Origin of the sequence: Lentzea sp. NBRC 102530 (assembly GCF_030269365.1) — a bacterium.
Taxonomy (GTDB): domain Bacteria; phylum Actinomycetota; class Actinomycetes; order Mycobacteriales; family Pseudonocardiaceae; genus Lentzea.
In genome coordinates this window covers 453,673-565,638 of the sequence record NZ_BSTF01000005.1, presented here as the reverse complement: position 1 = coordinate 565,638, position 111,966 = coordinate 453,673, and the positions used below count along the sequence as shown (strand labels likewise).

The following is a 111,966-nucleotide window of genomic DNA, read 5'->3' as shown; positions in this document are numbered from 1 at the left end:
GCGTTCGTCCTGAGCCAGGATCAAACTCTCCAATAAGGATTGTGTTTGATCGCTCCAGACGGAATATGTCTGGCAATCTGGTATTACTCTCAAAGGAATACCCCGACGAGGGGTATTCATATTACTGGCTGTGTTTCGGCACGCTGTTGAGTTCTCAAAGAACACGCGCTCATCATCACGACCCGCCGCATGGCGACCCGATCCGAGGCTGTGTCATACGTAAGCTTGTGTTTGAAACTTCCGACGCCCTTGGCCTCTGAGCTCAGACGAGCTACCGGCTGGGTCTTCATCGTTTCGCGGTCACCCACTCTACCACAGTCCGTGGAAGCTTGGTTCGTGACCTGTGTCGCGCTCCGTTCCGGTGTTCCCGGCCCGTTCCTCGCTGACATGGAGAAAGTTACACGCACGCCAACTGAGGGTCAAATCGGGGGCATCCCGGCCACCTGCGATCCAGAAACCGCAGGTCAGCAGCCCCGTACAGGACCTTGCGACCACGCTATCGCAGCCCAAACCGGTGCACACTGTGACCGCGATCACACCCAGAAAGATCGAAGGCCGCCGGTCCGACACCGGACCGACGGCCTTCAAAACGGTGAAACCGCAGGTCAGACCTGCACTTCGACGCTCGCGTTGTTGCGCTTGCCGCGACGGAGCACCAGCCACTTGCCGTGCAGCAGGTCCGACGACGCCGGCTTCCACTCCTCGTCGGTCACCTTCGCGTTGTTCACGTAGGCACCGCCCTCGTTGACCGTCCGCCGCGCGGCGCCCCGGCTCTCGGCCAGGCCCGACGCGATCAGCAGGTCGACGATCGTGGGCTCGTCCGCGAGACGGGCCGTGCCCTTGGGCGCCTCGGCCAGCGCGGCCTGGAGCACCGGCTCGTCGAGGTCGCGCAGCTCGCCGCGGCCGAACAGCGCCGACGACGCGAGCACGACCTGCTGCGTCGCGCGTTCGCCGTGGACCAGGTCGGTGAACTCCTGCGCGAGACGCTTCTGCGCGGCCCGCTGGTGCGGTGCCTCCGCGGTCTGCTTCTCCAGCTCGTCCAGTTCCTCACGCGTGAGGAACGTGAACAGGCGCAGGTAGTTCAGGACCGTGACGTCGTCGACGTTCACGAAGTACTGGTACCAGGCGTACGGCGAGGTCATCTCCGGGTCGAGCCACACGCTGCCGCCGCCGGTGGACTTGCCGAACTTGCGGCCCTCGGCGTCGGTGACCAGCGGCGCGGTCAGGGCGTGCACGTGCTTGCCCTCGACCCGGCGGATCAGGTCGACACCACCGACGATGTTGCCCCACTGGTCCGAGCCGCCGACCTGCAGCGCGGTGCCGTACTTGCGGTTGAGCTGCAAGTAGTCGTTCGACTGCAAGAGCAGGTAGCTGAACTCGGTGTACGACATGCCGTCGCCTTCGAGGCGGCGCTTCACCGTCTCCCGCGACAGCATGACGTTGATCGAGAAGTGCTTGCCCACGTCGCGCAGGAACTCGAGGGCGCTGACCTGGCCGGTCCAGTTGAGGTTGTTCTCGACGATCGCGCCGGTGGGCGAGTCGTCGAAGTCGACGAACCGCTCCAGCTGGCCACGGATGCGCTCGGCCCACTCGGCGACGGTGTCGAGCGAGTTGAGGGTGCGCTCCCCGGTGTCGCGCGGGTCGCCGATCATGCCCGTCGCGCCGCCCGCCATCACGATCGGCCGGTGGCCGGCGCGCTGGAAGCGGCGGAGCATGAGCAACGGGACCATGTTGCCCGCGTGCAGCGACTGCGCCGTCGGGTCGAACCCGCAATAGAGGGTGAGCGGGCCGGCGTCCAGGTCCTTCCGGAGTGCGTCGAGGTCGGTGGACGTCGCGATCAGGCCGCGCCAGGCAAGTTCGTCAAGGATGTGCTCGCTCACGTCCCTTATTGTCGCCTACCAGGTCCAACAGGTTTCGACCTGGTGTGTGTACGGGTACGCACGAGGGCATGACGGATCCACGTGATGCGGAGTTACGGCGGCCCACTGAACGCCTGCCGCGCGTGAACGAACCACACATGCCTCGTGTGAACGAGCCGGTGGTCGAAGAGGTCGTCGAGCGCGACGACGACTACCGCAGGGTGCGGACGGTGCGGACCGTCTGCGCGATCATCGACATCGTCTGCTGGACGTTCGCCATCGTGCTGTTGGTGCACATCTTCCTGGTCATCGCGGGTGCGAACGCAGGTAACGGGTTCTTCCAGTTCGTCGCGGGCTGGGCGGATGGCATCACCCTGGGTCTCGACGGCCTGTTCACCCCTGACAACGCCTCCGTGGCTACGCTTCTGAACGAGGGCTTGGCCGCGCTCTTGTGGTTGGTCATCGGTGCGTTGCTGACGAACCTCATCACGCGGGTCGCACTGCCGTCGGGTCACCGGCGTGCCTGGTACCGCAGGACGGTGACCCGCTAGGACAATGGCGGGGTGGCCGAGTACGAGTTCGACGTCGCCCCGTCGTTCGCGGAGGAGGATCGGGAGCGTGTGCTCCCGATCGTCCAATGCCTGAAGGAACTCGGCGTCAACGTCTACTACGACGAAGACCAGCTCGTCGCGCGTTGGGGCATCGACCTGATCGAGCACATCACGGAGACGCTGACCGACAAGGTCCGTTACGTGCTGATGTTCGTCTCCCGGCACTACGTCGAGCACGACTGGGCGCGGCACGAACGCCGTGTGGTGCAGGCGAGGGCGTTGGCGCAGCAGAACGAGTACGTGCTGCCCGTCAAGCTCGACGACACCGAGGTGCCCGGCTTGCTGCCGACCACCGGCTTCCTCAACCTGCACGACCACAGCCCCGAGCAGATCGCCCGCGCCGTCACGCAGAAGCTCGCGCAGCACCGCGCGGAGTTCGACGCCAGGGCTCCGCTGACCCCGGAGTCGGTGGCCGCGCTGGCCAGGGAGAAACCGCACGGCTGGGAGTACCTGCTCTACGCAACCGTTGTGGCACAAGGACTTGAGTCGTTGCAGCAGAAGTACCGCGAGCACTTCCTGCGCTACTCCCCGCGCAACGGTGTGGTCGAGCACGGCAGCGGCCTCGACCTGATCCGCGACCGCAACGTGCTGCTGAGCGAGATAATCGCGGTCGCGGTGGACTCGGTGTTCACGCCCTCGACGCAGGAGGCGGCGTTCGGCAGGCCGGGCGATCCGGCCGACGCCGACCGGATCGTGCACCTGGGCGGGCTGTTCGTGCGGACGTTCGACGAAATCCTCGACTGGGCCCGCGAGATCCACGGCACCAGCTACGCCGATGCGCACGCACGGGCGGCAGCGCGCGTACAGGCGCGGTTCGCCGACCGTCAGCTCAAGGCGATGCACAAGGTCGCACGGGATTTGCGGGAGGTGGCCGACACGGTGGTCGAACGGCGGACGGTCGGCGAGGTCATCGAGGTGACGGTGCAGCTGGTGTTCGAGGTGGAACCGGCGCTGGAGCGGGAGTTCAAGGCCGCGCTGGAGAAGCTGTCCCTCTGAACCGGACAGAACGCCCGGGGTGCGGGAGTACGAGTTCGACGTCGCGCCGTCGTTCGCCGGGGAGAATCGAGCCCATGTGCTGCCCGTGGTGCGACGGCTCCAGGAACTCGGCGTCAGCGTGTTCTACGACGAGGACCACCTCGCCGAGTTGTGGGGCGTGAACCTGGTCGAGCGCCTATTTGAGGCCTACGGCAAGAAGGTCCGGTACGTCCTGTTGTTCGCTTCCAAGCACTACGTAGCGAGGAAGCGGACGAAAGTTGAGCGGGAGACGACCGTGGCCCACCCGGGCCTGCGCAGACACGCCGCAGGACTGGCCGCACCTGCGGTCGTCCCCGACCTGAACTGAGACGACACGATCCCGGCGATGCGCCGGGTGGCCAACGTGCTGGAGGAGCGCAGCTTCTCGGGCAATGGCTCACCGCTCGTGCTCGATCTTCCGCTTGAGACCGATCAAGACCTCCACACAGAGTTCAGTGAGACGATCCTGGAGGTCAGGCGGCGCCGGTAGGCCGCTTCTTCCCGCCGCGTTTGTAGGTCGACACGGCCGGGGAGTCGATCCAGAACCGCCACGGCACGTCCATCGCCACGGCGACGCCCACGCGCGGTCCGGAGTGCACGACCGTGGCCGGTTCATCTGCTGCGTAGAGACGCACGGGCGACGAAGGTGACGTCAGCTCGAGGCCGTTCTGCGAGCGGTCCAACCCAAGGACCTTGCACAGCCGTGCGGGTCCCTTGGCCAGTTCGGCGGCCGAACGCGATGCGGGACGTCGAGAGAAGGCGATGTCCTCGCCGGAAACCACTTCCCCCGCGCGCAACAGCACGGCACCGGGCACACCGTCGGTCAGCGTCACGACATTGGCGCAGAAGTGCATGCCGTAGACGAAGTAGACGTACAGGAACCCGGGCGGTCCGAACATCACCTCGTTGCGCGGGGTCTTGCCGCGGTAGCAGTGCGACGCCGGGTCGTCGCCGCCCCGGTACGCCTCCACCTCGACGATGCGCACGCGCACACCGCCCGCTTCGAGGTGCGAACCGAGGAGGAGCCGGGACGCGTCGACCGGGTCGACGGCCAGCTCCTCCTTGGTCAGCAGCCTAGAACTCACGTGCGGCAGCGGCCTTCCCCACCAGGGCGTCGAGCTGCTCGCGCACGCGCGCGGGTGCTGTGCCGCCGTGCGCGTCACGCGACGCGATCGAGCCCTCGACGGTGAGCACCGAACGGACGTCCGGCGTCAGCGAAGGCGAGATCTCGGCGAACTCCTCGTCGGTCAGCTCCTCCAGGCCGACGCCGCGGGACTCGGCGGCGCGCACGCACGCGCCGGCTGCCTCGTGGGCCACGCGGAACGGAACTCCCTGGCGCACCAGCCACTCCGCGATGTCGGTGGCCAGCGTGAAACCGGCCGGAGCCAGCGACGCCATGCGCTCGGTGTCGAACTTCAACGTCGCCACCATGCCCGCGAACGCCGGCAGCAGGAGTTCGAGCTGCTCGACCGAGTCGAACAGCGGCTCCTTGTCCTCCTGCAGGTCGCGGTTGTAGGCCAGCGGCTGGGCCTTCAGCGTCGCGAGCAGTCCGGCGAGGTTGCCGATCAGGCGGCCCGACTTGCCGCGCGCGAGTTCGGCGACGTCCGGGTTCTTCTTCTGCGGCATGATCGAGCTGCCGGTCGACCACGCGTCGTCGAGCACCGCGAAGCGGAACTCGGCGGTGGTCCAGATGATGATCTCCTCGGCGATTCGCGACAGGTTCACGCTGACCATGGCCAGCACGAACGAGATCTCGGCGGCGAAATCGCGCGAGGCGGTGCCGTCGATCGAGTTCTCGACCGGCGCGTAGAAGCCCAGGTCCGCGGCCACCTTCGCCGGGTCGAGGCCCAGCGACGAACCGGCCAGGGCGCCCGAGCCGTACGGGGAGAACGCGGCGCGCTTGTCCCAGTCGTGCAGGCGGTCGACGTCGCGCAGCAGCGCGTGCGCGTGTGCCAGGAGGTGGTGCGAGAGCAGCACGGGCTGGGCGGACTGCAGGTGCGTGCGGCCCGGCATCACGGCGCCGAAGTGCGTCTCGGACTGGGCGGCCAGCGCGTCCACGACGTCCAGCACACCGGCGGCCACGCGGCGGGCGGCGTCGCGCAGCCACATCCGGAACAGCGTCGCCACCTGGTCGTTGCGCGAACGGCCCGCGCGCAGCTTGCCGCCGAGCTCGGTGCCGGCGCGGTCGATCAGGCCCCGCTCCAGCGCCGTGTGGACGTCCTCGTCCTCCAGCACCGGGGTGAACGCGCCGGACTCGACGTCGGCGAGCAGTTCGTCGAGCGCCTTCTGCATGCCCGCGAGCTCGTCGTCGGTCAGCAAACCCGCCGCGTGCAGCACACGGGCGTGCGCGCGCGAGCCCGCGATGTCGTACGGCGCGAGCCGCCAGTCGAAGTGCGTCGACAGCGACAACCGCGCCATGGCCTCGGCCGGTCCCGACTCGAACCGGCCACCCCACAAAGAACTCATCAGACGCAACTTTCAGCTAGCGAAGTCGTACAGCGATTCTTCCGAACGGGCCCTCAGCCCCACGACGCGCCCCTCGGACAACGCGACGTCGACCTCGCCGAACCCGGACGGCAAGGCCATTCGTGCCACGCGCAGCGCGACCGAGCCCAGACTGGACTTGACCACGCCGGCGCGGAAGTTGAGCTCGCGGACCGCCTCGGCGACGGACACCGTCTCGCCGTCCACCGCCACGACCACGCCCCCGTCGAACGTCACGACGGCGTGCACGGGGTCATTCATCGACGTCGCCCGACGCGAGTGCGGTGATCCGGTCGGCGAGCTCGGCCCCGGTCATCGGTTCGCGCGCCACGACCAGGATCGTGTCGTCGCCGGCGATCGTGCCGACGACCTCGTGCAACGCCGCGCGGTCCAGCGCCGAGGCCAGGAACTGCGCCGCGCCGGGAGGAGTGCGCAGCACCGCGAGGTTGCCGGAGTGGTCCGTCGAGACCAGCAACTCCCCCAGCACCCTGACCAGGCGCGTGGTGCCGCCCTGGACCCCGCGCACCGGACTGCCGTCCTCGGGGATCACGTAGATCGGCGCACCGCCGTCAGGTCCGCGCAGCTTGACCGCGCCGAGCTCGTCCAGGTCGCGTGACAACGTGGCCTGTGTGACGTCGATGCCTTCCGCCGCGAGCAGTTTCGCGAGCTCGGACTGGCTGCGCACGGCCTGATGCGACACCATCTCGACGATGCGCCCCTGACGGGCGGTGCGAGTCATGCCGACTGCTCCAGCAACCACACGAGCAACGCCTTCTGCGCGTGCAACCGGTTCTCCGCTTCCTGCCACACGAGCGACTGCGGTCCGTCGAGCACGTCGTCGGTGATCTCCCAGCCGCGGTGCGCGGGCAGGCAGTGCAGCACCGTCGAGTCCGGCTTCCCGGTCGCCGCCAGCAGCGCGGCGTTCACCTGGTACGGGCGGAACGGGCCGACGCGGTCCTTGCCGTCGTTCTCCTGCCCCATCGACGTCCAGGTGTCGGTGACCAGCACGTCCGAGCCGTCGACCGACTCCTGCGGGTCGCTGATCAGCGCCACCGAACCGCCGGTCTCGGCGGCGCGCTTCTTCGCGTCCTCCAAGATCTGCGGATTCGGCACGAACCCGGCCGGTGCGCCGATGCGGACGTGCATACCTGCCGTGGCGCCGCCCAGCAGCAGCGAGTGCGACATGTTGTTGGCGCCGTCGCCCAGGTACGTCAGGGTCAGACCGGCCAACCGGCCGTAACGGCGGCGGATCGTCTGCAGGTCCGCGAGCACCTGGCACGGGTGGAACTCGTCGGTCAGCGCGTTCACGACGGGGATGCGCGACACGGACGCCATGGCCTCCATGCGGGCCTGCGCGAACGTCCGCCACACCACCGCGTCCACGTACCCGGACAGGATCCGCGAGGTGTCCTCGATGGTCTCCTCGCGGCCCAGCTGCATCGACCGGCCGTCGATGATCACCGGGTTGCCGCCGAGCTGGGCGATGCCGACCTCGAACGACAGGCGCGTGCGCGTCGAGTTCTTCTCGAAGATCACGGCGACGGACTTGGGGCCCGCCAACGGCTTCGCGGTGAACCGGTCCGACTTGTACACGTCGGCCAGGTCCAGGACGGCCGCCTGCTCCTCGGTCGTCAGGTCGTCGTCGCGCAGGAAGTGCCTCAACGTCACTGCGTCTCCTCGAAGAAGGTGGGGAGCGCGGCGACGAAGGCCTGCGCGTCGGAGGTCTCCAGCACGAGCGGCGGGGCGAGCCGCAGCACGTCCGGCTGGATCGGGTTGATCAGGTAACCGGCCTTCTGCGCGGCCGCCGCGGCCTTCGCCGAGACCGCCTCGCGCAGCATGATGCCGAGCAGCAGGCCGGCTCCCCGGACCCCGGTGATCGCGGGGTGATGCAGCGCCTCGACGCCGGCGGCGATCTCCTTGCCCACGGCCGAGACGTGCTCCAGCAGGCCTTCCGAGGCGATGGTGTCGATCACGGCGAGACCGGCCGCGCAGCACACCGGGTTGCCGCCGTAGGTGGTGCCGTGGTGGCCGGGCTTGAACAGGTCGGCGGCCGCGCCGAACCCGATGGTGGCGCCCAGGGGAAGTCCGCCGCCGATGCCCTTGGCCAGCGTCATGACGTCCGGCACGATGCCGGCCTGCTGGAACGCGAACCACGTGCCGGTGCGGCCGATGCCGGTCTGCACCTCGTCGAGGATGAACAGCGCGCCGTGCTCGGCGGTGATCCGGCGGGCCTCCTGCAGGTAGCCGGCGGGCGGCACCATGACGCCCTGCTCACCCTGGATCGGCTCGACGATGAACGCCGCGGTGTCGTCGTCGATCGCCGCCTCCAGCGCCGCGACGTCACCGAACGGGACGTGCTCGACGCCGGGCACCAGCGGTTCGAACGGCGCGCGCTTCGGCTGCTGGCCGGTGAGCGTCAACGCGCCCATCGTGCGGCCGTGGAACCCGCCGAGTGTGGAGACGATCTTCGTGCGGCCGGTGAGGCGCGCCATCTTGAGCGCGGCCTCGTTGGCCTCGGCGCCGGAGTTGCAGAAGAAGACCTTGCCCGGCTCGCCCGCGAGGTCGAGCAGGCGTTCGGCAAGCATCAGCGCGGGCTCGTTGACGTACAGGTTGCCGGTGTGGCCGAGCTTCGCGATCTGCGTCGAGACGGCCTCGACGATCGCCGGGTGCGCGTGGCCCAGGGCGTTGACCGCGAGTCCGGTCAGCAGGTCCACGTACCGGTTGCCGTCGGCGTCCCAGACGTGTGCGCCCTCACCGCGTTCGAGCTGCAACGCCGGTGTGCCGTAGTTGTCCATCATGGACTGTTGCCAGCGGGTGGTCATTTGTTGTCCCCCAACACCATCGTCCCCACACCTTCCGAGGTGAAGACTTCGAGCAGAACGCTGTGGGCCAGCCTGCCGTCGATCACGTGCGCCTGCGGGACGCCGCCGCGCACCGCGCGCAGGCAGGCCTCCATCTTCGGCACCATGCCGCTCTCCAGGTCCGGCAGGATCTTCTCCAGCTCGGAGGCGTGGATCTGGTCCACCAGCGACGACTTGTCGGGCCAGTTCGAGTACAGACCCTCGACGTCCGTGAGCACGACGAGCTTCTCCGCGCCCAACGCCACGGCCAGCGCACCCGCCGCCGTGTCCGCGTTCACGTTGTGCGGCACGCCGTGCACGTCCGGCGCCACCGACGACACAACCGGGATACGACCCGCACGGACGATGTCGAGCACCGCGTCCGGGTTCACCTCGGTGATGTCGCCGACGAGGCCGATGTCGACCTCCTCGCCGTCCACGACCGCGCCGCGGCGGGTCGCCGTGAACAGGTGCGCGTCCTCGCCGGAGATGCCGACGGCGTACGGGCCGTGCTGGTTGATCAGGCCGACGAGCTCACGCCCGACCTGGCCGACCAGGACCATCCGCACGACGTCCATGGCCTCGGGCGTGGTGACGCGCAGGCCGCCGCGGAACTCGCTGTGGATGCCGAGCCTGTCGAGCATCGACTTGATCTGCGGGCCGCCGCCGTGCACGACGACCGGGCGCAGGCCGCACAGCCGCAGGAACACCATGTCCTCGGCGAACGCTTTCTTCAGCTCGTCGTCGACCATGGCGTTGCCGCCGTACTTGACGACGACCAGCGCGCCGCGGAAGCGTTCCAGCCACGGCAGCGCTTCGACGAGGACCGCAGCCTTTTCTTGTGCGTTCATGACGAGTACGCGCTGTTCTCTTCGACGTAGTCGTGCGACAGGTCCGTGGTGAGCACGGTGGCTTCGGCCTCGCCGACGTTGAGGTCGATGACGATCTCGATGTCGCGGCCGGAGAGGTCGGCCTCGGAGCGGTCGCGGTCACGGGTTCCGTTGCGGTAGAGCGACACTCCGTTGATCAGGATCTGCAGGACGTCCGGGTCGATCTCGGCGTCCGCGCGGCCGAGCGCCATCGCGATCCGGCCCCAGTTGGGGTCGCTGCCGAAGAGCGCCGTCTTCACCAGGTTGTCCTCGGCGACGGTCCGTCCGATGTGGACGGCCTCGGCCTCGGTGGCGGCCTGCCTGACGGTGATGCTGACCTCCTTGGTCACGCCCTCGGCGTCCCCCTGCAGCTGCTTGACCAGGTCACCCGCGACCTCGGTCAGCAACGCCACGAAGTCGTCGAACGACGGCTCGACGTTCGAGGCACCGGACGCCAGCACCAGCACGGTGTCGTTGGTCGAGGTGCCGCCGTCGACGTCGAGGCGGTCGAACGTGCGCGACACGGCCTGCCGCAACGCGCTGTCGAGCTGGTCGCCGGAGATCTTGGCGTCGGTGGTGATCACCGACAGCATCGTGGCCATGTTCGGGGCGAGCATGCCCGCGCCCTTCACGAACCCGCCGACCGACCAGCCCTGCTCGGAGGCCTTCCAGGACTGCTTGGGACGGCTGTCCGTGGTCATCACGCCGGTCGCGGCGTTCAGCCCGGCCTCGACGGTCGAGTCGAGTTCCTTCGCGACGTTCTCGACGCCGGTGAGGACCTTGTCCATCGGCAGGCGCTCACCGATCAGGCCGGTGGAGCAGACCGCGACGTCGACCGCGCCGGTGCCGAGCACCTCGGCGACCTTCTCGGCGGTGGTGTGGGTGTCCTGGAAGCCCTCGGGACCGGTGCACGCGTTGGCGCCGCCGGAGTTGAGCACGACCGCGCGCAGTCGTCGCGACTGGATCACCTGCTGCGACCACAGCACCGGCGCGGCCTTCACCTTGTTCGTGGTGAAGACACCCGCGGCGGCGTCGGACGGCCCGTCGTTCACGACGAGCGTCAGATCGAGTGCACCGGATTCCTTGATCCCGGCGGCGATTCCGGCAGCGCGGAACCCCTGGGGTCCGGTGACGCCCTTGTTGCGGTTCACGGAGCGACTCCAACGGTCGAGAGGCCGGTCGTTTCCGGCAGTCCGAGAGCGAGGTTCATGCACTGGACAGCGGCACCGGCGGTGCCCTTGGCCAGGTTGTCGACGGCGGCCACGACCACGAGCCGGCCGAGGTCGGCGTCGACGGTGACTTGCAGCTGGACGGCGTTCGAACCGAGCACGGCGTTCGTCGTCGGCCAGAGTCCTTCGGGCAGCAGGTGCACGAACGGCTCGTCCGCGTACGCCTTCTCGTAGGCCTCGCGAACGTTTGCGGAGGCGTCCTTCAACTGAGCCGTGCAGGTCGCGAGGATGCCCCGGGACATCGGCGCGAGCACCGGCGTGAAGCTGACGCTGATCGGCCGGCCGGCCGCCGCGGAGAGGTTCTGCTTGATCTCGGGCGTGTGCCGGTGCGCGCCGCCGACGCCGTACGCGCTGGCGGACCCCATGACCTCGGACCCGAGCAGGTTCGTCTTCAGCGACTTGCCGGCGCCGGACGTGCCGGACACGGCCACGACGACGACCTCGTCCTCGATCAGGCCGACGGCCGGGGCGAGCGCCAGCGAGGAGACGGTCGGGTAGCAGCCGGGGACGGCGACGCGGCGGGCGCCGACGAGCGCGTCCCGCCCGTTGGGAAGCTCCGGAAGCCCGTACGGCCAGGTGCCCGCGTGCTCTCCCCCGTACCAGCGCGTCCAGTCATCGGCGCTGGTCAGCCGGTGGTCGGCGCCGCAGTCGATCACGATCGTGTCGTCGCCGAGTTGCTCGGCGAGTGCTGCTGAGTGACCGTGGGGTAGTGCGAGGAACACCACGTCGTGGCCCTTGAGGGTCTCGACTGTGGTGTCTTGTAGTTCGCGGTCGGCGAGCGGCAGGAGGTGCGGCTGGTGCTGGAGCAGCTTGTCACCGGCGCTGCTGTTGGCGGTCAGCGCGCCGATCTCGACGTCCGGGTGGCCCAGTAGCAGGCGGAGCAGCTCGCCACCCGCGTACCCGCTGGCGCCCGCGACCGCGATCCTCACTGTCATACGCATGATTATGCACGTTCATGCAAACTCACTCAACAGCCGTCTGGGAGCAGCGGCCCACAAACACCGCGAGTTCGCGCCGATCGTCCGGCCTCCCCTTCGGGTCAACCGCCGAAGGCGATTCGGGCCGAAGCGGAGGCCGGACGACCGGCTTCCCGGCGAACTCGCCGCCGCCTGCGGAGCAGCGGCCCACAAACACCGCGAGTTCGCGCCGATCGTCCGGCCTCCCCTTCGGGTCAACCGCCGCAGGCGATTCGGGCCGAAGCGGAGACCGGACGACCGGCTCCCCGGCGAACTCGCCGCCGTCTGCGGAGCAGCGGCCGACAAACACAGCCACCTGGCCACCCGATCGGGCCACCTGGCGCTGTGGGTCGCCGGCGCGGGTCGGCGATGATGATCGGCGTGAACGTGAAGGTGCGCGACGGGCTGTGGGCGGCCGCTGCCTTCCTGCTCGCGCTGGTGACGCTGGTGGCTCCGCTCGGCAGGCCCGTCGAACCGTGGCTGATCGTGCTGTCGGCGGTCTGGGCCGCCGCGCTGGTGCCGGTCAGCGCGCGTTGGCCGCTGTGGGCGATCGTGCTCACCGGTCCCCTCAACGGCGTGAACAACCTGCTCGCGATCGCCCCGACGTCGCTCGTGGTGTTTCGTGCGGGCCGGTCGATCCGGTCGCAGGCGCAGCTCTGGGCGTCGCTCGGGGTCACGGCGGTGCTCCAGGCCGGGTTCGGCGGCCTGCACTCCTGGCGGGCGGGCGACAGCCTGACCGAGTACCTGCTCGGAACGGCCTTCTCCGTGCTGTTCCTGCTGGTCTTCCCGGCGGTCGCGGGGGCGCTCGTCGGGCGGCGCAAGCCGTTGACGCAGGTCCTGATGGAGCGCAACGACTACCTGGAACACGCGCGCGCGTTGACCGCGAGCACCGCGAGGTCGGACACGCGCGCGCACATCGCCAGCGAGATGCACGACATGCTCAGCCACCGGCTCCGGCAGCTCACCGCACACGCGGGCGCGTTGGAGCGGTCCGCCGCCGAACAGGCCCCGGAACTGCGCGAACAGGTCGAGCTGATCCGCAAGACGTCCGCCGTCGCGATGGAGGAACTCCAGGAGATCCTCGGCGTGCTCGGCACGATCGAAGCCAGCGAGGACGCCGGTACGCGCGCTGACGTCGAACGGCTCGTGGCGGCGTCCACAGCAGCAGGCGTCACCGTCCACCTGGAGTGGTCCGGTGACGACCTGGCCAACGCCGACGCACGACTGCGCAGAGCGGTGCATCGGGTCGTGCGCGAAGCACTCACGAACGTGCACAAGCACGCCCCGACGGCACGCACGCGCGTGGCGGTGAGCGTCGCCGAACGGGTGCGCGTCGAGATCGTCAACGGTCCGAGCAGCTCACCCCGGGGCGGCGGCACCCGGCGCGGGCTCATCGGGCTGGAGGAACGCGTCGAGCTGATCGGCGGCCGGTTCCTCGCCGGGATGCCCGCGACCGGCGGGTTCCGGGTCGCGGCCGACCTGCCCCTGCACCCGGTCGTGCCGGAGGAGGCCGGCGCGGCGGGCACCGTGACGGAGGCGCCGCCGCCGATCACCGCCGAGATCCTGACCGTGCCGCGGGTGGTCGGCAGCGGCTGCCTCGCGACGCTGTCGGTGATCCCGGCGCTCGGCACGGTGTTCGTGCTGCTGATCGTCGCGGTGTTCAGCCGCGCAGAGATGAGCCGCCAGGAGTTCGACGCCGCGCAGGTCGCGGTCACGCACGAGCAGGAGATCACCGAGACGCACGGGTTCGGGGTGCCGTCGGGCAACTCCGGCTGCTACCGCTACCACGTGCGCGACTCCGGCGACCTCGACTTCGAGCTGTGCTTCGACCGGGACTCGGGCCGGATGACCACGAAGAGGGAGCTGGCCCGATGAGGTTCGTGTGGCCGTCGCTGGCGTTCCTGGTCAGCCTGGTGCCGTTGATCGCGCCGCTCGCCCCCGTCCCCCACCCGGCGATGACCGTCGCGTCGGCGTTGTGGATCGCCGCGCTCGTGTGGCTCGCCCCGCGCAGACCGGAGTGGGCGCTGCTGCTGACCGCGCCGCTGTTCGCCGTGAACAACCTGTGGGCGCAGGCCGTCACGGTGTTCGTGGTCTTCACGGCGTGCCGGCGGGTGCCGCGCCTCGGCAGGCTGTGGGCGCTGCTCGGGATCATGGTCCTGCTGCAGACCGCGTTCAACCAGTTCCAGGAGAGCTACCGGAGCATGCCGCTCTGGGAGTCGCTGGCGGGCGCGTTCGTCGGGTCGGTGTTCTTCGTGCTGTTCCCGGCCGTGTCGGGGATGCTGCTCGGCCGGCGCAGGCCGATGGTCCGGTTGCTGCAGGAGCGCAACGAGTACCTGGAACGGGCACGCGCGCTCACCGCCGCGTCGGCTCGTTCGGAGGAGCGCTCGCACATCGCGGGCGAGATGCACGACATGCTCGGGCACCGGCTCAGCCTGATCTCGATCCACGCGGGCGCGCTGGAGCTCACGACCGCCAGCAAGGCTCCCCAGCTGCACGAACAGGCCGAGCTGATCCGCACGACGTCGTCCCTCGCGATGGCGGAGCTGCGGGAGATCCTCGGGGTGCTGCGAACCAACCCCGAGCCCGAGTCGCTCGACGAGGACACCGGCACCCGGTCCGACATCGCGGACCTCGTCGACTCCTCCGGCCTCGCCGTGTCGCTGGACTGGTCCGGTGAGGACCTGCACGGTGCGGACCCGCGCACGCGCCGTGCGGTGCATCGCGTCGTACGTGAGGCGTTGACCAACGTGCAGAAGCACGCCCCACAGGCCCGCACTCGGGTGCAGGTCACCGTGCAGGCCGGACGGGTGCGCCTGCAGGTCCTCAACGGTCCGTCGGCGGCGGGCACCGGGCAGGGCGCGCGTCGTGGCCTGATCGGTCTGGAGGAACGCGTCGGCCTGCTCGGCGGGTCGTTCAGCGCGGGCCCCCCGGTCGAGGGCGGGTTCCGGGTGGCGGCCGACATGCCGACGCACCCCGTTTCGCAGTCCCCGGCCGGTGCCGAGGTCGCGGAGGTGCCCCCGCCGCTGGCCGCCGAGGTCCTCACGGTGCCGCGGGTGCTGGGCGGCGGGTGCCTCGGCCTGCTGGCGCTGCTGCCGATCGCGGGCGCGCTGATCGTGTTGCTGCTCTTCGCGTTGTTCAACCCGACGCAGATGAACGCGCCGTACTTCGACTCGTTGAAGGTGGGTGTCACGGAGGAGGGCGAGATCTACGAGCAGTTCGGCGTCGGGCAGCTCGGGGTGGACGGCTGCTCGCGGTTCCAGACGTCGCACAACGCCGACCTGATCTACAAGCTGTGCTTCCGCGACGGTGTTCTGTCCTCGAAGGAGCAGGAACGCCCGTAATGTGCTCGTCGTGATCCGAGTTCTCATCGCCGACGACGAAACGCTCATGCGCGCCGGCATCCGGCTGATCCTGGAGAACGACCCCGAGATCACCGTGGTGGCCGAGGCGAGCGACGGCAGGCAGGCCGTCGAGCTGACCCTGAAGCACACGATCGACGTGGCGTTGCTCGACATCCGCATGCCCGGCGGCGACGGGCTGAAGGCGGCCGAGCAGATCGCGTCCCGCGCCAACGTCGTCATGCTCACGACGTTCGGTGAGGACTCCTACGTGGCGCAGGCGCTGAAGGTCGGCGCGACCGGGTTCCTGCTGAAGGACACGCCACCGCAGGAGCTGATCACCGCCGTGCGCAAGGCTGCCGCGGGCGAACCGATCCTGGCACCGCAGATCACCAAGCGCCTCATCGAGAGGCACCTGACCGCGCCGAACGACGGGTCGGACGCGCGCCGCAAGATCGACGCGCTGACCGAGACCGAACGGGCCGTGCTCAAGCTGGTCGGCGAAGGGCTGTCCAACACCGAGATCGGCGAACAGCTCTTCATGGCGACCGGCACGGTGAAGGCGCACATCAGCCGGATCCTGCCCAAGCTGGAGGTCGCCAACCGCGTGCAGGCCGCCATCGTCGCGCACGACGCGGGCCTGACCCGGTCGTGATCAGCGGGTCGTGAAGCGCTCCAGGGCACGGATCTTGTTCGTGGCGTCGAGCGCCGCGATCTTGTACGCCTCGGACAGCGTCGGGTAGTTGAAGACCGTGTCGACCAGGTAGTCGACCGTGCCGCCGCAGCCCATCACGGCCTGGCCGATGTGCACGAGGTCCGTGGCGCCGGTGCCGAAGACGTGCACGCCCAGGATCTTGCGGTCCACTGTGGACACGAGCAGCTTCAGCATGCCGTACGCGTCGCCGACGATCTGGCCGCGCGCGAGTTCGCGGTAGCGGGAGATGCCCACCTCGTAAGGGATCGCGGACGAGGTGAGCTCGGTTTCCGTCGCGCCGCAGTAGGAGATCTCCGGGATCGTGTAGATGCCGATGGGCTGCAACGCCGTCAGGTCGTGCACCGGCTCGCCGAACGCGTGGTAGGCCGCGAGCCTGCCCTGGTCCATCGACGTGGCGGCGAGCGCCGGGAAGCCGATCACGTCGCCGACGGCGTAGATGTGCTCGACCGGCGTGCGGTAGTGCTCGTCGACCGAGAGGCGGCCGCGGTTGTCGGCTTCGAGGCCGGCGGCGGCGAGGTCGAGCTTCTCGGTGGTGCCCTGGCGGCCCGCCGAGTACATGACGGCGGCGGCCGGGATGCGCTTGCCGGACGCGAGGGTGGTGACCGTGCCGCCGTCGGACACCTGCACGTTCACGACCTTCTCGCCGAAGCGGAACGTGACGGCCTGGTCGCGCAGGTGGAACTTGAGCGACTCGACGATCTCGGGGTCGCAGAAGTCGAGCATCTTCTCGCGCTGCTCCACGACCGTGACGCGGGTGCCGAGCGCGGCGAACATGGACGCGTACTCGATGCCGATCACCCCGGCGCCGACCACGACCAGCGACGACGGGATCTCGGTGAGCGCGAAGACCTCGTCGGAGTCGAGGATCCGCTCCTCGTCGAAGTCCACCCCGGACGGACGCGCGGGCGTCGTACCGGTCGCGATCACGACGTACTCGCCGGTGATCGTCGTGTGGTCGCCGCGGTGGGCGCCGTCGACGGCGATGGTGTGCTTGTCGAGGAAGCGGCCGAAGCCGTTGAGCAGGTCGACGCCGTTGCGGTGCAGCTGCGCGCGGACGACCTGGACCTCGCGGCCGATGACGTGCTGGGTGCGGGCCATCAGGTCGGTGATCGTGATGTCCTGCTTGACGCGGTAGCTGGCGCCGTACAACTCGCGCTGGCTCATGCCCGTCAGGAACATGACGGCCTCGCGCAGCGTCTTCGACGGGATCGTGCCCGTGTTGGTGCAGACGCCGCCGATCATGTCCTGCTTGTCGATGATCGCCACGCGCTTGCCCAGTTTCGCACCCGCGATCGCCGCCTTCTGGCCGCCAGGACCAGAGCCGATGACGATCAGGTCGTAGTCGTACGACGTCATGGTCGACAGCCTACGTCGGAGAAAGCGATTCCACGGGTGAAAGAAATGAACAGTCGTGATCAGCGAACGCCGGTGCCGCTGCGGAACGGCAGCAGGTCGAGCAACCGGCCGGCCGCGCGGTAGTCGGCGACCCGGTCGGCGAACGGCCGTTGCACGATCTTGTGCACCGCGTCGCGGGTCAGCCGCTCGTAGGCGGGGATGGTGTCCTTGCTGAGGAAGTCCCAGCGGGCCGTGCGGTCGGCGTAGTTGAACGCGGGCAGCGGGCCGCCGAAGAGCGGCCGGTACTGCGCGGGGGTCTTGCCCCCCGGCACGGGCATCGGTCCGGCGACCGTGATCGCGTACGTGACCATCTCGCCGGGCGGGAGTAACCGGCCGCGCATGCGGTCGAACTGGTCGGGGATCACGAGGTTCTGCTCGCGCGAGGAGAACTCCATGACCGCGCTCGCCGGGTCCTCCCACGCCTTCGTGGTGCCGGCGTCGATGATGCCCGCGTCGCGCATCTCCTGGACGGCCTCGATCCCGCCGTGCAGGTAGGCGGCGTGCATCGCGCCCAGGTCCATGAAGATGTGCTTCTGCATGGACATCAGCATCGTGGCGAACCAGCGCAGCTCCGGGATCGAACCGAGGTCGAGCATGCCGGCGGCGAACGCGGGCGCGCCGATGTTCGCGAACCCCATCCACCGCAACGTGTCCGGGTGCGTGAGGTAGAGGCGCGCGTAGAAGTCGTAGACGGCGAAGATCACCGCGCGGTTGGACTCGGCGGAGCGCTGCGGGTCCCAGTCGGCCAGGTCGACGCCGGCGTCCTCGGCCGCGCGGAGCACCCAGTAGTGCCACAGCAGCGCCTTGAACCGCACGGGCGAGAGGCCACGCGCGCGGTAGCCGGCCAGGGCGTGCTCGATCGAGGCACGGTCGGTCGGCAGATCGGGGTGCACGCCACCCCGCTGCTCTCCGTTTCCGTTCACCAGCGGCAGGTCCAGGTAATCCACCGTGTCCGCTTTGGTAGCACCCATGCTGCCGAGCACGAGCGCCGCCACGACCATGAGCACGCGCATGAACGCGAACTGTATATGGGTGTGGCACCCGTTTTGTTCACAGAAGCCCCCAGTCAAGTGATGTTTTGCGGGTTCGTTAGCACTTTCGGTACCGATGGGGCCATAAATCTCAACTGGGCTACTCCTAATGCCTATACCGTTTGGGCGTGACCCTTAAGGTTTCCTTGATCGACGCGGTTCGAGCGGGACTCGAGGAGCTCGCTGATCCGGTGAAGGCGCCGGAGATGCAGGCGTACATGAAGTCCGACATGCCGTTCCTGGGTGTGCAGAAACCGGGACGCGTGGCGTTGCTGAAGTCGTTGCCGCGGTTGCACGACCGGGACGAGTGGCTGGACGCCGTGCAGACGTTGTGGCGTGAGGCCACCTACCGCGAGGAACGCTACGTCGCGCTCTCGTTGAGCGGCGACAAGCGTTTCCAGTCCGTCGACCTGCTGCCGTGGTTCGACGAGATGGTCGTGACCGGCGCTTGGTGGGACTACGTGGACGAGATCGCGTCCAAGCGCGTGGGCCCGCTGCTGCGGTCGGCACCGGACGTGGTGCGGCCGTTGATGCTCCAGTGGTCCGTCGACGCGGACAAGTGGCGGCGGCGCACCTCAGTGATCTGTCAGCTCGGTTTCAAGGGCGCGACTGACGTGGAATTGCTCACCGCGTGTGTCGACGCCAACGCGGACGATCCGGACTTCTTCCTGCGCAAGGGGATCGGGTGGGCGTTGCGCGAGTTCGGGAAGACCGAACCGGGCTGGGTGCGCGCGTTCGTGGAGTCGCGGCCGGGGCTGTCACCGTTGTCACGTCGCGAGGCCTTGAAACACCTTTAGCGTCGGTACACATGAGAGGGAAACATGTCAGTCTCGAACTGTTGCCGGTTGATCACGCTGAGCAATTGTTCGAGGTCACCCGCGATCCGGACATCTGGACGTGGTCGCTGAGCGGTCAGCCCTCTTCTGTCGGCGAGGTGCGCGAATAGATCGCCGCTTCGATGTCCTCGCGTGAGGCGTTCGCACAGATCGAGGTCGCTACGGGCCGTGTGGTGGGCACGACGTCGTCCGCTGGCAACTGGCGATCGAGAAGCTGGGCGCTCAGCGGGACGGCGTGCTGCGCGCACACGTCACACGGCCTGATGGAACGCAACGGGACACGGTCGTCTACTCGATGGTCGCCGACGAGTGGCCGGCGGCACGGGAAGCGCCGGCTAACCGTGCTTCGCGCGGCCCGAGTAGGTGAGCGGGAAGACCAGCTCGGCGCACTCGGCCGGAACGTCCTTCGCGACCTCGACCTTCATGGTGACCTCGACCGCTCCTCCGGCGGGGATCTCCACGATGTCGGTGAGCGGCACGACGGACAGCACCCCTGCCGGGCACCCCTCGACGCGCTGCTGGGTGGCGTCCAGCGGCTGACCGGGCACCGCGGACAGGCTCTCGACGATGATGGCGACGGGGTTGGGATTCGACAGCCGCACCTTGCGCTCCCCCACCGCGCCGGGCGTGAGTTCGACGGCCGCGCCGGAGATGTCGTTGATCTCGAACGGCTTGAGCTGCTGCATCCCGGACTCGCCGCTGCTCACGGAGTACGCCATCGCCGGCAGCTGCTGTTCGGGCCACGTCAGGTGCATGGCCGCCACGACAGCCGCGCCGACCATGAGGATCGTCAACGACACGGCGACCTCGAGGCGCGGACCCAGACTACGCATGGCGCAACTCTCCAGAGTTGTTGCTCCAGGCGGTGGGTTCGCCTCTAGCTCCCCACCGGACCGGCGACCAACTCGCCCGGTGGTTCATCGCTTCGCCCCTCGGCCCTAGCGGGCCGCGTCGCCAATCTTGGAGAAGCTTCACGTACTGCGCAAGCGTCCGACGGGCGCCGATTTCCCCTTGTAATGAAGGACCTTTGGCACCTTGACAGCTACGCAGGGCTACCACCTGCTGGTTTGATCCCAAATCCCGGTGAACGGGACTCAGCCGATCGAGCGAACTTTCATGGGCAATTTATCTGCGTGTAGCTCGTGACCCAGTTGCCGACGGTCGCTTGGACTCGTACGCGGTCGCGCACGGCGGGCACGTTGTACGTCAGGGCGGTGGTCGTCGCGCTCCGGTTGAAGTCGGCACCGGCTCCGCCTCCCTGTTGCCACAATACTGTGTACATAGAGGCGCCCGGCACCGCGTCCCACTTGACGACCGTCGGGTTGCCCTGCGCGCACGACGTGATCACCACCGGCTGGACCGTGCCCGCCTTGGCCTTCGCCGTACCGGGTGCCGACGTCTGCCAGGCCGCCGAGGCGGGCTGCGCCGCGAGCAGGAACAACACCGCCGCCGCGATCACCGGGCGCTTCACGCGCCGGTCCCGCTCGCGATCGTGACGACCACCGGCACGTCGATGACCGCGCCCTGGCAGGTGTTCGGGGCGCTCAACGCCATCGCCACGCTGAACGTGATCGCGACCGGCGCGCTGTTCGCCGCGAGCTGGGTGCCGGGGAACCGCTCGGCGAACGTGACGCCGCACGTGGGGGTGCCGGTCGGCGCGATGGACGTGATCGTCACCGGGTACGGGTTGGGGTTGGACACGTTCACGACCGCGTCGCCCGTGCCGCCGGGGTAGAGGGTTCCGGTGACGACCGCGCCGCCGGTCACCACCGGAGCCTGTGCGGTACCGGCCTTGGTGGTCGCGGCACCCGTTCCGGAGCTCGTCCACGCCGCGTAGGCGACGCCCGAGCCGAGCACCGCCGTGGCGACCGCGAAGACGATGACGCCTCCGCGGACGTACCGCCGGCGGACGAGTTCCCTGAAGCTGATCATGGCTTGATCGCCGTTCCCGAGTAGGTGAGGGGGAAGGTGAGGTTCTTGCAGGCGTCCGGCGCGGCGGCCGTCATCCGGACGGTCAGCGGCACGTCGGCGGAGCTGTTCCTGGCGACGACGAGCGGTGCCGCCAGAGGAGCGACGGTCACGGCGTTCGCCGGGCAGTTCGGGGAGGGCCTGCCGACCGAGGTGTCCAGCCGGGTGACCTTGATGTCCTGGTTGTTGGGGTTGGTGACCCGCACCTTGCGGGTCACCGTCCCACCGGGGACCAACCCCGTCGCTGTGCCGGCGTCCGCGATCGTGAAGGCCTTGCCGGGGCTGTCCGCCGCGCTGCTGACCGGGGAGAGGACCAGCAGGGCGGCGAGCACGATCAGGGCGCGGCGCACGACTCAGGCTGCCGAGACGAGCGACGCGGTCAGCGGCAGCGAGAACGCCTTGCCCTGGCAGGCGTCGGAGGCGTCGGTCTTCATGGTGGCCTGGAGCACGTAGGTGCCGGACTCACCGGTGGCGATCGTGCCGGCCGGGTTGCTCACGGCGACGCTGGTGACGGTGGCCGCGGCGCACCCGCCGACCTCCTCCGACGCACCGGCGCTGATCGAGGTGACCTTGACCGGGTAGCCGTTCGGGTTGTTGATCGTGACCGAGAAGCTGACGGTCTTGCCGGGGTACAGGCCGCCCGCGCCGTCGACCGGGGTGATGGTCGAGTTGACGCTCGTCGTGGAGCCGACGGACCCGGACCCGGAGCCGGTGCTCGACCACGCCGCGTAGGCGACGCCGCCGCCGACGGCGAGGACTGCGACTGCTGCGATGACCGCGGTGCGCTTGCGCATGTTCGTTCTCCTGGGGGGTGGTGCTCGGTGGGACGGCACCAAGTCTGGAGAACGTTCAACCACTACACAGCGTGCACAAGACACCAGAAGAAGGACCCGCGCGGCACTGTTGTCAACCGGCATGGATCGGTTACACGCGTACGCGGACTAGAGGTCAGGGCGTTGATGACGCAGAAAGGCCCGGGATTCGCGAAGAATCCCGGGCCTCACCAAGAGTGACCGATCAGGCGCGGAGAGCCGCACCCAGACGTTCGCCGGCGGCGGCGACGGCGGCATCGCGGGCCGTGGTCGCCTCCTCCACGGTCAGCGTGCGGTCCGGTGCGCGGAAGCGCAAGGAGTACGCCAGCGACTTCTTGCCCTCGCCCAGTTGCTCGCCCGTGTAGACGTCGAACAGGCGGAGGTCCTCGAGCAGGTCGCCCGCGGACGCGCCGAGCACCTCGGACACCGACTGCACCGGCACCGAGTCGTCCACGACCAGGGCCACGTCCAGCAGGACCGGCGGGTAGGCCGAGACCACCGGGGCCGGGCGGTGGTCGTCGAGCGGCAGCGCGTCGAGGTCGAGCTCGAACGCCACGGTGCGCTTGGGCAGGCCCAGTGCCTCGACCACCTTCGGGTGCAGCTCGCCCGCGTGGCCGACGGGCCAGTCGCCCACGCGCAGCTCGGCGCAGCGGCCGGGGTGCCACGGGAGCAGGTCCGACGCCACGACGCGCAACGTCACGCCGTACGCGGCACCGACGCGGCGGGCGGCCTCGACGGCGTCCGACCAGGTGGCGATCCGGCCCTTGCCCCACCAGCCCGCACGCTCGCGGTGACCGGTGAGCACACCCGCCACGTGCAGCGGCTGGTGCGGCAGCGAGGCCAGCAGCGAGGCCAACTCGGCCTCGGTCGGGCGGCGGTCCACGCCCAGCGACGGCACGGGAACCTGCTGCGCGCGCGGCAACGTCACCTGGGCGACGTTGTAGAGCGCGACGTCCTTCGCGCCCCGGGCGAGGTTGCGCTGGAGGGTCTCCAGCAGCCCCGGCAGCAGGGTCGTCGCGAGGACGTTCTTGTCGGCCTCGAGCGGGTTGAGCACGCCGACGGTGTTGCGGCGGATGTCGTCGGCGGCGAGCCCGAACGCGTCGAACACCGACGGGTCGATGAACGGGAACGGCTTGACCTCGACGAACCCGTCCTCGGCCAGCGTGCGCCACACGGTGCGGCGACGGCGCTGCTGCTCGGTCAGGCCGCGACCGGCGGGTGCGGGCGGCAGCACGGACGGGATCGTGTCGTAGCCCTCCAGCCGCAGCACCTCCTCCACCAGGTCGGCGGGCTGCACGAGGTCCGCGCGCCACGTCGGGGGCACGGCCGTGACGATCGTCTGGCCCTCCTCCGAGGTGGTCACGGAGACCTGGCAGCCGATCTGGCCGAGACGGCGGGCCGTCACGCCGCGGGCGTAGCGGACACCGGCGATGCGGTCCGGCAGGTCGATCGGCATCGACACGGCCTCGGGCAGCGCGGGCACGCCCACGTCGGTGCGGCCCGGCTTGATGGAGCCCTCGGCGTAGTGGTTGAGCAGCTTCGCGGCCCGCTCCAGCGCGACGGGCGCGAGGGCCGGGTCGACGGTCCGCTCGAAGCGCTTCGCGGCCTCGGACGGCAGCTTGTGCCGGCGGACCGTGCGCGCGATGGACGCCGGGTCCCAGTTCGCGGCCTCCAGCAGGATGTCCGAGGAGTTGTCCTGGACCTCCGTCGAGGCACCGCCCATGACGCCCGCGAGTGAAACGACCCCGGAGTCGTCGGCGATGACGATGTCGTCGACGTCCAACGCGCGCACCGAGTCGTCGAGCGTCGTGAGCTTCTCGCCCACGAGCGCCCGGCGGACGGTCAACGGGCCGGACAGGGAGGAGGCGTCGAACGCGTGCAGCGGCTGACCCAGTTCGAGCATCACGTAGTTCGTGACGTCGACCGGCAACGAGATCGAGCGCATGCCCGCGAGCATCAGGCGGCGGCGCATCCACCACGGCGTCGGCGCCGTCGGGTCGACCCCTGTGACGCGGCGCGCGACGAAGCGCGAGCAGCCGTCGCGGTCCTCGATGTGGACGGGCCACGCCTCGCCCTCGGGCTCCGGGATCTCCGCGAGGCCGGGGTCGCCGAACGGGACCTCGAGCGCGCACGCGATCTCGCGGGCGAGGCCGCGCACCGAGAACGCGTAGCCGCGGTCCGGCGTCGGCGCGAGCTCGATGACGGTGTCGTTCAGGCCGAGCAGCTCCATCGCGTCGTCGCCGGGCTGCGCGGTGCCGGTGGGCAGCACGAGGATGCCAGAGTGGTCGTCACCGATGCCGAGCTCGTCGGCGGCGCAGAGCATGCCCTGCGACACGCGGCCGTAGGTCTTGCGCTCGGCGATCGAGAACCCGCCGGGCAGCACGGCGCCGGGCAGCGCGACGACGACCGAGTCGCCCTCGACGAAGTTCGTGGCACCGCAGATGATCTGGTTGACCTGCTCGGGGCCGACCTCGACCTTGCAGTAGCGGATCGGCTTCTTGAACTCGGTGAGCTCCTCGATCTCGACGACGCGACCGGCGACGATCGGGCCGGTCACGGGACCGAGCGGGCTCACCTCCTCGACCTCGATGCCGATGCGGGTGAACGCCTCGGCGAGCTCGTCGGGCGTGGGGACTTCGTCGAAACCGAGGTGTTCGACCAGCCAGCTGACCGGGACTCGCATCCGGATCAGGCCTCCGTTCCGAAAGGCTGGGTGAAGCGGACGTCGCCCTCGACCATGTCGCGCATGTCCGGCAGGCCGTTGCGGAACTGCAGCGTGCGCTCCAGGCCCATGCCGAACGCGAAGCCCGAGTAGACGTCCGGGTCGACGCCGCAGGCGCGCAGGACGTTGGGGTTGACCATGCCGCAGCCGCCCCACTCGACCCAGCCCGCGCCGCCCTTCTTCTCCGGGAACCACACGTCGACCTCGGCCGACGGCTCGGTGAAGGGGAAGAAGCTGGGGCGCAGGCGGGTCTTCGAGTCCTCGCCGAACATCGAGCGCGCGAACGCGTCGAGCGTGCCCTTGAGGTGCCCCATCGTCAGGCCCTTGTCGACCGCGAGGCCCTCGACCTGGTGGAACACCGGGGTGTGCGTGGCGTCGAGCTCGTCCGTGCGGAAGGTGCGGCCGGGGCACACGACATAGACCGGCAGGTCGCGGTCGAGCAGCGTGCGGGCCTGCACGGGCGAGGTGTGCGTGCGCAGCACGAGCTGCGAGTCGCCGGGCGCGATGTAGAAGGTGTCCTGCATCGAGCGCGCCGGGTGGTCCTTGCCGAAGTTCAACGCGTCGAAGTTGAACCACTCGGTCTCGAGCTCGGGGCCTTCGGCGATCTCGTAGCCCATGGCCACGAAGACGTCACCGATGCGCTCGGCGAGCGTGGTGATCGGGTGGCGCGCGCCGCGCGGGAAGCGGTCCCACGGCAGCGTGACGTCGACGGACTCCTCGCGCAGCACCCGCTCGTCGCGTTCGACCTGGAGCACGGCGAAGCGCTCGTCGAACGCGGTCCTGATCGCGGACTGCGCCTCGTTCACCCGCTTGCCCGCCTCGGCCTTGGCCTTGGGCGGGAGGGCACCGATCTCGCGGCGGGCCAGCAGCACGGGCGACCGGTCGCCGAGGTGGCCGGGCTTGACCGCGGCCAGCGCCTCCAGGTCGGTCGCTCCGGCGAACGCCTCGCGCGCCTTCTGCACGGCCGCGTCGAGGTTCTCGGCCGACAGCGCCGCGACCTGCTTCGGGTCGTACGGGTCGTTGGCTCCGGACATGGTTGAAGGACAGCTCCCGTCACGGACTTGGTAATGAACAGACCGATCCTAGTCGGTGCCGTGTTGACCGCTCTGGGCGCTTCCGTTAAAGAGCGGCATCAGGGCCGGTCTCGTCCCTAGGATGGGCGCATCATGTCGCACACCTTCCGCGTCGACCTGCGCGGCATCATCGACCTGCTCAGCCACCACCTCTACAGCAGTCCACGCGTCTACGTGCGGGAACTGCTGCAGAACGCCGTCGACGCGATCACGGCGAGGCGTGAGCTCGACCCGTCCTGCCCGGCCGAGGTGACGATCACCTGCGGCTCCACGCTGACGATCACCGACACCGGCATCGGCCTGACCGAGTCCGAGGTCCACGACCTGTTGTCCACGCTGGGACGCACGTCGAAGCGGGACGACCTGGGGTTCGCCCGCGAGGGGTTCCTCGGGCAGTTCGGCGTGGGCATGCTGTCGTGCTTCCTGGTCGCCTCCACCGTGACGGTGATCACCCGCTCGGCGCGGGACGGCGGCCCGGCCGTGCGCTGGGAAGCGGACGCCTCGGGCAACTACACCGTGTCTCAAGTGGACGGTGACGTGCCGGTGGGTACGACCGTGACGCTGACGGCGTCGCGCGGCAACGACCACTGGCTCGAAGCCGACGTCGTGCGCCCGCTGGTGGTCGACTACGGCGATCTGCTGCCGGCGGTCGTGACGCTCGACGGCGAGAAGGTGACGCGCGGCGAACGCCCGTGGGACGACGAGGACGCGGACCTCACGGCGTACTGCGAGCAGGTGCTGGGGTTCACGCCGTTCGAGGCGATCCCGATCGAGGTCGAGGCGGCGGGGCTGACCGGGGTCGCGTTCGTGCTGCCGTCGGGGGTGCACCCCGGCACGCGCCAGACGCACCGGGTGTACCTGAAGCGGATGCTGGTCGGCGACAACGTCGAGGGCTTGCTGCCGGACTGGGCGTACTTCGTGCGGTGCGTGGTCGACGCGTCCGCGATCCGGCCGACGGCGTCGCGCGAGTCGCTCTACCAGGACGAGATGCTGCTGGCGGTGCGCGAGGAGCTCGGCGAGCAGATCCGCGACTGGCTGATCCGGCTGGACGCGATCGAACCGCGCCGCGCGGGTGAGCTGCTGGCGGCGCACCACCTGGGGATCAAGTCGCTGGCCCGCTCGGACGACGAGATGCTGCGCCTGGTCGAGCGCTGGCTGCCGTTCGAGACGACGGACGGCGCGATGCCGTTGCGGCAGTTCAAGCGCAAGCACGGCGCGATCCTCTACATCCCCGACGTCGACGAGTTCCACCAGCTCGCCCCGGTCGCGGGCGCGCAGGGCCTCGGCCTGGTGAACGCGGGCTACGCCTACGACCTCGAGCTGCTGAACCGGCTGAGCGCGCTGGACGGGGCCTCCGTCGCGCGCCGGGTGGCCCCGTCGGAACTGCTGGCGGCGCTGGCCGATCCGGAGCCGGAGGTCGAGAAGGCGTTGCGGCTGCGCCTCGCCGAGGGCGCGGGAGCGCTCGACCGGCACGACTGCGACGCGGTGATCCGCGACTTCGACCCGGTCTCGTTGCCCGCGTTGCTGATCAGCAACGCCGAGCAGCAGCGCAAGCTCGACACCGAGCAGACGGCCGAGGAGGTGACGGACCCGCTGTGGGCGGAGCTGCTCGGCCAGCTCACCGCCGGGTCCGAGTCCGGCCGCGCGGAACAGCTGGTGCTCAACTCGCGCAACCCGCTCGTGCAGCGGCTCGCGCGGCTGACCGACCCGGCGCTGGTGGAGCTGACGCTCGAATCCCTGTACGTGCACGCCGTCCTGCAGGCTCGGCGGGCGATGCGACCGAAGGACACGGCGGCGCTGAACCGCTCGTTCCTGGAACTGCTGGACCGCGCTGTCGGAGGTAAGTGACCATGTCCGACTTCACCGCTGAGGACGCGGAAAGAGCGTTCCTCGACGCCTACAACATGCCCACGGGCATGCCCAAGCACGAGGCGCTGGAACGGGCCGCGCGGATGGCCGACTCGCTCGGGCACGTGCCGCTCGGGGTGTCGTGCCGGATCGCGCAGATCGACTCCGGCTACCACCTCGCGCGCTACGACCTGCTGCTGTCGCCGTTCGCGTGGCTGCTCGCGGTCGAGCAGAAGGAGCCCGAGGCGTTCAACGACTACGAGCTGCACCGGCTGAGCTGGTCCCACAAGTGGATCTTCTCCGGGCTGCTGCGGGACCCGAAGTTCTCGCTGGAGCAGGTGCGGTCGGTGCTGGGACAGCTCGCGGACCGCTACAGCAGCCTCGGGTTCGCGGCGCAGCCGGTGCACGGCGCGCGGGCCAAGTACGCGCAGCACGTCGGGGACGAGGCGGGGCTCGCCGAGCACCTGGGCCGCTACCTCGCCGCGGAGAGCGGGCCGATGTCGGACTGCGCGTCGTGCGTCACCGAGGGCCAGGTCTCGATGCTGTCGCGCCTCGGCCGGCACGAGGAGGCCGTCGCGCACGGCTTCGAGGGCCTGTCGGTCGACACCGGGTGTTCCACGCAGCCGCAGGGCATCCTGTCGGCGCTGCTGTGGCCGTTGCTCAAGACCGGCGACCTGGAACGGGCCGCGCACGCGCACACCACGGCGTACCGGTTGATCAAGGACGACGAGATCACCTCGTACGTGCACGGGCACATCCGGTTCTGCGCGCTGACGGGCAACCTCGCGCGCGGCGAGGAGATCCTGCGCCGGTCGCTGCACAAGGTGACGGCGGTGCAGCTGCCGTCCGACGAGATGTCGTTCTGCACCAGCGCTTCCGTGCTGCTGCAACGGCTTCCGGCGGACACCTCGTTCGAGGTGCCCGGCGTCGGCACCCGCACGGCCGCCGAACTGCTCGACCGGCTGACCAGGCGGGCGACCCAGCTCGCGAAGCAGTTCGACGCCCGCAACGGCACGACGTCGTGGCTCGACCAGCTCACCGAGACGCTGGCCCTCGAGGACTACCCGGCCGTCGAACTCGCCGTGCCCGCCGCCGGGCCGGCCGCGCCCGTCGAGGAGGAGGTCGTCTCCGGTGACCCGGTGGAGATCGCCGAGTCGATGGTCGAGCTGTTCGGCCGGGGCGAGTTCGTGCAGGCGAGCCGGATGCTCGCCTCGTTGCCCGAGGACATGGACTCGTTGCTGCCGCCCGATCTCGCGGCGCACGCGGGCGTCCGGCGGATGACGACCGGTCTGGTCCCGTTCGACCGGGCGAAGTTCGACGAACTGCTGACGGCGCTGCCCAAGGACCTCGCGCTGCGCCACCAGGCCCGCATCGCGGAGCAGCTGGAGGACGGCAGGGAGATCGCCGAGCGGTGCCTGGCCGAGGCCGAGTCCGACCACACGCGCATCGTCGCCGCGTTGTCCCTCGCCGAGATCTTCGACGACGCGCACGAGCACGACAAGGCCGACGCGATGATCGCGCTCGCGTCCTCTTTGGACGTTCCGGTGCTGCGGGCACAGGTCGCCATCGAGGCAGCGGAGCACAAGGCCCGCCGCCAGGACGTCGAGAGCGCCTACGAGGACATCGTGGCGATCACGGCCGGCGAGATGACGCCGAGCGCGCGGTTCAACGCCTTCCGCGTGCGGCTGCGCCTGGAGACCGTGCTGCGCAAGACCGACGAGGCCATGGCGACGGCGAAGGCGTTCGTGGCGGCGTTCCCGCTGCCCATCGGCGCCGAGGCGCTCTGGTACCAGGTCGGAGCCATCCAGGAGCTGGACCAGGAGTCCGCGCACCTCGCCGAACTGCGCGACGCGGTGGCGATCTCGCGCGTGCACCTCGGCCACGGCCACACGGCGGCGTTCTGCTTCACGCTGAGCGCCGGCTACGTGCAGACGAACCGGTTCGTCGAGGCCGCCGAGGTGCTGGAGGAGTCGCTGCGGCTGCTGCAGCCCGGCCAGGAGGACCTGCGCCTGCAGGTCGTGTTCCGGCTCGGCCAGGTCTGCCGCCAGCTCGGTGAGCTCCCCGCGGCCGAACGGCACCTGCGCGAGGCGGCCGAACTGCTGCCGGCCGACGAGATCGGGCGGCGGGCGTTCCTGCTCGACGCGCTCGCCTCCGTGCAGAGCAGGCTCGGCAAGCACGACGAGGCAACGGCCTCGTGGCGCGCCGGCGCCGCGTTGTGGCACCAGGAGGGCAACCTCTTCGAGGCGATCGGGTCGCTGGTCGAACTGGCCTCGAACCTGCCGGAGGACGAGATCACCGAGACGCGGGCGGCGCTGGACGAGGCCGAGGCGTTGCTGGTCGAGGTCGAGGACCAGCAGGAGGTCACCCGGCGCAGCGCCGAGATCGCCGCGATCCGTGCGTGGGTGCACGGCCAGGTCGGTGAGTTCGCGCTCGCGATGAAGCAGTACCGCGACGCCGAGGCGCTGGTGGTGTCGCTGGGCGACAAGGGATGGCGGGTGTTCGTCGTGCTGAAGGCGGCGAGCATGCTGCTGCGCTCGGACGACGCCGAGGGCGCCGAGGTCGAGGCGCGCCGGGCCGCGTCGCTGCTGCCCGACGACGAGCAGGCCGGGAACGTGCTCTCGGTGCTGTCGGAGGCGATGCGGCGCCAGAACAAGCCGTCCGGCACCGATCCCCTCGTGCGTGAACTGACCGCTCGGCTGGACTAGTCACTCGTTCTCGGTCGCCTCGACGCGCTTTTCGTCGAGGCGACCTCGGATGCAGTGGCTTGTGGTCATGACATAGCGGTCGCCTTTTCGTAGGCGACCGCGAACGCCTCATCGGCCGGCACCTGGATGTGCGGGACGACGCCGACGCCTTCCCAGTTCGTGCCCGAGATCGGGTTGATCGCGCGGCCGTTCGGGATCGACGACTTCAGGTGCGGGCCGACCCGGTAGCGGTCGCCGGGGTGCGCGCCGCCCTTGGTGGTCTCGCCGATCAGCGTCGCGCGCTCGTTCTGCTGGAGGTTGTAGCTCAGCTCCTCCGCGCCGGAGAACGTGCGGGAGCTGGTGAGCACGTAGACCGGCTTCTTGCCGCCGAACTTCGGCCCCGGCACGTGCGGCAGCGTCCAGAACTGCTGCGTGGTGTCGTCCGGGCGGTTGTAGATGTCGTTGAGGTGCACCGGTTCGTCGAACAGGTAGCTGCAGACCAACGCGACCGTGTGCGGGTCGCCGCCGCCGTTCTTGCGGAGGTCGATGATCAACGCGTCGGTGTGCGCGATCAGGTTCATCGCGGCGATGATCGCCGGGGTGGCGATGTCGGCGTCGTGCAGCAGGCTGAGTTCGAGCAGGCCGACGTTGCCTTCGAGGCGTTCGAGCTTGCGGATGCCGAACGCGTCCTGCTCGGCCTCCTTCCGGTAGGCCACCGGGTCCCAGGCCGACTCCTGGTCGGACTCCGGCACCTCCGCGGCGCTGTAGAGCAGGCGGAGGTGCTTGTCGCCGTTGACGGACTGGAGGTCCGCGGTCACCGCCGCCGCGAACGCCTCGTCGTCGTCCACAGTGGAGTAGGCGCCCTCGTCGAGGCGGGCGCGCAGGACCTTCGCGATCTCGTTGGCCGTGTCCGGGAAGACGTAGTAAGAGGCGAGCTGGGAGCAGAGGAGTTCGATCTCGGGTTCGCGCACGGGGCGCACAGTAACCGCGCGCCCGGTGCCCGTCAGCTCAATTCCGTTGATCCCGCGCGGAGCCGTAGAGGCAGACCGCGGCGGCCGTCGCGAGGTTCAGGCTCTCGGCGGCGCCGTACAACGGCACCTTGAGCGAGGTGTCGAGCTCGGCCTTCACCTCGTCGGGCAGGCCGTGCGCCTCACTGCCGAACACCCACGCGGTGGGGTGCTTCAGATCGCCCGCGACGGAGGCCTCGACGAGGTCCTGCCGCGCGTAGCCGTCGGCGCCCACGAGCCGCAGACCGGCCTGGCGGCACGCCGCGAAAACTTCGGACGCGTCGCGGGAGCGGGCGATCGGCAGGTGGAAGAGCGAGCCGGTGGAGGCGCGCACGCACTTGCCGTTGTGCGGGTCGACCGTGTCGCCCGCGAAGATCACCGCGTCGGCTCCGGCCGCGTCGGCGACCCGCGTGACGGTGCCCGCGTTGCCGGGGTCGGAGACGCCGTAGAGCACGGCGACGAGGCGCGGCGTGCCCTTCAGCGCGACGTCGAGCGGCTGCGGCACGGCGTCGCAGACCGCGACGATGCCTTGGGGCGTCACGGTTTCCGACAGCGAGTCGGCCGCCTTGTCGGTGACCTCGCTGATCCGGACACCCTGGTCCGCGGCCGCGTCGAGCAGCTCGGGGTTTCGGTCGGCGGCGGTGGCGGTGACGAAGAGTTCGTGCACCTCGCCGCCACGCCAGGCGAGGGCCTCGCGCACGGCCTGGGCGCCCTCGACGAGGAAACGACCGGCCTTGTCGCGGCCCTGGCGGCGCGTCAGGTGGCGAGCAGCAACGACCCGAGGCGTCCGTTCGGTGAACGGATCTGCCTCGGGTCGGTGGTGCTTGCGAGCGTGCTGGCTCAGGCCCTGTCCCCGGCCGGAGCGTTCACGTCGGCCGGGAGCGCCTTGCGGGCGATCTCGACGAGCGCCGTGAAGGCGGTGGCGTCGTGGACGGCGAGGTCCGCGAGGATCTTGCGGTCGACCTCGACGCCGCCCAGGCGAAGACCCTGGATCAGGCGGTTGTAGGTCATGCCGTTCGCACGGGACGCGGCGTTGATGCGCTGGATCCACAGCTTGCGGAAGTCGCCCTTGCGCGCACGCCGGTCGCGGTACGCGTAGTTGAGCGAGTGGAGCACCTGCTCCTTGGCCTTGCGGTACAGCCTCGAGCGCTGGCCGCGGTAACCGCTCGCCAGCTCAAGGGTGGTACGACGCTTCTTCTGGGCGTTTACAGCCCGCTTGACGCGTGCCACGGGTCCATCCTGTCGATCTCATGGGGAACCGGTGTCGGGGACCGGTTCCCGAATTAGCTGGGGGGTGTCGAAGCGGGTCAGAGACCGAGCAGCTTCTTGATGCGCGGGGCGTCGTTCTCCGACACGACCGCGGTGCCGCTCATGCGACGCGTCACCTTGCTGGACTTCTTCTCCAGGATGTGGCGCTTGCCGGCCTTCTCCCGGAGGATCTTGCCGCTGCCGGTGACCTTGAAGCGCTTCGAGGTCCCGCTGTGCGTCTTGTTCTTCGGCATTTCCGTCCTCGTCTCGTGCTACCCACCGGGTCCGGGGGCGGGCGTGCGTCCTACGCCTCTTCCGAAGCGGTGTCATCCGCCTCGGGCGCATCGTCGTCGTGCTTGACCACGCGCGGCTTGATGTTCTTGTGCGGCGCCAACACCATGATCATGTTGCGGCCGTCCTGCTTGGGGTTCGACTCGACGAAGCCCAGCTCCGCGACGTCCTCCGCCAACTTCTGCAGAAGCCTGTAGCCGAGCTCGGGGCGCGACTGCTCGCGACCGCGGAACATGATGGTCACCTTGACCTTGTTCCCGTGCGAGAGGAAGCGGGCCACGTGGCCCTTCTTCGTCTGGTAGTCGTGCGGGTCGATCTTCGGCCGGAGCTTCTGCTCCTTGATGACCGTCAGCTGCTGGTTCCGACGCGACTCGCGAGCCTTCTGCGCGGTCTCGTACTTGAACTTGCCGTAGTCCATGAGCTTGCAGACCGGCGGGCGAGCCTGAGCGGCGACCTCGACGAGGTCGAGATCCGCTTCCTGCGCGAGTCGGAGCGCGTCCTCGATGCGAACGATCCCGACCTGCTCACCATTCGGCCCGACCAGACGAACTTCCGGCACCCGAATGCGGTCGTTGATGCGCGGCTCGGTGCTGACGGGTGCACCGCGGTTCGAGGGACTTGTCATTCACGTCCTTTGAGACTCGTTTGCGCCAAAGACAAGAGCCCCGTCGTCGATGTCGACGACAGGGCCCGCTTCCGACCGATCTCACACCTGCCTGCTCGGACGCCCGTGCGCCCTGACCGCCAGGAGGACCGGACCCGGCCACCTCCAGAAGCGGTGATCGCGGGTGGGAGCGGGGCTCCACTTGCCGCTCTCGCACTAACGAGAGCTGGTCGCGTCGGAAATAGTAGCAGACGCTCTTGTCAACCCCCGAATCGCGGGCCTGTGACGCCGGTCGCCGGGGGCGTCTTGCTTGAATGTCGGCGTGACCGATCCGCTTGAAGACAGCGTCCGCGACCTCGGAGATGTTCCCAGCATCGAGGTCATCAGCCGGGCCGCGGTGATGCTGCTGTCCGCCGCCGCGGAGCGCCTGGGCCTCGCCGACCCGGACCCCGACAACTCCCCGCGCCGCGACCTCGACGAGGCCCGCCGCCTGATCACGGGCCTCGCCGGCCTCGTGACCGCGACGTCCGAGTACCTCGGCCCGCACGCCGCGCCGTTGAAGGACGGCCTGCAGTCGGTGCAGCGGGCGTTCCGCGAGGCGTCGGCGGTGCCGGACGAGCCGGGCCAGGGCCCCGGCGAGAAGTTCACCGGTCCCGTGTACTGACCGGTCCCGCGACGTCCAGCAGTTCGGCTACGAGGGTGAGCTCCACGCAGGTGCCCTCGTAGCCGGGTCCCCGCAGCGCTCGTGCCGCCTCCTGGGCCTCGCTGAGCGAGAGCCCGAGCACGTCCCGCAGCACCTTCGCCACTCCCCGGGTCCCTTCCGGGACCGAGAGGCGGTACGCGCCGTGCTGCGCCAGGAGTTCGGCGCGGAGGTCCGCCGGACCGGCTCCGCGTCCCCGGTCGCAGCCCTGGACGAGGCAGCGGTCGCAGCCCTCGCCGAGTTCCCAGCGCAGCAGCCCGTTCTCCGCGATCTGCGTGAAGCCGCCGGTGCCGGGACCACCGCACGTCCCGCACGGCGCGTTCAGGTCGGCGGACTGCCTGGTCACTCGGCACGCACCACGATCGGTTCCCACGGCTCCGCCCTGACCTGGAAGACCGCGCTGGCCCGTTGCCCGGTCGCGGCGCGGAACGTGATGGCGTCGCCGTTGTGGAGCGGGCCGACGTCGAGGTGCTCGGCCGGTGGTTCGTCGTGCTGCGAGAGCCCGAGCACCCGCGACCCCGGCACCACCGACACGGTGAGCTGCTCGATGACGGCGGGTCCGCCGAAGTAGCTCAGCCGGAACTCGTCGGGCGCGCCGGGCGTGATGGCGAACGTGGGCATGCCGACGCGGCTGCGTTGCGCGGCGAGCGCCCCGACCAGGTCGCTGACCTGGGCCGCCGCCTGCTGTGCGGTGAACTGCGCCTCGTCGGCGAGCATCCGCGCCGCCGCGGCCGCCTCGCTCGACTGCCGCGCCGCCTCCTCCGCCTTGGTGACGGCCTTCTTGGCCTCCTCCACGGCGTTCTTGGCCTGGAAAGCGCTCGCCGTGGCCTGCTCGACGGCCTTGCGGGCGGCCTGCGCCTCCTCCTGCGCCCTGACCGCCTCCTCCTGCGACTGCTTCGCGGCCTCCTGCGCGTGCTTGGCCTCGCGGGCCTGCCACAGCGACACGGCCACCGCGCACATCGCCACCACCGCGGCGATCACCGCCAGCGCGATCACGCCCGCACCCCCACGCTCGCGAGCTGACGCCGGGCCAGCTCCTCGATGACGTCCACGTCCCCGGTCCGCCAGGCGACGGCGGGGTCGCCGTCGAACTTGCCGAGTTCCCGCGGCGACAACGAGGTGAGCGCCCGCAGCGCCAGCAGGTCGGGCTTGTCCCGCAACCGGGCGGTGTTCGCGGCCTTGCGCGCGTACCGCAACCTCAGCGGCAACCAGGTGATCAGCAGGAACAGCACCGGAACCACGACGAGGGCGGCCGCCAGCCAGAACGCGGAGTCCTCGACCACACCGATCTGCGCGTTGCCCGCGCTGGTGAGCGTCTCGCCGGCCTTGGTGCCGTTGCCGAGCGCGCCCGCCAGGTCCTCGCCCACGAAGGGCACGCCCCGAGCCTTGCCGGCGGCGTTCGCGAAGGCGTCCCGGATGCTGCCACCGGCGTTGACCAGGCCGTCCCCGGGAGCCCGCAGTTGGAGCACCCAGTCGTGGGCGGTGGTCGCCACCCAGATCCAGAGGGCGACCCAGCCGACGGCGAGGAGGTCGGCGATCAGCTGACGCGTGAACCTGACCGGTCTGTCCGCGTACCACTTCATGCGCCGAATCGTGTCACGCGTCCGGGTGGTTCAGGTGGCCGACTGCGCCCAACACGGCGTCGATGAACACCTGTGGCGGCTGATATCCGTGGTCCCGCACGTAATGCGCCACCAGGACGGGCGCCGAGTACCGCACCCCGCCCGCCTCGACGTGGATCTCGCCGTTGGCCGTCGGCAGGTCGTCGTAGTCGTCGCCGGACTCGCAGAACCCGCACCAGTGGAAGCCGCGCGCCAGGTTGCGCGGCCTCTTCGCGAGGCGCCACAGCGCGGTGACCAGCCGGTCGGGCACCGGGCCGGCCGGGAAGTCGTGGGGCGGGTCGAGCCAGCCCACGTTCACCATCGGCACGGCCGACGGGAAGTACTCGTACGGCGAGAGGTCCGGGTAGTGCGTCATGCTTTCCCCCGACTCGGCGCAGGCCTGCGCGGCCCAGTGGCGCGCGTCCTCGTGATCGGCCAGCCCGCTGTGGAGCAGCCGGCGGTGACCGTGCCAGAAGGCGTTCACCCGAGCGACGGCCTCCGCCGCGCCCGTCCCCCACTCGTCCCGCACCCAGCCGTCCGCCACGATCCGCGCGAGGCTCGGAGGCAGTTCAGAGATCAAGCTTCCCCCGGAGGAGCGAAACGGGGCGTACCCGGACCTGGGCACGCCCCGCAGCACGGTAGATCAGTCGACGACCGCGAGCGCGTCGATTTCCACCAGCAGACCGGCGGGCAGCCCGACGTACACGGTGGTGCGGGCGGGCGCCGGGTCCGTCACGAACTCGCCGTACACCTCGTTCAGCTCGGCGAAGTGCGCGGTGTCGGTGAGGTAGACGCGGATCATCACCACGTCGTCGATGGACGCGCCACCGGCCGCCAGCACGGCGTGCAGGTTCGCGAACGTCTGGCGGGTCTGCTCGGCGACGGTGGTGCCGACGATCTCGCCCGACTTCGGGTCGAACGCGACCTGACCGGCGACCTGCAGGATGTTGCCCTTGCGCACACCCTGCGAGAAACGGGCCACCGGCTGCGGCGCGTCAGCGGTCTTGATCTCAACCTTGGACAACGGAACTCCCCTTATCGTGGAACATAACCGCATTCGACTGATGCAGCTTCGGCGGTGGCGAGCAGGTCGGGCAGGTGGCCCAGCAGGCCGTCGAAGTCGAGCAGCACCTTCGGCACGGACATCGAGACGGCCGCGAGCACCTCGCCGCGCGCGCCCCTGATGGGCGCGGCGATGCAGTGGATGAAGTCCTCGTGCTCGGAGTTGTCGACCGCGTAGCCGTTGGCGCGCACGCGATCCAGCTCGGCGACGTAAGCCGCGGGCCCGAGGATGGTGTTCTCCGTCAGCTTCGGGAACTCCATGCCCGCCAGCACCTTCTGCAACGCGGGGGCGGGCAGGTCGGCGAGCAGGATCTTCGCGACGGCCGTGCAGTGCAAGGGCGCGCGGCGGCCGATGCGCGAGTACATGCGCATCTGGTGCCGTGACTCGTACTTGTCGATGTAGATGACCTCACCGTCCTCGTAGGACGCGAGGTGGACGGTGTGGCCGAGTCGGGAGTTGAGGTCGCGCAACGCGGGTTCGGCCGCGCGGCGCACGTCGCGTTCCTCCAGCGCCAGGTTGGCGAGGTCGAACAGCGCCGTGCCGAGGCGGTAGTGGTGCACGCCGTCGCGTTGCACGAAGCGGTGCGACTCCAACGTGCGCAACAGCCGCAACGTCGTCGACTTGTGCACACCGATCACGCCGGACAGCTCGTCCAGCGTCTTCGGGCCGCTCGCGAGCTGGCTCACCAGGGTGAGCGCTCTGTCGAGGCTCTGGCTCATCTACACCTCCAGGCGGGCGGACGCCCAGGTCTGCGGGTCGGCGTGCAGCAGCGGATCCGTCACGTCGTCGGGCAGAGGATCTCCGACGTCCTCCGCCGTGAGCAAAGCGGACGCCGCCTGCAGGTGCCCGGCGCGCAGCCGCACCGACGGACCCTCCCCCGCCAAGGTAGCCGCGAGGAACCCGGCGGCGAACGCGTCACCGGCGCCGACCGGTTCCACGACCTCGACCTTCAGCGCCGGTTCGAAGAACGACGCCCCGCCCTCCAGCAGCGTCGCCCCGTCCGCGCCCTGCTTCACCACGAGCGACACCGGGCCGGGCAGGAGCTTCCGCAGCCGCGCCGGATCACCGGTCCCCCACACCAGCTCGGCCTCGTCGGCGCCGGCCAGCACGACGTCGGCCATGTCGGCCAGTTCGCGCAGCACGCGCGGGTCGCGGCCGGTCCACAGCGCGGGCCGCCAGTTCAGGTCGAACGAGATGCGGAACCCGTGCCGCGGCCGTCGCAGCAGCTCACGCATCATCTCGAGGCACGAGTCGGACAGCGCGGGCGTGATCCCGCTGAGGTGCACCAGCTTCACGTGCCCGAGCCCGAGCCGGTCGATCATCTCGAGGCCCATGCCCGACGCCGCCGAGCCGCGCCGGTAGTAGCGCACCGGGCTGCCGTGTGGCGAGGCCTCCTTGACGTACAGGCCGGTGGGACGGTCCGGGTCGATCCGCACACCGGACACGTCGACGCCGAAGCCGCCCACGGTGTCGAGCACCGCCTGACCGAACGAGTCGTCGCCGACCGCGCTGACCCAGGACGCCGGCACGCCGAGGCGCGTCAGGTGCACGGCGACGTTGGACTCGGCGCCCCCGACGGCCCGGTGCCAGGTGCGCACCAGGTGCACGGGTCCGGGTTCAGCCGGAACCATCATCACCATGGTCTCGCCGAGGCACACGACACCGCCGACGTGTTCGAACCGCATGCGTGCTCCAGAGGTGTTCGTTGACGGCGGCGAGTCCGAATGCTACACAACTCAGCATCACATCGCGCAATGGGAGTTGCAAAATATGCAACAACTGATGGAGATGGACCTCTCGGCCGTCGCGGACATCAGGTCGGAAACGATCAGCTGGCGCTTCAAGGGACTGCCGGCGAGCACGTTCGGGGCGACCCTCGGCGAGGTCGCCGACGGGCGGCTCGACCTGTTCGCCGACGAGTTCGTGGGGCCGCTCGTCGTGCTGGACGCGGACGCGCTCACGCACAACCTGACGACGATGGCGAAGTGGTGCGACAACCACGGCGTCAAGCTCGCGCCGCACGGCAAGACGACGATGGCGCCGCAGCTCTTCCAGCGGCAGGTCGAGCACGGCGTGTGGGCCATCACCGCGGCCAACGCGTCGCAGCTGCGCGTCTACCGGGCGTTCGGCGTCTCGCGGATCCTGCTGGCGAACCAGCTGCTCGACCCCGCCGCGTTGCGCTGGCTGGTCGGCGAGCTCGACGCCGACCCCGGCTTCGAGTTCAGCTGCTGGGCCGACTCCGAGACCGGCGTCGCGCTGATGACCGAGATCCTGCAGGAGCTCCAGCCGTCACGGCCGGTCGACGTGATCGTCGAACTCGGCGCTCCCGGCGGACGGACCGGCGCGCGTGATCTGGAGACCGCGCTGGCCGTCGCCCGTGCGGTGGACCAGAGCCCGGTGCTGCGCCTGGCCGGCGCCGGCGGCTACGAAGGCGCGCTGGCGCACGACGCGTCCGAGTCGTCGCAGGCCGTGGTGGACCGCTACCTGACCGACCTGCGCACGCTCACGTTGCGCCTCGCCGACGCCGGGCTGTTCGACGAGCTGGACACCGTGATCGTCACCGCGGGCGGCAGCGCCTACTTCGACCAGGTGGCGGCGACGCTGTCGCGGCCGTGGCCGATGGACGTGACGCCGGTGCTGCGCAGCGGCGCGTACATCACCCACGACGACGGCTTCTACCGCGGCATCTCGCCGTTCTCCCGGATCGACGGCGTGGAGCCGTTCCGGTCGGCGCTGCGGGCGTGGGCCCAGGTGACGTCCCGGCCGCAGCGCGACCTGGCGTTGCTGACGATCGGCAAGCGCGACGCGTCGTTCGACGAGGGCCTGCCGGAACCGCAGCTCGTCCGCCGCCGCGACGGCGCGATCGCCCCGTTGTCCCAGGCCGCGGTGACCGCGTTGAACGACCAGCACGCGTTCCTCCAGCTCGGGCCGGAGGCCGCGGTCCGGGTCGGCGACTGGGTGGGGCTGGGCCTCTCCCACCCCTGCACGGTGTTCGACAAGTGGCAGCTCATCCCGGTCGTCCAGGGCACGACCGTGGTCGACCTGATCCGCACCTACTTCTAGAAGGAGTGCACCGATGGACGACGTCGTCCTGCGCGGACCGCTGATCGCCGACGGCACCGGCGCGCCCGCCTATCGCGCGGACGTGGGGATCAAGGACGGCGTCATCACGTCGATCGGCGACTCGATCTCCGCGACGAGGTCGGTCGACGCGGACGGCCTGGTGCTCGCGCCGGGGTTCATCGACATGCACTCGCACTCGGACCTGCGGGTCCTCGCCGAGCCGGACCACCTGGCGAAGGTCTCGCAGGGCGTCACGACCGAGGTGCTCGGCCAGGACGGCCTGTCGTACGCGCCGGTGGACGACGAGGTGCTGGCGACGTTGCGCGGTCAGCTCGCGGGCTGGAACGACGACCCGCCGGGCTTCGACTGGAACTGGCGCTCGGTCGGCGAGTACCTCGACCGGCTCGACCAGGGCATCGCGGTGAACGCCGCGTACCTGGTGCCGCAGGGGACGTTGCGGATGCTCGTCGTCGGCTGGGACGACCGGACGCCGACCGAGTCCGAAATGGACAGGATGAGGTCCGTTCTGGCGCAATCGCTTGCGGAGGGCGCGGCGGGCATGTCGTCCGGCCTCACCTACACGCCGGGCATGTACGCGGACACGTCCGAGCTCGTGCAGCTGTGCGAGGTCGTCGGGCAGCACAACGGCTTCTACAGCCCGCACCACCGCAGCTACGGCGCGGGCGCGCTGGAGGCGTACGCCGAGATGGTGGACGTCTCGAAGCGTTCGGGCTGCGCACTGCACCTCGCCCACGCCACCATGAACTTCCCGGTGAACAAGGGCCGCGCGCCCGAGCTGCTGACGTTGCTGGACGAGGCGATCGCCGGCGGTGCCGACATCTCGCTCGACACCTACCCGTACCTGCCCGGCGCCACGTACCTGAGCGCTTTGCTGCCGTCGTGGGCGACGGAGGGCGGCCCGGAGCGCGCGCTGGCAAGGTTGTCCGATGTGGACACCCGGGAACGCATCCGCGCGGAGATCGAGGAGACCGGTTCGGACGGCTGCCACGGCGTGCCGATCGACTGGGACTCCATCGAGATCAACGGCGTCCGCAACGACCGCAACGCGCACCTCGTCGGCTCCAGCGTCCACGCCTCGGCCTCGAGGCTGGGACGCTCACCCGCCGAGCTGTACTTCGACGTGTTGGTCGACGAACGAATGGGTACGTCCTGCCTCATGCACGTGGGCCACGAGGAGAACGTGCAGGCGATCATGAAGCATCCGGCGCACACGGGCGGCAGCGACGGCCTGCTCGTGGGAGACCGGCCACACCCGCGCGCGTGGGGCACGTTCCCCCGCTACTTCGCGCGCTACGTCCGTGAACTGGGCGTGCTGAGCCTGGAGGAGTGCGTCGAGCACCTCACCGGCCGCGCGGCCAAGCGTTTGCGGCTCACCGACCGGGGTCTGGTCCGCGAGGGCTACGCGGCCGACCTGGTGCTGTTCGACCCCGCGACGATCGCCGACACGGCGACGTTCGACGAGCCGCGACAGCAGGCCGCCGGCATCCCGTACGTCTTCTGCAACGGGGTGACGGTGATCGACGACGGAACCGCCACCGGCTCATTGCCAGGCCATTCACTCAGGAGCCGCCCGTGATCGACTGGTTGCAACACTCAACAGGGGGCTTGCTCACCCTCGCGGTAGTCAGCATCGCGGTGCTGCTGCTACTGATCATCAAGTTCAAGGTAGAGCCGTTCATCGCCCTGATCGTCGTGGCGCTGCTGGTGGCGTTGCTGGCGGGCGTGCCGGTGGAGCAGCTGGTCGGGTCGGCGCAGAAGGCCTCGGACTCGTTGCTGGAGAAGGGCTTCGGCTCGATCCTCGGCCACATCGCCGCGATCATCGGCCTGGGTACGTTGCTCGGCGCGATCCTCGAGGCGTCCGGCGGCGCGCAGGTCCTGATGGACAAGCTGATGAACGCCTTCGGCGAGAAGAAGGCGCCGGTCGCGATCGGTCTCGCCGGCCTGATCTTCGGCGTGCCGGTCTTCTTCGACATCGGCATCTTCGTGTTGGCACCGCTGGTCTACGTGGCGGCGAAGCGGTCCGGCAAGTCGATCGTGCTGTTCGCCATGCCGTTGCTGGCGGGCCTTTCGGTCATGCACGCGTTCATGCCACCGCACCCGGGACCGGTGGCGGCGGCCGGTCTGCTGGGCGTGTCGCTCGGCTGGATCATCATCATGGGCCTGGCGGTCGCGCTCCCGTCGTGGTTCGTCGGCGGCGTCCTGTACTCGTACTGGATCGGCAAGCGCATCGACGTGCCGGTGCCGGAGGAGATGCTGGCCGCGGCCGAGGTCGCGCGGGCGGAGAACGGCGGCGACGACCGCGAACCGCCGTCCCTCGGCCTGGTGCTCGCGATCATCGGCCTGCCACTCGTGCTGATCCTCGCGGGCACGTTCGGCTCGATCCTGCTGACCAAGGGCTCCAAGCTGTACTCGATCGCCACGTTCTTCGGCACCCCCGCCGTGGCGTTGACGATCTCGGTGCTGCTGGCGTTCTGGCTGCTGGGTTTCCGGCGCGGCATGACCCGCGAGAAGGTGGCGGAACTGTCGAGCGCGTCCCTGAAGCCGGTGGCGATGATCCTGCTCGTGGTCGGTGCCGGCGGCTTCTTCGGCGCCGTGCTGGCCGCGACCGGCATCGGCAAGACGCTGGCGAACGAACTGTCGGGCATCGGCCTGCCGGTGATCGCCCTGGCGTACGTGATCAGCTGCGTCATCCGCATCGCACAGGGCTCGGCGACGGTCGCGATCGTGACGACCGCGGGCATCGTCGCCCCGGTGCTGGCGGACCTGAACTACTCGCAGCCGCAACTCGCCCTGGTCGTCATGGCCATCGCGTCCGGCTCGATCATCGCCTCGCACGTCAACGACGGCGGGTTCTGGATCGTGTCGCGGTACTTCGGGCTTTCGGTGAAGGAGACGCTGCAGTCCTGGACGGTCCTCGAGACCATCCTTTCGGTGGTCGGTTTCGCGGTCGCCGCGCTGCTCAGCCTGGTCGTCTAACCGGACACAACCAAACAATTTCCAACGCTTGACAACGCGAGTCCCGCGCTTGAGGATCGGCGCAATGTTCATTTGTGTTTGATGTGGACGGGGCCCGCATGAGCAACACGGAGGTCGTGCACCTGCACGACGACACCTCCAGCGTCGTCATCTCGGTCCAGGGCGCGAGCCTGCCGGTCGTGACGCACTGGGGGCGCACGCTCGGAGACGTCGACCAGGCAGCGTTGCGCGGCCTGGTCGACGCCGTTTCGTGGACCAACCCCAACAACGCGCCGGACGAGCCGATCCCGCTCGCGCTGCTGCCCGACGCCGGCGCCGGGTACCTGGGTCGTCCCGGGTTGCGCGGCCACCGCGCCGGTGAGCACTTCGCCCCCGCGCTCACCGTGACCTCGTACGGCCACGAGGGTTCGATCTTCCGGTACACCGCCGCGGACGCGGCCGCCGAGCTGACCGTGAGCGGCACGGTGGAGCTGTTGCCGTCCGGGATGGTCAGGGTCCGGCACGTCGTGCGCAACGACGGTTCGACGCCGTACTCGGTGGAGGGGCTGGAGACCGCGCTTCCCGTTCCGGCGCACGCCGCCGAGTTGCTCGACTTCACCGGGCGGTGGAGCCGCGAGCGGTCGCCGCAGCGGCAGGCGTTCCAGCACGGGTCGTGGGTGCGGGAGAACCGGCGTGGGCGGACCGGTCACGACGCGACCATCGGGTTGCTGGCGGGGACGCCGGGGTTCTCGTTCCGCGACGGCGAGGTGTGGGCGGTCCACGTGGCGTGGAGCGGCAACCACGTCACGTACGCGGAGAACCTGGTCGACGGCTCGCCCGTGCTGGGCGGTGGCGAGTTGTTGTTGCCGGGCGAGATCATCCTCGGCGCCGGGCAGGAGTACGAGTCGCCGTGGGTTTACGCGGCCTACTCGTCCGACGGCATCGACGGCATCAGCGCCGCGTTCCACCGGCAGATGCGGGAACGGTCGCTGCGGCCGCGGCCCGTCGTGCTGAACACGTGGGAGGCCGTGTACTTCGACCACGACCTCGCGCGGCTGACGTCGCTGGCCGACACCGCCGCCGCGATCGGCGTGGAGCGGTTCGTGCTGGACGACGGGTGGTTCCGGCACCGGCGCGACGACTCCGCCGGTCTCGGTGACTGGTTCGTCGACGAGACGGTGTGGCCGGAAGGGCTGTCGCCGTTGATCAAGCACGTGCGGGCGCTGGGCATGGAGTTCGGGCTGTGGTTCGAGCCCGAGATGATCAACACCGACTCCGACCTGTACCGCGCCCACCCCGACTGGGTGCTCGGGCCGCGGGCCGGGGTGTTGCCGCCGTCGTCACGCAACCAGCAGGTGCTCAACATCGCGCACCCCGAGGCGTACGCGTACATCCTCGAACGGGTTTCGGCTGTTCTGACCGACAACGACATCGCGTTCGTGAAGTGGGATCACAACCGGGACCTGATCGGGTCGCGGGTGCACGAGCAGACGGCCGCGTACTACCGGTTGCTGGACGAACTGCGGTTGCGGCACCCGCACGTGGAGATCGAGAGCTGCTCCTCCGGTGGCGGCCGGATCGACCTCGGTGTGCTTGCGCGCACGGATCGTGTGTGGACGTCGGACTGCAACGACGCGTTGGAACGTCAGTTGATCCAACGGTGGACGGGCGTGTTCCTGCCGTTGGAACTGATGGGTGCGCACGTCGGTCCGACGAAGTCACACACCACGGGCCGTGTGCACGACCTGTCGTTCCGGGTGGCCACGGCGATGTTCGGGCACTTCGGCATCGAGTGGGACATCAACTCGGCGACCGACGAGGAACGGGCCGGGCTGCAGGCCGCGATCGAGTACTACAAGGACGTGCGGTCGTTGCTGCACAGCGGTGTCGCCGTGCACTCGGACCACCCGGACCCCTCGGCGTGGGTGCACGGGGTCGTCGCGGCGGACGGGTCCGAGGCGTTGTTCGGCTACGCGCAGCTGACGACGACGGTGCAGAACAAGCCGCGCCGCGTCCGGTTGCCGGGGCTCGACCCCCGGCGCACGTACCGCGTCACGTTCGACGCCCCGGCCGGGTACCCCGCGTTGTGCCAGCGGCAGCCGGCGGACTGGACACCGCTGGAGCTGCCCGGTTCGGTGTTGGCGGAGGTCGGGATCCAACTGCCGGTGCTCGAACCCGAGCAGGCGGTTCTGCTGCGCCTCAAGTAGACGCGACGGAGGCCCCGGCGGCGTCGAGACCGCCGGGACCTCCGGTGGAGAGAAACCCCGGCGGCATCGAGACCGCCGGGGTCTCCCCCTTGAGATGAGCCCCGGCCGGAAAGGTTCCACCGAGGCTCTCCTCTCCCCTCTCACTGGCCGGCGCGAGATCCGTCGGCCTTGGTAGCCCACCACTTTCCGCCAACGCCCTGCCCGTTGGCTTCACCGCAGACCTTGTCCCCTGCGAACAGGTACTGCGGCCACCCCGCGATGGTGAGCTGCTTCTTCCCGTCCCGCTCGATCGTCCCCACGAGCGAGGCTTCCACGCCCTGCACCTGGAAGCCCTCGTCGACGAAGGCGGGCGGCCACTGCGCCGCGCACGCACCCGAGCAGTTGCTCGTGGGCGGGTCGGCGGAGTCGTCGTCGAACCGGTAGAGCGTCATGCCGTCGGAGTCGGTGACGACGACACCGAGGTCGCCGACGGTCGCGCTGGTGAGCGCGATCGCCTTGTTCTGCTGGGCCTTCTTGCCGTCGGTGGCGGTGGCGAACCACTTCGCGACCGTGACGCCCTTGGCCTCACCGGGCTTGGTGTCGTTCTTGAACGTGTACTGCGGCCAGTTCGCGACGGTCAGCTGCTTCTTGCCGTCCGCGCGGGTGATGGTGCCGAGCAGCTTCGAGTCGATGCCCTTCACGCGCGGCGTGTCGCCCTCGACGATCACCGGCGGCCAGGCTTCGGCGCAGCCACCGTCGCATGTGGACGCCGGCGGCTGGGCCGTGTCGCCGTCGAACCGGTAGAGCGTGAGGCCCGCGTTGTTGGTCAGCACCGCGCCGAGGCCCGTGACGACACCGGTCCGCGCCGTGAGCTGGGTGCGCTTGCCGTCCTTGGCGGTGGCGAACCACTTGCCCTGCAGGCCCTGCCCCTTGGTCTCGCCGGGTTTGGTGTCCTTGGCGAACCGGTACTGCGGCATGCCGTCGACGGTGAGCTGGCGGCTGCCGTCCTTGCGGACGAGGGAGCCGACCAGGTTCCGGTCGACGCCTTCGAGGCCGAAGTCCTCGTCCGCGACCGTGGCGGGGGGCCAGGTCGCGGCGCACTCACCGTCGCAAGTGGACACGTTCGGCTGGTCGCCGTCGAAGCGGTAGAGGGTGAAGCCCTGGTCGTCGGTGATGATCTCGCCGAGGTCCTGGATGCCGGCGGTCTTCAACGCCACCGCGCCCTGCTGCTGTTGCTGTGCCACCGGCTTCGTCTCCGGCGTGGCCGCGCAGGCGGTCAGTGCGAACAACCCCAGCGCGACGACCGCAACGGTCTTGCGGATCATCTTGAACCTCCTGGCTCGTGCCCTCCAACGCCACTCACACGCAGAGGCGGCCAGAACGGTTCAATCTTTTTTCTCAGAACATCGCGCGTTTGAGCGGGGGCACGGCCTGAGCAGCCCTGAGCACGGTCTTGAAGATCGTCCGCGCGACCGGGCCTCCGTCCGCGAACCGGCGTGCCGCCTGCAACGAATCGCGCACGGCCGCGAAGCCGTAGTCGTGCATCTCCTTCTCGTAGCGGGCGATCGCGTCACCACCCTCGGCGATGCAGCGCGCCAGGAGCCGGGCGTCCTTCAACGCGATGTTCGCCCCGATACCGCGCATGGGCGTCATCGCGTGGATGGCGTCGCCGAGCACCGTGACGTTCGTGGGCTGCCAACGGCCGATCGGCTTCGAGGACCGCAGCTTCCACTCGCTGATCGTCTCGTCCGGTGACGCCTCGACGATCCTTCGCAGGTCCGGGCTCCACTTCGTGATCCGGCGCAGCACCTCGGCTTTGAGGCCCTGTCCATCGTGGACGGTCAGGTCCGCCGCCGCGTAGGCCCACATCAGGTAGGGACGCACGTTGTCGAACAACAGGTCGGTCTCGTCCGTGACGCCCAGCCCGTCGTGCGCGGCCAGGAACATGCCGGCCCTGGTCGTGGGGACGACCGTGTGGGCCCGGTCGACGAGGTGGCGCGGCACCCAGTCGTGGTCGTCGAGGAACAGCTTGCCCGCGATCGCCGTGACGCCGATCTTCTCGGTGCCGGCGTGCGGGAGGTACTGCTGCCGCACCCGCGACCTGATGCCGTCCGCGCCGACCAGCAGATCGCAGGACTCGACGCCGCCGTCCTCGAAGTGCAGCTTGATGTCGTCGCCCGGCTCGTAGCGCTCGAACCGCCTGCCGAACTGCACGTCCAGCCCTTCGAGCAACACCTGCCGGAGCGTGATCCGGCTCGCCGAGTAGTGCTTCTCCTCCTCCGGGTCGAGCACGAGCAACGGCCGGAGCCGCTGGTCCAGGAACCCGAAGCCGTTGCCGCCCGACCCCGCGCTCCGCTCGAACCTCTCCCACCCCGCCGCGGGCAGGCACTCCCTCAACGCGGCGGCGCCGTCCGGGTTGATGTGCACCCGGTACCCCTGCAGGCGGTCCGTGCGCGACAGTTCGCGCTCGTACACCGCCACGTCCACGCCGGCCTTGCGCAACCCGTGCGCCAGGCACAGCCCGCCGATTCCCCCACCGATCACCGCGATTCGCATGCCCCCGAGTTTCAACCGCACGGTTGATTAAGTCAACCTCATGGTTGATAAAGCGGTCGGCTACCGTGTCGACGTGGATCAACGCCGCTCTCCCAGCGCCTCGGAACGCAAGCGCGACCCGGAACGCACGCGGGCCCTGCTCCTCGAAGCGGCCGCGGCGGAGTTCGGCGCGAAGGGCTACGCCGCGACGCGCACCACGGACATCGCGGCACGGGCGGGCGTCAACAAACAGCTGATCTCGTACTACTTCGGCGGCAAGGAAGGCCTGTACAAGGAGCTCGCGACGAGCTGGCACGGCTCGGCGGAGGAACTGGCGAGCCGCAGCCAGTCGCTGGACGAGGTCGTGTCCGGGTTCGTGATGACGACGCTCACCGACCACGGCCGCATGTGGGCGTGGGCGAATCTCGCCGGCGACAGCCCGCCCACCGACGAGGAGTTCTTCCAGCGCCAGGTCGAGGAGATGCGCAAGCGCCAGGAGGCGGGCGAGCTGCCCGCCGGGATGGAGCCCGCGTTCCTGCTGCTGGCTCTGATGGCGGCCGCGTCAGCGCCGTTGACGTTGCGGCAGAGCGCCGGTCAGATCACCGGCCAGGACCCCGCGACGCCCGAGTTCGCCGCGAAGTACGCGGAGCAGCTCGGAATTCTGGTGCGGCACCTGTCCGGCCGCTGACGGATCAGGACTCGCGACGGGCGGCGGCCTTCTCCTCGAGCACCTGTTTCAGGCCCTTGAAACCGCCGCGCATCATCATGTCGTGGTTGCCGCGGAAGAACGGCTTGGCGATCAGCACGAGGCGCCGCAGCAGCGCCTTGTTGACCACCACTTCCTGGTCGAACATCAGATCCGTGCCGCCGTCGCGGCCGGTGATCTCCCAGCTCGCGTAGCCCTCGAGATCGCCCGACAACGTCGCGCGCAACAGCCCTGCCTGCTGGTTCCTGATGCTGTGCTTCACCTGGACGACGAGGTGGAACGGCAGGAACGACCGGCAGTAGAGCACGCCGGACTCGTCGTCGATCTTCTCGGCCTTGCGGATCTCACGCCACCACAGCGGGTAGTTCGCGATGTCCGACAGGACCTCGTACACCAGGTCCGGAGGCGCGTCGACGTGCCACACGCTGCGGAAGCGATAGCGGTTGAGTGACACGGCCGCCATCATCCCGGATCCCTCGTCCGAGTGACAGGTCCTGGGCAAAAGTCACAGCAGACCGGGAATTCCTCACGGCGTGGCATATGGCTCTAGTGGGGCTCGAGTGCCCCACTAGGCCACACGAGTTCACTTGTCGACTAGATGAGGAAGCCGTTCCAGGGTCCGCACCCAGCTGACAGCCGCGACGCGACGGAGTGCCTGCTCCGACGAGTCGAGCGCCTCCACGAGGCTGAAGGGGTACACCACGGGCTCCCCGCGCGACGCCTGAAGGGCGCGCTCGCGGTGGGCCAGCGCATCGAGTGGAATCATCACCCTGCTGCCGACACCTCCTCGTTTTCGAGCACCTGCAGCAAGAACTGCCCCGTGTAGCTCTTCTCGACCTGCGAGACCTGCTCGGGCGTGCCCTCTGCTACGACCATACCTCCGCCAGAGCCACCTTCGGGACCCATGTCGACGATCCAGTCGGACGTCTTGATGACGTCGAGGTTGTGCTCGATGACGATGACGGAGTTCCCCTTGTCCACCAGGCCGTTGATGACGCCCAGCAGCTTGCGGATGTCCTCGAAGTGCAAGCCCGTGGTGGGCTCGTCGAGGATGTAGACCGTCTTGCCCGTCGAGCGCTTCTGCAGCTCCGACGCGAGCTTCACGCGCTGCGCCTCACCACCGGAGAGCGTCGGCGCGGGCTGGCCGAGGCGCACGTAGCCCAGACCGACCTCGACCAGCGTCTTCAGGTGGCGGTGGATGGCGTTGATGGGTTCGAAGAACGTCGCGGCCTCCTCGATCGGCATGTCGAGGATCTCGGAGATCGTCTTGCCCTTGTAGTGCACTTCCAGCGTCTCGCGGTTGTACCGCGCGCCCTTGCAGACCTCGCAGGGCACGTAGACGTCCGGCAGGAAGTTCATCTCGATCTTGATGGTGCCGTCGCCCGCGCACGCCTCGCAGCGGCCGCCCTTGACGTTGAAGGAGAAGCGGCCCGGCTGGTAGCCGCGGACCTTCGCCTCCGTGGTCGCCGCGAACAGCTTGCGGACGTGGTCGAACACGCCGGTGTACGTCGCCGGGTTGGACCGCGGGGTGCGGCCGATCGGCGACTGGTCGACCCGCACCAGCTTGTCGACCTCGTTGAGGCCGTTGATGCGGGTGTGGCGGCCCGGCACCTGGCGGGCGCCGTTGAGCTTGTTCGCGAGCACCGTCGCGAGGATGTCGTTGACCAGAGTCGACTTGCCCGAGCCGGACACGCCCGTGACCGAGGTGAGCGTGCCGAGCGGGAACGACACGTCGATGCCGCGCAGATTGTGCTCGCGCGCGCCGACGACGGTGAGCTGGCGCTTCTTGTCGATCTTGCGGCGCTTGGCGGGCATCGGGATCGACTTGCGGCCCGACAGGTACGCGCCGGTGATCGACTCCTTGTTGGTCAGCAGCTTCTTGTACGGGCCGCTGTGCACGACCTTGCCGCCGTGCTCGCCGGCGCCGGGGCCGATGTCGACCACCCAGTCCGACGTGCGGATCGTGTCCTCGTCGTGCTCGACGACGATCAGCGTGTTGCCGAGGTCGCGCAGCCTCGTCAGCGTCTCGATCAGGCGGTGGTTGTCGCGCTGGTGCAGGCCGATCGACGGCTCGTCCAGCACGTACAGCACGCCGACGAGACCCGAACCGATCTGCGTGGCGAGCCGGATGCGCTGCGCCTCACCGCCGGACAGGGTGCCGGAGGCGCGGTCGAGCGAGAGGTAGTCGAGGCCGACGTCGAGCAGGAAGTGCAGGCGGGCCTGGATCTCCTTGAGCACGGCGCCCGCGATCATCGACTCGCGCTTGCCGAGCTTGAGGCCGTCGAGGAAGTCCGAGCACTCCGAGACGCTCATCGCGCAGACCTCGGCGATGGACTTGTCGCCCTTGCGGCCGTGGTGCAGCGTGACGGCGAGGATCTCGGGCTTCAGGCGGGTGCCGGCACACGCGGGGCACGGGACCTCGCGCATGTAGCCCTCGTACTTCTCCCGCATGTACTCGGACTCGGTCTGCTCCTGGCGCCGTTCGAGGAACGGGATGACGCCCTCGTAGTTGGCGTAGTAGGAGCGCTCACGGCCGTAGCGGTTCTTGTAGCGGACGTGCACCTGCTCGTCGATGCCGTGCAGGATCGCCTTCTGCGCCTTGGCGGGCAGGTGCCGCCACTGCGTGTCCATGCGGTAGCCGATGGTCTCGCCGAGCGACTGGAGCAGCCGCTGGAAGTACTCGGCCGTCTGCCCGCCGGCCCACGGCGCGATGGCGCCCTCTTCGAGGCTCAGCTCGTCGTCGGTGACCACGAGCTCCGGGTCGACCTCCTTGCGCACGCCGATGCCCGTGCAGACCACGCACGCGCCGTACGGCGAGTTGAAGGAGAACGACCGCGGTTCCAGGTCCTCGATCGCGAGGGGGTGGCCGTTGGGGCACGCGAGGTTCTCGGAGAAGCCCCTGATGCGCTTCGGGTCGGTCTCCGGCAGGTCGACGAACTCGAGCTCGACCAGGCCGTCCGCGAGCCGCAGCGCCGTCTCGACCGAGTCGGTGAGGCGCTGCTTCTGCGCGGCCTTGACGCTCAGGCGGTCGATGACGACCGCGATGTGGTGCTTCTCCTGCTTCTTGAGCTTGGGCACCTCGGCGAGCGTGTAGACGACGCCGTCGACCTTCGCGCGCGAGTAGCCCTGCGTCTGCAGGTTCTGGAACAGGTCGAGGTACTCGCCCTTGCGGCCGCGGATGACCGGCGCGAGCACCTGGAACTTGGTGCCCTGCTCCATCGCGAGCACCTGGTCGACGATCTCCTGCGGCGTCTGCTTGCCGATCGCCTCGCCGCACTGCGGGCAGTGCGGCTTGCCGGCGCGGGCGTAGAGCAGGCGCAGGTAGTCGTAGACCTCGGTGATGGTGCCGACGGTCGAGCGGGGGTTGCGGCTCGTCGACTTCTGGTCGATCGAGACAGCAGGTGAGAGGCCTTCGATGAAGTCGACGTCGGGCTTGTCCATCTGCCCGAGGAACTGGCGCGCGTACGCGGAGAGCGACTCGACGTAGCGCCGCTGGCCCTCGGCGAAGATGGTGTCGAAAGCCAGGCTCGACTTGCCGGAGCCGGACAGCCCCGTGAAGACGATCAGGCTGTCCCTCGGCAGGTCGAGATCTACGCCGCGCAGGTTGTGCTCGCGGGCGCCGCGAACAACAAGACGGTCTGCCACTGGGGTCCCTTCGGCTGCGATTGGCGGGTCACTCACGCCACACTCTTCCGAACAAGCGTTCGAAGAGTACTAGCATCGGATTGGAGGCTGCGACCGACCCGCCGACCATGCTAGGTCGCACCCCCGACAAAAACGGTTCGGACCGCTATCGCATTCCCCTGAGCTGGGATTACCCATAGGCTGGTCACTTCGATCAGAAGCCTCAACGTCGGGGAGAGGCAGCACATGACCTACACGCCGTCCACTGAGCAGACGTCCGTACCCGCCCCGCGAGGTGTGCCCGACCGGCACATCACGGCGGTGCGCGAGGCGACGGACGTGCTCTACGAGGTCGTCGAGGAGCTGGACGAGGCCGCCGTGCGCGGTGCCTCTCTGCTCCCCGGCTGGACCCGCGGACACGTCATCACGCACCTGGCGCGCAACGCGGACGCGCTGGTGAACCTGCTCACCTGGGCGCGCACCGGGGTCGAGCACCAGGCTTACGCCTCGCGGGCGGATCGCGACGCGGACATCGAGGAGGGCTCGCACCGTCTGCTGCAGGTGATCAAGGCCGACCTCGACTCCGCGTGCCAGCGGTTCGACGTCGCGTGCCGCGAGTTCCCGCAGCACGCGTGGCGTTCGGAGGTCACCGCGCCCAAGGGCCAGTCGATCCTCGCGTCCACCGTGCCGCTGTTCCGGCTGCGGGAGATCTGGATCCACCTCATCGACCTGAACGCGGGCGTCGGGTTCGACGACCTGCCCGCGGCGTTCGTGGAGGAGTTCCTCGACGACGCCGTCCGGCAGTTCGAGGGCAGGGTCGACCCGTTCGAGATCGAGGTGACCCTGCCCGACGGCACTCAGCGCAGGTGGGCCGTGAACGGTCCGGCGAGCCGCAAGTCGGTGAGCGGGTCCGCGAGCGCCGTGCTGGCGTGGCTGACGGGGCGTTCCGACGGCGCGGGCCTGCGCGGTGAACTGCCGGAACTGCCCGACTGGATCTGAGTGAGCAGCTGGTAGGCGGGCTTCTCGACGAACTTCGTCATCGCCCAGCCCAGCACGAACGCCGAGGTGAGGAAGCCCGCGAGGAGCCACCAGGACCGCAGCCCAACGGCGTGCATGCGGTCCATCACCACGGTGCCGATCTGCTGGTGCACGAGGTAGACGCCGTACGAGATGCCCGCGAGCCACGTGATCGGCCGTGCGATCGGGCTGAAGAACACCCAATCGGGTCCAGCGGCCGCCGCGCACACCATGAGCAGCAGCACGGCGAAGCCGAGCGTCGATCCGTACTCGGTCGTGTGAACCGCCTGCGCGATCAGGGTGGCGACGAGGAGCGCGGCCAGGTGCGGGGTCTTCAGCCGGTCCTTGTGCCACAGCCAGATGGCGATGCCGGCCGCGAACAACTGGGCCCTGTGCAGCGCGAACCCGTTGTAGACGACGAACAACGTGTGTGAGTGGTCCAGCAACGGCCGGAGCAGCAGCGGCGTGACGATGAGCGCCCACAGGAAGACACGGAGCTTCGTGCCTCTTAGGAACTTCACCAGCACCGCTCCCGCGATGAACGCCGCGATCTGCACGGGCACGGTCCAGTAGGCGAAGTCGACGATGTTGACGTCCGGCATCCACTGGTTGATCAGCAGCAGGTTGTAGACGACGTCCCTGCCGTCGAGCTGGCTCCACCCCTCCGGCGCGATCCACCTCTGCACCGCGTAGGTGAGCAGCACCGCCGCCATGTACGCGGGCAGCAGTCTGGCGAGTCTTCTCCACAGGAACTGCCCCGGCTTGCCGCTGTCGAGCGACGCGCAGGCGAAGAAAGCGGAGACGACCATCAGCGTGCTGGCGCCCATCGACATCGGGAACGTGAACGGCAGCGGCCCGAGGTCGGGGTGGCTGCTGACGCTCGTGAGCGTGGCGTGGTGGAGCAACACGCACCCGATGGCGACGACGCGGAGGACGTCCCAGCTGACCCTGCGGGCCTTCTGGGGCTTCTGTCGTTGCGCTGGAATCACGAGAGGCGGGGACCTGTTCGTTGGTGCTTTCGGGGTAAGCGGCGACTAGGTGTTGACCTTTACTTACCCTATGAGTGCAACCTGTATGCAACCTGAAGGTGTGCGCTGCACCGCTTCGAGCGACTACCGTCTGCCACCGTGGACGTACTCGAGAACTACACCGGTCACGTCGATCCAGACGGCCCCGCGGCCGTCAGGACCCTCGACGCGCTGACCATCACGAAGATCTCCGTCGGTCCGATGGACAACAACGCCTACCTGCTGGTTTGCCGGTCCACGAACGAAGCGTTGTTGATCGACGCGGCCAACGACCACGAGCGCCTCTCCGACCTGCTGGGCCACCTCCCGGCCCGCCCGAGGCTGCGCACGATCGTGACCACCCACCAGCACGCCGATCACTGGCAGGCACTGGACGCCCTGGCCGGAGCCCACGGCGCGACCACCGTCGCCCACGAACTGGACGCGGCGGTCCTCCCGGTCCCGCCGGACGTCCTCGTGGACCACGGCGACACCATCAACGTGGGAGAAGTCCCGCTTTCGATCATCCACCTGCGCGGCCACACGCCGGGCTCGATCGCCGTCGTCTACGACGACCCGACCGGCCACCCGCACCTCTTCACCGGAGATTCACTCTTTCCGGGGGGTGTGGGAAAGACCACGTCGCCGGACAACTTCGCGTCACTGATCAACGACGTGGAGGACCGGCTCTTCGCCGTGCTGCCGGACTCGACCTGGTTCTACCCGGGCCACGGCGACGACTCGACGCTGGGCGAGCAGCGCCCGTCCCTCGCGGAGTGGCGCGCCCGCGGCTGGTGAGCTCCACGAGCGGGTGAGCTCGTCACCACGGGCTCACCCGCGGGTCGCAATCAGACTTCGATGATCGTGACCATGTCATCGAGCCCTTTGAAGTCATCGGCATTTCGCGTGTAGAGCGGCATTCCTCGCGATGACGCGACGGCGGCGATCATCAAGTCCATCCGCCGGGGTTTCGGATTTCGGTTCGCCGCCATCGTCAGCGCGACCAGCGTGCCGTACCTGGCGGCCGCCTGAGCATCGAAGGGCAGAGGTTCGAAGTCGACGATCGCCGCGCCGAGCTTCTCGGTGCGAGCAGCCCTGGATGCGGCGTCCTCGGCCATCGCCACCCCTTGATGCAACTCCGCCATCGTGACCGCGGTGAGCTCAGGTATCTCCGGCAGGGCATTCGGGTCCAGCAACCCGAGGTCGATGTAGGCGCACGTGTCGAGCACTCCGGACTCAGGCCGCTCAGCCACGGTTGCGCTCCCATGGGTCGAAGTCGCCCACGCGGTCCTCGTCACCGAAGAACTCGTCGGCTTCCTGACGCATGCGGGCGTGATCCACCTGAGGCAGCTTCCTGTGCCGTTCGACCAATTCCTCGGCTGTCAGCCGACGACGACGAGGCAAGGGCCGGAGTTCGGCGATTTCCACGCCGTTGCGCGTCACGTGGTACGTCTCGCCCGCCTCCACCGCGTCCATGACCGCGGCGGAGTGGTTGCGGAACTCCCGCTGACTGATGACCTTCACGCGACAAGCGTAGCCCCGCGTAGCACATGGGGCTACACCAGGCTGCACGTGTTCACCACTCGCGGGATTCACTCTTTTCGGGGGTGCAGGAAAGACCACGTCGGCGGACAACTTCGCGTCACTGATCAACGACGTGGAGGACCGGCTCTTCGCCGTGCTGCCGGACTCGACCTGGCTCTACCCGGGCCACGGCGACGACTCGACGCTGGGCGAGCAGCGCCCGTCCCTCGCGGAGTGGCGCGCCCGCGGCTGGTGATCCGTCAGGCCTGACGGATCACTCGTTGCAGCTCCTGCACGAAGTCCTGCGGCAGTTCCTCCGGAGGCGAGATGGTGAGTCTCGCCTCGACGGCCAAGGCGTTGCCGGTCAGCACGACGTCGGCGTAACACGTGATCCCGGCGTTCTGCAGCGGTCGCACGACCGGCAACAACTTGGCGGAGGTCGGCTTCGTCAGCTCGCCGATCTCCTGGCCGTCGAGGTGCACGACGACGATTTCGGTCCTCGTGCGCGGTCCGACGCGTTCCACGACGCTCAGGCCGGCGGTGACGAGCACTTTCGTCTGCGGCTGGAACCGTTCCATGAAGGGCCCGAGCACGTCCATGTGCTCGTTTTCGCGGCTCAACTGGTAATTGCGCCCAGGCGGAACGATCAGGTGGGGTGAGCCGCTGTCCACTTCGTTGACCGGAAACAGCAGTGCCGGATCGGCGAGGTCGAGCGACACGCTCGCCATGAAATCGCCGCCGCGCCGCCACCACAGCCGGGCACGGCATTCGCCGACCTTTCCGGACCGTTCCAGCATCGTCAGCACAGGCGCGTATTCGGCGGCCACCTCGCGCGGCAGATAGCCGACCGGGTTCTCGTCGATCAGCACCAGGACCGCGTTGCGGTCGTGCCGGTTCGACGGTTCGCGCCGGAGCCTGGCCGTCATCTCCTTCTCACCGGTCGAGCCCTTGCCGGCCAGGCCGCGCAACTCCTCGAAGTAGTGCGACTCACCGACCACCTCCTGGCCGCAGTGACCGGAACCGCGCAGCAGGACCGGCTGTTCCCGGGAAGACCGGACCGCGGCGGCACGAGGCCGTTCCGGTCGTTCCCGCCGCATCTGAACTGGTTGGGGAGCCTTCGCCGTTCCCGCGCAGAGCGAGAGCAGTCCGCCGTGCAACCGCTCGAAGTCCGCCTGCTGCCTGCGGGTGAAGTGCAGCTGGCACGGACGTCCCTCGCGAACGACGAGATCCAGCCGCCCGTTGCGGAACAGGCCCGCTTTGGACAGCGAGACCGAAACCAGGTCCGCGCCTCTCAGCACGAGCCTGTTCGTACCCAGCGAGACCTTTCCCAGCGCATTGCTGGGCGTGACCACGAGCAGGCTGCCGTCGAATTCGACAGAAATGCCGAGACCGTCCACCGATCGCTCCTGCGGATTCCGGGGCGCTCGGTGGCGCCTGTTCACCCGCGTAGTCGCTCCGGCGGCGGAATTCCGTTACAGGCCGTCTCAGAACCATCCGGAAGGGGCGATGACAAACCCGCGAACTTCTTTTCCACTCGGCCTGGAAACAGGCGCGTCAGGCGTCCAGCAGGTCCAGGTAGCCGGTGGTCGTGCGCCACAGCGCGTCCGCGTGCGGGGTGAGCTTGCCGGGGCTCCAGCGGCGGTCGGTGTACTCCTGGTTCGCCCGCCGCAGTGCCTTCAGGCTCACCGCGAGCTCGTCGGCGACGCGTTGCTCGAGCTCGGCCGGCTCCGGCGCGGCCTGGCGCACGAGTTCGGCCGTGCCGTCGTTGACGGCCACGAGCGTTTCCTCGTTGATGCCGTCGGCCGCGCTCCACACGAGGGCCGGGCGTTCGATGCGGTGGTTCCACACCGGTGCGTCCTTGGAGCGCCAGCGGGCCTCGAACGGGTTGCGCGAGAGTCTGGTGGAGTTGGCCCAGTGTTCGGCGCCCACCGGTTCGGTCAGCCACGGCACCTCGTCCACCGGCAGGTCGGTGACCAGGGCCACCTCGATGACGTCGAGGTCCTTCGGCACGTCGAGGAGGTCGCCGAAGACCCACAGCTCGACCACCTGGAACCGGAAGAAGCCGGCGGGCTGTTCGCCGCACTTCTCGGCGAGCTCGGTCAGGTGGTGCACTGCGCGGGACCATTTCACGAGGTGGATCATGCCTGACCGGGTGGCGGAGGCGTTGGCGCGGCTCGATGCCGTCGAGCCGGTGCTGTGTGCGTTCCACGAGGTGTATCGCGCGCGCTCGCCTGAACTGGACCCCTCGTTGCCGTTCGCGGGTATGCCGATTGCGGTGAAACGGGGCGAACGGCGAAGCCATCGTGACGCGTTGACGGCCATGGGGTGTGTGCCGATCGGACTGACCACCACGCCCGATGGCAGCACTCCCTGGCAGACGTGGGGACGCAATTCTCGTGGTCTCACACGGAACCCGTGGAACCTCGACCGCACGCCGGGTGGTTCGTCCGCGGGGTCGGCGGTGGCGGTGGCAGCGGGGGTGGTGCCGTTGGCGACTGGTGTGGACGGTGCCGGTTCGATCCGCATACCCGCGGCGTGGTGTGGGGTGTTCGGGTTGAAGACGACGTCGACCGAGCGTGCGGCGGTTGGCGTCTTCGCGCGCGATCCCGACCTGATCGCGACCTATCTCGGTGTCACCGAGACGACCACTCCCACCGCGGTGTGGTCCACCGATCTCGGGTTCGCCGACGTGGACGACGAGCAGGCGGCGATCGCCTGGAGTGCGGCGGCTCCCCTGCGGCCGCGGCCGGTGCGGCTCGCGCTGCGCGACCCCGCTGCCGACTGGTCCGCTGGGCGGTGCGGGCCGAACCCCGCGCTGGACGCGTTGTTCGAGACCGCCGACGTGCTGCTCACGCCCACCACGCCTGGGCCTCCGCACGGTCACGACGGGCCCGGGGAACGCATCAACACCGCGTTGACCTGGGCGTTCAACCTCAGTGGACATCCGGCGATCAGCGTTCCCGCCGGGTTTGACGCCGACGGCCTGCCGATCGGGTTGCAGGCCGTGGCGCGGCACGGGCGGGAAGTTGACCTGGTTGCGGTCGCGCGATCAGTCGGCAAGGTCGAGATGCCACCCGATCGTGTGTTTTGAGCCCAATTCACCTCGCTGATCCAGTCACCTGCGGTGTCCTCGTCCCCCGGAGGAGGGGGCTCGGATGGGACGAAGGATCGGTGGGTACGGCGGCGGGTCTGATCCCGGCAGCAAGGCGGGTGTGGTGGTGGTCGCCGGCGCGCTGGCGTTGTCGGTCGCCGCGGGCGGCGGCCTGTCCGGTGGCGGCGCGGCGGTCGAGTCGACGAGCCCGAACCTCACCAAGGCCAGGTCCGAGGGCAAGAAGTCCGCTCGCAACGGTGATGCCGACGGCGCCTGGCGTCAGCTGAACATGCGTACGTTGAGACGCACGGCCAAATCCGCGCTCGAGTGTGTGTCGCACTCTCACGGTCAGGTGCGCGACCACTTCGCGCGCAATCCGTGCAAGTCGCTCGACCGCACCCTCTTCGCCGTAGGGGACGGCAACAACAACGTCGTGGTCGTGTCCGTGGCATGGGTCGGGTTCAAGAACCGCAGCGACGCCACGGCGTTCAAGAAGCTGATCGACGTCCACGGCACCGGGGACGTCATCCCGCTCGCCACGCCGTTGCTCGACATGGCGGACATCAGTTTCAGCGGCCTGCACTACGCGTCACGCCCGGACGGCGCGACGATCGTGATCGCCGAGACGGAGTCGGCGTCCGGACAGGTGAGCGGCGAGACCCTCGATGCCATCGCCGACGTCGCGAGCTGGCTGCCGCGTTAGGGGCAACGGCAGATTCACCTCCTTCAGGTCGACGAGGTCGAACGACGCGTCGTCACGGGTGCTCGCGGCGTCCTTGACCCATCGCGTCACATCCACAAGGTCACGAACCTGGCGGAGGACCTGACCGCGTTCGGCAGGGCCATGAGCGTCGAGGTCTGGCAGGAGTGCCCGTGTTCCTGACCTGATGTCGAGAAACGGCGAGGGGCGACGACATGGGGTCATGGACACACGCATCGACGACTACATCGCAACCTTGCCCGAGTGGCAGCAGGACATCTGCCGCCAGGTGCGCGCGCTCGTGCACAAGGCGGACCCGGACGTCGAGGAGACCGTCAAGTTCACGAACCGGCCGTACTTCGTGCTGGACGGCAACGTCTGCGCGTTGCTCGGCACCAAGGACCACGTGAACGTGATGCTCTACGACAAGGCGATCGTCCCGGACCCGCACAACATCATCACGAGCGGCCACGGCAACAAGACCGCGCGCATGATCTCCGTCTACCGCGACCAGGCGATCAACGCTCCGGCGCTCGTCGAGATGTTCCGCCACATCATCGCGAACAACCGTCAGCGCAGGAGTGTCAGAGCGCGTCGGTAGCCTCAGCACGCATGGAGGTCGTGATCTACACCGACGGCGCGTGCAGCCCCAACCCCGGACCTGGCGGCTGGGGTGCCGTGTTGCGCTACGGCGAGCACGAGAAGGACATGTACGGCGGTGACATCGGCCCGACGACGAACAACCGCATGGAACTGATGGCGCCCATCATGGCGTTGGAGAGCCTTACGCGCCCGTCCGTCGTGAAGCTCTACACGGACAGCACGTACGTACGGAACGGCATCACGTCGTGGGTGCACGGCTGGAAGGCGAACGGCTGGCTCACGAAGGCGCGCGAGCCCGTCAAGAACGCCGACCTGTGGCGCCGGCTGGAAGAGGCCGCCGACCGGCACGAGGTCGAGTGGCACTGGGTCAAGGGGCACGCGGGTCACCCGGAGAACGAGCGCGCCGACCGTCTCGCCGTGCGCGGCGTCGAGGAGGTCACGGGCCGCACGGTCGAGCAGCCCGGCGCGAAGCCGAAGAAGCCCGCGAAGCCCCGGCAGGCACGCGAACTGAGCGGCGAGGCGTGTGGCGCGCCCACGAAGAAGGGCACACCCTGCCCGATCACGGCCGGTACCAACGGTCTCTGCCACATCCACGACCCGGGGTTGCAGTGCGGCGCGCGGACGAAGAAGGGCACGCCCTGCACCATCGCGACGGGCGGCGGCCGCTGCGAACACCACCAGGACGCGCTCGAACTGTTCAGCTGAGCACACGCGGTTCAGGGTCGGCCGCCGGCTGTCACCGCAGCACCTTCGCCAGGCGCGCCACGCCTTCCGCGATCTCGTCCACCGTGTTGGAGGTGAACGACATCCGCAACGTCGCGTGGTCCGGCGTCGTCGCGAAGAACGGCGCACCGGGCACGAACGCCACGTCGTGCCGTAGCGCTTCCTTCAGCAGCACGGCGCTGTCCACGTCGCCGGGCAGGCGCAGCCACACGAACATGCCACCGTCGGGGTCGCTCCACGTGGTGCCGCCGGGCATGGCGGACGGCAGCGCGGCGATCATGGCGTCACGGCGCCGGCCGTACTCGGCGCGCAACCGGAGAACGTGGGCGTCGAGGTCGTTGTGCGCCAGGTAGGAAGCCGCGGCTGCCTGGTCCACCGTGGAGGTGTGGAGGTCGGCGGCCTGCTTGACGATCGTCAGCGTGCGCAGCAGGTCGGCCGGGGCGCGCAGCCAGCCGAGGCGCATGCCGGGCGCGCCGATCTTCGAGAAGCTGCCGAGGTAGATGGTCCGGTCGCTGGTCGAGGCGAGCGGGGGCACCGCCGCACCCCGGTAGCGGAGTTCGCCGTACGGGTCGTCCTCCACGATCCACAGGTCGTGCGCGGCGGCGATGCCGGCGATCTCCGCGCGGCGTGCCGCGGACAGCGTGCGGCCGGTCGGATTGGCGAAGGTCGGCACCAGGTAGAGCAACGCGGGGTTCTCCGCGGCCACGACCTCGCGCAGCGAGGACGGGACGAGGCCGTCGGCGTCGCTCGCGACGGGCACGATGCGCGCGCCGGTCATCCGGAAGCACTGCAGCGCGGCGAGGTACGTCGGTTCCTCGACGGCCACCACGGCGCCGGGGCCGAGCATCGCGGTGGCCACGAGCGCCAGTGCCTGCTGCGAGCCGGTGGTGATCAGGACGTCCGGGGTGGGCAGGCCGCCGGTCGTCAGGCGGGCGGAGATCAGCGCGCGGAGTTCCGGGTTTCCTTCCGTGGGCGCGTATTGGAGCACGGACCGGTCGCGCAGGGCGAGGTCGTAGGCGGCGCGCACCCCGTCCAGGTCGAACAGTTCGGGGGCCGGAAGCCCGCCGGCGAAGGAGATCACCTCGGGGCGGGACGTCAGCGCGAGCAGGTCGCGCACCGGAGAACTGGCCACGGGGAGGGTGCGGTGCATGGACCGCACGGTAATCCGGGGCCGCCCGGAACCGGACGCCGTTTCTCGACCAGTGGTACCACTGGCGCTTATATTCCAGCAGAGCTATGTTGCCCGCATGGCATCCACGTTCGCCGTGCTGGCGGATCCGAGGCGCCGGGAGATCCTCGACCTGCTGCGGGAACGCGAGCGACCGGTCGGTGACCTGGTCGACCGGCTGACCCTCGCCCAGCCGACCGTCTCGAAGCACCTCAGGGTGTTGCGGGAGGCCGGGCTGGTCGAGGTGCGCATCGACGCCCAGAAGCGCTTCTACCGGGTGTCGGCGGGGCCGCTGGCGGAGCTCGACGCCTGGCTCGCGCCGTACCGGCGGATGTGGGAGAAGAGCCTGGACGCACTGGAACGACGACTCGACGAGATCGAAGGGGACTGACCCGTGGACGCCGAACTGCAGATGATCGAGGGCAAGCCCGTGCTGCGCTTCGAACGCGCGCTGCGGCACTCGCCGGAGAAGGTCTGGCGGGTCGTCACCGAACCCGCCGAGATGAAGCACTGGTTCCCGGCCGAGGTGGAGATCGACGGCACGAAGCTGCGCTTCACGTTCCCCGACGCGGCCCCGGTGGACGCCGACGGCGGCGAGGGCGAACTGCTGGAGTCCGACCCGCCGAAGGTCTTCGCCTTCCGCTGGGCGGGCGACGTGCTGCGCTTCGAGATCCTGCCGCGCGACGAGGGCTGCCTGCTGGTCTTCACCGCCGTCGTCACCAACAAGCTCTCGGTGGGCCGCGACGTCCCCGGCTGGATCACCTGCCTCGACGCCCTGGAGGCCCACGCCGACGGCGCGGAGTTCGAGCCGCCGACGGAGTGGTTCTCCCGCATCGAGCACTACGTCAGGGAGTTCGGCCTCGACGAGGGCACCGACGAACCCGAGGGCATCCGGTTCGTGCGCGACCTCGTCTGGGCGCCGCTGGACGACGCCTGGCAACTCCTCACCGAAGGCACCGAAGACACCGAGGACGCCGTGCCCGCTCAGGCAGCTCACCCCGGCCTCACGCCGGGCAGGGTCACCAGGGCCGAGGCACCGCGCGTGCTGGAGTACGAGTGGCTGCGCGACGGTGAGCCGCGGGGCAAGGTGCGCTGGGAGTTCGAACACGTCCCCCTGCAGGGCACCACGGTGACGCTGACGCAGGAGAACGCCCACGGCCCGGAGGCGCTCGCGGCGTGGCACGTGCGCCTGGAGCTGTTCTTCGCGGCCACGCAGGGCGAGATCCGCGGCCCGTGGCCCGCGGACAGGGAAGAGGAACTGGCCAAGCGCTACGCCGGACGCTGACCGGCGCAACCCACCGGACGCGGCCGTCGCGCAACGGCCGCGCCGCGGGGTCAAGCGTGCTGCACGCGGTCGACGAGGCACGCCCAGTCGGGCACGCACCGCCTGCCGAGCCGTTTCGCCGCACGGAGTTCGTGGGCGAGCACGGCCAGCCGGCGGTCGCGCGGATCGGGTGCGAGGTCTTCGAGCCGTTGCACGTCGGCCGCGCTGAGGCGGAAGCTGACGAGCTTGGTCGAGTCGATCTTCGCGATCGTCCACCAGCAGGTGGCCGCCGCGTAGTCGCAGCCGAGCCTGCGGAACAGCTCCTCGGCGACGAGCAGGTCGCGCACCGCCTCGGACTTCTCGCGGGTGGCGAGGAGCAGGTCGGCGCGCACCTGGTGGGACCGCGCGACCACCTCCGGGAAGTCCGCGGTGGCGATGACGCTGCTGACGAACTCCTTGCCCTCGTTGTACTTCCGCGCCGCGAGGCACAGGCGTGCCTGCAGGACGGTGAGCCAGTGGTACGGCTCGGTGCCGGGGGTCAGCAGCCCCTCGGCGATGCCCGCGCTCTCCCCCGCACCGGCGAGCAGGTCGCGTTCACCGGTCATCTCGTACCGCAGCAACTGCTTCTCCGCGTGCAGCGAGGCGCACACCCCGACCTCCTCGCTGGTGGGTCCGCAGATGGAGCGGTAGAGCGTCGTGGCGAGGATCAGCAGGTGCTCGCAGTTGCGCAGGTAGAACTCGCGGTCGTACGGCATCGCCTCCATCGCCATGTGCAGGAACACGCGCGCGTGGGCGCGTTGGCCGCGGGCGGCGGTCGTCAGGTCGCGGTACTTCTTCGCGATCTGCGTGCCCTCCTCGGCGACCGACGCCGCCTGGCTGAACCTGTGCTCCCGCAGCAGGTGCCAGGCCTTGCCGGACACGAGGACCTTGGCCATGAGGGCGCTCTCCCCCTTCAGCGGCAACGTCGACGAGAGCGTCTTCAGGCACACCTGCGACAGCCGGCTGACCAGCCGGACGTCGCCGTGCGCCTTGGCGACGGCCACCACCGAGTCGAAGGCCCTGGCGAGTTCGAGATCGCCTTCCCCCTGTTCCACCAGGTCGTGCGCGAGCCGGTAGGCGAACGCGGACGACGGCGGATGTGCCTCCAGAGCCGCCAACGTGACGCGACTGCGGTGCACCCCCTGTTCCACCTGCATGACCTCACCCCCGTTCTCCACGACCTCGAGCGCGCCCAGACTGCGCACCAGCTCCTCCTCGCCGTGCAACGTGCGGGGATCGAAGCGGTGGATCACCAGCTGCTGCAGGACGGACGGCAGTGCGTTCGCGTCGATGTCGGGCGGCACCACGGGCAGGACGGCGCAGCCGTTCGCGCCACCGTGGTGGTAGATCTTGTGCCGCACCAGGCCTGCCTCGTAGCGCACTCCCCTGCGCTCGAGGAAGTCGTTGGACAGCAACGCCTTCAGGTAGTCGTCGGACACGATGACGAGGACCGTGCGGTCCCGGACGGCGGTCTCCATCCAGGCCGGAATGGACAGTGGGTGGATGATCGTGAGATCGCCGTCCCACAGCACGTCGAACCCGCGAGAGCGCAACGCCCCCACGACCGCGGAGGCGGCCGGGCCCCCATCGCTACTGCTGTAGCTAACGAATATGGCCATCGCAGCGACCTCTCCCGTGATGGACAACGAGGGGGTGGGTGCGATTTCTGGTGTCATTGCACATGGTGCGCCTCCTGCGGGTGTGGTCGCGCGCCGGTCGGCGAAGACCGGTGTGGCGAGGTCCAATCACCCGAACGGGACCTGGATGGCGGCACTCATCAGGGGTCGAACGTCATAGGCTTGCCTACGGCGACATCGCCTCGCCTCAATGGACTGGGGTTCGGTTGTGGGTTGCCATCGGACGGGTGGCTGTTGGCGCAGCCACCCGCCCGGCCATTGCGATTCAGGCCCCTCCTAGTTCCTTGAGTCGTCGGTCGATCACGTCGGGCGTCTTCTCCGCCGGCAGCGCGAAGCCCTCCAGCTGGATGAAGTAGTTCAGGAACTCCTTGAGCTCCGGCCCGGACGTCATCAGCTCGTCGCGGCCCGGGTGTTCGAGCAGCAGAGCGAAGTCCTCCTCCCCCTCGGAGAACTCCAAGATCGAGAACGAGCCCTTCATCGCCGGGTGGATGCCGGCGGAGAACGGCAGGATCTGGACGGTCACGTGGTCCAGCGCCGCGACCTCCCCGATCCGCATGAGCTGGCGGCGGAGCACACCCTCGTTGCCGATGACGCGGTGCAGCACCGACTCGTCGAGGATGATCGAGATGTCGGGGCCGTCCGGATCCAGCACCGACTGGCGGTGCATGCGGATCTCGACGCCCCGCTCGACCACCGCGTCCGTGTTTCCATAGCTCTTCACCAGCGCGTGCGCGTAGTCCGGGGTCTGCAGCAGTCCGGACACCACGTTGAGCTGGCTCTGCCGGATGCGGACGGCGGCCGTCTCCAGCTCGACGAACTTGGCGAACTGCTCGGTGAACGATCCCCGGTACTTCTCCATCCACGCCGACTTCGACTGCCGGATCGCCCTGGTGATGCCCACCAGTTCGGCGACCCGGTCGTCGTCACGCACCCCGTAGTGGAAGAGGAGCGCCTGCACGTCGGTGACGGAGATCTTGTTCTCCCCCTTCTCGATCCTGATCAGTTTCGAAACGGACCAGTCCATCGCGTCGGCCACTGCCTGCTGACTGAGACCAAGCTCGTCCCGCGTCTGCTTCAACTCACTGAGCAGCCGCTTCTGCAGCACGACAGGACTTTCCTTGCGGGGCAACGCGCCACTCCTCAATCTGCTAGGTAGCAGAATGGTAGCCCTCAATTGGAGGGGCTCCACAATGGTTGACCACCAATTGACCAATATCAGAGGGAAAGATCGCAGAAAGCGGCGCTGCAGATCAAATCGAGACTCCGTCCGAGTGGACGGATTTCACCCGTTCGGCGTCTTCACGAACGGGCAAGCAGGAGGAACGCGTGCCAGGCCTCCGGCGAAACCGCCAAGCGCTCGCCAGCGCGGTCCTTCGAATCCCTCAGCAAGATCACTCGGCCGTCACCAGCGCACTCGACGCAGTCACCGCTGGCTTGACCGCTGTACGAACTGCGTTTCCACGTGAGCTCCGCCGCCATCGTCGCCCTCCCGGCAAGGTCCCCGACCCGACAAGGCCACACCTGAGCCTAATTCCGGCAAGTTGATCGAGACACCGCCAGAGGTGCGCCATCCAGTAGACAGAAAGGCGTCAGTTCAAGGACACGCGCACGGAGAACCTGTTGACATGACATGCAATCAGAGCGTGGCGAAGCGGTCAACGCCCACGCCGCTGATCAGCAGGCGCTCCTTGCGGTTGCCCGTCAGGCGCTGGGTCCAGTCGACGAAACCGCCGTCGCCGATCTCGACGCCGTCGCGGAACACCTTGAAGCACAAGCCCTTGTAGTACCCGGTCCGCCGGGAGGGGTCGGCGGGCAGCGTTCCCCGCACCACCTCGTACCGCGGATCCAGCACCGTCACACGGAATTCCACGTCACCGCAGGCGGCGCGCAGGTACTCGACGTGCTCGGCGAAGTGCTCGCGTTCGAACGCCAGCGAGCCGCGGTCACGGCCGGCGGACACCGCCGCGAACAACGTGAAGTGCGCGAACCTCCCGGCACCGTGGAAGAGTTGCGCGCGCACCACCCGTTGCACCGCGGCGAGCCGGACGTCGTCAGGGCCGGATCGCCGTCGCAGCGCGGCTTCCAGCGCGAGGGCGTTGGTCGGGTCGGCCGCGACCTCGGTGCCGCGCACGGTCGACACGACGTTGTTCTGGTCCATCTCGGCCACGGCGGAACACGTGCCGAGCGGCGCCAGCGGCGCGAGGCCCAGCACCGAGAACGACGGCGGTAGCGCGGCCAGCAGCCGGTCCTCGGCCGCGCGCAGCACCGCGAACGGCACCTCGGCCGGCGCGACGAAGCGGTCGGATCGATACTGCCGCACCACGTCCGCGCCCGACCGCGCTCCGGCCCGCCGCCGTGCCAGCGCGAGCAGCAGCGTCGTCAGGTCGCTGCCGGACAGCCCGGACAGGCGGTCCAGCACCTCTTCCCCACCCACCGCACGCAGCACGCGCGCCAGCACACTCATGCCCTCCATGATCCGCGCCACCGCCACCGGATCACGGCGGGCACGCGAGTGGATCACCCGGCTAGGGTCGCAACCATGGACGAGAAGTCAGCGCAGGAGCAGGAAGGCGAACTGTGGGGCCGCAAAGCCGCGCAACGAGCGGCGCTGGGCGCCGGGATGTCCACACCCGCCTGGACGACGGCGCTCGAACGCACCGGCGTCACGCACGGCACCACGGTGCTCGACCTGGCCTGTGGCAGCGGTGAGTTCTGCGCCCTCGCAACAGAAGCAGGCGCGAAAGCAACCGGCATCGACATCTCGCCGACCATGATCGCGCTGGCCCGGCGGGCGAGCACCGCGGAGTTCCGCGAACTACCGCTCGGCCCGCTTCCCTGGCAGGACAACACCTTCGACGTCGTCACGGCGTTCAACGCGCTGTTCTTCGCCGCAGATCCCGACGAGGCGTTCGAAGAAGCGCGACGGGTCAGCAAGGACTACGTGGTCGTGTGCGAGTGGCACCCGGAACTGCCGAGCGACGTGCTCGTGGTCGGCCGGGCCGTGCGCGGCGAGAGCGGACGCACGCGCGCGAAGTTGCCTGAGGCACAGGAGAAAATCACGATCGACATCCCCCAGGTCCATCCCGACGAGGCCACGATGCTGCGCAGCTTCCTGAGCGTGGGCAGCTACCAGCGCATCATCGAAAAGGAAGGTGAGGAGGAAGTCGCGGAAAGAATCAGGGCCGCGACGAAGCCGTACCGAACCGCAGACGGTGTCTACCGGTTCTCGAACAAGTACCTGATGTCGGTGTTCCGCAAAGGTCAGGCGGCGAGCATCTCGTAGCCCGCGTCGGTCAGCGCGGCGGGCCCCGGACGGGTGCTGATCAGGCCCGCGATGCGCAGCCGCAGGCCCGCGAACTGGTCGGCGCAGCACAGGCCGTCGACCAGCAGGGCGGTTCCGGCGATCTCGCAGCGGCCGTCCGCGACGGCCCTGAGAACGGCGCGGTCGCGGTGTGTCAGTGAGTCGGTCATCTTCTTCTCCCAGCGGTGAATCCTCTACTTACTGATACGTCGAACGAGAAGGCTTCGGTTCGACGTCATCGTCAGAGAATTCCGCGCGGACCCCCAGGAGGCGTACCGCCCGGCCGTGTTCGAAGCGGTCCAGCACGACCAGAGCGGCCTCGGCCAGGTCGTCGGCCGAAGACGTCGGCGCGGGCAGCTTCATCAGCCGCACCTTGGTGAAGAACGGCGCGAACCGCACCTTCACGCCCACCCGCACCGCCGGGCGTCCCTCGGCCACGACGTCCGCCGCCACCTGGTGCGCCAGCGCCACGACCTCGCGCCGGACGTCCTCCAGCGACTCCAGGTCCTGCTGGAACGTCTTCTCGTGCGACCGGGACTTCACGACCCACGGCGTCGAGCTCACGACCGTGTCGCCCGCGCCGAGCGCGACGGTCCGGAAGTACGGGCCCATCCGCGGCCCGAACCGGGCGGCCAGCACGTCCGGCGACGCCGACGCCAGGTCCGTCACGGTCTCGAGGCCCAGCTCGGCGAGCTTCTTCGCCGTCTTCGCGCCGATGCCCCACAGCGCGGACGTCGGCCGGTGCCCCATCACCTCGACCCAGTTCTCCCTGGTCAGCTGGAACACCCCGGCGGGTTTGCCGAACTCGGTCGCGATCTTGGCGCGCAGCTTGTTGTCGCCGATGCCGACCGAGCAGTGCAGGCCGGTCGCCGCCAGCACCGCCTCCTGCACCGACCGGGCGAACGCCACCGGGTCGTCCGCGGTGACGCCGACGAACGCCTCGTCCCACCCCATCACCTCGACGACCACCGGGAACGACCGCAGCACGGCCATGACCTCGGCCGACGCCGCCTCGTACAGGGCGTGGTCGACGGGCAGGTAGACGGCGTCCGGGAGCTTCTTGAACGCCGTGCGCAGCGGCAGGCCGGACCGCACGCCGAACTCCCGTGCCTCATAGGACGCCGTGGCCACGACCGCGCGTTCGGTCGGGTCGCCGTTGCCGCCCACCACCACGGGCTTGCCACGCAACGAGGGGTCACGCAGCACCTCGACCGCCGCGATGAACTGGTCGAGGTCCACGTGCAGGACCCAGTCCGCCATGCTGGCCAGAATAGATAATGGGCGGTATGAAACGGTCGGCCGGAATCCTGCTGTTCAGAAACACGACCCAGCTCGAGGTGCTGCTCGGGCACATGGGCGGCCCGTTCTGGGCCCGCAAGGACGCCGGCGCGTGGTCCGTGCCGAAGGGCGAGCACACCGACGACGAGACGCCCGAGGCGGCGGCGCGCCGGGAGTTCGAGGAGGAGCTCGGCCTGCCCGTGCCGGACGGCGAGCTGATCCCGCTCGGCGAGGCCAAGGGCTCCGGCAAGGTCATCACGGTGTGGGCGCTCGAGGGCGACCTCGACCCCGGGGCGGTCACGCCCGGCACGTTCGAGATGGAGTGGCCGCCGAAGTCGGGGCAGCGCAAGACGTTCCCCGAGGTCGACCGCGTTCAGTGGTTCAGCGTGGAGGAGGCGAGCGCGAAGATCGTCTCCGCGCAACGCCCCTTCCTCGAACGACTCACGGCCAGATAGAGCCGACCCACTCCGGGTGGTCGATGAACGGGTTCCGGTTGCGCTGGTAGTCGCTGTAGATCAGCTCGTTGCGCCGGCGCTCGTTCGCGTCCGGCGGGTCCTGCTGGTTCCACTGCTTGAGGACCGAGAGCTTGCCCATGTACGGCGCGGAGCCGTTCGAGACGGAGTTGTTGATCTCCAGGTCCACGTAGCCGTCGTTGCCCTCGTAGCGCACGGCCATGTAGAAGATCATCCGCGCGACGTCGCCCTTCACGGCGTTGCGCGGCTCGAACGAGTCGCCGTCGGCGAGGCTGTCCGGCGCCTGGTGGACGGCCGAACCACCGAGGTCGAAGTCCAGGTTGCCGCGGGCCGCGTTCACCGACACGTCCTCGGCGCGCAGGTGGTGGACGTCCGTGCCGGGACCGGTCGCGGTGCCGAAGTCGCCGTGCGATTTGGCCCAGACGTGCTCACGGTTCCACTGGTCGGCGCCGCCGCCGTTGTTCGACTTCGCGATGGACCTGCCGCTGTAGAGCCCGATCACGTTGGACGGGTTGCCGGGGTCATGGTCGGTGACCTTCAGCGCCTCCCAGACCTGGTCGTAGCTGAGCTTGGTCTGGTTGCGGATGATGCCGTTGAGCGCCGACTTCAGCGCGGCACCCGTCTTGCCGTTGGCGGCCGCGTAGTAGTCACCCGACGGGGGTGGCGTCGTGGTGGAGGTGGTGGGCGGTGGCGTCGTGCCGGAGAAGGCGAACGCCGTCGGCGAGGTCAGGCCGGGGTGCGAGAAGTACGCGCCGAGAGGACCGGTCACGTCGATCTTGCGGCCCATCAGCGACGGGTTCGTCCGCAGACCCCACTGCGTCCGGAACGACGACGAGATCTGCACGTAGAGCATCTTCGCCGTGCTGCTCTCGGACGCCGAGTCGGCCAGCGCGAGCGCGTAGTCGGTGGGGAAGTTCGACTTCACGACGGTGCTCGTCGCCGTCGGCTGGCCGACGACGTACCCGGACACCGTCGCGGTGGTCCCCTGCGACGCGATCGCGGTCGCGACCGTGATGGGCCCTGCTGCGACAGCGGCGGTCGACCCGTACAGGCCGACCGCCGCCAACAGAGCGATGACTAAGGCAAGTGGACTCCACCGCGCCATGAGCACTCCCCGATCGTGTGGATGTTTTGCACACGATCGGTGCACATGGTCAACGCTCGGTTAACGAGTGGTCACGGCACCAGGACGACCTTGCCCGTCGTGCGGCCCGAAGAAACGAGCTCGTGCGCCTTCGCGGCCTCCGCCAACGGCACGGTGTGCTCGATCTGCACCTTGAGCTGCGGCAACGCGGCGAGATCGGCGCCGGACGCGGTCACGCTCAGGAACAGCTCGAACCGGATGCCGAGCGCGGAAGCTCGGTCAACGTCAAAACCCGGGTTGCCGGGAGTGATCGACACGAGCACCCCGCCCTGCTTCAGCACGCGGGCGGACCGTTCGGCGTACTCGCCCCCGATCGTGTCCAGCACGACGTCGACGGGCTCGATCCCGGTGAAGTCCTGGGTGCGGTAGTCGACGACCTCGTCCACGCCCAGCGAGCGCAGGAAGTCGTGCTTGCCGGCCGACGCCGTGCCGATCACGTAGGCCCCGCGCGCCTTGGCGATCTGCACCGCGACGTGCCCGACACCACCGGCGGCCGCGTGGATCAGCACGCGCTGACCAGCCGAAACACCACCGCGTCCGACGAGCGCCTGCCAGGCCGTCAACGCCACCATCGGCGTCGCGCCCGCCTGCTCGACGGTCAGCCACGACGGACGGCGCACCAGGTCGGAGGCGTTCACCACGGCGTACTCGGCGTACCCGCCGCCGGTGCCGGGGAACGTGAGCAGGCCGTAGACCTCGTCACCGGCCTGGAACCCCTCGGCGTCCTGCTCGACGGTGCCCGCGACGTCCCAGCCGAGCGTGAACGGCGGTTCGCCCAGCGCCGGGAACCCGCCGGCACGGATGTAGGTGTCGACCGGGTTCACACCCGCCGCCCCCACCTTGACCAGAACCTGACCAGGTCCGGCCACCGGCGTCGCCACCTCCGCGACCTCCAGCACGGACGCGTCGCCCACGGTCTTCTGCGTGATGACTCGCATGATGATGATCCCCTTCGATGTTCTCGACGGACACCATCCTCTAGTTAGCGCCAACTCATAGAAAGTAGGCACTTGTGAGTGACTAACTCTCCCTGAGGTAGAGATCGCGGAGCAGGGCGACCTCGGCCAGGTGGTGGATCACCTCGCGGTTGATGTGCAACACCAGCGTCGCCATCGGTTCCTCGGCGAACGGTCCCTCGGCCGGTCCGACCGCTTTCGCGAGATCCGCCGTGCGCACCCCGGCCATCCATGTCTCGTACGCCTCGTCCAGCTGCTTCAACGCCTCGTCGGCGCTCTGCGCGAACGGCCAGGTCGCGTAGTCGGCGGGCGGCCCGCCGAAGTGCGACGCCGAACGCATCGCGAACACGCCCACGATGACGTGCGCCATCCGCCACGCGATCGTGGTGACCGGTGCGGGGGAGGGCGGCGGGTACTCCCAGTCGATCTCGTTCGCCCGGACCGTCCACGTGTCCGCCACGGGTTCCCAGAGGTACTCGGCGTCGGTCAGGCCTTCGAGCCGCGGCCGCGCCGCCACGTTCCAGTGGAATTCGAGCTGGTCCGCCAACTGCCTGTTCCAGTCCATGCGGACGACGGTAAATCCGTTTGCGGACAACGACCGCCCTGGAAACACTCCGGCCGTGGAGATTCGCACCTCGCGCCCCGAAGACGTGGACCAGGTCGAGAAGCTCGTGGTCTCGCGCCACGACCCCAGCGACGGCGTCGACGCCCGCCTGCTGATGACCGATCCGGAGGCGGGGTGCGACTGGGTCGGGGTCGCCGACGACGGCGGCCGGATCGTCTCCACCGCCACGCTGATGGACGAGACGGTGACGCTCGCCGGCCGCGACATCCCCACCGGCCAGGTCGAGCAGGTCGCCACCGACACCGCGTACGAGGGCAGGGGCCTGGTGCGCGAGCTGATGGGCTGGGCGCACGACAGGTCCGCCGAGCGCGGTCACCTGCTCCAACTCGTGATGGGCGTCCCGTACTTCTACCGCCAGTTCGGCTACGCCTACGCCATCCCGGTCAGGCAGAACCGCGCACTGCTCAGCAGGCCCGGACCCGTCGCGGGCCACGTGATCCGCAGGGCCACCGAGGCCGACATCCCCGCCCTGCAGGAACTCCAGGACCGCGCCCAGCGGGACGCCGGGCTGCGCATGGGCCACACCACGCCGTGCTGGCGCTGGCTGCTGAACCGCACCGGCTCCCTCACGTGGATCGTCGAACGCGACGGCGTCCCGGTCGCCACGGGCCGCAGCACCCCCGAAGAAGAAGGCGACGTCGTGCTCGGCGAGATCGCGGGCGACGACGACGGCGTCAAGGCACTGGTGGCGGAGCTCCGCCCGGCCGAGGTGGGCGAACGCCACCCGGCGCTGGAGCCGCACCTCGCGCCCAGGAACCCGGAACTGGACCAGGTCATGGTCCGCGTCCCGGACGTCCCGGCCCTGTTCGAGCACCTGCGCCCGGTCTTCGCCGAACGCCTGCGCGGCCACGCGCCCGACGACGTCGTGCTCAGCTTCTACCGCACGCACGTCCGCTTCCACTGGGACGGCGAGGACCTCGGCCCCGGCGAGTGGGGCGGCACGATGCAGGGCCCCGGCGCGCAGGGCGGCGCGGGCATCGCACCGGACCTGCTGGCGCCGCTGCTGTTCGGCCCGCACGGCATGGACGGCCTGCGCCGGATCTTCCCCGACGTCTACCCCGGCCCGAAGAAGGACCTGATGTTGAAGCTGTTCCCGCCGGTCACGAGCGATCTGCTGACCTTCTACCTGCCGTGAACCAGAATAAACCGAGCGCTCGGTCTAGTATTGGCCGCATGACGACGGTGCAGGAGAGCGCGGCGGTCCGTTACGGCATCTGGGTCGCGTGCCCGGTCGCCGGCGCCGCCGCGGCGTGGGGGCTCACGCTGGCAGCCGGGTGGATCACGACGCTGAAGTGGTTCCCGTTCCAGGGGATCTTCGAGACGGTGGCCGGGCTGCCGCAGCCGTGGGTGACGCTGGGGGCGCTCGTCGCCGGGGCGGTCGCGGGCTTCGTGCTGGCGCTGGTCTGGGCGAGCGAGATGCTGTCCGTGGAGGTCTCGGCCGGGCGGGTCACGCTGCGCAAGGACGACAAGACGTTCGACTTCGGCCGCGACCAGGTCGAGTCGGCGTTCGCGGACGGCAAGCAGCTCGTGCTGCTCTCGCCCAGCGGCGCCGAACTGGCCCGCGAGACGTCGGACCTCAGCCGGGCGCGGCTGGAGCAGGCCTTCACCGAGCAGGGCTACCGTTGGCGGCACTCCGACCCGTTCGCGACCGAGTTCAAGATGTGGGTGGAGCACGCGCCCGATCTGCCCGCGGACGTGAACGCGCTGTTCACGGCCCGCCGGAAGGCCCTCTCGAAGTACGAGCACGAGGAGGCCGCGGAGCTGGCGCGGGAGATCCGCAAGCGCGGCGTGGCCGTGCGGGACGAGAAGAAGAGGCAGTACTACAGGTGCGAACGGTAGACCCGGTCAAGCACGCGGAGAAGAAGCGGCACATCACCGACACCGCCGCGGGCCTGTTCGCCCAGAAGGGCTTCGAGCGCACGACCGTCGCGGACATCTGCAAGGCCGCCGAGATCAGCACAGGCAGTCTCTTCCACTACTTCCCCACCAAGCGGGCGATCTTCCGCGAGATCTTCGTGCAGGACGCCGGGGACAACGCCTCGATGCTGGCGAAGGCGCGCGCGCTCGACCCGTGGGACGGCGTCCTGCTGATGGTCGACCACCTGTGCGCGCCCGCGCTCGACCGGGCCGTCGCCGGGCTGGTGCTGGAGGTGGTCGCGCAGGCGAGCCGCGACGCCGAACTGTGGGAACTCGTCGGCCGCAACGAGCAGGTCGTGCGCGACGAGCTGGCCGTGCTGTTCCAGCAGGCGCACGACGCGGGCCGGATCGCGTTGCCGGTGAGCGCCCTGGACGCCGCGAGCTGGACGCAGGGCCTCGTCGACGCGCTGTTCGGCAGGCTGATCGACCCCGACTTCGACGCGGCCGCTCAGGTGAGCACCCTCCGGTTGATCCTTTCCCGATTCGTGGGTGCTGAAGCACCATGAGGGCATGGCTTACGACGTCGCAGCGGTCCGCGCCCACTTCCCCGCGTTGCGCGAGGGTGCCGCGCACTTCGACGGTCCCGGCGGCGCGCAGGTGCCCGACGTCGTCGCCGACGCGGTCAGGGAGACGCTGACCTCGGCGGTGTCCAACCGCGGCTCCGTCACGGCCTCCGAACGCCGCGCCGAGGAGATCGTGCGGACCGCACGGCGCACGATGGCCGAGTTCCTCAACGCGGGCAGCATCGTGTTCGGCCGCAGCATGACGCAGCTGACCTACGACTTCGCCCGCACGCTGTCGAAGAACTGGCGTCCGGGTGACGAGATAGTCGTGACCAGGATCGACCACGACGCGAACATCCGGCCGTGGGTGCAGGCCGCCGAGGCAGCGCGCGCCACGGTCCGGTGGGCGCCGTTCGACCGCACGACCGGTGAGCTGCCGGTCGAGGCCGTGACGAAGCTGCTCTCCGACCGCACCCGCGTCGTCGCGATCACCGCCGCGTCGAACCTGCTCGGCACCCGGCCGGACGTCGCCGAGATCGCGCGGGCGGCGCACGAGATGGCGGCGTTCGTGTACGTCGACGGCGTGCACTACACCCCGCACGTGCCGGTCGACGTCGAGGCGCTGGACGCGGACTTCTTCGTGTGCTCGCCGTACAAGTTCCTCGGCCCGCACCTCGGCGTGCTGGCGGCGGCGCCGGAGCTGCTGGAGACGTTGCGGCCGGACAAGCTGCTGCCGTCGACCAACGCCGTGCCGGAACGGTTCGAGCTGGGCACCCTGCCGTACGAGCTGCTGGCCGGGACGACGGCGGCGGTGGAGTTCATGCGCACGCTCGAAGGCCTGGAGGAGTACGAACTCGGTCTGCGCGAGAAGATGGAGACCGGGCTGAAGGAACTCGGCGTCCGCGTCTACAGCAAGGCCGCGCTGCGCACGCCGACCGTGCTGTTCTCGGTCGACGGCCTGGACCCCGCCGAGGTGTACCGGCGGCTCGGCGCCGAGGGCGTGAACGCGCCGGCCGGCCACTTCTACGCGATCGAGTGCTCGCGCTGGCTCGGTCTGGGCGACAAGGGCGCCGTGCGGGCGGGCATCGGCCCGTACACCGACGAGTCCGATGTGGACCGGCTGCTCCAGGCCGTGGCCAAGCTCAGGTGAACAGCACCAGCCCGGCGTAGAGAGCACCGGCCAGCACGCTGATGTTGAGCCTGCGGGTGACGCGGTCACCGTGGTGGTCGGCGATCAACGACCGGGAGCGGGCCCACATCAGCTTCTCGCCGGCTTCCGCGTCGGGCAGGTGCGGTGTGGTCAGCACGTCTCCGTGCGGGCCGAACGCGAGCATGAGCTGCGGACCGGAGCGGCGCACGCCGTGCAGCTGCGCCCACGGCACGCGGTAGGTGAAGACGCCGGTGTAGAGCACGACGGCGTTGTGGTCGAGGCGCAGCATCGGCTGGAACCGCGTCACCGCCGACAGCACGCACTGCACTCCGATCAGCCCGAGCACGATCAGTTCCGGGTAGTGCTTCAACGCGATCAACGCCCCGACGGCGCCCAGCGACAGCAGCACCCCCTCGACCCGGCGGCGGTCCCCCGGCCAGATCGCGTGCGGCAGCTGCACCGGCGTGCCCGCGGTGACCGGAACGCCCGGCAGGTGTGCACTGTGGACGGTGTGCCGCGGCCGCACCCGGTTCAGCGTGCTGGTGGCCACGACCGTGCCCTCGACCAGCACCGCCACCTGCCCGCCGTGGTGCCACTCCCCCGCGACGAGCACCTCGACCGGGTCGTGCTGCAACGGCGGGTCCTCCTCGCCGCGCCAGACCGCACCGAACTGCTCGGTGTCGTGGTAGAGCGGTTCCTCCAGCCCCAGGTCGGCGAGCGTGGTGATGGTCGCGATGTCCTTCTTCTGGTAGCGCAACAGGATCCGGCGCGGCCCGACCGGGTGCGCCTGCATCCGCAGCGCCTTCACCGGCACGTTCCACAGCGCGCGCCGCCGCCGTTCGCGGGCGGCCAGCATGATCGCGGCGAACACCGCCGCACCGCCGAGGGTCAGCCACCACGTGACGTCCTCGGGTTCGTTCTCCATCCGCACCCACGAGCCGTCCGCGAGCACCGGCACGTCGTCGCCGACCTGGTACGTCTCCGGCGCGAGCGGCTCGAACGAGGCCCGTTGCCGGTCCGGCAGCTCCACCCACACCTCGTAGGTGTTCTTGACCTCGACGACCTCGGCCTGCACCCGGCTGGAGTTCGCGATGTGCCGTTCGATCTCGTCGTTGGTGAGGCTGTACTGCACGAACGTGAGGAACCCGAACAGCACCAGCAGCACCGCGACCACGCGCAGCACCCCGCGTTGCGGCGGCAGGTCCGGCAACGACACCAGGGCCGTGCCCGCCGCGTCGTGCTGGTCCGCCCGCGACCTCAACGTCCAGGCCGCCACCACCGCACACGCACCGGCGTGCAGCCCGAACGCCACGTTGGCCACCGCACTGCCGTCGAGCCCGATGTCCAGCACACCGAACAACACGCCCATCGCACAGCCCGTGAGCACACGGCCGAACAACAACAGCAACGGCGTGGCCAGCAACGGCACCACCGCGAGAGAGAACAACGGATCGGGCAAACACGGCTGAGCTGCCGTGCACGGCGCCACGTTCGCACTCAGCGACACGTAGAGGGCGACCATCCACCCGACGACGAGGCCGGCCTTGGTCACCCACCACGGAACCGCGGCTGCCTGCCAGCGCTGCACGTCCACGGCAGGGATCATGACACGTCCATTGCTCCGAACGGCGCGATTCCCCCTCGGTGGAACGGGTAATCGCAGGTCACTAACTCAGGAGGTGGACATGCTGGCCATCATCGCGGCGGTGTCGTTCGGCCTCGCCCTGATCCTCGATCTGGCGAAGACCGGACTCGGTGACGTGATCACCGCCAACACGCTCGTCGTGCTCGGACTGCTGCTGCTCGCGCTGCACCTCGCCGGTGTCGGCAGCGGCACCCGCTCCTTCGGCTGGCGTCGTGCCCGCAGGTAAGACCGTCGAAGGCCCCACCGGGTTGCCGAAACGCGCCTGGTGGGGCGTTCTCAAGCGGACGGTCAAGGAGTTCAACGACGACAACCTGACGGACTGGGCGGCCGCGCTCACCTACTACGCGGTGCTGTCGCTGTTCCCAGGAATCATCGTGCTGACGTCCGTGCTCGCCCTGCTCGGCGACACGACCACGCAGGAGTTGCTGAAGTACGTCGACCAGGTCGCGCCGGGACAGGCGGGCGACCTGGTGAAGTCGTCCATCGAGGAGCTCCAGAAGAGCCAGAACGCCGCCAGTCTGCTCGGCATCGTCGGGTTGCTGACCGCGTTGTGGACCGCGTCGGGCTACCTCGGGGCGTTCATGCGCGCGTGCAACGCCGTGTACGACGTCGAGGAGGGCCGCCCGTTCTGGAAGACGGTGCCGTTGCGGCTCGGCCTCACGCTCGGCTCGGTCGTGCTGGTGTCGATCACGCTCGGCGCGCTCGTGCTGACCGGCGGGGTCGCGGACGCCGTGGGCGACGCGATCGGTCTCGGCGACGCGGTCGTGACGGTCTGGGACATCGCCAAGTGGCCCGTCATCCTGCTGCTGGTGAGCCTCGCGTTCGCGGTGCTGTACTGGGCCGCGCCGAACGTGCGGCAGCCCGGCTTCCGCTGGGTCACGCCCGGCAGCCTGCTCGCGATCGTGCTGTGGGCGCTCGCGACCGTCGGCTTCGCGATCTACGTGGCGAACTTCGCCTCCTACAACAAGACCTACGGCTCGCTGGGTGGCGTGATCGTCTTCCTGGTGTGGCTGTGGATCTCGAACATCGCGGTGCTGCTCGGCGCCGAGTTCGACGCGGAACTGGAGCGCGGCCGCCGCCTCACCGAGGGCGAGAGCGACCCGTCACCCCATCCGCGTGATCTCCCCGGGTAGTTCGTCCGGCACGGCGGTCCACCGCCCGTCCGGCCCCGCCTCGACGCGTTCGGCGCCGCCGCGCGGGACGATCACCCACAGCTGGTCCTTCCCGGACAGCCATACCGCGCCGACGCCGTCTCCCTCGTAGACCCGGTCGTGCGCGTAGGTCTTGCGGAACACCTCGGCGCCGTCGCGGTCGGTCACCCGCACCTCGCTGTCGCTCTCGGCGTGCACGACGAAGTTCCCGCTGGGCGACGGCTGCGGGTCGCCGGGGCTCGCGAACTGCTGCTCGCTGCCGCACGCGCCGAGAAGCAGGAGCGCGGCCAGCGCCAGGCGGGAAATGCCGTGCGTCATGCGGCCAAATCTAACTACCCTGCGCAGCCGTGTGGAACGTTCTCGAGACCTTTTACGACTCCGTGCCCAGAGCGGGCGCCCGCGTCGAGGAGCACGGCGAGCTCGTGCTGTTCGTGCAGGCGGGCGACGGCTACCCGTACTACGCGCGGCCCCGGTTCCCCGGCGGCGATCCGAGTGTCGAGGACGTGCTGGGGGTGCGGGCCCGGCAACGCGAGCTCGAGGTGCCCGAAGCGCTCGAGTGGGTGCACGAGACGACGCCGGGTCTGCTCGACGTCGCCCGGCAGGCCGGGCTGGAGGTGCTCCAGGCTCCGTTGCTGGTGCTCGATCCGGAACGGCTGCCCGAACGGCATCCGCACGTGCGCGTGCTCGGCACCCGCCCGGCCGAGGTGAACGTCGTGGCGGAGCTCGCGTTCGGCTCGCCGGGGACGGGGGCCGGCGTGGTCGGCACCGCCGAACGGGACGCGGCGCTCGCGGCGGCGGTCCCCGCGGCCACCCGGCACCGGCACGCGGTGGCCGACCTGCCGGGCGAGGGCGTGCTGGCGGTCGGCACCGCGCAACGGGCGGGTGACGTCGTGGAGGTCGTCGGGGTCGGCACGCTGCCGGCGGCACGGCGCCGTGGCCTCGGTGGCGCGGTCACGGCGGAACTGGCGCGCGACGCCCTGGACCGCGGCGCCGAGCTGGTGTTCCTCTCGGCGGGCAGTCCGGAGATCGCGCGGGTCTACGAACGGGTCGGCTTCCGCCGCGTCGGAACGGCCTGCGTCGCCGCGCCCTAGGGCCGGCGCTCGTCGCGCGGCACGGGGACGCGGAACAGGCAGCCGACGCACGGCATGCCGGAGGGCTGGGCCAGCAGTTCGGCCTCGCCCTCCTGGATGAGCTCACCGCAGTAGGCGGTCAACGCGAGCAAGGTGTCGTCTTCGGGTACGGGTACGGGTACGGGTACGGGTACGGGTACGAGGTGGCACGTGCGTTGCGTCTCTCCGACGACACCCACGCGTTTGCGGACCAGCAGCACAGGCATGCTCACAGTTGGATCGTGCGGCCTCCCCGCGGGAACGGGGAGGGCTCGACGCGAATTGCGGGTCCCGTATGCGGAACTCGCATACGGACCTAACGCAGCCGGGCGGTCAGCTCGGCCATCGCCGGTGTGGCGGCCCACGGGACGAGCCTGGCCAGTTCGGTGACGATGAGCTGCGAGCCCGTCTGGCTGGCCAGGTCCAGCGCCACCAGCCCCAGTTCGGCGGCCCGCTCCACGTCTCCGGTGGCCGCGTGCGCATAGGCGAGGGTCGCCGTGTGCACGCCCTGTTCCCATTGGCAGACGCTGCCCCACCGCGGCATGAGCGTCGTGTACGCGTCGATGGCGCGACGGTGGTCCGCGAGGTCGACCATCGACGCGGCCCGTTGCAGCTCGACGTGCAGGTCGGTGAAGCAGTAGCCGATCGAGTACTCGTCCGTGCGCGGCCGTTCGACGTCCTGCACCAACGACCGTGCGAGGTCGAAGCGCGTCATGGAGGCGTGCAGGCCCGCGCGCGCAAGACCGCGTGCTTCCTGTCGCACCGCCATCGCGCGCACGACCGGCCTCACGCCCGTCTCTCGTTGTGCGGCACGGGCCAGCCCGATGACGCGATCGTCGTCGCCGTCGGCCTCGGCGAGCTGACTCAGCCGCACGTAGCAGTACGCGACGACGTCCCTGTCGTCCGCGGCCTGCCCCTGCTCCAACGCGCGGGACGTCCACGTGCAGGCGCTGTGCATGTCGCCGACCTCTTCGTAGAGCCAGCCGTAGAACTCCGCGTACATCGCGCCCGTGCCGAGCAATCGCCGACGAACGTCCCCGCGCGCGTTGCGGCGCAACGTGTCGATGACGCCGTACATGCCACGAACGGCAGGCATCAACGCACCGGTCGCACGCCAGTTGTGCGCGTCGTTGATGATCCTTCGCAGCACGAGCAACTGGCTGACCGCGTCGTCGTCGGAGTTGAAGACGGCGGAGGCGCACAACGCCATCAACGCCTTGCCCTCCAGGCCGGTCACGACGTCACCGGAGCGCACCGGCACCGTGCGGTCGGTGAGCCCGAGCAGGTGCGCGGGGATGCCGAGGAGGCGTTGCAACGTCCGCAGCACGCGCAGGTCGTAGGCGATGTTGCTGCCGGACTCCAGCCGGGAGATCGCGGACTGGGAGAACCCGGCGAGCGTGCCCAGCTCGTCCTGGCGCAGGCCGTGCGCCTTGCGCGCGAACGCGACGACCGCGCCCGGTGACGCGCCCGCGACCGCGTCCCCGATCTCCTTCGACTCCCAGGTGGACGGCGGCAACGTGGGCAGCGGTCCGTCCGGGACGACAGCGTTCTCAGCCGGATCGCTCACCCTCGACGCCTCCTGCGGCTCGGTCCGCCATCATGACGCTCCTCGCGAATTCGCTCCACCTCGTCTCAACACGGGACGAAACCGACTATCCTGCGGCCGTGATCAAGGACTTCGGTGCTGGTGTCGGTCTTCTGCTGCGCGGGTTCAGCCTGGTTTTCAGCTCCCCCAAGCGCGTGCTCATGGGTGCGTTGCCCGCCGTCATCACGGCTGTTCTCATGATCACCGGATGGGCGGTGCTGCTCACCAACATCGACTCGGTGGCCGGCTGGCTGACCGGGTTCGCGGACTCCTGGAGCGACACCTGGAAGTCCGTCGTCGAGGTCGCCGTCGGAATTTCGGTGGTCGCCGCGGTCCTCGGGCTGAGCGTGCTGCTGTTCACCGCGATCACGCTGATGATCGGCGGCCCGTTCTACGAGTACATCGCGGAAGAGGTCGAGGACGAACTGGGCGGCGTGCCGGACGCGGAGCAGATCGGCTGGTGGCGCGGGTTCGTGGTCGGGCTGCGCAGCACGCTCCTGCTCGTCGCGACCTCGATCGCGTTCGCGATCCCGTTGTTCTTCTGCGGCTTCATCCCGGTCATCGGCCAGACGGTCGTGCCGGTGCTCGCCGTGTGCATCAACGGCTACCTGCTCGGCATCGAGCTCACCGGCATCCCGTTCACCCGCCGCGGCCGGTCGTTCAAGCAGCGCAGGCAGATCCTCAAGACGCGCCGCGGCCTGGTGCTCGGCCTCGCGGTGCCGACCTACCTGCTGTGCCTGATCCCGCTGGCCGCGCTGATCGTCATCCCGGCCGCGATGGCAGGCGGCACGGTGCTCGCGCACCGCCTGCTCAACGGAGACCGCGCTCCTATCGCGTGAACGGCAGCCAGGCCTGCTGCGTCAGGCCGTTGCGGGCGTTGACCTGCACGCCGGACGCCGAGATCGACCACAGCTGGTCGCCGATGACGATCGTGCGCCGCTGACCGCCGCCGTAGTTGGTGCCGGTCTGCGGCTCGACGATCTTGCCGCCGTCGCGCAGCTGGTCACCGTCGACGCGCAGCACGACCGACGAGATCTCCTGGTAGGTCTTGTAGGCCGTCACGGGGATCACCAGCGTGCCGTCCTGCGGCCAGAACAGGAACGCGTGCGGGTCGAACTGGGCCTCGGAGTTGCTGTCCGGCAGGTGGTACTGCGCAAGCCGTTGCGGTGCCGCGGGATTGCGCACGTCGAACAGCGACACCTGGGTGCCGAGCGTGCGGCCCTGGTCGTTCGCCTCCTGGCCGACGCCGATCAGCCTCCCGTCGCCCGCCGGGTGCAGGTACGCGGAGAAGCCGGTGATCTTCAGCTCTCCCGTGACCCTGGGCTGCCTGGGATCGCTGAGGTCCAGTGTGTAGAGCGGGTCCGTCTGGCGGAACGTGACGACGTAGCCCATCTTGCCGATGAACCGGACGCTGTAGATCCGCTCGCCCTTGCCCAGACCGCCGACCTGGCCGACCTTCGCGAGCTGGTTGCCGTCGCGGCGCAGGGTCGTCACGAAGCTCTCCGACGGCGGGGGCGCCGGCGTGTTCGCCTGGTCCGTCGGCACCCGCCAGCAGCACCGCGTTTCCGTGCCCGTGGTGGTGGCGACCCGCAACACCCCGTCGTGCTCCGAGAGCGAGTACTGGTTGAGCAGCGTGCCGCTCACGTCCCCGGACGCCACGTGCTCGGGCGGCCCGGGCCGGCTGATGTCGAACTGGTGGATCGCCGTCGTGATCGGGCGCTGGACCGGTGGCCGGGAAGGGAGTTCGGGCAGCAAGCGGTGGTCGTCGGCGACGTAGAGGCTGCGGTCCGTGCCGTACACCGTGTCGCCGTCGGCGATGATCGACACGGGCTGGCCGGTGCCGAGCTTGCCGGACAGGTCGAACGTCAGCACGGTCAGCATCGACGTCGCGCTCGGTGCCGCGGGGCGGCTGACGTTCGCGCAGTCGACCAGCGTTCCGCTCGACCTGGCGCCGTTCTCGTTCAGCTCGTAGCGCGGCAGCCACGCCTGGATGGGTTCGCTCTGCAGGATCTCCCTGTTGCGGCGCAACGATCCCGCTTCGTTCGTCGTCTCGTTCGGGTAGACCCACGGCAGGCGCGGCTGCGAGCGGACGACGACCCGCGCGGTGCCGCCGACCTGGCGGGCGTCGAGGTAGTAGCCGTCGGTCTTGAGGCTGCTGATCTCCTTGAGCGCCTTGAGGTCCACGAGGATCAGCTCGGTGCCGGACTCCGGCGCGAACGAGGGCATGTCCGGTGGCAGTGCGGGCTTCTCGATCCTCATGGGGCTGTTGGCGACGACCAGCGCGCGGTCGCCCTGCACCAGCAGCTGGCTCGCGTACCGGTCACCGAGGTCGACCACGCCCGTGACGGCCCTGGTGGCGACGTCGATGATGCGCAGCTTGCCGTCGGCGATCGAGACGACGCGTTTCCCGTCCGTCTTCACGATGTCCGGCTCGTCGACGCCCTGCTCGTGGACGTTCGTGGTCGAGTGCTCCTGCTGTTGCGCGGGAGGGGTGGACGGCATCGCCTTCTCCGCGTTGCCCGCGGAGTTGGTCGTCGCGTCGCCCATGGTGAAGATCTGCGGCCGTCCGCCGAGGCCGTACGCGCTGACGTACGGCGACATGGCGCGGCGAAGTTCGGTCAATGCGTTGTCGCACGAGTCGAACGCGACGAGACGCACGGGCCCGTGGTCCACGATCGGTGGTGGCGCGAGGGTGTCGTCGCGCACCGCGGAGCTCACACTCACCCCGGCGACGGCCAGCACGGCGGCACCGGCCAACAGCTTCTTGCCGTTCATGTCCAGAGGACGTAAGCCGGGCCGGAAAGGGTTGCCGCCCTTTCCGGCCCGATTTCCTACAGCTGCGCCTGGATCTGCGCCGCGTAGGCGGAGACGCGCGCGTACACACCGGGGTACCCGGCCGCCGCGCAGCCCTCGCCCCACGACGTGATGCCGATCAGCTTGCCGCCGGCCACCAGCGGGCCACCCGAGTCGCCCTGGCAGGTGTCGGTGCCGCCCTGGGCGTACCCGGCGCACACCATGTGCGTGGCGTTGAAGTCGCTGCCGTACGAACTGGAGCAGCTGGTGTTGCTCGTCAGCGGAACGGTGGCGCGCAACAGGTAGCGCGACGCCGAGCCACCGGACGACGTGGTGCCCCAGCCGAGGATCGTCGAACTGGTGCCCGCGGCGTAGAGCGCGCTGTCCGCCGACGTGGCGAACGGGATCGGGGTCTGCGAGAGGTTGCGGTCGAGCGTGAGCACCGAGACGTCGTAGCCGCGGGTCACGTCGCGGTAGCTCGGGTGGATCCAGATCCGCGTGACGCGCGCGACCGTGCCCGCGGTGGAGTTCTTGTCGTCGCGGCCCGCCACGACCCGCACGGCGGACGCCGCGTCGCCGACGGTGCAGTGCGCCGCGGTGACGACCTTGTTCGGTGCGACGAGAGTGCCGCCGCAGTACTGGAAACCGCTGCTCGTGGCCAGGTAGACGACCCAGGGGTAGGTGGACGTGCTCGCGCGCGTGCCACCGACGATCTGGGTGCCGAACTCGCCGTCGGCGGTGGGGACCGGAGCTGCTTCGGCCACGCTGACGCAGGCCATGGACAGCGTTGCCGCCGCCAGTGCCGCGCCGAGCAGTGACCGGAGGCGGTGCAGGGTTGCCGCCATGATCGTCTCCTTCTTCTGTTGTGACCGACGGCTGCAGGGCCGTTGGTCGTTAAAGAAAGACATGAGTTCCAGTGGGGTGGGTAGGGCTGGTCCGCGTAGGCCGTTCAGCCGCGCCCGTGTCCGCGTGATTGGATCGAGCGCGAACAACCCCGTTCCGAGAGGAAGTTGTGATGGCCCCCACGAAGCCTGAGGTCGACCCGCACGACGGCCCGGCGCCCGCCGAACTGCTGATCGAGGACATCACCGTCGGCGAGGGCGCGGAGGCCACGGCCGGTCAGTTCGTGTCCGTGCATTACGTCGGTGTGTCGCACTCGACCGGTGAGCAGTTCGACGCGTCCTGGGACCGCGGCGAGGCGTTCCAGTTCCCGCTCGGTGGCGGCCGCGTCATCCAGGGCTGGGACCAGGGCGTCCAGGGCATGAAGGTCGGTGGCCGCCGCAAGCTGGTCATCCCGCCGCACCTGGGCTACGGCGCGCGCGGCGCCGGTGGCGTGATCAAGCCCAACGAGACGCTGATCTTCGTCGTCGACCTGCTGGGCGTGAACTGAGTCTTGAACTCGACGACGCCCCACTGGTCCGATCGGGTGGGGCGTCGTTGGTCTTTCCGGCCGATTTGACCCCGTGGCGGAACGGGAGCGAGCCCGGCTGCGTCATCCTTTGAGTCCGCTGCCGTTGTGGGAGGGAAGTACCCGGTGCCCGAGGACATCGCCGGATCCGAGCAGATGCTCGCGAACTGGAACCAGAGCATCCAGGAACGCGCCGCGCGCTACCAGGAGATGGCGACGCGCGTGCAGGGGATGACGATCTCCGAGCGCTCCCAGGACGGTTCCATCGAGATCCTGGTCGGGTCCAACGGCATCCTGCAGAACCTCGTGATCAACGAGTCCGCCTCGAGCAAGCGCATGGCCGAGGTCAGCGGCGAGATCATGAAGCTGTTGCAGCGCGCCCAGTCCCGCATCCCCGAACTGCTGCAGTCGGCCATGGCCGAGACCATCGGCACGCAGGACGAGACGGCCAACGTGCTGTTCAACGAGGCCAAGAAGAACTTCCCGGCCCCTCCCGCGGAAGAGCCGGCGCGCACGCCGTACGACCGCAACGAGATGAACTTCCGGGTCGAGGACGACGCACCGCCGCCCCCGTCCCGCCAGGCACCACCGCCTCCTCCGTCCCGCCAGGCGCCACCGCCTCCCCAGCGCCGTCGCCCGCCGAGGGACGATGACGACGACTTCGGCGGCGAGTCCGTCCTCACCTGATCCGTCCCGACCCTGAGGGGGGTTCTCCATGACCGGTTTCAACGTCACGTCCGACGTCCTGGAAGCGCACGCGAAAGCGTTGGAGGGCTTGCAGGGCCGGCTGCAGGGCGCGGTCGACGCGGCCAACACCGTGTCGATGCCGACGGACGCGTACGGCATCATCTGCCAGCCGTTCCGGATGCTGCTCGACCCCGTGGAGCAGTGGGGTCTCGACGCGCTGAAGGGTGCCGCGGAGGCCATGGACGCGACCGCGAAGAAGGTCACCGACACCGCCAAGCACTACCAGGAGGTCGAGGACCAGATCACCCGCGCCCTCAAGGGCGGGGCGTGACGCGTCCCTCGTTCGCGCCCTCCACGACGGGGAACCACCCACTCAGAGTTGTGTGAACGGCGCGGGACGGACGACCGGCCCGCGCCCGTCGCGGTAGCCCGATAAGATCAGCGGGCTTTCACGGGGAGAGGGGCGAGGACCACATGAGCCAGCCGGCGACACCGCTGAGCGAACAGGACCAGCAGCAGCTCGTGCGGCAGATCGGCCGTGCCATGCTGCCGGCCGTACCGCAGGGCTGGCAGCGCATCCGGGCCGAGTACCGCGCGGCGGGGCGGCACATCGAGGTCGACCTGGCGTTCGCCGGGCCCGACGGCCAGCTGCGCCCGGTGCGGCCGCCGATGGACGTCGTGCAGATGTTCGGCCACCTGCGCGGGGGCATGTACCACCCCGAGCGTGGCACGTGGCTGAGCGCGACCTACGAGATCGAGGCGCCCGCGGCGTTCACGGTGGACTTCAACGCCGAGGACGAGCCGCGCTGGCGCAACGCTCCGCCGCCCATCGGGTTCCGCGACGAGCTGCAGACGTTCCCGCGGCCCGACCGGATGATCCCGGACTGGTGGCGCCAGCGCGTGGGTCTGCCGCCGCTGCCCGAGCCGGAACCCCAGCAGCAGCCGCAGCCCCCGCAGCAGGAGTTCCAGGTGCCGCCCGCTGCGGCCCAGCAGGGTGCTTCGGACGAGCTGCGCACTGCTCGTGTGTACGACGGCAAGAACGACGACGGCCGCATCGTGGTGAACCGCCAGCCGGTCGACCCGCAGCTCGTCGACGGCCTGCTGAACTACCTCGAGTCGGCGCCGGTCGTGCTGGCCGCGCGCAGCTACGACACCGACGAGTTCTCGCAGACCGGTGAGCAGGACGTGCCGCTCAACTTCCGCACCGACGGCACCTGGATCTGGGCCGGCGCGGTGCCGCACTACCTGCGCAAGTACGGCCTGCCGCCGGAGCCCGAGCTGGTGGCGCACGCCGTGTCGCGCAACTTCCAGGTCGCCGAGGTCAACGAGCAGACGCAGGACAAGGCCGTCTCGATCATCACCGGCCAGGGTTAGTCCAGGGTTCGCAGGTACGCCTCTCCTCGCGGGGAGAGGCGTACCCGACCTCCAGGGACTCGGTGAGCCCCTTCGCCTTCAGAGTGCGGACGTCCGCCTTGAACGGCAGCTTCTCGCGGCCGATCGAAGCGGCCAGGTCCGCGGCGCGCACCCCGGGGTTCGCGGCGATCAGCCGCAGCAACGCGAGCTTGTCCTCCGGCAGCACTGTTCCGTCCACATCGGACGACGACCGCAGTTCGACCCGCGGATCTTCTCCCACGAAACGCAGGCGGATGCGGTAAAGCGCGCCCTCACGTCCGTCCACAGCGGACTTCAGTGCCACGACGGTCGGGAACCCGGCCGCCACCGCCTCGGCCCGCGTCACCCTCGTCACGACGTCCACCGCGTCGATCGCGAGGACGCCCCGCGACGTCCGCAGCGTCCCGCCCGCGCGCACGGTCGGCCGTTTCCAGCGCCGGAACTGCAGGGTGATCTCGCCGGAGCGGATGCGTTCCCAGTCAGCCACTCGGATCAGCACCGGACGAGGGTCTCAGGTTGCCGACCTCCGCGACAGCCGAGACCATCCAGACCATGCAACGGTGGTGGCTCTTCACGGTGCGCGGGGTGTTCGCCGTCCTGTTCGGCCTGGCGGCCCTGGTGTGGCCCGGCCTGACCCTGCTGGCGCTGATCATCCTGTGGGGCGCCTACGCGCTCTTCGACGGCGCGATGATGCTGTACCTGACGCTCACCCACAAGGAGTGGCCAGCTCGGTGGGCGCTGGGTCTGATCGGCGCACTGGGCGTGGTCACGGGCCTGATCGCGTTGTTCTGGCCGGGCATCACGGCGACCGCGCTGCTGCTCCTGATCGCCGCGTGGGCGCTCGTCACCGGCGTGCTGCAGATCGTCGACGCGATCCGCCTGCGCAAGGTGATGACGAACGAGTGGTTCTACGTCGTCACGGGCGCGCTGACGGTGCTGCTCGGCATCATCCTGGTGGTGAACCCGACGGCGGGCGCGCTGGCGTTCGTGATCACCATCGGGGTCTTCGCGATCCTGTGGGGCGTGGTGCTGATCCTGTTCAGCCTGCGGTTGAAGCAGCTCGCCGGCGGTCTCGCACCACGCGTACCGCGAGCGTGACCAGCACGGCGACCCCGACGAACACGTAGAGGTTGCCGATCACCTGCTGCCACCACGCCCAGTCCCGTTCGACGTCGTTGTCGCGCGGGAAGAGCCAGTGCGGACCGATCGCGAACACGGCCACGACCGCCCACGCCGCCCACTGCCGACGCAGCGCGGGCCGGGACAGCAGCACGAGCGCGGGAGCGATCCACACCCAGTGGTGCCCCCACGACACGGGCGAGATCAGCAGGCCACCGATCGCGACGACGAAGAACGCCTCGATCTCGCCCACCTGCGACGCCAACCACCACACCGTCGCCACGACCAGAAGCGCCAGCACGAGCCACACACCGACCTGGGCGCCGTCCTCCAGCCCGAAGCGGGCGAGCGTGCCGCGGATGGCCTGGTTCGACGCGTACGTGAGGCGCCCGACGCGGCCCGGATCGAGCAGCGCGTGCGTCCAGTACTCCTTCGCATCGCCGAACGAGATGAGGAACCCCAACGCGCCGAAGGCGAAGAACGAGCCGATGGACACGAACACGGGCTTCCACTGCCGTCGCGCGACGAAGAACAACGCGAAGAACGCCGGCGTCAGCTTGATGGCCGCCGCCAAGCCGATGAGCGCGCCACGAGGCCACCAGCGGGTGCGTTCGAGCAGGCAGTCGGCCATCACCAGCAGGCCCAGCAACAGGTTGATCTGCCCGAACCACAACGTCTCGCGCAGCGGGTCGAAGATCGACGACACGGCCGCCGCGCCGAGCCCCCACTTGACCGCGTCCGGCCCCCAGCCGACCACGCGTTGCGCCGCGATCAGGCACAACCCGGTGAGCATGGCGAGGTTCGCCGCCGCCACCACGAAGATCGCGACCCCGAGCGGCACCAGCGCCAGCAGGCTGAACAGCACGGCGGCGATCGGCGGGTACGTGAACGGCAGGTCCGGCCCACCGAGCGGTTTGGCGAAGCCCTCGACGTAGAGCGGGAGGTCCTTGAGGAACGCCGCCCCGCCGTTGCGATAGACGCGCAGGTCGAGCGACCACCCCGGGGGGCGGAGCATGACGTAGGCCAGCGTGGCCACCATGACGGCGGCCCAAGCCACCACGACCCGCTTGGCGGTGCGGTCGAGTTGCATCCGGGAATGGTATCGATGTGCCAGATGTCGCCCACGTCACCACTGCGTAACCGCAAATCTCACGTAGCGTCGTCGCATGACCGCGCAACGTCGATCGTTCGAGCTTGCGCCGTTCGAGGGGCGCACAAATGCGCACGCACGGGATATTCTGTGCGCATGAGTCCTGCTCTGGAGACGGTGCTGGCCAAGGCCGGCCTGCAGGTGAGCCCAGACGAGTTCCTGGCCCTCGTGACCGACGCGGCACGCAGGCTCGCCCCGCCACACCCGGAACCGGCCACCTACTTCACGCCGGACCAGCAGGCGGCACTGGAGGACGTGGGCCTGGACCTCTCCCCGGCGGGCCCGGCCGACTCCCGCCCGCGCACCCGCACCGTCGTCGCCCACGCCGTCCTGCGCGACTCGGCGCTGACCGTGAACGAGGCGGCCCGCCAGCTCCAGGTCGACACCAGCCGCATCCGCCACCGCCTCGGCGTCGGCAGGCTCGTCGGCTGGAAGGACAGGGGCAGCTGGCGCCTGCCCGCGTGGCAGTTCGCGGGCACCGGCGTCCTCCCCGGCCTCGAGACCGTGCTCTCCGAGGTCCCGACGGACCAGCCGGCCCTCGTCGTCGCCGCCTTCATGACCACCACCCAGGAAGACCTGCCGGTGGACGGCAAGCCCGCAACCCCGCGCGACTGGCTACTGGCGGGCGGCGACCCGCGCAAGGTAGCCACCCTCGCCGCCACGCTCGGCACACCTGCCTGAGCGTTCCCGAACACCGACAGGACCCGAATGTCACGGCTTCCGCAGCCGCCTGCCCCTGCCGTGCTCCAGGCACACCTGCGCCGCACCGAGGACGTCGTAGCCGTCCACCGCGCGACCCGCCTGGTCCGCGTCTTCACGGCGAAGGGCTCACACCCGCAGCGCTGGAACACGTTCCGCTACACGGGCCCGCTCCCCCACGCCCGCTTCGACGCACAACAACCGGCCCCGGACGGCTCGCCGGTGCAGGACCACGAGAACGGCGTCCTGTACTTCGGCCTCTCGGTCCGCACGTCGATCGCCGAGGTCTTCCAGGCGACCTCGATCGTGGACCGCCGCACCCGCTCGCCGTTCCTGGTGGTGCTGCGACCTCGGCGCACGTTGCGGCTGTTGGACCTGGGCGGGTTGTGGCCCACTCGGGTCGGTGCGTCGCAGGAGATCTCGACCGGGCCGAAGCTGGTGACGCAGGCCTGGTCGCGGGCGATTCGGGCGGCCTACCCGGAGTTGGACGGGCTTTGGTACCGGTCGTCGATGGACTCCGGGGATCCGGCGATCTGCCTGTGGGACCCGCCTGGGGCGTCCGGGTTGCCGGCGGCTCCGGACGTGTTGTTGCCGCTGGACCATCCGGGGCTCGACCTGCCGCTGGCTCGGGTGTGCGAGGAGCTCAACTACACGTTGCTGGGCTGATTCAGCGCTTCCCGGATCGCCAGCGCCTCCTCCATCGCTGCGAGTGCGTCGTCGGGTCGCCCCAACGCGCGATGGACGTCGGCGATGAGCTCCAGGTCCTCCACCATCCGTGCCCAATTGCCGAAACGCCGATGAATCGCCAACGCCTCCTCGGCACACTCCAGAGCACGAACCGGCTCACCCTGCCGGGAGTACACGTAAGCGACGCAGAAAAGCGCCTTCGCCTGCCCGGTCTCGTGCTGCGGCGAGACGGAACGGTGCAGCTCCAGTCCCTTCACAGCGCAGGAACGCGCCTCATCGAACATGTCTAGCGCCGCGTAGCACTGCGCCTGCCGCACCCAGGACGTCGCGGCCCAGAATGGGTTGTCCCCAGGACCGATTTTCCGCGTGCCGGTCGCGTGCTGCACAGCACGCCGATGCCACCCCCGCGCAGAGCACATCGTGGACAGCGCTTCGTGGCAATGCGCCTTCTGAACGAGGTCACCAATCTCCTCGGCGACGTTCAACGCGCGCAGCAACACAGTCTCCGCCTCCTCCCACTCCGACAGCTTGGTGAGCGCGCGACCAAGCCCCCGGCAAGCGCGAACCTGTGCGACGGGGTCTCCCAGCCGATCAGCTGATCCGACAGCGGTCCGGTACATCGAGGCGAGGTCGCGCCAATGCCCTCGCGTGGTGAGGTAGCTGCGCAGGGACATGGTCAACTGCCAGCTTTCCCGGTCGAGTCCTGCCTCCACCGCGTGATGCACCAGGTTCGTCAGCACCTCGTGCTAGTCGGCGAACCACTCACCTGCCTGCACCGGCCCCGGGAAGGAAAGCGGCAGGACCTCTGGATCGGCCGGGGTCAAGTCGATGCCGATCCGCCAGACTTGCAAGGCGCGATCAGCCGACCAGGCAGTGTGCAGATAGAAGTCGAACATCCGGCGCAGCGCCTCGTCGTCGCGTTCCGCTTGCTCCCGTGCGAACAACCTCAGCAGGTCGTGGAACCGGAACCGCCCCGGCAGGTACTCGTCCAGCAACGAGGCGCTCACCAGTTCACGCAGCGACTTCCGGCATTCGCGGACCCCGGCGAGCGCGGCCGCGGCACGGGCGTCGACGTCCGGCCCAGGATGCAGACCGAGCAACCGGAAGAGCCTCGCCGCCGGATCACTCAACGCCCGCACCGACCAGGAGAACACCGACCGGAGGCTGACGTGCTCCTCCCCCAGGTCGAGCGCCTCCAGGCGTTCCTCGCGCAGTGCGGTGACGGAGGTGTTCGGTTCCAGCGCGGCTCGGGCCGCGGCGATGCTCAACGCGAGCGGCAGGCCCGCGCACAGCTCGACCAAAGCACCGGTGTCCACGTCGCCGAGCCGGTCGCGCAGCAACGCTGCGGCTTCGTCGTCGGGCAGCAGGTCCAGGCGCAGCGGCCGCGCGCCGTGCTCCGCGACCAGGCCCGCGAGGTGGTTGCGGCTGGTGATCACGACGAAGCAGTCCGGTCCGCCCGGCAGCAGTGAACGGACCTGGGCGGCGTTGTTGACGTTGTCGAGCACCATCAGGACGCGGCGCCCGGCGACCTTGCTGCGGAACAACGCGGTCTGCGCGTCCAGTCCGACCGGGATGGCATCGCTCGGCACCCCGAGTGCATCGAGGAAACCGCGCACGGCCTCGCCGGCGGACATGGGTTCGCGGTCCGGCTCGAACCCGCGCATGTTCACGTACAGCTGGCCGTCCGGGAACCGCTCGGCCACCCGATGTGCCCAGCGCAGCGCCAAAGCGGTCTTGCCCACGCCCGCTGTGCCGTTCACCGCCGAGATGACGGCGACACCGGAGTCGAGCGCCGCGTCGAGTGCCGCCAGTTCGTCGTGCCGACCGCTGAACGTCGAGACCACGGCCGGCAGCTGACGTGGCACAGCCGACGGCAAGGACGGCAGGCCGTGCCAGCTGGCCCGCACCACTGCCCCGGTCGGCGTGCTCTCCACGAGAACACCTTCACGTCCGGGGCAGCGGGAGGACCAGCGGCCGAACGGGTCAGGCCTTGAGGTAGCGGCCCCACCACTCCAGCACGGCCTCGAAGCGCTGCTTGCGGTGCCGCGGCTGCCCCGACCGCGTGAGCTCGTGCCCCTCGCCCGGGAAGATCAGCATCTCCGTCTCGACCCCGCGCCGCTTCAGCGCCACGAACATCCGCTGCGCCTGCTCCAGCGGGCACCGCCAGTCCTGCTCGGAGTGGACGACGGCGAACGGCAGGTTGATCTTCTCGGCGTACGTCAGCGGTGACATCGCCCGCTGCGCCTCGGGGTCGGGGCCGCAGTAGGCGTCGGCGAAGAAGTAGCCGATGTCCGACGAGCCGCCGAACGAGTCCCAGGCGTTGACGGCGCGTTCGGACCAGGCCGCCTTGAAGCGTTCGCCGTGGTGCGCGGAGAGCCACGAGGTCATGAAGCCGCCGTAGGAGCCGCCCATGATGCCGACGCGGTCGGCGTCGAGGTCGGGTCGCGCGAGTGCGACGTCCAGGAGGGACAGGACGTCGTCCACGTCGACCGTGCCGAACTTGCCGATGACCGCCTGGCCGTGGGACTGGCCGTAGCCCGCCGAGCCGCGCGGGTTCGGCAGGACGACGGCGTAGCCGGCGGTGGCGTAGACCTGGGCCTCGTCGAAGAAACCCCAGCTGTGGTACATGAACGGGCCGCCGTGCACGGCCATCACGACCGGGTGCGGGCCCTCGCCCTCGGGCAGCACCAGCCAGCCGTGGACGGGGTAGCCGTCGGAGGCGGAGCCGGTGAGTTCCACGACCTCGCGTGCGGCCACCGAGGGAAACGCCGTGCGCACACCGGTTCCGACGAACTCGACCTGACCGACGCTGTCCGGAGTGGACACGACGGCGACCACGGTGGACCCGTCGGAGGCGAACGAGCGAACGGCGGCCGACGACCCCGCCAGCACCTCGCCCGAGCCCCCGTCGAAGGGAATCCTGCGCAGCTCCAGGGCGCCGCGGTTGCGCACGACCAGCAGCACACCGGAGGAATCCGCGACCGGCGGGCCGGAGAGCCGTTCCACGTCAACGGTTTCGACGTCCGTCAACCGCACGGCGCCGGAACCGTCCACAGAGGACTTCCAGAGGCCCTGGTTGCGGGCCACGGCGTCGATGCCGGTGAACTCCGTGCCCAGCCAGAACAACGAGCCGTCGGCGACGAACGGCATCGAGACCTCGCCGGCGCCGCGCAGCAGCAAAGCCGGCGAACCGCCCGAAGCGGGCACCGTGTACAGGTCGGAGTGCAGCGTCTCCACGACACCGAGGTCGCGTGGCGCCACGAACACCAGCGTCGAGTCGTCGAGCCAGGCGGGGTCGGAGACGTCGAACGACCCGTCGGTCGCCTCCGACACGGTGCCGTCCAGGTCGACGACGTGCAGCCGCGGGCGGCGGTCGCCGAGGAAGCCCACGTCGTCGACGCGGTAGTCGAGGCGGGTGATGCGGCGCGGCGCCTCGGCCTCGGGGCCGTCGTCGGTGGTGCCGTAGCGGCCTTCCTCCGGCACGCGAGCGACGAAGACGATCCGCGTCGAGTCCGGCGACCACACCGGGGCGCCGGCGCCGAGCGGCAGGTCGGTCAGCTTGCGTGGTTCGCCGCCGTCGACGGGAACGACGTAGAGCTGCGGCTTCGACTTTCCGGACACGCGCAAGAACGCGACGAGCTTGCCGTCGGGAGAAATGCGCTGCGCATTGTCCCGATCACCGTGCGTCCACGGTGTTGTCGTTCCGTCGGGGAACACCCGGTGCAGACCGCCCCGGTAGGTGTTCTTCTCGAGATCGGGCGTGGTGATGCTGACCAGCACCAAGTCTCCGGACACGGCGACGGTGCCGGGCGTGGTGAGCAGCTGCAGGTCGTCAGGGCGCACGGCGTGGACGCTAACAGAACTTGTTAGCAAAGCTCAGAGTTATTTGTTGACCGATCACAAAAATTGACTCGCCGCATAGATTCCCGCGTATGACGCGCATCGTGTTCTCTGGGGGCAGGGTCTTCACCGGCCGGGGGTTCGAGCCCGGCGACGTCGTCGTCGAGGGCGACCGCATCGTCGACGTCGGTGTCGGTCTGGACGGCGACACCTCGATCGACGCGACCGGCCACTCGATCCTGCCGGGGCTGTTCGACTGCCACGTGCACTTCATGTTCAGCGGCGCCGACCTGGTGCGATCGCTGAACACGCCGTTCTCGCTGCCGTTCTACGAGGCGATCGGCAACATGAGGGCGACGCTGCAGTGCGGCATCACGACCGTCCGCGACGCCCTCGGCGCCGACCTCGGTGTCGCGGAAGCGGTGCGGCGCGGGCTGGTCCAGGGGCCGCGCATGCAGATCGCGGTCAACATGGTGTCGCAGACCGGCGGCCACAACGACGACTGGATGCAGTGCGGCGCGCACGTCTCACCGCCGCTGCACCCCGGCCTGCCGGACACCGTCGCCGACGGCCCGGAGGAGTTGCGCAAGGTCATCCGCACGCTGGTCCGCCACGGCGCCGACATCATCAAGATCGCGTCCAGCGGTGGCGTGATGTCCCCGCGCAGCAACCCGCGGCACGCGCACTTCCGCGACGAGGAGATCGCGATGATCGTGCAGGAGGCCAACGCCGCCGGCATCGCGGTCATGTCGCACGCCATGAGCGGCGACGGCATCCTCACGGCCGTGCGCAACGGCGTGCGGTCCATCGAGCACGGCGTCTTCCTCACCGACGAGGGCGTCGAGGAGATGCTCAAGAACGGCACGTGGCTGGTGCCGACGCTGATGGCGCCGCGCATGGTGATCGACCAGGCGAACGCCGGCGTGGCGATCTCCGACGTCATCATGGACAAGGCCAAGGCCGTGGTGGCGCAACACTTCCAGTCGTTCCAGAAGGCGCACCAGGCCGGGGTGAAGATCGCGATGGGCACCGACTCCGGCGTCGGCCCGCACGGCGACAACCTGAACGAGCTCACGCTCATGGTCGAGTACGGCATGACCCCGGCGGAGGCGCTCTACGCGACCACCACGTCGGCCGCCGAGCTGATGCGCCTCGGAAACGACCTCGGCGAGCTCGCCAGTGGCAAGCTCGCCGATCTCGTGCTCGTGGAGGGTGACGCCGAGCAGCACGTGAAGGCCGGAACGCTCAAGCAGGCCATCCGCGCCGTCTACCAGAACGGCGTCTCCCAGGTGTGACTAGTGGTGGGCGTCCGCCCCGATGTGCTTCGCGGCCTCGGGGTGGCGCTTCACCTTCCACAGGCTGGCGATCGTCGTGATGGCCAGCACGCCGATGATCACCGACAGCGACACCTCGATGCCGATCGTCGGCACGTGGAAGGGCTCGCCGCCGTTGAGGAACGACAGGCTGTTGGTGTGCAGGGCTTCCAGGATCAGCTTGACGCCGATGAAGCCGAGGATGACCGCGAGGCCGATCGACAGGTAGACGAGCTTCGCGAGCAGGCCGCCGAGCAGGAAGTACAGCTGGCGCAGGCCCATCAGCGCGAACGCGTTGGCCGTGAACACCAGGAACGGCTCCTTGGTGAGGCCGAAGATCGCGGGGATCGAGTCGAGCGCGAAGAGCAGGTCGGTGGAGCCGATCGCGACCATCACGATGAACATCGGGGTCACGAAGCGCTTGCCGTCGATCTTGATGAACGACTTGGAGCCGTGGAAGTCGTTGGTCACCGGGAAGACCTTGCGCACCATGCGGAGCATCAAGTTCTCCTTGTACTCCTCTTCCTCGTCGTGGTTCTCCCGCGCCAGCTGCCAGCCGGTGTAGATGAGGAACGCGCCGAAGATGAAGAAGACCCAGCTGAACTGCGCGATGAGCGCCGCGCCGGCCGCGATGAAGATGCCGCGCATGATCAGGGCGAGCACGATGCCGATCAGCAGCACCTTGTGCTGGTGGATCGCGGGCACCTTGAACGTCGTCATGATGATCAAGAAGATGAACAGGTTGTCGACGCTCAGCGAGTACTCGGTGATGTACCCCGCGAAGAACTCCGTCGCGTACTGACCACCGGAGAAGTACCAGATCCCGAGCCCGAAGAGGGCCGCCACCGCCACGTAGAAGATCACCCAGCGGGCGGCTTCACCGATCGTCACCTCATGGGGCTTTCGATCGACGATCACGAGATCCACAGCGAGCAGGACGAGCAGACCACCGATCGTCGCGAGCCACAACCATGCGGGGACGTTCACAACGCATACCTCCGGGATTCTCAGCGCACGCCAAATTCACCCGGAGGTCTCCTCCGCCGCCGAGATGATCTCTCGAACGACCGACGGCACCGGGACCTCAACGTTGAGCTCCGTACTGACGACACCGCCGCTTAGGGAGTACTCCCCTCCATGCTGCGTGAATATTGTGCTCCATGAAGTCCGGTTAGCGCCACACAGGGTGAGCAGACCCACGCAACCAGGTGCAACGGGAATACACAGCGTGTCGTTCGGGGTTGAACCGTCCACTACCTGAAGCCGCGCTGAAGATCCACTGATGCTGAGACCGCCAGCGGATCCCGACAGGCCGTTCTCAGCAAAACTCGCATATCGTCATCGACGTGTCCCGCCTCTCCCGCCTTCGCGGCAGGTGGACGATCCCCGCATTGATCGTGGTACTCGCCGTCGTCGCAGGCGGCGTGTACTTCACTCGATCCGGAGACGACCCCGTAGCCGTTTCCTTCAAAGAAGCGAACATCGACGCACCTGAGAGCCCTGACAGCGCTCAGACGGTGACGATCGAGACCCGCCTCTACCTCCCCCAGCAGACGCCCGCGCCCGCGATCATGCTCGCGCACGGCTTCGGCGGCAGTCTGCGCAGCGTGCACACGCAGGCCGAGGAGTTCGCCCGGCGCGGCTTCGTCGTGCTGACGTGGTCCGCGCGCGGTTTCGGCCGCAGCACGGGCCAGATCGCGCTGAACTCGATCGACCGCGAGGTCCGCGACGCCCAGAAGCTCCTCGACTTCCTCGGCACACGTGACGAGGTCGAGAAGGACAGCGGCGGCGACCCGCGCGTGGGCGTGACAGGCGCGTCGTACGGCGGTGCGTTGTCGCTGCTGCTCGCGGGCGTCGACAAGCGCGTCGACACCCTCGTGCCGGTGATCACGTACAACGACCTCGCGCAGTCGCTGCTGCCCAACTCCGCGCTCGCGACGCCGCGTGCGGACACCACCCCGTCCGCCACGGCGTTCGGTGAGGACGGCGTCTTCAAGCGGTCCTGGGCGGGCATCTTCTTCTCGGCGGGCATGACGTCGATCGACCTGTCGTCGCCCACCGGCGAGGCGCCCGAACAGGGCCAGCGGGAGTCGAACAACCAGCAGGTGACCGCTCCGCAGCAGCCCGGCGGCAACTCCGGTGGTCAGGGCCAGCAGCCGCCGACGCCGTCACTCGGCGCGTGCGGCCGCTTCACCCCCGAGGTCTGCGCCGCCTACACCGAGGTCGCGACGAAGGGCCGTGCGTCGCAGCAGACGCTCGACCTGCTGCGCAAGTCGTCGCCCGTCGCCGTGACGGACCAGATCAAGCAGCCGACGATGCTGGTGCAGGGCGAGCAGGACACCCTGTTCGGCCTCGACCAGTCCGACGCGACCGCGCGGCAGATCTCCGCGGCCGGCGGCCCGGTGAAGATGGTCTGGTACGCGGGCGGCCACGACGGCGGCAACCCCGGCACCGCGCTGCGCGGCGAGATCGCCGACTGGATGGACTTCCACCTGCGCGGCAAGGGAACCGACCCCGGCACGGGCTTCGAGTACACCGTGCAGGGCGCGTTCCGCTCGTCCGGCCAGCCGTCGCTGCGCACGGTCGTCGCGCCGGCGTACCCCGGCCTGACCGGTGGTTCCCCGACCGAGCGCAGGACGCTGAAGCTCACCGGCCGCGAGCAGGTCGCGGTGAACCCGGCGGGCGGCAACCCGGCGTCGATCAGCAACCTGCCGGGCCTCGGCTCGGCGCTGTCGCGGTCGTCGGCGATCTCGTCGCGGCTCTCGCTCGACATGCCGGGCCAGGCCGCGGTGTTCACCTCCGAGGAACTGACCTCGCAGGTGCTGCTGACCGGGTCGTCGACGGTGCGGCTGAAGGTCGCGCGCGGTGACCAGAGCACCGGCGAGGCGATCCTGTTCGCGAAGCTCTACGACGTCTCCGCGGACGGCACCCGCACGTTGCCCGGCTCGATCGTCGCCCCGTTCCGGGTGGCGCTGCCGCCGGACGGTTCGGCCGCCGAGGTGACCGTGACGCTGCCGGGCGCGGTGCGCCCGGTGGAGGCCGAGCACAAGCTGGCGCTGGTCATCTCGACGACGGACCAGGCGTTCGCGAACGCCGAGCAGCCCGCCGCGTACCGCATCTCCCTGGCCGCCGACGAGATCTCGGTGCCCGTGGTGCCCGGTCGCAACGTCTCCGAGGGCTTCCCGATGGAAGCGTTGTGGGGCATCGTGGTCGCGCTCCTGGTGCTGATCGGTTCGGGCATCGTCGCGATGTTCCGCCGCCGCATGGCGCAGGACTCGGACCCGGACCTCGCGGACGTGCCGCTGGTCATCTCGAACCTCACGAAGGCCTACCCCGGCGGCGTGAAGGCCGTGACGGACCTGTCGTTCCGCGTCGAGCACGGCATGGTGCTCGGTCTGCTCGGCCCCAACGGCGCGGGCAAGACCACGACGCTGCGCATGGTGATGGGCCTGATCCACCCGTCCGAGGGCAACATCCGGGTCTTCGGCCACAAGATCACGCCGGGTGCCCCGGTGCTGTCGCGCATCGGTTCGTTCGTCGAGGGTTCGGGCTTCCTGCCGCACCTGTCCGGCGCGGCGAACCTGCGCCTGTACTGGGCGGCCACCGGTCGTCCGGTGGAGGAGGCGCACTTCGACGAGGCGCTGGAGATCGCGGGTCTCGGCAAGGCGGTGCACCGGCGCGTGCGCACGTACAGCCAGGGCATGCGGCAGCGGCTCGCGATCGCGCAGGCGATGCTCGGTCTGCCGGACCTGCTGATCCTGGACGAGCCGGCCAACGGTCTCGACCCGCCCCAGATCCACCAGATGCGCGAGGTGCTGCGCCGCTACGCCGCGGCGGGCCGCACGGTCGTCGTGTCGTCGCACCTGCTGGCCGAGGTGGAGCAGACCTGTTCGCACGTGGTCGTGATGCACAAGGGTCAGCTCGTCGCCGCCGGCGAGGTGTCCGACATCGCGGCGGGAGGCGGCGAGGCGACGTTCCGCGTCGACTCCCCTTCGAAGGCAGCGGATGTCCTGCGGGGCCTCGAAGGCGTGCACGACGTGCACGAGGACGAGGGTGCCGTGCACGCGTCGATGAACGGCGTCCCGCGCGCCGCCGCGCTCACCGCTCTCGTGGCGGCGGGCATCGCGGTGGACTCGGCGGGCCCGCGGCGCAGGCTGGAAGACGCGTTCTTGGAGCTGGTCGGTGAATGACTTCCTGATGGCAGCGGCCTCCGCCACGGCGGAGACCCACGCCGAAGCAGAGGTCCCCTCGTCGAGCGAGCGCACGTTGCTCGCCGGCGAAGGGGGACCCCTAGATTCAATTATCCCAGGCGACACCGACAATTTCGGGCCCGCCGAGGACCTGCCGCTGATGCGAACGGTCCTCACCGCGAACCCGAACCGCACCAGGGCGCCGAAACCGCAGGAGGTGGACCGATGACCGAGAACGGTGTCCACACCGATCCGGGCGCGCTCACCGACCTCACCGACGCCGCCGCCAAGCAGCACACGGAGGTCGCGCCGGACGGGTCGTCCAAGGGCTACAAGGCGCGCCGCACGCTTCGCATCCACGTGGAGCTGCAACGCCAGATCCGCCGCCGCCGCACCCAGCTCGTGCTGGGCTTCCTGGTGCTGCTGCCGTTCATCCTCGTGGTGAGCTTCGAGATCGGCTCGTCCGACCCGAACCGCCGCTCCGGCGGCTTCGTGGACCTCGCGACCGCCAGCGGCATCAACTTCGTGGTGCTCACGCTGTTCGTGAGCAGCAGTTTCCTGCTGCCGATGATCGTGGCGCTGTTCTTCGGCGACACGATCGCGTCCGAAGCGTCGTGGTCGAGCCTCAAGTACCTGCTCGCCGCACCGATCCCGAGGCACCGCCTGCTGCGCCAGAAGGCGATCAGCAGCGGCATCCTCAGCGTCTTCGCCCTCGCCCTGCTGCCCGCGGTCGCACTGGCCGTCGGCGTGGCCTGGTACGGCACGGGCGAGGTGGTGAGCCCGACCGGTGAGGCGGCCCCGTTCGGCGACGGCGTGCTCGCCATGGCGTTCGCGGTCGTCTACATCTCGATCAACCTGTTCTGGGTCGCGGGCCTCGCGATGTTCCTGTCCGTGTCCACCGACGCACCTCTCGGCGCGGTCGGTGGCACGGTGCTCGTCTCGATCGTGTCGCAGATCCTGGACCAGATCGAGCCGCTCGGGGACCTGCGCAACTACCTGCCGACGCACTACGCGATGGCGTGGGCGGACCTGCTCTCGACCGACATCGACTGGTCGGAGATGACCCGCGGCACGTTCTCCGCGCTCGTCTACGGCGGCATCTTCACGCTGCTCGCGGCGCGCCAGTTCAAGACCAAGGACATCACCAGCTAGTCACTGCACGCAGAACTCGTTGCCCTCGGGGTCGAGCATCACCACCCAATGTCCCTTGGCGTCGCTGAACTCCTGGACCTTGGTGGCCCCGAGGCCGACGAGCCGGTCAACCGCCTCCAGCCCGGCGTTCACGTCGAGGTGGAGGCGGTTTTTCGCTGTCTTGCCCTCCGGCACGCGCTGGAAGAAGATCCGCGGCCCGGTGCCCTCGGGGTCGATGATCGCCGAGTAGTCGTTGATCGACTCGAACGGGATGTTGTTCTTGACGGCGAAGTCCTCCCACGAGTCGAACCCGGGAGGCGGCGGCTGCACCACGTACCCGAGCGCCTCCGCCCAGAAGCCGGCGAGCTTGCCGGGGTCCGCCGCGTCCATCGTGACCTGGATTCCGATTGCCATGACAGCACCGTAAGACCCAATGCGGACAACCACTGTCCGGAGTAGCCTGCCGTCCCATGTCACGTCCAGTGCACTTCGAGATCCACGCCGCAGATCCCGATCGGGCGCGGAACTTCTACACCTCGGTCTTCGGCTGGAAGATCGAACGGTGGGGCGACGTCCCCTACTGGACCATCGTCACCGGCGACGACAGCGAGCCCGGCCTCAACGGCGGCCTGCTCCCCCGCCGCGGCCCCGACCCGGCGCCGGACGCCCCGGTGCACGGCTACGTCATGACCATCAGCGTCGTGGACATCGACGCCACCATCGCCGCGATCGAGGTCAACGGCGGCACGGTGGCCCTGCCCAAGGACAAGATGCCGGGCGTGGGCCTGCTCGCGTACTACAAGGACACCGAGCAGAACATCTTCGGCATCCTGCAGCCGGAAGAACGCTAGGGCCGCCTGCTCTTGGGCAGCCGCGCGACGACGGCCTCGTAAGAGGCGTCCACGAGCTCGAGCAGGTCGTCGTCGGGCACAGCTCCCTTGAGCGCCACGGTGTTCCACCCGTACCGCCCGACGTACCCGCTGATGGTCACGTCGCCGGGAAAGCGCTCCCGCCACACCGCGGCGGCCTCGGCGTCGACGCCGCACTTGAGCCCGACCGTGTGCACGTCGAGCCCGATGAAGGCGAACGCCTTCCCTCCGACCTTGCACACCAACTCGGCCTCACCCCACGGATACGTCTCCTCCGCACCAGGCTTGCCGGCGCAGTAGACGATCAACTCATCCAGTGTCACAGCAACGATTATCGCCCACCGAACACGGCCACGAAGCGGGTGAACAACCGAGCGAACTCGCCCCGCTCCTCCTCGCTCCAGTCCGCCATCGCCACCGCACAGGCGTTCTGCCGCGCCCGGTGCAGCTCAGCGGAAGTAGCGCGCCCCCTGGCCGTCCGCACGAGCAACACCCGCCGCCCGTCCGCCTTGTCGGCCACCCGCGACACCAGCCCGGCGTCGACCGCACTGGTGACGAGCTTGCTGGCCCGGGGCTGATCGACGTGCAACGCCAGCGCGACACTGGAAACGGTGGCCTGAGCCCCGCTCCGTTCGGCCGCCTCGACGACGTCGAGCACGTCGAACGCCGGAACGGCCAACTCCGCCAGTGCCCGACGAGACTGACTGCGCCGCACAGCGACCAACGCCTGCTCCACCGCAGCGAGGTGGGAGTCCACATCCACCCCGAGATCATGGCCGCATTGAGCGCTGACGAAAGCAGTCAGCGCACATCTCACCCCAGAGGGCGATTTACGGCGGCCGCGCCAATCGTTATGTGGCGCCAGGATTACGCACCGCATCCACCGATCTAACCCACCGCACTCGTGCCGGTTCCACTGTGGACTACCGAACGCCGAGCCGGTCCAGCTCGGCGACGCACGCACGCACCGCCTCGGCCGCGTCGTGGCCGTCGTGATGAGGCTTTCTGGCTTCGGTCACCGAGAACCTCCCACCGCCGACAGCGCGGACCCACGGGCCGCCCAGCCGGTGCTCACGCGGCGCTACCCGGAACGACATCCACCAGTGCGATGTGAACGGGTGGAGCCGCCGAAGCCTCGGCTCCCGCATCGCCGCCTCGACGAACTCGTGCAGGCCGTGCGTCCTGTCCGCTCGCTTGAGCTGCCAGGCGAACTCGATCCGGTCCCCGCTCTCGTAGGCGTCGGCGACGTCGACGAAATCAGCGAACGGCCAGGCGGCGGCCAGTTCCCTCGGGGTGGCTCCGCCCAGCCAGGCAGCCGCGCAGCCGGTGACCTCGGCCAGCTCGGTCGTGGCCACGTGGCTCAGATACGTCCCGTTCAGGACGTGCCGCACGGAGAAGCGGGGCTGCCCGCCCTGCGGCATCACGTACACGGCGCGGCCGCCTTCGCTCACCGTGGCCACCCGGCCGCCGAACGCCCCTGGGGCGTCCCGCAGGTCGATGTCGCTACCTGGGCACGCCTCTCGGAGCACTGCTGCCAAGCCACCCGCGGCGACCAGGGCCTGATACTGCGACTCCGCCATGCTTTCGAAACTACGCGCGGTCCAGCGGGCTGGATCGGCACTGCACCAACGCGAACAGATCCAGCGCCGCGTCGAGGCCGGCGTGACGGTGAAGCGGAAAGCACTCAGGTGCCCTGACCCGGCTCGAAGACGCGACCAGAAGCGGGGTTGCTGCGCGCCGGCAGCGCCAACCAGGTGCTGGATCGCCTCACGCTGCCGGGAGGCCGGGACCTGGTGCGCGACAGTTGTTCTGGGGGACGGCCGGTTGAGCGGCCGTCCCCCAGAACAGCGGGTGGCGTTATTTGACGCCGGCGGCGTCCATGCCGCGGAGCTCCTTCTTGAGGTCCTGGATCTCGTCCCGCAGGCGGGCGGCCAGTTCGAACTGGAGGTCGCGGGCCGCGTTCATCATCTGGTCGGTCAGCGACTGCACCAGATCGGCCAGTTCGGAGCGGGCCATGCCTGCTCGTTCGTGCGACGCCACGACGCCGGAGGAGCGGCCGCCTTCTCCGGTGGCTCGCTTGCCGCGCGAGGCGTTGCGGCCGGAGCCGCCCACCGGAACCTCGTCCTCGACCTCGGAGTAGACGGCCTCGAGGATGTCGGTGATCTTCTTGCGGAGCGGCTGGGGGTCGATGCCCCGCTCGGCGTTGTAGGCCTGTTGCTTGGCGCGGCGGCGGTTGGTCTCGTCGATGGCGTGCCGCATCGAGTCGGTGATCTTGTCCGCGTACATGTGGACCTCGCCGGAGACGTTTCGGGCGGCGCGGCCGATCGTCTGGACCAGGGAGGTGCCGGAGCGGAGGAAGCCCTCCTTGTCGGCGTCGAGGATCGCCACCAGGGAGACCTCGGGGAGGTCGAGGCCCTCGCGGAGGAGGTTGATGCCGATCAGCACGTCGAACTCGCCGAGGCGGAGCTGGCGGAGCAGCTCGACGCGGCGCAGGGTGTCGACCTCGGAGTGCAGGTAGCGGACTCGGATGCCCAGTTCGAGCAGGTAGTCGGTGAGGTCTTCGGCCATCTTCTTGGTCAGGGTGGTGACCAGGACCCGTTCGTCCCGCTCGGCGCGCTCGCGGATCGAGTGCACCAGGTCGTCGATCTGGCCCTCGGTCGGCTTCACGACGACCTCGGGGTCGATCAGGCCGGTGGGGCGGATGACCTGCTCGACGAACTCGCCGCCCGCCTGGCCCATCTCGTACGGGCCCGGGGTGGCGGAGAGGTAGACGACCTGGCCGATCCGGTCGGCGAACTCCTCCCACGTCAGCGGGCGGTTGTCGAGGGCGGACGGCAGGCGGAAGCCGTGCTCCACGAGGTTGCGCTTGCGGGAGGCGTCGCCCTCGTACATGCCGCCGATCTGCGGGACCGTCACGTGCGACTCGTCGATGACCATCAGGAAGTCGTCGGGGAAGTAGTCGAGCAGCGTGGCCGGCGCGGTGCCGGCGCCGCGGCCGTCGATGTGGCGCGAGTAGTTCTCGATGCCGTTGCAGAAGCCGACCTGCTTCATCATCTCCAGGTCGTACTGGGTGCGCATGCGCAGTCGCTGGGCCTCCAGCAGCTTGCCCTGGCGTTCCATCTGGGCGAGCGTCGACTCCAGCTCGGCCTCGATGTCGCGGATGGCGCGTTCCATGCGCTCCGGGCCCGCCACGTAGTGGGTCGCCGGGAAGATGCGGAGGTCCTTGACCTCCTTCACCACGTCACCGGTCAGCGGGTGCAGGTAGTAGAGCTTGTCGATCTCGTCGCCGAAGAACTCGACGCGCACCGCGAGCTCCTCGTAGGACGGGATGATCTCCACCGTGTCACCGCGCACCCGGAACGAGCCACGGGTGAACGACATGTCGTTGCGGGTGTACTGCACGTCGACCAGCAGGCGCAGGAACGCGTCGCGGTCGACCTCCACGCCCGTCTCCAGCGGGATCGAGCGGTCGAGGTACGACTGGGGCGTGCCGAGGCCGTAGATGCACGACACCGAGGCGACCACGATGACGTCGCGCCGGGTCAGCAGCGACATCGTGGCGGAGTGGCGCAGCCGCTCGACGTCCTCGTTGATCGAGGAGTCCTTCTCGATGTACGTGTCCGTCTGCGGGATGTACGCCTCGGGCTGGTAGTAGTCGTAGTAGCTGACGAAGTACTCCACCGCGTTGTGCGGGAAGAGCTCCTTCAGCTCGTTCGCCAGCTGCGCGGCCAGCGTCTTGTTCGGCGCCATCACCAGCGTGGGGCGTTGCAGCTTCTCGACCAGCCACGCCGTCGTCGCCGACTTGCCCGTACCGGTGGCACCGAGCAGCACGACGTCGCGCTCGCCGGCGCGCACCCGCCGTTCGAGGTCGGCGATGGCCGCGGGCTGGTCACCCGCGGGCTGGTACTCGCTGACCACGCGGAACTGCCCGTCGGTGCGGACGATGTCGCCGACGGGACGGTGTTCGGAGTGCGCCTTGACGGTGCTTTCCTCTGGCGGGAGCTCGGTTGCGAAAGCCACGGGAAGCACGTTACGCCGGAGGTCTGACAATTTCCGATTACGCCTGCTCAGAGGCCTAATCGCAGGGGCAGCAGTTGCAGTCGCAGTCGCAGTTCGGGCCGCAGTCGCCGCCATCGCACCCGTCGCGCCGCTTGTCGCTCCACGGCCCCGGGAACGGGTCGCGGCAGCAGAACTGGCACGTCCCGCACATGTAGAGGAACGCCCCGCAGCCCTCGAAGCACCCGCGCGGCTGCCGCTGCCAGTTCAGCCTCGGGTACGCCCACAGACCGCTGCCGGGGTCGGACCACCGGCGCTTGTCCGGCGGGTACTGGTGGCGCTGCCGCTTGCCGAACACGCGCACCACCGACTCCTCCAGCTCGTGCACCAGCAACTTGTGCACGAGCCGCGCGTCGGTGAACTCCACGTCCTTCAACGCGAGCCGGATCCCCGCGACAGCGTCCAGGCAGAGCCGGTGCGCCTCCTCGACGGACGTCCCGGTCGCGAGCAACGGGTTCCACGCGCCCGCCGCCTGGTCCTCCTCCAGGTCCTCCGCCGCGTCGATCAGGTGCGCCACCCGGCCGAACAGCCGTCCGACCTCGCGCAACGGCTCCACGTTGCCGGGCCTGCCGGCGAGGATCGCGGTCTGCCCCACGGCGAACGCGGTCGCGGTCTCCGTCGGTTCGGTCACCACCAGCACGGAGCTGCCGAGCCCGGCGCCCGCCTCGACCTCGGGCTGACGCCGCACCGCGTCCACCATCACCGACGCGTCGAACCCCAGGTCGGACGCCGTCCCGAGCCCCTTCGAAGCCCACCGCTGCGCCACCGCGCGCCCGGCCCACCCGAGCCGCCCGGCGAGCCCGTCGCCGTCGTCCACGTGGTCCTGGATCTTGAGCGAAGCCAGCACCAGCGACACCGACGCCGCGAGCCGTGCCCCGTCCCCGATGGCCACGTCCGCGGACTTCATGCCGCGCAACGCACACGGCCCCGCGGTCCGTCGCGACACGACGGACTGCGCCTCCACCGCCGCCGAGATCATCAGCCCGTCGTAGTTGGTGACGAGACGCGAGAGGTGACCGTGCTCGTCGCGCAACGACAGGCACATTCCGCAGAGGTGAGAGAGCCACGCGGACCGCAGCTCAGCGCCCATTCTGTTGCGGCAGGGGCGGATGATCCCGAACATGCGCGGCATCCTAAGTGGCCGCGGGCCTCCGCGATGGCAGTATCGCTGACGTGGCACACATCCATCCGCCGAAGATCGAGTACTTCGACCTGGACGCCAAGAGCAACACCGATCCCAAGGGGCAACTGAGGAGCGTCGACGAGTTCCGGCTCACGCCGACCGGCCTCTACATGTTCCGGCCCCTCGCGGGCCACCCCAAGATCAGCCACTTCGAGAGCTGGTTCCTGCCCAAGCTGAACCTGCGCGTGACGCGGCAGTCGTGGCACCCCGGCCACCAGCTCGACTTCGACTTCTACGTCGACGTCGTGGAGATCAACGCGATCGGAAGTGTCTGGAAAACAACCGATCTGTACCTCGACCTGATAGTCCGGACGGGCCGCAGCGTGACTGTTTTGGACACGGACGAGTTGATCTCCGCAGTTCAGCACGACCTGCTGTCTCCGGAACGCGCGCAATGGGCTCTGGAGACCACCTACTCGGCGGTGTCCGGCATTTCAGCGCACGGTCACGATGTGGTCAGGTGGCTCACCTCTTCGGGTTGTCCTACCTCCTGGCGTTGATACACAGAGTGTGGTTGTCATCTGACCGTGACGTAACGAATCGACCCGGCGTGTAACTGGGAGCACATATTTGACTACGCTCGGCGGCGTGGGAGCGGTCACTACACCTCAGTTGGTCGATGTCGTCGACACCATTTCGGGCGTGCGCGCGTATTCGTCCGGTGGCTCGCGAACGCTCAGTTCGTGCAACGTCGAACGGTGGGGTCTGCGAATCGAGCATCCCACTCCGGAAGACCCGTTCTCGGACTCCGAGGTCACCTGGCTCATGCCCGAACTGGGCGTGCGGCTGACCACTCACCGCCCGCGTTCGCGGCACGCCCGCAGCAGCCCGAGCGTGCTGTCGGCGGTCCGCGTCGAGCGCGACCACCGCCACTGGCAGACGACGGATCTGCTGCTGGGTCTCGCCGTCCCCGGCGGCACGGTGGCCCGCATCGTCCGCAGCGAGGACTTCGCCGCCGCCGTCGCGGGCCGCGTGCTCCGCCCCGGTGACGCCGACCAGGCGTTGCGCACGGTCCACCGCACCCTCGAAGAGCTGAGCAACGTCAACCACAACCTGACGTCGTGGCTGACGTGGCACGGCATCTACGACTCCTGGCCGCCCCTGTAGGCCAGGACCCTCCTGGCGGCCTGCTCCATCCACGGTTCCTTCGCGTCGCCGTACGCGAACCCGGTGGAGTCGGCCGCGAACCGCTGGGACAGCTCCGACTTGAGCGCCGCGTACTCCTCGCGCGCCTGCGCGTCGTGCCGCAGCCAGTCCCGGAAGTCGACCGCCCACCGCCAGCCCGGCCCGTCCTGGACGCGCAGGTGCAGGTTCACCCGCCGGCCCGGATCCGCGCTCGCGTGCACGCGCTTGCTCCAGTCGCCGCCCTCGCTGCGCGGGGTGTCCTCCAGCGGCCCGACGTACGGGAAACCGGCCTGCGCCAACGCTTCCCGGAGGCCGTCGGCGGTCTCCATGTCCTCCACGGCGAGCTGGAAGTCGAGCAAGTCCTTGGCCGCGAGTCCCGGCACGGACGTGGACCCGATGTGCTCCACGTGCCGTCCACCGGCGGCGAGGCTGATCCGGCGGGCGATGCGCCGGGCCTGCGCGGGCCACCGTTCGTCGTAGGGCACCACGATCGGCGACCCCGAGGCGTACGTGTGCGTGCGCACGTTCTTCTCGAAGCCCACCAGGCGATCCCACAACGCCGTGACGTCCGGGACCTCCCCGCTGTTGTCCAGCCACACGTCCGCGACGGCCCGGCGCTGCTCGTCGGTGGCCTGCGCGGCGATGCGGTTCCGGGCGTCCTGCCGGTCCATGCCGCGGCTGCCGACGAGCCGCTCGAGCCGCGTCTCCTCGTCCGCGTAGACGACGATGACCAGGTGGTACACGGCCGCCATGTCGCGTTCGACGAGCAACGGGATGTCGTGCAGGACGACGGCGTCCGCGGGCGCCTCGGCCATCCGCTGCCCGGTGAGCGCGCCGATCCGGGGATGCGTGATCCCGTTGAGCGTCTGCCGGGCCTCCTCCGTGGCGAACGCCTTGGCCGCCAACGCCGCCCGGTCGAGCGTGCCGTCAGCGTTCAGCACGTCCTCACCGAACGCCTCGACGACCTCCGCGAGCCCGTCACTGCCCGGCTCGAGCACCTCCCGCGCGAGCTTGTCCGCGTCGATGACGACGGCGCCGTTCTCCGCGAGCAGCCGCGCGACCGTCGACTTGCCGGACCCGATTCCCCCGGTCAACCCCACCCTCAGCATGCCGGTCAGGTTAGCCGGGCCACGACCTCGTCCGCTGTGGACACGACCGCTAGACGGGCGGCGTCATGGACTGCTGCGCCAGCACCGGCAACACCGCGACGAGCTTCTCCTTGGGGATGAAGTTGTTGCGGTTGCGCACGACGAACGTCGACTTGCCGAGCGACCCGATCAACATCTGCTCGTCCTTGCCCTCGATCAACGTCCCCTTCTGCTTGCCGACGTCGACCTCGGTGATCTTCGCCCCCTCGCCGCGCTCGGCCTCGACGCTCTCCGCGACACGAGTGCGCGCCGTCAGGTCGTCCGTGTAGGTCGACAACCCGATGACGATCTTGGCGTCCGGCAACCCCTTCTTCTCGGGAATGCCGTAGTAGCAGTCGACCTTGCCGGTCCGCCCGATCCCCGGCTCCTTGATGCCGATGATGATCCGGGGCTCCCCGGGCAACTCCGTCCCCAGCGTGGCGTTCATGACCTCGACGGGCACGACGAGCTCGCAGTCGTCCGGCAACGCCCGGTCCACCATCAACGGCACCCGCGAGGGTGTGGTGGGAGGCGTGATCCGAGGAATCTGCGGCGGCGGCGCCTGCGTCTGCGGCGCAGCGGTGGAGCAGGCCGCGCAGAAGGTCAGCGCCACCGCGCCCAGCACCACGAAGAACTTGTTCCCACGCATAGGTTTGTCAACCTACACAACGAGGTTGGGCCTCCACCACAGAGTGAACGGGTGGACCTGCGGCGTGCGAGCGGGACGGCGGACAAGGGCTTCGAAGGGGCCACGGGAGGCGACCGGGGAACGGGTGGGGCGGGGGTTCCGTGGATGGGAAGGCGGGGTGGAACGGAGACGGCGTGGAACGGAGACAGAGCCAGGCGGGGCAGAGCCCCGCGGGAAGCACGCAACCGCACCAGGCCGCCCGCAACCGGGGAACCCCGACGAAACGCCAGAGGCCCCCGCACCGAAGTGCGGGGGCCTCTGAAAAGCGGGGTCTAGCTAGAGCCCGAGGCTCACATGCCGCCCGACAGCTTCTCGCGGAGAGCCGCGAGCTGCTCGTCGGAGGCCAGCGTGCCACCGGACTGGGCCGGCGCACCGACGGACGTGGAAGGCGCGTCGCCACCGGAGGTGTAGTTGCCCGCACCCTCGGCCGAAGCCTCTTCCTCGGCCTCGGCGGCCTTGCGGATCTGCTTCATGTGGGCCTCGTAACGAGTGTGCGCCTCGGCGTACTGGCGCTCCCACTCCTCACGCTGCTTGTCGAAGCCGTCCTGCCACTCCTGGGTCTCCGGGTCGAAGCCCTCGGGGTAGATGTAGTTGCCCTGGTCGTCGTACTCGGCGGCCATGCCGTACTGGGTCGGGTCGAACTCGGTGTCGACCGTGAAGCCCTCGTTGGCCTGCTTGAGCGACAGCGAGATGCGGCGGCGGTCCAGGTCGATGTCGATGACCTTGACCATGACGTCGTCGCCGACCTGCACGACCTGCTCCGGGATCTCGACGTGGCGCTCGGCCAGCTCGGAGATGTGGACCAGGCCCTCGATGCCCTCGTCCACGCGGACGAACGCACCGAACGGAACCAGCTTCGTGACCTTGCCCGGCACGATCTGGCCGATCGCGTGGGTGCGGGCGAACTGGCGCCACGGGTCTTCCTGCGTGGCCTTCAGCGACAGGGAGACGCGCTCGCGCTCCATGTCGACGTCGAGGACCTCGACGGTGACTTCCTGGCCGACCTCGACA

General features: G+C 69.4%; 118 protein-coding genes and 3 pseudogenes (1 of these 121 only partly in view). 49 read left to right on the top strand and 72 right to left on the bottom strand.

Features of this window, described 5'->3' with window-relative positions; genetic code table 11:
• Positions 1-605 precede the first annotated feature (605 nt).
• Complete coding sequence (gene tyrS / locus QSK25_RS17080) at positions 606-1,880, bottom strand: tyrosine--tRNA ligase (RefSeq protein ID WP_285639368.1); 1,275 nt, start codon at positions 1,878-1,880, stop codon at positions 606-608.
• A gap of 137 nt (positions 1,881-2,017) precedes the next feature.
• Here tyrS and QSK25_RS17075 point away from each other — a divergent pair, with 137 nt between their 5' ends.
• Genes QSK25_RS17075 through QSK25_RS17060 form a run of 4 tightly spaced genes read left to right on the top strand, consistent with a single transcriptional unit; the run spans position 2,018 to position 3,974 of the window.
• Entirely contained in the window at positions 2,018-2,410 is a 393-nt protein-coding gene (locus QSK25_RS17075) for a hypothetical protein (RefSeq protein ID WP_285639367.1), read from the top strand.
• A gap of 12 nt (positions 2,411-2,422) precedes the next feature.
• A complete protein-coding gene (locus QSK25_RS17070; RefSeq protein WP_285639366.1) occupies positions 2,423-3,466 on the top strand; it encodes a toll/interleukin-1 receptor domain-containing protein in 1,044 nt (347 codons plus the stop codon).
• 19 nt (positions 3,467-3,485) lie between these two features.
• Positions 3,486-3,812: a TIR domain-containing protein gene (locus tag QSK25_RS17065; RefSeq protein ID WP_285639365.1), complete on the top strand. Its 327-nt coding sequence runs from the start codon at positions 3,486-3,488 to the stop codon at positions 3,810-3,812.
• An 18-nt stretch (positions 3,813-3,830) separates the two neighbouring features.
• Positions 3,831-3,974, top strand: coding sequence for a hypothetical protein (locus QSK25_RS17060; protein ID WP_285639364.1), 144 nt, complete (start codon positions 3,831-3,833; stop codon positions 3,972-3,974).
• On the opposite strand, the gene QSK25_RS17055 is transcribed toward QSK25_RS17060, so the two are convergent.
• The 9 genes from QSK25_RS17055 to argC are packed head-to-tail and all read right to left on the bottom strand — an operon-like array spanning position 3,958 to position 11,841.
• The gene (locus QSK25_RS17055) at positions 3,958-4,569 is read right to left on the bottom strand and encodes a DNA-3-methyladenine glycosylase (RefSeq protein WP_285639363.1); all 612 of its coding nucleotides are present in this window, start codon (positions 4,567-4,569) and stop codon (positions 3,958-3,960) included. The genes QSK25_RS17060 and QSK25_RS17055 overlap by 17 nt on opposite strands.
• Complete coding sequence (argH, locus tag QSK25_RS17050) at positions 4,559-5,950, bottom strand: argininosuccinate lyase (RefSeq protein WP_285639362.1); 1,392 nt, start codon at positions 5,948-5,950, stop codon at positions 4,559-4,561. The genes QSK25_RS17055 and argH overlap by 11 nt, the downstream gene beginning before the upstream one ends.
• Positions 5,951-5,962: 12 nt before the next feature.
• A complete protein-coding gene (locus tag QSK25_RS45590; RefSeq protein WP_502881857.1) occupies positions 5,963-6,229 on the bottom strand; it encodes an argininosuccinate synthase in 267 nt (88 codons plus the stop codon).
• Positions 6,222-6,707 carry an arginine repressor gene (locus QSK25_RS17040; protein ID WP_285639361.1) on the bottom strand — a complete coding sequence of 162 codons (486 nt, stop codon included), beginning with the start codon at positions 6,705-6,707 and terminating at the stop codon, positions 6,222-6,224. The genes QSK25_RS45590 and QSK25_RS17040 overlap by 8 nt, the downstream gene beginning before the upstream one ends.
• Entirely contained in the window at positions 6,704-7,636 is a 933-nt protein-coding gene (gene argF, locus QSK25_RS17035) for an ornithine carbamoyltransferase (RefSeq protein WP_285639360.1), read from the bottom strand. The genes QSK25_RS17040 and argF overlap by 4 nt, the downstream gene beginning before the upstream one ends.
• Positions 7,633-8,790 (bottom strand): acetylornithine transaminase, encoded by a 1,158-nt coding sequence (locus QSK25_RS17030; RefSeq protein ID WP_285639358.1) that lies wholly within the window; start codon positions 8,788-8,790, stop codon positions 7,633-7,635. The genes argF and QSK25_RS17030 overlap by 4 nt, the downstream gene beginning before the upstream one ends.
• On the bottom strand, positions 8,787-9,659 hold the full coding sequence (argB, locus tag QSK25_RS17025) for an acetylglutamate kinase (RefSeq protein WP_285639356.1): 873 nt from the start codon (positions 9,657-9,659) through the stop codon (positions 8,787-8,789). Before argB ends, QSK25_RS17030 begins: the two co-directional genes overlap by 4 nt.
• Positions 9,656-10,828, bottom strand: coding sequence for a bifunctional glutamate N-acetyltransferase/amino-acid acetyltransferase ArgJ (argJ, locus tag QSK25_RS17020; RefSeq protein WP_285639354.1), 1,173 nt, complete (start codon positions 10,826-10,828; stop codon positions 9,656-9,658). The genes argB and argJ overlap by 4 nt, the downstream gene beginning before the upstream one ends.
• Positions 10,825-11,841, bottom strand: a complete 1,017-nt coding sequence (gene argC / locus QSK25_RS17015; protein ID WP_285639352.1) for an N-acetyl-gamma-glutamyl-phosphate reductase — start codon at positions 11,839-11,841, stop codon at positions 10,825-10,827. Before argC ends, argJ begins: the two co-directional genes overlap by 4 nt.
• Positions 11,842-12,243: 402 nt before the next feature.
• On the opposite strand from argC, the gene QSK25_RS17010 reads away from it, so the two are divergent.
• From QSK25_RS17010 to QSK25_RS17000, 3 genes are read left to right on the top strand one after another with little or no spacing between them, the layout of a single operon-like run.
• The gene (locus tag QSK25_RS17010) at positions 12,244-13,737 is read left to right on the top strand and encodes a sensor histidine kinase (protein ID WP_285639350.1); all 1,494 of its coding nucleotides are present in this window, start codon (positions 12,244-12,246) and stop codon (positions 13,735-13,737) included.
• Positions 13,734-15,203, top strand: a complete 1,470-nt coding sequence (locus QSK25_RS17005) for a sensor histidine kinase (RefSeq protein WP_285639349.1) — start codon at positions 13,734-13,736, stop codon at positions 15,201-15,203. The genes QSK25_RS17010 and QSK25_RS17005 overlap by 4 nt, the downstream gene beginning before the upstream one ends.
• A gap of 10 nt (positions 15,204-15,213) precedes the next feature.
• Positions 15,214-15,855: a response regulator gene (locus tag QSK25_RS17000; RefSeq protein ID WP_285639348.1), complete on the top strand. Its 642-nt coding sequence runs from the start codon at positions 15,214-15,216 to the stop codon at positions 15,853-15,855.
• Here QSK25_RS17000 and sthA read toward each other — a convergent pair whose 3' ends face one another.
• Together sthA and QSK25_RS16990 are read right to left on the bottom strand one after the other, a co-directional pair.
• Positions 15,856-17,271: a Si-specific NAD(P)(+) transhydrogenase gene (gene sthA / locus QSK25_RS16995; protein WP_285639347.1), complete on the bottom strand. Its 1,416-nt coding sequence runs from the start codon at positions 17,269-17,271 to the stop codon at positions 15,856-15,858.
• 59 nt (positions 17,272-17,330) lie between these two features.
• On the bottom strand, positions 17,331-18,323 hold the full coding sequence (locus QSK25_RS16990; RefSeq protein ID WP_285639346.1) for a hypothetical protein: 993 nt from the start codon (positions 18,321-18,323) through the stop codon (positions 17,331-17,333).
• Between the two features lie 146 nt (positions 18,324-18,469).
• On the opposite strand from QSK25_RS16990, the gene QSK25_RS16985 reads away from it, so the two are divergent.
• Positions 18,470-19,138 (top strand): DNA alkylation repair protein, encoded by a 669-nt coding sequence (locus tag QSK25_RS16985; protein WP_285639344.1) that lies wholly within the window; start codon positions 18,470-18,472, stop codon positions 19,136-19,138.
• Between the two features lie 374 nt (positions 19,139-19,512).
• Here QSK25_RS16985 and QSK25_RS16975 read toward each other — a convergent pair whose 3' ends face one another.
• The 7 genes from QSK25_RS16975 to pheS form a co-directional block, all read right to left on the bottom strand.
• On the bottom strand, positions 19,513-20,010 hold the full coding sequence (locus QSK25_RS16975; protein WP_285639343.1) for a hypothetical protein: 498 nt from the start codon (positions 20,008-20,010) through the stop codon (positions 19,513-19,515).
• A 281-nt stretch (positions 20,011-20,291) separates the two neighbouring features.
• A complete protein-coding gene (locus tag QSK25_RS16970; RefSeq protein ID WP_285639342.1) occupies positions 20,292-20,648 on the bottom strand; it encodes a hypothetical protein in 357 nt (118 codons plus the stop codon).
• Positions 20,645-21,109, bottom strand: coding sequence for a hypothetical protein (locus QSK25_RS16965; protein WP_285639340.1), 465 nt, complete (start codon positions 21,107-21,109; stop codon positions 20,645-20,647). Before QSK25_RS16965 ends, QSK25_RS16970 begins: the two co-directional genes overlap by 4 nt.
• A complete protein-coding gene (locus QSK25_RS16960) occupies positions 21,106-21,495 on the bottom strand; it encodes a hypothetical protein (RefSeq protein WP_285639338.1) in 390 nt (129 codons plus the stop codon). Before QSK25_RS16960 ends, QSK25_RS16965 begins: the two co-directional genes overlap by 4 nt.
• Before the next feature lie 3 nt (positions 21,496-21,498).
• Entirely contained in the window at positions 21,499-21,939 is a 441-nt protein-coding gene (locus QSK25_RS16955; RefSeq protein WP_285639337.1) for a hypothetical protein, read from the bottom strand.
• Positions 21,940-22,162: 223 nt separating this feature from the next.
• Complete coding sequence (pheT, locus tag QSK25_RS16950) at positions 22,163-24,640, bottom strand: phenylalanine--tRNA ligase subunit beta (RefSeq protein ID WP_285639335.1); 2,478 nt, start codon at positions 24,638-24,640, stop codon at positions 22,163-22,165.
• Between the two features lie 5 nt (positions 24,641-24,645).
• Entirely contained in the window at positions 24,646-25,713 is a 1,068-nt protein-coding gene (gene pheS, locus QSK25_RS16945) for a phenylalanine--tRNA ligase subunit alpha (RefSeq protein ID WP_285639334.1), read from the bottom strand.
• 132 nt (positions 25,714-25,845) lie between these two features.
• Here pheS and QSK25_RS16940 point away from each other — a divergent pair, with 132 nt between their 5' ends.
• Together QSK25_RS16940 and QSK25_RS16935 are read left to right on the top strand one after the other, a co-directional pair.
• The gene (locus tag QSK25_RS16940; RefSeq protein WP_285639332.1) at positions 25,846-27,600 is read left to right on the top strand and encodes an HSP90 family protein; all 1,755 of its coding nucleotides are present in this window, start codon (positions 25,846-25,848) and stop codon (positions 27,598-27,600) included.
• A 2-nt stretch (positions 27,601-27,602) separates the two neighbouring features.
• Positions 27,603-30,305 carry a hypothetical protein gene (locus QSK25_RS16935; RefSeq protein ID WP_285639327.1) on the top strand — a complete coding sequence of 901 codons (2,703 nt, stop codon included), beginning with the start codon at positions 27,603-27,605 and terminating at the stop codon, positions 30,303-30,305.
• A 65-nt stretch (positions 30,306-30,370) separates the two neighbouring features.
• Here QSK25_RS16935 and QSK25_RS16930 read toward each other — a convergent pair whose 3' ends face one another.
• From QSK25_RS16930 to infC, 5 genes are all read right to left on the bottom strand, one after another.
• Positions 30,371-31,255 carry a S41 family peptidase gene (locus QSK25_RS16930; protein WP_285639325.1) on the bottom strand — a complete coding sequence of 295 codons (885 nt, stop codon included), beginning with the start codon at positions 31,253-31,255 and terminating at the stop codon, positions 30,371-30,373.
• Positions 31,256-31,292: 37 nt separating this feature from the next.
• The gene (locus QSK25_RS16925; RefSeq protein ID WP_285639410.1) at positions 31,293-32,135 is read right to left on the bottom strand and encodes a TrmH family RNA methyltransferase; all 843 of its coding nucleotides are present in this window, start codon (positions 32,133-32,135) and stop codon (positions 31,293-31,295) included.
• Positions 32,132-32,521, bottom strand: coding sequence for a 50S ribosomal protein L20 (rplT, locus tag QSK25_RS16920; RefSeq protein WP_285639323.1), 390 nt, complete (start codon positions 32,519-32,521; stop codon positions 32,132-32,134). Before rplT ends, QSK25_RS16925 begins: the two co-directional genes overlap by 4 nt.
• Before the next feature lie 77 nt (positions 32,522-32,598).
• Positions 32,599-32,793, bottom strand: coding sequence for a 50S ribosomal protein L35 (gene rpmI, locus QSK25_RS16915; protein ID WP_086663968.1), 195 nt, complete (start codon positions 32,791-32,793; stop codon positions 32,599-32,601).
• Between the two features lie 50 nt (positions 32,794-32,843).
• On the bottom strand, positions 32,844-33,455 hold the full coding sequence (gene infC / locus QSK25_RS16910) for a translation initiation factor IF-3 (protein WP_285639322.1): 612 nt from the start codon (positions 33,453-33,455) through the stop codon (positions 32,844-32,846).
• Between the two features lie 301 nt (positions 33,456-33,756).
• Between infC and QSK25_RS16905 the strand changes: the two genes are divergently transcribed.
• A complete protein-coding gene (locus QSK25_RS16905; RefSeq protein ID WP_166054225.1) occupies positions 33,757-34,098 on the top strand; it encodes a DUF1844 domain-containing protein in 342 nt (113 codons plus the stop codon).
• Here QSK25_RS16905 and QSK25_RS16900 read toward each other — a convergent pair.
• The 7 genes from QSK25_RS16900 to QSK25_RS16870 form a co-directional block, all read right to left on the bottom strand.
• Positions 34,079-34,480, bottom strand: coding sequence for a hypothetical protein (locus tag QSK25_RS16900; protein WP_285639320.1), 402 nt, complete (start codon positions 34,478-34,480; stop codon positions 34,079-34,081). The two genes, QSK25_RS16905 and QSK25_RS16900, sit on opposite strands and share 20 nt — an antisense overlap.
• Positions 34,477-35,130 (bottom strand): hypothetical protein, encoded by a 654-nt coding sequence (locus tag QSK25_RS16895; protein ID WP_285639319.1) that lies wholly within the window; start codon positions 35,128-35,130, stop codon positions 34,477-34,479. The genes QSK25_RS16900 and QSK25_RS16895 overlap by 4 nt, the downstream gene beginning before the upstream one ends.
• On the bottom strand, positions 35,127-35,717 hold the full coding sequence (locus tag QSK25_RS16890) for a hypothetical protein (RefSeq protein ID WP_285639318.1): 591 nt from the start codon (positions 35,715-35,717) through the stop codon (positions 35,127-35,129). Before QSK25_RS16890 ends, QSK25_RS16895 begins: the two co-directional genes overlap by 4 nt.
• A 13-nt stretch (positions 35,718-35,730) precedes the next feature.
• Entirely contained in the window at positions 35,731-36,315 is a 585-nt protein-coding gene (locus QSK25_RS16885) for a DUF7919 family protein (RefSeq protein WP_285639317.1), read from the bottom strand.
• Positions 36,316-36,378: 63 nt separating this feature from the next.
• Positions 36,379-36,759: a RidA family protein gene (locus tag QSK25_RS16880; protein ID WP_030481733.1), complete on the bottom strand. Its 381-nt coding sequence runs from the start codon at positions 36,757-36,759 to the stop codon at positions 36,379-36,381.
• An 11-nt stretch (positions 36,760-36,770) separates the two neighbouring features.
• A complete protein-coding gene (locus QSK25_RS16875; protein ID WP_285639315.1) occupies positions 36,771-37,517 on the bottom strand; it encodes an IclR family transcriptional regulator in 747 nt (248 codons plus the stop codon).
• The gene (locus QSK25_RS16870) at positions 37,518-38,483 is read right to left on the bottom strand and encodes a sugar kinase (protein WP_285639312.1); all 966 of its coding nucleotides are present in this window, start codon (positions 38,481-38,483) and stop codon (positions 37,518-37,520) included.
• Positions 38,484-38,580: 97 nt separating this feature from the next.
• Here QSK25_RS16870 and QSK25_RS16865 point away from each other — a divergent pair, with 97 nt between their 5' ends.
• The 4 genes from QSK25_RS16865 to QSK25_RS16850 all read left to right on the top strand — a co-directional run bounded on the left by QSK25_RS16865 (position 38,581) and on the right by QSK25_RS16850 (position 45,044).
• Positions 38,581-39,861, top strand: coding sequence for an amino acid deaminase (locus QSK25_RS16865; protein WP_502881856.1), 1,281 nt, complete (start codon positions 38,581-38,583; stop codon positions 39,859-39,861).
• 13 nt (positions 39,862-39,874) lie between these two features.
• Positions 39,875-41,458, top strand: a complete 1,584-nt coding sequence (locus QSK25_RS16860) for an N-acyl-D-amino-acid deacylase family protein (RefSeq protein WP_285639310.1) — start codon at positions 39,875-39,877, stop codon at positions 41,456-41,458.
• Positions 41,455-42,858, top strand: a complete 1,404-nt coding sequence (locus QSK25_RS16855; protein ID WP_285639309.1) for a GntP family permease — start codon at positions 41,455-41,457, stop codon at positions 42,856-42,858. Before QSK25_RS16860 ends, QSK25_RS16855 begins: the two co-directional genes overlap by 4 nt.
• Before the next feature lie 98 nt (positions 42,859-42,956).
• Positions 42,957-45,044 (top strand): alpha-galactosidase, encoded by a 2,088-nt coding sequence (locus QSK25_RS16850; RefSeq protein ID WP_285639307.1) that lies wholly within the window; start codon positions 42,957-42,959, stop codon positions 45,042-45,044.
• A gap of 140 nt (positions 45,045-45,184) precedes the next feature.
• On the opposite strand, the gene QSK25_RS16845 is transcribed toward QSK25_RS16850, so the two are convergent.
• A complete protein-coding gene (locus QSK25_RS16845; RefSeq protein ID WP_285639306.1) occupies positions 45,185-46,348 on the bottom strand; it encodes a hypothetical protein in 1,164 nt (387 codons plus the stop codon).
• A 73-nt stretch (positions 46,349-46,421) separates the two neighbouring features.
• Positions 46,422-47,579, bottom strand: coding sequence for an FAD-dependent oxidoreductase (locus tag QSK25_RS16840; RefSeq protein ID WP_285639305.1), 1,158 nt, complete (start codon positions 47,577-47,579; stop codon positions 46,422-46,424).
• A gap of 73 nt (positions 47,580-47,652) precedes the next feature.
• On the opposite strand from QSK25_RS16840, the gene QSK25_RS16835 reads away from it, so the two are divergent.
• Positions 47,653-48,246 carry a TetR/AcrR family transcriptional regulator gene (locus tag QSK25_RS16835; RefSeq protein WP_285639304.1) on the top strand — a complete coding sequence of 198 codons (594 nt, stop codon included), beginning with the start codon at positions 47,653-47,655 and terminating at the stop codon, positions 48,244-48,246.
• A gap of 4 nt (positions 48,247-48,250) precedes the next feature.
• Here QSK25_RS16835 and QSK25_RS16830 read toward each other — a convergent pair whose 3' ends face one another.
• From QSK25_RS16830 to uvrA, 3 genes are all read right to left on the bottom strand, one after another.
• On the bottom strand, positions 48,251-48,718 hold the full coding sequence (locus QSK25_RS16830) for an SRPBCC family protein (protein ID WP_285639303.1): 468 nt from the start codon (positions 48,716-48,718) through the stop codon (positions 48,251-48,253).
• Between the two features lie 129 nt (positions 48,719-48,847).
• The gene (locus tag QSK25_RS16825) at positions 48,848-49,030 is read right to left on the bottom strand and encodes a hypothetical protein (RefSeq protein WP_285639302.1); all 183 of its coding nucleotides are present in this window, start codon (positions 49,028-49,030) and stop codon (positions 48,848-48,850) included.
• Complete coding sequence (gene uvrA / locus QSK25_RS16820; RefSeq protein WP_285639301.1) at positions 49,030-51,909, bottom strand: excinuclease ABC subunit UvrA; 2,880 nt, start codon at positions 51,907-51,909, stop codon at positions 49,030-49,032. Before uvrA ends, QSK25_RS16825 begins: the two co-directional genes overlap by 1 nt.
• A 225-nt stretch (positions 51,910-52,134) precedes the next feature.
• On the opposite strand from uvrA, the gene QSK25_RS16815 reads away from it, so the two are divergent.
• The gene (locus QSK25_RS16815; protein ID WP_285639300.1) at positions 52,135-52,887 is read left to right on the top strand and encodes a maleylpyruvate isomerase family mycothiol-dependent enzyme; all 753 of its coding nucleotides are present in this window, start codon (positions 52,135-52,137) and stop codon (positions 52,885-52,887) included.
• Between the two features lie 47 nt (positions 52,888-52,934).
• On the opposite strand, the pseudogene QSK25_RS16810 reads toward QSK25_RS16815, so the two are convergent.
• Positions 52,935-53,894 (bottom strand): annotated as a pseudogene (locus tag QSK25_RS16810) (acyltransferase family protein); the annotation flags it as partial.
• 138 nt (positions 53,895-54,032) lie between these two features.
• Between QSK25_RS16810 and QSK25_RS16805 the strand changes: the two are divergent.
• Entirely contained in the window at positions 54,033-54,710 is a 678-nt protein-coding gene (locus QSK25_RS16805; protein WP_285639299.1) for an MBL fold metallo-hydrolase, read from the top strand.
• 50 nt (positions 54,711-54,760) lie between these two features.
• Here the strand turns inward: QSK25_RS16805 and QSK25_RS16800 are convergent, their stop codons facing one another.
• Positions 54,761-55,141, bottom strand: a complete 381-nt coding sequence (locus QSK25_RS16800; protein WP_285639298.1) for a type II toxin-antitoxin system VapC family toxin — start codon at positions 55,139-55,141, stop codon at positions 54,761-54,763.
• 16 nt (positions 55,142-55,157) lie between these two features.
• Positions 55,158-55,436 carry a type II toxin-antitoxin system Phd/YefM family antitoxin gene (locus QSK25_RS16795; RefSeq protein WP_285639296.1) on the bottom strand — a complete coding sequence of 93 codons (279 nt, stop codon included), beginning with the start codon at positions 55,434-55,436 and terminating at the stop codon, positions 55,158-55,160.
• A gap of 64 nt (positions 55,437-55,500) precedes the next feature.
• On the opposite strand from QSK25_RS16795, the pseudogene QSK25_RS16790 reads away from it, so the two are divergent.
• Positions 55,501-55,692, top strand: a pseudogene (locus tag QSK25_RS16790) (MBL fold metallo-hydrolase); the annotation flags it as partial.
• Between the two features lie 4 nt (positions 55,693-55,696).
• Here the strand turns inward: QSK25_RS16790 and QSK25_RS16785 are convergent.
• Both QSK25_RS16785 and QSK25_RS16780 read right to left on the bottom strand, forming a co-directional pair.
• Positions 55,697-56,833, bottom strand: coding sequence for an HIRAN domain-containing protein (locus QSK25_RS16785; RefSeq protein ID WP_285639295.1), 1,137 nt, complete (start codon positions 56,831-56,833; stop codon positions 55,697-55,699).
• A gap of 157 nt (positions 56,834-56,990) precedes the next feature.
• On the bottom strand, positions 56,991-57,566 hold the full coding sequence (locus QSK25_RS16780) for a DUF7711 family protein (RefSeq protein ID WP_285639294.1): 576 nt from the start codon (positions 57,564-57,566) through the stop codon (positions 56,991-56,993).
• A gap of 10 nt (positions 57,567-57,576) precedes the next feature.
• Between QSK25_RS16780 and QSK25_RS45585 the strand changes: the two genes are divergently transcribed.
• From QSK25_RS45585 to rnhA, 4 genes and pseudogenes are all read left to right on the top strand, one after another.
• A complete protein-coding gene (locus QSK25_RS45585) occupies positions 57,577-58,527 on the top strand; it encodes an amidase family protein (RefSeq protein ID WP_502881855.1) in 951 nt (316 codons plus the stop codon).
• Positions 58,528-58,591: 64 nt separating this feature from the next.
• A complete protein-coding gene (locus tag QSK25_RS16765; RefSeq protein ID WP_285639292.1) occupies positions 58,592-59,230 on the top strand; it encodes a hypothetical protein in 639 nt (212 codons plus the stop codon).
• A gap of 220 nt (positions 59,231-59,450) precedes the next feature.
• Positions 59,451-59,828, top strand: a complete 378-nt coding sequence (locus QSK25_RS16760; RefSeq protein WP_285639291.1) for a DUF1801 domain-containing protein — start codon at positions 59,451-59,453, stop codon at positions 59,826-59,828.
• Positions 59,829-59,839: 11 nt separating this feature from the next.
• Positions 59,840-60,283, top strand: a pseudogene (gene rnhA / locus QSK25_RS16755) (ribonuclease HI); the annotation flags it as partial.
• A gap of 283 nt (positions 60,284-60,566) precedes the next feature.
• On the opposite strand, the gene QSK25_RS16750 reads toward rnhA, so the two are convergent.
• Positions 60,567-61,703, bottom strand: a complete 1,137-nt coding sequence (locus QSK25_RS16750) for an aminotransferase-like domain-containing protein (protein ID WP_285639290.1) — start codon at positions 61,701-61,703, stop codon at positions 60,567-60,569.
• Positions 61,704-61,800: 97 nt separating this feature from the next.
• Here QSK25_RS16750 and QSK25_RS16745 point away from each other — a divergent pair, with 97 nt between their 5' ends.
• The gene (locus tag QSK25_RS16745; RefSeq protein ID WP_285639289.1) at positions 61,801-62,112 is read left to right on the top strand and encodes an ArsR/SmtB family transcription factor; all 312 of its coding nucleotides are present in this window, start codon (positions 61,801-61,803) and stop codon (positions 62,110-62,112) included.
• A gap of 3 nt (positions 62,113-62,115) precedes the next feature.
• Complete coding sequence (locus QSK25_RS16740; protein ID WP_285639288.1) at positions 62,116-63,006, top strand: SRPBCC domain-containing protein; 891 nt, start codon at positions 62,116-62,118, stop codon at positions 63,004-63,006.
• Positions 63,007-63,056: 50 nt separating this feature from the next.
• Here the strand turns inward: QSK25_RS16740 and QSK25_RS16735 are convergent, their stop codons facing one another.
• From QSK25_RS16735 to QSK25_RS16720, 4 genes are all read right to left on the bottom strand, one after another.
• On the bottom strand, positions 63,057-64,643 hold the full coding sequence (locus tag QSK25_RS16735) for a TIR domain-containing protein (RefSeq protein ID WP_285639287.1): 1,587 nt from the start codon (positions 64,641-64,643) through the stop codon (positions 63,057-63,059).
• A gap of 283 nt (positions 64,644-64,926) precedes the next feature.
• Positions 64,927-65,790, bottom strand: a complete 864-nt coding sequence (locus QSK25_RS16730) for a helix-turn-helix domain-containing protein (RefSeq protein ID WP_285639286.1) — start codon at positions 65,788-65,790, stop codon at positions 64,927-64,929.
• Between the two features lie 170 nt (positions 65,791-65,960).
• Positions 65,961-66,140 carry a DUF397 domain-containing protein gene (locus QSK25_RS16725; RefSeq protein WP_285639285.1) on the bottom strand — a complete coding sequence of 60 codons (180 nt, stop codon included), beginning with the start codon at positions 66,138-66,140 and terminating at the stop codon, positions 65,961-65,963.
• 157 nt (positions 66,141-66,297) lie between these two features.
• Positions 66,298-67,182: a hypothetical protein gene (locus QSK25_RS16720; protein WP_285639284.1), complete on the bottom strand. Its 885-nt coding sequence runs from the start codon at positions 67,180-67,182 to the stop codon at positions 66,298-66,300.
• Positions 67,183-67,200: 18 nt separating this feature from the next.
• Here QSK25_RS16720 and QSK25_RS16715 point away from each other — a divergent pair, with 18 nt between their 5' ends.
• Entirely contained in the window at positions 67,201-67,944 is a 744-nt protein-coding gene (locus QSK25_RS16715; protein WP_285639283.1) for a class I SAM-dependent methyltransferase, read from the top strand.
• Here the strand turns inward: QSK25_RS16715 and QSK25_RS16710 are convergent.
• Together QSK25_RS16710 and QSK25_RS16705 are read right to left on the bottom strand one after the other, a co-directional pair.
• Positions 67,923-68,132, bottom strand: coding sequence for a hypothetical protein (locus QSK25_RS16710; RefSeq protein ID WP_285639282.1), 210 nt, complete (start codon positions 68,130-68,132; stop codon positions 67,923-67,925). The two genes, QSK25_RS16715 and QSK25_RS16710, sit on opposite strands and share 22 nt — an antisense overlap.
• Positions 68,133-68,160: 28 nt before the next feature.
• Entirely contained in the window at positions 68,161-69,222 is a 1,062-nt protein-coding gene (locus tag QSK25_RS16705; protein ID WP_285639281.1) for a DNA polymerase IV, read from the bottom strand.
• A 26-nt stretch (positions 69,223-69,248) separates the two neighbouring features.
• Here QSK25_RS16705 and QSK25_RS16700 point away from each other — a divergent pair, with 26 nt between their 5' ends.
• Positions 69,249-69,695, top strand: coding sequence for an NUDIX hydrolase (locus QSK25_RS16700; protein WP_502881854.1), 447 nt, complete (start codon positions 69,249-69,251; stop codon positions 69,693-69,695).
• Here the strand turns inward: QSK25_RS16700 and QSK25_RS45580 are convergent.
• The 3 genes from QSK25_RS45580 to QSK25_RS16680 all read right to left on the bottom strand — a co-directional run bounded on the left by QSK25_RS45580 (position 69,682) and on the right by QSK25_RS16680 (position 72,378).
• Complete coding sequence (locus tag QSK25_RS45580) at positions 69,682-70,818, bottom strand: endonuclease (protein WP_502881853.1); 1,137 nt, start codon at positions 70,816-70,818, stop codon at positions 69,682-69,684. The two genes, QSK25_RS16700 and QSK25_RS45580, sit on opposite strands and share 14 nt — an antisense overlap.
• A 71-nt stretch (positions 70,819-70,889) precedes the next feature.
• The gene (locus tag QSK25_RS16685) at positions 70,890-71,795 is read right to left on the bottom strand and encodes an NADP-dependent oxidoreductase (protein WP_285639277.1); all 906 of its coding nucleotides are present in this window, start codon (positions 71,793-71,795) and stop codon (positions 70,890-70,892) included.
• Between the two features lie 82 nt (positions 71,796-71,877).
• On the bottom strand, positions 71,878-72,378 hold the full coding sequence (locus QSK25_RS16680) for a DinB family protein (protein WP_285639274.1): 501 nt from the start codon (positions 72,376-72,378) through the stop codon (positions 71,878-71,880).
• Between the two features lie 55 nt (positions 72,379-72,433).
• Here QSK25_RS16680 and QSK25_RS16675 point away from each other — a divergent pair, with 55 nt between their 5' ends.
• From QSK25_RS16675 to QSK25_RS16660, 4 genes are read left to right on the top strand one after another with little or no spacing between them, the layout of a single operon-like run.
• Positions 72,434-73,573 carry a GNAT family N-acetyltransferase gene (locus QSK25_RS16675; RefSeq protein ID WP_285639272.1) on the top strand — a complete coding sequence of 380 codons (1,140 nt, stop codon included), beginning with the start codon at positions 72,434-72,436 and terminating at the stop codon, positions 73,571-73,573.
• A 38-nt stretch (positions 73,574-73,611) separates the two neighbouring features.
• A complete protein-coding gene (locus QSK25_RS16670) occupies positions 73,612-74,277 on the top strand; it encodes a YqeB family protein (protein ID WP_285639270.1) in 666 nt (221 codons plus the stop codon).
• A complete protein-coding gene (locus QSK25_RS16665) occupies positions 74,265-74,861 on the top strand; it encodes a TetR/AcrR family transcriptional regulator (RefSeq protein WP_285639267.1) in 597 nt (198 codons plus the stop codon). The genes QSK25_RS16670 and QSK25_RS16665 overlap by 13 nt, the downstream gene beginning before the upstream one ends.
• A gap of 4 nt (positions 74,862-74,865) precedes the next feature.
• Entirely contained in the window at positions 74,866-76,008 is a 1,143-nt protein-coding gene (locus QSK25_RS16660) for a cysteine desulfurase-like protein (protein WP_285639265.1), read from the top strand.
• Here QSK25_RS16660 and QSK25_RS16655 read toward each other — a convergent pair.
• Positions 76,001-77,614 carry a hypothetical protein gene (locus QSK25_RS16655; protein WP_285639263.1) on the bottom strand — a complete coding sequence of 538 codons (1,614 nt, stop codon included), beginning with the start codon at positions 77,612-77,614 and terminating at the stop codon, positions 76,001-76,003. The genes QSK25_RS16660 and QSK25_RS16655 overlap by 8 nt on opposite strands.
• 79 nt (positions 77,615-77,693) lie before the next feature.
• Between QSK25_RS16655 and QSK25_RS16650 the strand changes: the two genes are divergently transcribed.
• Together QSK25_RS16650 and QSK25_RS16645 are read left to right on the top strand one after the other, a co-directional pair.
• The gene (locus tag QSK25_RS16650; protein ID WP_285639262.1) at positions 77,694-77,879 is read left to right on the top strand and encodes a hypothetical protein; all 186 of its coding nucleotides are present in this window, start codon (positions 77,694-77,696) and stop codon (positions 77,877-77,879) included.
• A complete protein-coding gene (locus QSK25_RS16645; RefSeq protein WP_285639260.1) occupies positions 77,866-78,786 on the top strand; it encodes a YihY/virulence factor BrkB family protein in 921 nt (306 codons plus the stop codon). The genes QSK25_RS16650 and QSK25_RS16645 overlap by 14 nt, the downstream gene beginning before the upstream one ends.
• On the opposite strand, the gene QSK25_RS16640 is transcribed toward QSK25_RS16645, so the two are convergent.
• A complete protein-coding gene (locus QSK25_RS16640; protein ID WP_285639259.1) occupies positions 78,757-79,122 on the bottom strand; it encodes a hypothetical protein in 366 nt (121 codons plus the stop codon). The two genes, QSK25_RS16645 and QSK25_RS16640, sit on opposite strands and share 30 nt — an antisense overlap.
• A 29-nt stretch (positions 79,123-79,151) precedes the next feature.
• Here QSK25_RS16640 and QSK25_RS16635 point away from each other — a divergent pair, with 29 nt between their 5' ends.
• Complete coding sequence (locus tag QSK25_RS16635; RefSeq protein ID WP_285639258.1) at positions 79,152-79,895, top strand: GNAT family N-acetyltransferase; 744 nt, start codon at positions 79,152-79,154, stop codon at positions 79,893-79,895.
• Here the strand turns inward: QSK25_RS16635 and QSK25_RS16630 are convergent.
• Positions 79,892-80,146 (bottom strand): hypothetical protein, encoded by a 255-nt coding sequence (locus tag QSK25_RS16630; RefSeq protein ID WP_502881852.1) that lies wholly within the window; start codon positions 80,144-80,146, stop codon positions 79,892-79,894. The two genes, QSK25_RS16635 and QSK25_RS16630, sit on opposite strands and share 4 nt — an antisense overlap.
• 83 nt (positions 80,147-80,229) lie before the next feature.
• Positions 80,230-81,480, bottom strand: coding sequence for a helix-turn-helix domain-containing protein (locus QSK25_RS16625; protein ID WP_285639257.1), 1,251 nt, complete (start codon positions 81,478-81,480; stop codon positions 80,230-80,232).
• Between the two features lie 98 nt (positions 81,481-81,578).
• Between QSK25_RS16625 and QSK25_RS16620 the strand changes: the two genes are divergently transcribed.
• Positions 81,579-82,337: an EI24 domain-containing protein gene (locus QSK25_RS16620; RefSeq protein WP_285639255.1), complete on the top strand. Its 759-nt coding sequence runs from the start codon at positions 81,579-81,581 to the stop codon at positions 82,335-82,337.
• Here the strand turns inward: QSK25_RS16620 and QSK25_RS16615 are convergent.
• Both QSK25_RS16615 and QSK25_RS16610 read right to left on the bottom strand, forming a co-directional pair.
• A complete protein-coding gene (locus QSK25_RS16615) occupies positions 82,327-84,273 on the bottom strand; it encodes a beta-propeller domain-containing protein (RefSeq protein WP_285639254.1) in 1,947 nt (648 codons plus the stop codon). The two genes, QSK25_RS16620 and QSK25_RS16615, sit on opposite strands and share 11 nt — an antisense overlap.
• A 56-nt stretch (positions 84,274-84,329) precedes the next feature.
• On the bottom strand, positions 84,330-85,136 hold the full coding sequence (locus tag QSK25_RS16610) for a S1 family peptidase (RefSeq protein WP_285639253.1): 807 nt from the start codon (positions 85,134-85,136) through the stop codon (positions 84,330-84,332).
• Positions 85,137-85,306: 170 nt separating this feature from the next.
• Between QSK25_RS16610 and QSK25_RS16605 the strand changes: the two genes are divergently transcribed.
• From QSK25_RS16605 to QSK25_RS16590, 4 genes are all read left to right on the top strand, one after another.
• Entirely contained in the window at positions 85,307-85,681 is a 375-nt protein-coding gene (locus QSK25_RS16605; protein WP_285639252.1) for an FKBP-type peptidyl-prolyl cis-trans isomerase, read from the top strand.
• A gap of 126 nt (positions 85,682-85,807) precedes the next feature.
• Complete coding sequence (locus QSK25_RS16600) at positions 85,808-86,386, top strand: YbaB/EbfC family nucleoid-associated protein (RefSeq protein WP_352235957.1); 579 nt, start codon at positions 85,808-85,810, stop codon at positions 86,384-86,386.
• Positions 86,387-86,414: 28 nt separating this feature from the next.
• Positions 86,415-86,717 carry a type VII secretion target gene (locus QSK25_RS16595; RefSeq protein ID WP_285639250.1) on the top strand — a complete coding sequence of 101 codons (303 nt, stop codon included), beginning with the start codon at positions 86,415-86,417 and terminating at the stop codon, positions 86,715-86,717.
• 143 nt (positions 86,718-86,860) lie between these two features.
• A complete protein-coding gene (locus QSK25_RS16590; protein ID WP_285639249.1) occupies positions 86,861-87,760 on the top strand; it encodes a hypothetical protein in 900 nt (299 codons plus the stop codon).
• Here the strand turns inward: QSK25_RS16590 and QSK25_RS16585 are convergent.
• Positions 87,744-88,277, bottom strand: a complete 534-nt coding sequence (locus tag QSK25_RS16585; protein WP_285639248.1) for a hypothetical protein — start codon at positions 88,275-88,277, stop codon at positions 87,744-87,746. The two genes, QSK25_RS16590 and QSK25_RS16585, sit on opposite strands and share 17 nt — an antisense overlap.
• 53 nt (positions 88,278-88,330) lie before the next feature.
• On the opposite strand from QSK25_RS16585, the gene QSK25_RS16580 reads away from it, so the two are divergent.
• The gene (locus QSK25_RS16580; protein ID WP_285639247.1) at positions 88,331-88,876 is read left to right on the top strand and encodes an HdeD family acid-resistance protein; all 546 of its coding nucleotides are present in this window, start codon (positions 88,331-88,333) and stop codon (positions 88,874-88,876) included.
• Here QSK25_RS16580 and QSK25_RS16575 read toward each other — a convergent pair.
• Positions 88,818-89,987, bottom strand: a complete 1,170-nt coding sequence (locus tag QSK25_RS16575) for a glycosyltransferase 87 family protein (RefSeq protein ID WP_285639246.1) — start codon at positions 89,985-89,987, stop codon at positions 88,818-88,820. The genes QSK25_RS16580 and QSK25_RS16575 overlap by 59 nt on opposite strands.
• A 156-nt stretch (positions 89,988-90,143) precedes the next feature.
• On the opposite strand from QSK25_RS16575, the gene QSK25_RS16570 reads away from it, so the two are divergent.
• Together QSK25_RS16570 and QSK25_RS16565 are read left to right on the top strand one after the other, a co-directional pair.
• On the top strand, positions 90,144-90,728 hold the full coding sequence (locus tag QSK25_RS16570; RefSeq protein WP_285639245.1) for a DNA-binding protein: 585 nt from the start codon (positions 90,144-90,146) through the stop codon (positions 90,726-90,728).
• 27 nt (positions 90,729-90,755) lie between these two features.
• Entirely contained in the window at positions 90,756-91,412 is a 657-nt protein-coding gene (locus tag QSK25_RS16565) for an RES family NAD+ phosphorylase (protein ID WP_285639243.1), read from the top strand.
• Here the strand turns inward: QSK25_RS16565 and QSK25_RS16560 are convergent.
• From QSK25_RS16560 to QSK25_RS16550, 3 genes are read right to left on the bottom strand one after another with little or no spacing between them, the layout of a single operon-like run.
• Complete coding sequence (locus QSK25_RS16560) at positions 91,394-92,173, bottom strand: tetratricopeptide repeat protein (protein WP_285639242.1); 780 nt, start codon at positions 92,171-92,173, stop codon at positions 91,394-91,396. The genes QSK25_RS16565 and QSK25_RS16560 overlap by 19 nt on opposite strands.
• A 6-nt stretch (positions 92,174-92,179) precedes the next feature.
• Positions 92,180-93,367 (bottom strand): ATP-binding protein, encoded by a 1,188-nt coding sequence (locus QSK25_RS16555; protein WP_285639240.1) that lies wholly within the window; start codon positions 93,365-93,367, stop codon positions 92,180-92,182.
• 49 nt (positions 93,368-93,416) lie between these two features.
• Positions 93,417-95,276 carry a S9 family peptidase gene (locus QSK25_RS16550; protein WP_285639238.1) on the bottom strand — a complete coding sequence of 620 codons (1,860 nt, stop codon included), beginning with the start codon at positions 95,274-95,276 and terminating at the stop codon, positions 93,417-93,419.
• A gap of 89 nt (positions 95,277-95,365) precedes the next feature.
• Here QSK25_RS16550 and QSK25_RS16545 point away from each other — a divergent pair, with 89 nt between their 5' ends.
• Positions 95,366-96,568 (top strand): metal-dependent hydrolase family protein, encoded by a 1,203-nt coding sequence (locus tag QSK25_RS16545; RefSeq protein WP_285639237.1) that lies wholly within the window; start codon positions 95,366-95,368, stop codon positions 96,566-96,568.
• Here QSK25_RS16545 and QSK25_RS16540 read toward each other — a convergent pair whose 3' ends face one another.
• Entirely contained in the window at positions 96,569-97,573 is a 1,005-nt protein-coding gene (locus QSK25_RS16540; protein ID WP_285639236.1) for a TerC family protein, read from the bottom strand.
• A gap of 359 nt (positions 97,574-97,932) precedes the next feature.
• On the opposite strand from QSK25_RS16540, the gene QSK25_RS16535 reads away from it, so the two are divergent.
• Genes QSK25_RS16535 through QSK25_RS16525 form a run of 3 tightly spaced genes read left to right on the top strand, consistent with a single transcriptional unit; the run spans position 97,933 to position 101,928 of the window.
• Entirely contained in the window at positions 97,933-100,776 is a 2,844-nt protein-coding gene (locus QSK25_RS16535; protein WP_285639235.1) for an alpha/beta fold hydrolase, read from the top strand.
• Positions 100,769-101,005 (top strand): hypothetical protein, encoded by a 237-nt coding sequence (locus tag QSK25_RS16530; RefSeq protein ID WP_285639234.1) that lies wholly within the window; start codon positions 100,769-100,771, stop codon positions 101,003-101,005. Before QSK25_RS16535 ends, QSK25_RS16530 begins: the two co-directional genes overlap by 8 nt.
• Positions 101,002-101,928, top strand: coding sequence for an ABC transporter permease (locus QSK25_RS16525; RefSeq protein WP_285639232.1), 927 nt, complete (start codon positions 101,002-101,004; stop codon positions 101,926-101,928). The genes QSK25_RS16530 and QSK25_RS16525 overlap by 4 nt, the downstream gene beginning before the upstream one ends.
• Here QSK25_RS16525 and QSK25_RS16520 read toward each other — a convergent pair whose 3' ends face one another.
• On the bottom strand, positions 101,929-102,321 hold the full coding sequence (locus QSK25_RS16520) for a VOC family protein (protein ID WP_285639231.1): 393 nt from the start codon (positions 102,319-102,321) through the stop codon (positions 101,929-101,931).
• Positions 102,322-102,377: 56 nt separating this feature from the next.
• On the opposite strand from QSK25_RS16520, the gene QSK25_RS16515 reads away from it, so the two are divergent.
• A complete protein-coding gene (locus QSK25_RS16515; protein WP_285639230.1) occupies positions 102,378-102,758 on the top strand; it encodes a VOC family protein in 381 nt (126 codons plus the stop codon).
• Here the strand turns inward: QSK25_RS16515 and QSK25_RS16510 are convergent.
• The 5 genes from QSK25_RS16510 to QSK25_RS16490 form a co-directional block, all read right to left on the bottom strand.
• On the bottom strand, positions 102,755-103,099 hold the full coding sequence (locus QSK25_RS16510) for an MmcQ/YjbR family DNA-binding protein (RefSeq protein WP_285639228.1): 345 nt from the start codon (positions 103,097-103,099) through the stop codon (positions 102,755-102,757). The genes QSK25_RS16515 and QSK25_RS16510 overlap by 4 nt on opposite strands.
• Before the next feature lie 8 nt (positions 103,100-103,107).
• Positions 103,108-103,539, bottom strand: coding sequence for a MarR family winged helix-turn-helix transcriptional regulator (locus QSK25_RS16505; RefSeq protein WP_285639227.1), 432 nt, complete (start codon positions 103,537-103,539; stop codon positions 103,108-103,110).
• A gap of 160 nt (positions 103,540-103,699) precedes the next feature.
• On the bottom strand, positions 103,700-104,356 hold the full coding sequence (locus tag QSK25_RS16500; protein WP_285639226.1) for a DUF6193 family natural product biosynthesis protein: 657 nt from the start codon (positions 104,354-104,356) through the stop codon (positions 103,700-103,702).
• Positions 104,357-104,633: 277 nt separating this feature from the next.
• Positions 104,634-106,796, bottom strand: coding sequence for an excinuclease ABC subunit UvrB (gene uvrB / locus QSK25_RS16495; RefSeq protein ID WP_285639225.1), 2,163 nt, complete (start codon positions 106,794-106,796; stop codon positions 104,634-104,636).
• A gap of 55 nt (positions 106,797-106,851) precedes the next feature.
• Positions 106,852-107,955: a DUF5685 family protein gene (locus tag QSK25_RS16490; RefSeq protein ID WP_285639224.1), complete on the bottom strand. Its 1,104-nt coding sequence runs from the start codon at positions 107,953-107,955 to the stop codon at positions 106,852-106,854.
• Between the two features lie 50 nt (positions 107,956-108,005).
• Between QSK25_RS16490 and QSK25_RS16485 the strand changes: the two genes are divergently transcribed.
• Complete coding sequence (locus tag QSK25_RS16485; RefSeq protein WP_285639222.1) at positions 108,006-108,515, top strand: ribonuclease FAU-1 family protein; 510 nt, start codon at positions 108,006-108,008, stop codon at positions 108,513-108,515.
• Between the two features lie 88 nt (positions 108,516-108,603).
• Positions 108,604-109,122, top strand: a complete 519-nt coding sequence (locus QSK25_RS16480) for a hypothetical protein (RefSeq protein ID WP_285639220.1) — start codon at positions 108,604-108,606, stop codon at positions 109,120-109,122.
• Here the strand turns inward: QSK25_RS16480 and coaE are convergent.
• From coaE to rpsA, 3 genes are all read right to left on the bottom strand, one after another.
• The gene (gene coaE / locus QSK25_RS16475; RefSeq protein ID WP_285639218.1) at positions 109,098-110,249 is read right to left on the bottom strand and encodes a dephospho-CoA kinase; all 1,152 of its coding nucleotides are present in this window, start codon (positions 110,247-110,249) and stop codon (positions 109,098-109,100) included. The genes QSK25_RS16480 and coaE overlap by 25 nt on opposite strands.
• A 49-nt stretch (positions 110,250-110,298) precedes the next feature.
• Positions 110,299-110,916: a hypothetical protein gene (locus tag QSK25_RS16470; protein WP_285639216.1), complete on the bottom strand. Its 618-nt coding sequence runs from the start codon at positions 110,914-110,916 to the stop codon at positions 110,299-110,301.
• A gap of 329 nt (positions 110,917-111,245) precedes the next feature.
• Positions 111,246-111,966 carry the end of a 30S ribosomal protein S1 gene (gene rpsA, locus QSK25_RS16465; RefSeq protein WP_285639404.1) on the bottom strand. 770 nt of this gene lie beyond the right edge of the window, so the window shows 721 of its 1,491 coding nt (coding positions 771-1,491); its start codon lies off the right edge, out of view; it ends in the stop codon at positions 111,246-111,248.

Excerpts from the sequence above, each read along its gene's own strand:
- QSK25_RS17075 (WP_285639367.1), top strand. The coding sequence starts at position 2,018 with ATGCCTCGTGTGAACGAGCCGGTGGTCGAAGAGGTCGTCGAGCGCGAC.
- QSK25_RS17060 (WP_285639364.1), top strand. The coding sequence starts at position 3,831 with ATGCGCCGGGTGGCCAACGTGCTGGAGGAGCGCAGCTTCTCGGGCAAT.
- argH (WP_285639362.1), bottom strand. The coding sequence starts at position 5,950 with ATGAGTTCTTTGTGGGGTGGCCGGTTCGAGTCGGGACCGGCCGAGGCC.
- QSK25_RS45590 (WP_502881857.1), bottom strand. The coding sequence starts at position 6,229 with ATGAATGACCCCGTGCACGCCGTCGTGACGTTCGACGGGGGCGTGGTC.
- QSK25_RS17040 (WP_285639361.1), bottom strand. The coding sequence starts at position 6,707 with ATGACTCGCACCGCCCGTCAGGGGCGCATCGTCGAGATGGTGTCGCAT.
- QSK25_RS17030 (WP_285639358.1), bottom strand. The coding sequence starts at position 8,790 with ATGACCACCCGCTGGCAACAGTCCATGATGGACAACTACGGCACACCG.
- argB (WP_285639356.1), bottom strand. The coding sequence starts at position 9,659 with ATGAACGCACAAGAAAAGGCTGCGGTCCTCGTCGAAGCGCTGCCGTGG.
- argC (WP_285639352.1), bottom strand. The coding sequence starts at position 11,841 with ATGACAGTGAGGATCGCGGTCGCGGGCGCCAGCGGGTACGCGGGTGGC.
- QSK25_RS17005 (WP_285639349.1), top strand. The coding sequence starts at position 13,734 with ATGAGGTTCGTGTGGCCGTCGCTGGCGTTCCTGGTCAGCCTGGTGCCG.
- sthA (WP_285639347.1), bottom strand. The coding sequence starts at position 17,271 with ATGACGTCGTACGACTACGACCTGATCGTCATCGGCTCTGGTCCTGGC.
- QSK25_RS16990 (WP_285639346.1), bottom strand. The coding sequence starts at position 18,323 with ATGCGCGTGCTCATGGTCGTGGCGGCGCTCGTGCTCGGCAGCATGGGT.
- QSK25_RS16975 (WP_285639343.1), bottom strand. The coding sequence starts at position 20,010 with ATGCGTAGTCTGGGTCCGCGCCTCGAGGTCGCCGTGTCGTTGACGATC.
- QSK25_RS16965 (WP_285639340.1), bottom strand. The coding sequence starts at position 21,109 with ATGATCAGCTTCAGGGAACTCGTCCGCCGGCGGTACGTCCGCGGAGGC.
- QSK25_RS16955 (WP_285639337.1), bottom strand. The coding sequence starts at position 21,939 with ATGCGCAAGCGCACCGCGGTCATCGCAGCAGTCGCAGTCCTCGCCGTC.
- pheT (WP_285639335.1), bottom strand. The coding sequence starts at position 24,640 with ATGCGAGTCCCGGTCAGCTGGCTGGTCGAACACCTCGGTTTCGACGAA.
- pheS (WP_285639334.1), bottom strand. The coding sequence starts at position 25,713 with ATGTCCGGAGCCAACGACCCGTACGACCCGAAGCAGGTCGCGGCGCTG.
- QSK25_RS16940 (WP_285639332.1), top strand. The coding sequence starts at position 25,846 with ATGTCGCACACCTTCCGCGTCGACCTGCGCGGCATCATCGACCTGCTC.
- QSK25_RS16935 (WP_285639327.1), top strand. The coding sequence starts at position 27,603 with ATGTCCGACTTCACCGCTGAGGACGCGGAAAGAGCGTTCCTCGACGCC.
- rpmI (WP_086663968.1), bottom strand. The coding sequence starts at position 32,793 with ATGCCGAAGAACAAGACGCACAGCGGGACCTCGAAGCGCTTCAAGGTC.
- infC (WP_285639322.1), bottom strand. The coding sequence starts at position 33,455 with ATGACAAGTCCCTCGAACCGCGGTGCACCCGTCAGCACCGAGCCGCGC.
- QSK25_RS16890 (WP_285639318.1), bottom strand. The coding sequence starts at position 35,717 with ATGAAGTGGTACGCGGACAGACCGGTCAGGTTCACGCGTCAGCTGATC.
- QSK25_RS16875 (WP_285639315.1), bottom strand. The coding sequence starts at position 37,517 with ATGAGCCAGAGCCTCGACAGAGCGCTCACCCTGGTGAGCCAGCTCGCG.
- QSK25_RS16870 (WP_285639312.1), bottom strand. The coding sequence starts at position 38,483 with ATGCGGTTCGAACACGTCGGCGGTGTCGTGTGCCTCGGCGAGACCATG.
- QSK25_RS16865 (WP_502881856.1), top strand. The coding sequence starts at position 38,581 with ATGGAGATGGACCTCTCGGCCGTCGCGGACATCAGGTCGGAAACGATC.
- QSK25_RS16860 (WP_285639310.1), top strand. The coding sequence starts at position 39,875 with ATGGACGACGTCGTCCTGCGCGGACCGCTGATCGCCGACGGCACCGGC.
- QSK25_RS16850 (WP_285639307.1), top strand. The coding sequence starts at position 42,957 with ATGAGCAACACGGAGGTCGTGCACCTGCACGACGACACCTCCAGCGTC.
- QSK25_RS16845 (WP_285639306.1), bottom strand. The coding sequence starts at position 46,348 with ATGATCCGCAAGACCGTTGCGGTCGTCGCGCTGGGGTTGTTCGCACTG.
- QSK25_RS16840 (WP_285639305.1), bottom strand. The coding sequence starts at position 47,579 with ATGCGAATCGCGGTGATCGGTGGGGGAATCGGCGGGCTGTGCCTGGCG.
- QSK25_RS16825 (WP_285639302.1), bottom strand. The coding sequence starts at position 49,030 with ATGATTCCACTCGATGCGCTGGCCCACCGCGAGCGCGCCCTTCAGGCG.
- QSK25_RS16815 (WP_285639300.1), top strand. The coding sequence starts at position 52,135 with ATGACCTACACGCCGTCCACTGAGCAGACGTCCGTACCCGCCCCGCGA.
- QSK25_RS45585 (WP_502881855.1), top strand. The coding sequence starts at position 57,577 with ATGCCTGACCGGGTGGCGGAGGCGTTGGCGCGGCTCGATGCCGTCGAG.
- QSK25_RS16765 (WP_285639292.1), top strand. The coding sequence starts at position 58,592 with ATGGGACGAAGGATCGGTGGGTACGGCGGCGGGTCTGATCCCGGCAGC.
- QSK25_RS16760 (WP_285639291.1), top strand. The coding sequence starts at position 59,451 with ATGGACACACGCATCGACGACTACATCGCAACCTTGCCCGAGTGGCAG.
- QSK25_RS16750 (WP_285639290.1), bottom strand. The coding sequence starts at position 61,703 with ATGCACCGCACCCTCCCCGTGGCCAGTTCTCCGGTGCGCGACCTGCTC.
- QSK25_RS16745 (WP_285639289.1), top strand. The coding sequence starts at position 61,801 with ATGGCATCCACGTTCGCCGTGCTGGCGGATCCGAGGCGCCGGGAGATC.
- QSK25_RS16735 (WP_285639287.1), bottom strand. The coding sequence starts at position 64,643 with ATGGCCATATTCGTTAGCTACAGCAGTAGCGATGGGGGCCCGGCCGCC.
- QSK25_RS16725 (WP_285639285.1), bottom strand. The coding sequence starts at position 66,140 with ATGGCGGCGGAGCTCACGTGGAAACGCAGTTCGTACAGCGGTCAAGCC.
- QSK25_RS16715 (WP_285639283.1), top strand. The coding sequence starts at position 67,201 with ATGGACGAGAAGTCAGCGCAGGAGCAGGAAGGCGAACTGTGGGGCCGC.
- QSK25_RS16710 (WP_285639282.1), bottom strand. The coding sequence starts at position 68,132 with ATGACCGACTCACTGACACACCGCGACCGCGCCGTTCTCAGGGCCGTC.
- QSK25_RS16705 (WP_285639281.1), bottom strand. The coding sequence starts at position 69,222 with ATGGCGGACTGGGTCCTGCACGTGGACCTCGACCAGTTCATCGCGGCG.
- QSK25_RS16700 (WP_502881854.1), top strand. The coding sequence starts at position 69,249 with ATGAAACGGTCGGCCGGAATCCTGCTGTTCAGAAACACGACCCAGCTC.
- QSK25_RS45580 (WP_502881853.1), bottom strand. The coding sequence starts at position 70,818 with ATGGCGCGGTGGAGTCCACTTGCCTTAGTCATCGCTCTGTTGGCGGCG.
- QSK25_RS16685 (WP_285639277.1), bottom strand. The coding sequence starts at position 71,795 with ATGCGAGTCATCACGCAGAAGACCGTGGGCGACGCGTCCGTGCTGGAG.
- QSK25_RS16680 (WP_285639274.1), bottom strand. The coding sequence starts at position 72,378 with ATGGACTGGAACAGGCAGTTGGCGGACCAGCTCGAATTCCACTGGAAC.
- QSK25_RS16670 (WP_285639270.1), top strand. The coding sequence starts at position 73,612 with ATGACGACGGTGCAGGAGAGCGCGGCGGTCCGTTACGGCATCTGGGTC.
- QSK25_RS16660 (WP_285639265.1), top strand. The coding sequence starts at position 74,866 with ATGGCTTACGACGTCGCAGCGGTCCGCGCCCACTTCCCCGCGTTGCGC.
- QSK25_RS16655 (WP_285639263.1), bottom strand. The coding sequence starts at position 77,614 with ATGATCCCTGCCGTGGACGTGCAGCGCTGGCAGGCAGCCGCGGTTCCG.
- QSK25_RS16650 (WP_285639262.1), top strand. The coding sequence starts at position 77,694 with ATGCTGGCCATCATCGCGGCGGTGTCGTTCGGCCTCGCCCTGATCCTC.
- QSK25_RS16640 (WP_285639259.1), bottom strand. The coding sequence starts at position 79,122 with ATGACGCACGGCATTTCCCGCCTGGCGCTGGCCGCGCTCCTGCTTCTC.
- QSK25_RS16615 (WP_285639254.1), bottom strand. The coding sequence starts at position 84,273 with ATGAACGGCAAGAAGCTGTTGGCCGGTGCCGCCGTGCTGGCCGTCGCC.
- QSK25_RS16610 (WP_285639253.1), bottom strand. The coding sequence starts at position 85,136 with ATGGCGGCAACCCTGCACCGCCTCCGGTCACTGCTCGGCGCGGCACTG.
- QSK25_RS16605 (WP_285639252.1), top strand. The coding sequence starts at position 85,307 with ATGGCCCCCACGAAGCCTGAGGTCGACCCGCACGACGGCCCGGCGCCC.
- QSK25_RS16595 (WP_285639250.1), top strand. The coding sequence starts at position 86,415 with ATGACCGGTTTCAACGTCACGTCCGACGTCCTGGAAGCGCACGCGAAA.
- QSK25_RS16590 (WP_285639249.1), top strand. The coding sequence starts at position 86,861 with ATGAGCCAGCCGGCGACACCGCTGAGCGAACAGGACCAGCAGCAGCTC.
- QSK25_RS16580 (WP_285639247.1), top strand. The coding sequence starts at position 88,331 with ATGCAACGGTGGTGGCTCTTCACGGTGCGCGGGGTGTTCGCCGTCCTG.
- QSK25_RS16575 (WP_285639246.1), bottom strand. The coding sequence starts at position 89,987 with ATGCAACTCGACCGCACCGCCAAGCGGGTCGTGGTGGCTTGGGCCGCC.
- QSK25_RS16570 (WP_285639245.1), top strand. The coding sequence starts at position 90,144 with ATGAGTCCTGCTCTGGAGACGGTGCTGGCCAAGGCCGGCCTGCAGGTG.
- QSK25_RS16565 (WP_285639243.1), top strand. The coding sequence starts at position 90,756 with ATGTCACGGCTTCCGCAGCCGCCTGCCCCTGCCGTGCTCCAGGCACAC.
- QSK25_RS16545 (WP_285639237.1), top strand. The coding sequence starts at position 95,366 with ATGACGCGCATCGTGTTCTCTGGGGGCAGGGTCTTCACCGGCCGGGGG.
- QSK25_RS16525 (WP_285639232.1), top strand. The coding sequence starts at position 101,002 with ATGACCGAGAACGGTGTCCACACCGATCCGGGCGCGCTCACCGACCTC.
- QSK25_RS16520 (WP_285639231.1), bottom strand. The coding sequence starts at position 102,321 with ATGGCAATCGGAATCCAGGTCACGATGGACGCGGCGGACCCCGGCAAG.
- QSK25_RS16515 (WP_285639230.1), top strand. The coding sequence starts at position 102,378 with ATGTCACGTCCAGTGCACTTCGAGATCCACGCCGCAGATCCCGATCGG.
- QSK25_RS16500 (WP_285639226.1), bottom strand. The coding sequence starts at position 104,356 with ATGGCGGAGTCGCAGTATCAGGCCCTGGTCGCCGCGGGTGGCTTGGCA.
- QSK25_RS16490 (WP_285639224.1), bottom strand. The coding sequence starts at position 107,955 with ATGTTCGGGATCATCCGCCCCTGCCGCAACAGAATGGGCGCTGAGCTG.
- coaE (WP_285639218.1), bottom strand. The coding sequence starts at position 110,249 with ATGCTGAGGGTGGGGTTGACCGGGGGAATCGGGTCCGGCAAGTCGACG.
- QSK25_RS16470 (WP_285639216.1), bottom strand. The coding sequence starts at position 110,916 with ATGCGTGGGAACAAGTTCTTCGTGGTGCTGGGCGCGGTGGCGCTGACC.